Source organism: Alteromonas sp. 4NH20-0056 (assembly GCF_057539655.1).
The window spans coordinates 115344-230686 of sequence record NZ_BAAJLS010000005.1 but is presented as its reverse complement, the minus strand read 5'-3'; the positions used below and the strand labels follow the sequence as shown (position 1 = coordinate 230686).

Annotated in this window: 98 protein-coding genes and 1 pseudogene (2 of these 99 cut by a window edge); 33 read left to right on the top strand and 66 right to left on the bottom strand. The window is 43.4% G+C overall.

Annotated features, from left to right (window positions below; genetic code table 11):
* On the bottom strand, nucleotides 1–866 hold the 5' portion of the coding sequence (cysB, locus tag AC27EZ_RS11495) for an HTH-type transcriptional regulator CysB (RefSeq protein ID WP_487135442.1). Its footprint begins 109 nt before the window's first position; only the first 866 of its 975 coding nucleotides appear in the window; its start codon is at nucleotides 864–866; its stop codon lies off the left edge, out of view.
* A 228-nt stretch (nucleotides 867–1094) separates the two neighbouring features.
* On the opposite strand from cysB, the gene AC27EZ_RS11490 reads away from it, so the two are divergent.
* The 3 genes from AC27EZ_RS11490 (at nucleotide 1095) to AC27EZ_RS11480 (ending at nucleotide 3428) form a co-directional block, all read left to right on the top strand.
* Nucleotides 1095–1814, top strand: coding sequence for a sensor histidine kinase (locus AC27EZ_RS11490; protein WP_487135441.1), 720 nt, complete (start codon nucleotides 1095–1097; stop codon nucleotides 1812–1814).
* Nucleotides 1815–1882: 68 nt separating this feature from the next.
* Nucleotides 1883–2635 carry a hypothetical protein gene (locus AC27EZ_RS11485; RefSeq protein WP_487135440.1) on the top strand — a complete coding sequence of 251 codons (753 nt, stop codon included), beginning with the start codon at nucleotides 1883–1885 and terminating at the stop codon, nucleotides 2633–2635.
* A 22-nt stretch (nucleotides 2636–2657) separates the two neighbouring features.
* The gene (locus AC27EZ_RS11480) at nucleotides 2658–3428 is read left to right on the top strand and encodes a substrate-binding periplasmic protein (protein ID WP_487135439.1); all 771 of its coding nucleotides are present in this window, start codon (nucleotides 2658–2660) and stop codon (nucleotides 3426–3428) included.
* Here the strand turns inward: AC27EZ_RS11480 and AC27EZ_RS11475 are convergent.
* The gene (locus AC27EZ_RS11475; RefSeq protein ID WP_487135438.1) at nucleotides 3414–4319 is read right to left on the bottom strand and encodes a LysR family transcriptional regulator; all 906 of its coding nucleotides are present in this window, start codon (nucleotides 4317–4319) and stop codon (nucleotides 3414–3416) included. The two genes, AC27EZ_RS11480 and AC27EZ_RS11475, sit on opposite strands and share 15 nt — an antisense overlap.
* Nucleotides 4320–4429: 110 nt before the next feature.
* Between AC27EZ_RS11475 and AC27EZ_RS11470 the strand changes: the two genes are divergently transcribed.
* The 3 genes from AC27EZ_RS11470 (at nucleotide 4430) to AC27EZ_RS11460 (ending at nucleotide 7225) form a co-directional block, all read left to right on the top strand.
* Nucleotides 4430–5134 carry a CoA transferase subunit A gene (locus AC27EZ_RS11470; RefSeq protein ID WP_487135437.1) on the top strand — a complete coding sequence of 235 codons (705 nt, stop codon included), beginning with the start codon at nucleotides 4430–4432 and terminating at the stop codon, nucleotides 5132–5134.
* 2 nt (nucleotides 5135–5136) lie between these two features.
* Nucleotides 5137–5793: a CoA transferase subunit B gene (locus AC27EZ_RS11465; RefSeq protein WP_487135436.1), complete on the top strand. Its 657-nt coding sequence runs from the start codon at nucleotides 5137–5139 to the stop codon at nucleotides 5791–5793.
* Between the two features lie 82 nt (nucleotides 5794–5875).
* The gene (locus AC27EZ_RS11460) at nucleotides 5876–7225 is read left to right on the top strand and encodes a DEAD/DEAH box helicase (protein ID WP_487135435.1); all 1350 of its coding nucleotides are present in this window, start codon (nucleotides 5876–5878) and stop codon (nucleotides 7223–7225) included.
* Between the two features lie 57 nt (nucleotides 7226–7282).
* Here the strand turns inward: AC27EZ_RS11460 and AC27EZ_RS11455 are convergent, their stop codons facing one another.
* The 3 genes from AC27EZ_RS11455 to AC27EZ_RS11445 all read right to left on the bottom strand — a co-directional run bounded on the left by AC27EZ_RS11455 (nucleotide 7283) and on the right by AC27EZ_RS11445 (nucleotide 9160).
* A complete protein-coding gene (locus AC27EZ_RS11455; RefSeq protein ID WP_421131429.1) occupies nucleotides 7283–7525 on the bottom strand; it encodes an EF-hand domain-containing protein in 243 nt (80 codons plus the stop codon).
* Between the two features lie 58 nt (nucleotides 7526–7583).
* Nucleotides 7584–8579, bottom strand: coding sequence for an oxygen-dependent tRNA uridine(34) hydroxylase TrhO (gene trhO, locus AC27EZ_RS11450; RefSeq protein WP_487135434.1), 996 nt, complete (start codon nucleotides 8577–8579; stop codon nucleotides 7584–7586).
* An 83-nt stretch (nucleotides 8580–8662) separates the two neighbouring features.
* Nucleotides 8663–9160: a VC2046/SO_2500 family protein gene (locus AC27EZ_RS11445; RefSeq protein ID WP_487135433.1), complete on the bottom strand. Its 498-nt coding sequence runs from the start codon at nucleotides 9158–9160 to the stop codon at nucleotides 8663–8665.
* Between the two features lie 126 nt (nucleotides 9161–9286).
* Between AC27EZ_RS11445 and AC27EZ_RS11440 the strand changes: the two genes are divergently transcribed.
* On the top strand, nucleotides 9287–10927 hold the full coding sequence (locus tag AC27EZ_RS11440) for a response regulator (RefSeq protein ID WP_487135432.1): 1641 nt from the start codon (nucleotides 9287–9289) through the stop codon (nucleotides 10925–10927).
* Here AC27EZ_RS11440 and AC27EZ_RS11435 read toward each other — a convergent pair.
* The 3 genes from AC27EZ_RS11435 to AC27EZ_RS11425 form a co-directional block, all read right to left on the bottom strand.
* A complete protein-coding gene (locus tag AC27EZ_RS11435; RefSeq protein WP_487135431.1) occupies nucleotides 10924–11193 on the bottom strand; it encodes a hypothetical protein in 270 nt (89 codons plus the stop codon). The two genes, AC27EZ_RS11440 and AC27EZ_RS11435, sit on opposite strands and share 4 nt — an antisense overlap.
* Before the next feature lie 106 nt (nucleotides 11194–11299).
* A complete protein-coding gene (locus tag AC27EZ_RS11430) occupies nucleotides 11300–11470 on the bottom strand; it encodes a hypothetical protein (protein WP_487135430.1) in 171 nt (56 codons plus the stop codon).
* Nucleotides 11471–11472: 2 nt separating this feature from the next.
* Nucleotides 11473–11847: a P-loop NTPase family protein gene (locus tag AC27EZ_RS11425; protein WP_487135429.1), complete on the bottom strand. Its 375-nt coding sequence runs from the start codon at nucleotides 11845–11847 to the stop codon at nucleotides 11473–11475.
* Nucleotides 11848–12121: 274 nt separating this feature from the next.
* On the opposite strand from AC27EZ_RS11425, the gene AC27EZ_RS11420 reads away from it, so the two are divergent.
* Nucleotides 12122–13117: an ATP-dependent 6-phosphofructokinase gene (locus AC27EZ_RS11420; protein ID WP_487135428.1), complete on the top strand. Its 996-nt coding sequence runs from the start codon at nucleotides 12122–12124 to the stop codon at nucleotides 13115–13117.
* 103 nt (nucleotides 13118–13220) lie between these two features.
* Here the strand turns inward: AC27EZ_RS11420 and AC27EZ_RS11415 are convergent, their stop codons facing one another.
* The 4 genes from AC27EZ_RS11415 to AC27EZ_RS11400 form a co-directional block, all read right to left on the bottom strand.
* A complete protein-coding gene (locus tag AC27EZ_RS11415) occupies nucleotides 13221–14048 on the bottom strand; it encodes a LytR/AlgR family response regulator transcription factor (RefSeq protein WP_421131436.1) in 828 nt (275 codons plus the stop codon).
* Between the two features lie 2 nt (nucleotides 14049–14050).
* Nucleotides 14051–15124 carry a sensor histidine kinase gene (locus AC27EZ_RS11410; protein WP_487135427.1) on the bottom strand — a complete coding sequence of 358 codons (1074 nt, stop codon included), beginning with the start codon at nucleotides 15122–15124 and terminating at the stop codon, nucleotides 14051–14053.
* A 105-nt stretch (nucleotides 15125–15229) separates the two neighbouring features.
* Nucleotides 15230–15691: an Mpo1 family 2-hydroxy fatty acid dioxygenase gene (locus tag AC27EZ_RS11405; protein WP_487135426.1), complete on the bottom strand. Its 462-nt coding sequence runs from the start codon at nucleotides 15689–15691 to the stop codon at nucleotides 15230–15232.
* Nucleotides 15692–15736: 45 nt separating this feature from the next.
* Nucleotides 15737–16417: a PilZ domain-containing protein gene (locus AC27EZ_RS11400; RefSeq protein ID WP_487135425.1), complete on the bottom strand. Its 681-nt coding sequence runs from the start codon at nucleotides 16415–16417 to the stop codon at nucleotides 15737–15739.
* 121 nt (nucleotides 16418–16538) lie between these two features.
* Between AC27EZ_RS11400 and AC27EZ_RS11395 the strand changes: the two genes are divergently transcribed.
* Nucleotides 16539–18323, top strand: a complete 1785-nt coding sequence (locus AC27EZ_RS11395) for a M61 family metallopeptidase (protein WP_487135424.1) — start codon at nucleotides 16539–16541, stop codon at nucleotides 18321–18323.
* Nucleotides 18324–18378: 55 nt separating this feature from the next.
* On the opposite strand, the gene AC27EZ_RS11390 is transcribed toward AC27EZ_RS11395, so the two are convergent.
* From AC27EZ_RS11390 to yejK, 3 genes are all read right to left on the bottom strand, one after another.
* Nucleotides 18379–19173, bottom strand: coding sequence for a M23 family metallopeptidase (locus AC27EZ_RS11390; RefSeq protein ID WP_487135543.1), 795 nt, complete (start codon nucleotides 19171–19173; stop codon nucleotides 18379–18381).
* An 83-nt stretch (nucleotides 19174–19256) separates the two neighbouring features.
* Nucleotides 19257–20132: a 6-carboxytetrahydropterin synthase gene (locus AC27EZ_RS11385; protein ID WP_487135423.1), complete on the bottom strand. Its 876-nt coding sequence runs from the start codon at nucleotides 20130–20132 to the stop codon at nucleotides 19257–19259.
* Nucleotides 20133–20197: 65 nt separating this feature from the next.
* Nucleotides 20198–21283 carry a nucleoid-associated protein YejK gene (gene yejK, locus AC27EZ_RS11380; protein WP_487135422.1) on the bottom strand — a complete coding sequence of 362 codons (1086 nt, stop codon included), beginning with the start codon at nucleotides 21281–21283 and terminating at the stop codon, nucleotides 20198–20200.
* A gap of 159 nt (nucleotides 21284–21442) precedes the next feature.
* Here yejK and AC27EZ_RS11375 point away from each other — a divergent pair, with 159 nt between their 5' ends.
* Nucleotides 21443–21658, top strand: coding sequence for a YejL family protein (locus AC27EZ_RS11375; RefSeq protein WP_487135421.1), 216 nt, complete (start codon nucleotides 21443–21445; stop codon nucleotides 21656–21658).
* Nucleotides 21659–21671: 13 nt separating this feature from the next.
* Complete coding sequence (locus tag AC27EZ_RS11370; RefSeq protein ID WP_487135420.1) at nucleotides 21672–23183, top strand: DUF3413 domain-containing protein; 1512 nt, start codon at nucleotides 21672–21674, stop codon at nucleotides 23181–23183.
* A 41-nt stretch (nucleotides 23184–23224) separates the two neighbouring features.
* Here the strand turns inward: AC27EZ_RS11370 and AC27EZ_RS11365 are convergent, their stop codons facing one another.
* The 5 genes from AC27EZ_RS11365 to AC27EZ_RS11345 all read right to left on the bottom strand — a co-directional run bounded on the left by AC27EZ_RS11365 (nucleotide 23225) and on the right by AC27EZ_RS11345 (nucleotide 28918).
* A complete protein-coding gene (locus AC27EZ_RS11365) occupies nucleotides 23225–24091 on the bottom strand; it encodes a putative RNA methyltransferase (protein WP_487135419.1) in 867 nt (288 codons plus the stop codon).
* A 45-nt stretch (nucleotides 24092–24136) separates the two neighbouring features.
* Nucleotides 24137–25021: a 3-hydroxyisobutyrate dehydrogenase gene (mmsB, locus tag AC27EZ_RS11360; RefSeq protein ID WP_487135418.1), complete on the bottom strand. Its 885-nt coding sequence runs from the start codon at nucleotides 25019–25021 to the stop codon at nucleotides 24137–24139.
* Entirely contained in the window at nucleotides 25018–26148 is a 1131-nt protein-coding gene (locus AC27EZ_RS11355; RefSeq protein ID WP_487135417.1) for an enoyl-CoA hydratase/isomerase family protein, read from the bottom strand. Before AC27EZ_RS11355 ends, mmsB begins: the two co-directional genes overlap by 4 nt.
* A gap of 26 nt (nucleotides 26149–26174) precedes the next feature.
* Nucleotides 26175–27329 carry an acyl-CoA dehydrogenase family protein gene (locus AC27EZ_RS11350; protein ID WP_487135416.1) on the bottom strand — a complete coding sequence of 385 codons (1155 nt, stop codon included), beginning with the start codon at nucleotides 27327–27329 and terminating at the stop codon, nucleotides 26175–26177.
* Nucleotides 27330–27427: 98 nt separating this feature from the next.
* Entirely contained in the window at nucleotides 27428–28918 is a 1491-nt protein-coding gene (locus tag AC27EZ_RS11345; protein ID WP_487135415.1) for a CoA-acylating methylmalonate-semialdehyde dehydrogenase, read from the bottom strand.
* A 248-nt stretch (nucleotides 28919–29166) separates the two neighbouring features.
* Between AC27EZ_RS11345 and AC27EZ_RS11340 the strand changes: the two genes are divergently transcribed.
* Nucleotides 29167–30765: a response regulator gene (locus tag AC27EZ_RS11340; RefSeq protein WP_487135414.1), complete on the top strand. Its 1599-nt coding sequence runs from the start codon at nucleotides 29167–29169 to the stop codon at nucleotides 30763–30765.
* A 69-nt stretch (nucleotides 30766–30834) separates the two neighbouring features.
* On the opposite strand, the gene AC27EZ_RS11335 is transcribed toward AC27EZ_RS11340, so the two are convergent.
* On the bottom strand, nucleotides 30835–31695 hold the full coding sequence (locus tag AC27EZ_RS11335) for an NAD(P)-dependent oxidoreductase (RefSeq protein ID WP_487135413.1): 861 nt from the start codon (nucleotides 31693–31695) through the stop codon (nucleotides 30835–30837).
* A 76-nt stretch (nucleotides 31696–31771) separates the two neighbouring features.
* Between AC27EZ_RS11335 and AC27EZ_RS11330 the strand changes: the two genes are divergently transcribed.
* Together AC27EZ_RS11330 and AC27EZ_RS11325 are read left to right on the top strand one after the other, a co-directional pair.
* Nucleotides 31772–32254: a glutathione peroxidase gene (locus tag AC27EZ_RS11330; RefSeq protein WP_487135412.1), complete on the top strand. Its 483-nt coding sequence runs from the start codon at nucleotides 31772–31774 to the stop codon at nucleotides 32252–32254.
* Nucleotides 32255–32272: 18 nt separating this feature from the next.
* Complete coding sequence (locus AC27EZ_RS11325; protein WP_487135411.1) at nucleotides 32273–33307, top strand: 2-hydroxyacid dehydrogenase; 1035 nt, start codon at nucleotides 32273–32275, stop codon at nucleotides 33305–33307.
* A gap of 47 nt (nucleotides 33308–33354) precedes the next feature.
* On the opposite strand, the gene AC27EZ_RS11320 is transcribed toward AC27EZ_RS11325, so the two are convergent.
* The 3 genes from AC27EZ_RS11320 to AC27EZ_RS11310 all read right to left on the bottom strand — a co-directional run bounded on the left by AC27EZ_RS11320 (nucleotide 33355) and on the right by AC27EZ_RS11310 (nucleotide 36497).
* Nucleotides 33355–34914 carry an amidase family protein gene (locus tag AC27EZ_RS11320; protein ID WP_487135410.1) on the bottom strand — a complete coding sequence of 520 codons (1560 nt, stop codon included), beginning with the start codon at nucleotides 34912–34914 and terminating at the stop codon, nucleotides 33355–33357.
* Nucleotides 34915–34993: 79 nt separating this feature from the next.
* A complete protein-coding gene (locus AC27EZ_RS11315) occupies nucleotides 34994–35734 on the bottom strand; it encodes a methyltransferase domain-containing protein (protein WP_487135409.1) in 741 nt (246 codons plus the stop codon).
* Between the two features lies 1 nt (nucleotide 35735).
* A complete protein-coding gene (locus AC27EZ_RS11310) occupies nucleotides 35736–36497 on the bottom strand; it encodes a Nif3-like dinuclear metal center hexameric protein (RefSeq protein ID WP_487135408.1) in 762 nt (253 codons plus the stop codon).
* Between the two features lie 170 nt (nucleotides 36498–36667).
* On the opposite strand from AC27EZ_RS11310, the gene AC27EZ_RS11305 reads away from it, so the two are divergent.
* Nucleotides 36668–37003 (top strand): hypothetical protein, encoded by a 336-nt coding sequence (locus tag AC27EZ_RS11305; protein ID WP_487135407.1) that lies wholly within the window; start codon nucleotides 36668–36670, stop codon nucleotides 37001–37003.
* Between the two features lie 4 nt (nucleotides 37004–37007).
* On the opposite strand, the gene AC27EZ_RS11300 is transcribed toward AC27EZ_RS11305, so the two are convergent.
* Entirely contained in the window at nucleotides 37008–37640 is a 633-nt protein-coding gene (locus tag AC27EZ_RS11300; protein WP_487135406.1) for a TetR/AcrR family transcriptional regulator, read from the bottom strand.
* 87 nt (nucleotides 37641–37727) lie between these two features.
* Nucleotides 37728–38750, bottom strand: coding sequence for a protease SohB (gene sohB, locus AC27EZ_RS11295; protein WP_487135542.1), 1023 nt, complete (start codon nucleotides 38748–38750; stop codon nucleotides 37728–37730).
* Nucleotides 38751–39220: 470 nt separating this feature from the next.
* On the opposite strand from sohB, the gene AC27EZ_RS11290 reads away from it, so the two are divergent.
* Together AC27EZ_RS11290 and AC27EZ_RS11285 are read left to right on the top strand one after the other, a co-directional pair.
* Entirely contained in the window at nucleotides 39221–41815 is a 2595-nt protein-coding gene (locus AC27EZ_RS11290) for a VolA/Pla-1 family phospholipase (RefSeq protein ID WP_487135405.1), read from the top strand.
* A 221-nt stretch (nucleotides 41816–42036) separates the two neighbouring features.
* Entirely contained in the window at nucleotides 42037–42780 is a 744-nt protein-coding gene (locus AC27EZ_RS11285; protein ID WP_487135404.1) for a YciK family oxidoreductase, read from the top strand.
* A gap of 66 nt (nucleotides 42781–42846) precedes the next feature.
* Here AC27EZ_RS11285 and glnS read toward each other — a convergent pair whose 3' ends face one another.
* A complete protein-coding gene (glnS, locus tag AC27EZ_RS11280) occupies nucleotides 42847–44514 on the bottom strand; it encodes a glutamine--tRNA ligase (protein ID WP_487135403.1) in 1668 nt (555 codons plus the stop codon).
* Nucleotides 44515–44769: 255 nt separating this feature from the next.
* Between glnS and AC27EZ_RS11275 the strand changes: the two genes are divergently transcribed.
* Nucleotides 44770–45801: a LacI family DNA-binding transcriptional regulator gene (locus tag AC27EZ_RS11275; protein WP_487135402.1), complete on the top strand. Its 1032-nt coding sequence runs from the start codon at nucleotides 44770–44772 to the stop codon at nucleotides 45799–45801.
* Nucleotides 45802–45884: 83 nt separating this feature from the next.
* Here the strand turns inward: AC27EZ_RS11275 and AC27EZ_RS11270 are convergent, their stop codons facing one another.
* From AC27EZ_RS11270 to sdhC, 18 genes are all read right to left on the bottom strand, one after another.
* On the bottom strand, nucleotides 45885–47579 hold the full coding sequence (locus AC27EZ_RS11270) for an alpha-amylase family glycosyl hydrolase (RefSeq protein ID WP_487135401.1): 1695 nt from the start codon (nucleotides 47577–47579) through the stop codon (nucleotides 45885–45887).
* On the bottom strand, nucleotides 47579–49060 hold the full coding sequence (locus AC27EZ_RS11265) for an MFS transporter (RefSeq protein ID WP_487135400.1): 1482 nt from the start codon (nucleotides 49058–49060) through the stop codon (nucleotides 47579–47581). The genes AC27EZ_RS11270 and AC27EZ_RS11265 overlap by 1 nt, the downstream gene beginning before the upstream one ends.
* 22 nt (nucleotides 49061–49082) lie before the next feature.
* The gene (locus AC27EZ_RS11260; RefSeq protein ID WP_487135399.1) at nucleotides 49083–50984 is read right to left on the bottom strand and encodes a glycoside hydrolase family 13 protein; all 1902 of its coding nucleotides are present in this window, start codon (nucleotides 50982–50984) and stop codon (nucleotides 49083–49085) included.
* A 120-nt stretch (nucleotides 50985–51104) separates the two neighbouring features.
* Nucleotides 51105–52997 (bottom strand): alpha-amylase family glycosyl hydrolase, encoded by a 1893-nt coding sequence (locus AC27EZ_RS11255; protein WP_487135398.1) that lies wholly within the window; start codon nucleotides 52995–52997, stop codon nucleotides 51105–51107.
* A gap of 155 nt (nucleotides 52998–53152) precedes the next feature.
* Nucleotides 53153–54049, bottom strand: a complete 897-nt coding sequence (locus AC27EZ_RS11250; RefSeq protein WP_487135397.1) for a PEP-CTERM/exosortase system-associated acyltransferase — start codon at nucleotides 54047–54049, stop codon at nucleotides 53153–53155.
* 104 nt (nucleotides 54050–54153) lie between these two features.
* Nucleotides 54154–54669 (bottom strand): RNA methyltransferase, encoded by a 516-nt coding sequence (locus tag AC27EZ_RS11245; RefSeq protein WP_487135396.1) that lies wholly within the window; start codon nucleotides 54667–54669, stop codon nucleotides 54154–54156.
* Between the two features lie 253 nt (nucleotides 54670–54922).
* The gene (locus AC27EZ_RS11240) at nucleotides 54923–59254 is read right to left on the bottom strand and encodes an alpha-1,6-glucosidase domain-containing protein (protein ID WP_487135395.1); all 4332 of its coding nucleotides are present in this window, start codon (nucleotides 59252–59254) and stop codon (nucleotides 54923–54925) included.
* Between the two features lie 71 nt (nucleotides 59255–59325).
* Nucleotides 59326–62379 carry a TonB-dependent receptor gene (locus AC27EZ_RS11235; RefSeq protein ID WP_487135394.1) on the bottom strand — a complete coding sequence of 1018 codons (3054 nt, stop codon included), beginning with the start codon at nucleotides 62377–62379 and terminating at the stop codon, nucleotides 59326–59328.
* A gap of 254 nt (nucleotides 62380–62633) precedes the next feature.
* Complete coding sequence (locus AC27EZ_RS11230; RefSeq protein WP_487135393.1) at nucleotides 62634–64157, bottom strand: tryptophan halogenase family protein; 1524 nt, start codon at nucleotides 64155–64157, stop codon at nucleotides 62634–62636.
* A gap of 192 nt (nucleotides 64158–64349) precedes the next feature.
* Complete coding sequence (locus AC27EZ_RS11225; RefSeq protein WP_487135392.1) at nucleotides 64350–67166, bottom strand: TonB-dependent receptor; 2817 nt, start codon at nucleotides 67164–67166, stop codon at nucleotides 64350–64352.
* A gap of 390 nt (nucleotides 67167–67556) precedes the next feature.
* On the bottom strand, nucleotides 67557–68429 hold the full coding sequence (gene sucD, locus AC27EZ_RS11220) for a succinate--CoA ligase subunit alpha (RefSeq protein ID WP_487135391.1): 873 nt from the start codon (nucleotides 68427–68429) through the stop codon (nucleotides 67557–67559).
* Entirely contained in the window at nucleotides 68429–69595 is a 1167-nt protein-coding gene (sucC, locus tag AC27EZ_RS11215; RefSeq protein WP_421131475.1) for an ADP-forming succinate--CoA ligase subunit beta, read from the bottom strand. Before sucC ends, sucD begins: the two co-directional genes overlap by 1 nt.
* A gap of 152 nt (nucleotides 69596–69747) precedes the next feature.
* Nucleotides 69748–71247 (bottom strand): 2-oxoglutarate dehydrogenase complex dihydrolipoyllysine-residue succinyltransferase, encoded by a 1500-nt coding sequence (odhB, locus tag AC27EZ_RS11210; RefSeq protein WP_487135390.1) that lies wholly within the window; start codon nucleotides 71245–71247, stop codon nucleotides 69748–69750.
* A gap of 9 nt (nucleotides 71248–71256) precedes the next feature.
* A complete protein-coding gene (gene sucA, locus AC27EZ_RS11205; protein ID WP_487135389.1) occupies nucleotides 71257–74076 on the bottom strand; it encodes a 2-oxoglutarate dehydrogenase E1 component in 2820 nt (939 codons plus the stop codon).
* A gap of 175 nt (nucleotides 74077–74251) precedes the next feature.
* A complete protein-coding gene (locus AC27EZ_RS11200; protein WP_421131478.1) occupies nucleotides 74252–74962 on the bottom strand; it encodes a succinate dehydrogenase iron-sulfur subunit in 711 nt (236 codons plus the stop codon).
* Between the two features lie 14 nt (nucleotides 74963–74976).
* Entirely contained in the window at nucleotides 74977–76749 is a 1773-nt protein-coding gene (gene sdhA, locus AC27EZ_RS11195; protein WP_487135388.1) for a succinate dehydrogenase flavoprotein subunit, read from the bottom strand.
* 1 nt (nucleotide 76750) lies between these two features.
* Nucleotides 76751–77098: a succinate dehydrogenase, hydrophobic membrane anchor protein gene (gene sdhD / locus AC27EZ_RS11190; RefSeq protein WP_421131480.1), complete on the bottom strand. Its 348-nt coding sequence runs from the start codon at nucleotides 77096–77098 to the stop codon at nucleotides 76751–76753.
* The gene (gene sdhC / locus AC27EZ_RS11185; protein ID WP_487135387.1) at nucleotides 77092–77466 is read right to left on the bottom strand and encodes a succinate dehydrogenase, cytochrome b556 subunit; all 375 of its coding nucleotides are present in this window, start codon (nucleotides 77464–77466) and stop codon (nucleotides 77092–77094) included. The genes sdhD and sdhC overlap by 7 nt, the downstream gene beginning before the upstream one ends.
* A gap of 702 nt (nucleotides 77467–78168) precedes the next feature.
* On the opposite strand from sdhC, the gene AC27EZ_RS11180 reads away from it, so the two are divergent.
* The 3 genes from AC27EZ_RS11180 to AC27EZ_RS11170 all read left to right on the top strand — a co-directional run bounded on the left by AC27EZ_RS11180 (nucleotide 78169) and on the right by AC27EZ_RS11170 (nucleotide 82295).
* Complete coding sequence (locus AC27EZ_RS11180; RefSeq protein WP_421131482.1) at nucleotides 78169–79446, top strand: citrate synthase; 1278 nt, start codon at nucleotides 78169–78171, stop codon at nucleotides 79444–79446.
* 250 nt (nucleotides 79447–79696) lie between these two features.
* On the top strand, nucleotides 79697–81658 hold the full coding sequence (locus tag AC27EZ_RS11175; RefSeq protein WP_487135386.1) for a sensor histidine kinase: 1962 nt from the start codon (nucleotides 79697–79699) through the stop codon (nucleotides 81656–81658).
* Between the two features lie 214 nt (nucleotides 81659–81872).
* Entirely contained in the window at nucleotides 81873–82295 is a 423-nt protein-coding gene (locus AC27EZ_RS11170) for a DUF3429 domain-containing protein (protein ID WP_421131484.1), read from the top strand.
* A gap of 73 nt (nucleotides 82296–82368) precedes the next feature.
* Here AC27EZ_RS11170 and AC27EZ_RS11165 read toward each other — a convergent pair whose 3' ends face one another.
* Together AC27EZ_RS11165 and AC27EZ_RS11160 are read right to left on the bottom strand one after the other, a co-directional pair.
* Nucleotides 82369–83199, bottom strand: a complete 831-nt coding sequence (locus AC27EZ_RS11165; protein WP_487135385.1) for a pirin family protein — start codon at nucleotides 83197–83199, stop codon at nucleotides 82369–82371.
* Between the two features lie 4 nt (nucleotides 83200–83203).
* Nucleotides 83204–84157 (bottom strand): glutathione S-transferase family protein, encoded by a 954-nt coding sequence (locus tag AC27EZ_RS11160; protein ID WP_487135384.1) that lies wholly within the window; start codon nucleotides 84155–84157, stop codon nucleotides 83204–83206.
* Nucleotides 84158–84414: 257 nt separating this feature from the next.
* On the opposite strand from AC27EZ_RS11160, the gene tcdA reads away from it, so the two are divergent.
* Both tcdA and AC27EZ_RS11150 read left to right on the top strand, forming a co-directional pair.
* Nucleotides 84415–85191 carry a tRNA cyclic N6-threonylcarbamoyladenosine(37) synthase TcdA gene (gene tcdA, locus AC27EZ_RS11155; protein ID WP_487135383.1) on the top strand — a complete coding sequence of 259 codons (777 nt, stop codon included), beginning with the start codon at nucleotides 84415–84417 and terminating at the stop codon, nucleotides 85189–85191.
* A gap of 67 nt (nucleotides 85192–85258) precedes the next feature.
* Nucleotides 85259–85666, top strand: coding sequence for a hypothetical protein (locus tag AC27EZ_RS11150; RefSeq protein WP_487135382.1), 408 nt, complete (start codon nucleotides 85259–85261; stop codon nucleotides 85664–85666).
* 92 nt (nucleotides 85667–85758) lie between these two features.
* Here AC27EZ_RS11150 and AC27EZ_RS11145 read toward each other — a convergent pair whose 3' ends face one another.
* Nucleotides 85759–86256, bottom strand: coding sequence for a DUF2919 family protein (locus AC27EZ_RS11145; RefSeq protein ID WP_487135381.1), 498 nt, complete (start codon nucleotides 86254–86256; stop codon nucleotides 85759–85761).
* A gap of 217 nt (nucleotides 86257–86473) precedes the next feature.
* On the opposite strand from AC27EZ_RS11145, the gene rimO reads away from it, so the two are divergent.
* Nucleotides 86474–87901, top strand: coding sequence for a 30S ribosomal protein S12 methylthiotransferase RimO (rimO, locus tag AC27EZ_RS11140; protein WP_487135380.1), 1428 nt, complete (start codon nucleotides 86474–86476; stop codon nucleotides 87899–87901).
* A 55-nt stretch (nucleotides 87902–87956) separates the two neighbouring features.
* Here the strand turns inward: rimO and AC27EZ_RS11135 are convergent, their stop codons facing one another.
* The 6 genes from AC27EZ_RS11135 to AC27EZ_RS11110 all read right to left on the bottom strand — a co-directional run bounded on the left by AC27EZ_RS11135 (nucleotide 87957) and on the right by AC27EZ_RS11110 (nucleotide 95045).
* A complete protein-coding gene (locus AC27EZ_RS11135) occupies nucleotides 87957–88616 on the bottom strand; it encodes an SDR family oxidoreductase (RefSeq protein WP_487135379.1) in 660 nt (219 codons plus the stop codon).
* Between the two features lie 91 nt (nucleotides 88617–88707).
* On the bottom strand, nucleotides 88708–89457 hold the full coding sequence (kdsB, locus tag AC27EZ_RS11130) for a 3-deoxy-manno-octulosonate cytidylyltransferase (protein WP_487135378.1): 750 nt from the start codon (nucleotides 89455–89457) through the stop codon (nucleotides 88708–88710).
* Between the two features lie 8 nt (nucleotides 89458–89465).
* On the bottom strand, nucleotides 89466–89657 hold the full coding sequence (locus AC27EZ_RS11125; protein ID WP_487135377.1) for a Trm112 family protein: 192 nt from the start codon (nucleotides 89655–89657) through the stop codon (nucleotides 89466–89468).
* A gap of 6 nt (nucleotides 89658–89663) precedes the next feature.
* Nucleotides 89664–90686, bottom strand: a complete 1023-nt coding sequence (gene lpxK / locus AC27EZ_RS11120; protein ID WP_487135376.1) for a tetraacyldisaccharide 4'-kinase — start codon at nucleotides 90684–90686, stop codon at nucleotides 89664–89666.
* Entirely contained in the window at nucleotides 90687–92432 is a 1746-nt protein-coding gene (gene msbA, locus AC27EZ_RS11115; RefSeq protein WP_487135375.1) for a lipid A export permease/ATP-binding protein MsbA, read from the bottom strand.
* Nucleotides 92433–92591: 159 nt separating this feature from the next.
* A complete protein-coding gene (locus AC27EZ_RS11110) occupies nucleotides 92592–95045 on the bottom strand; it encodes a DNA internalization-related competence protein ComEC/Rec2 (RefSeq protein ID WP_487135374.1) in 2454 nt (817 codons plus the stop codon).
* A gap of 66 nt (nucleotides 95046–95111) precedes the next feature.
* Here AC27EZ_RS11110 and AC27EZ_RS11105 point away from each other — a divergent pair, with 66 nt between their 5' ends.
* The gene (locus AC27EZ_RS11105; protein WP_487135373.1) at nucleotides 95112–95645 is read left to right on the top strand and encodes a DUF2062 domain-containing protein; all 534 of its coding nucleotides are present in this window, start codon (nucleotides 95112–95114) and stop codon (nucleotides 95643–95645) included.
* A gap of 38 nt (nucleotides 95646–95683) precedes the next feature.
* Here AC27EZ_RS11105 and ligA read toward each other — a convergent pair.
* A pseudogene (ligA, locus tag AC27EZ_RS11100) lies at nucleotides 95684–96694 on the bottom strand (NAD-dependent DNA ligase LigA); the annotation flags it as partial.
* Between the two features lie 108 nt (nucleotides 96695–96802).
* On the opposite strand from ligA, the gene AC27EZ_RS11095 reads away from it, so the two are divergent.
* Genes AC27EZ_RS11095 through AC27EZ_RS11075 form a run of 5 tightly spaced genes read left to right on the top strand, consistent with a single transcriptional unit; the run spans nucleotide 96803 to nucleotide 102888 of the window.
* On the top strand, nucleotides 96803–97864 hold the full coding sequence (locus AC27EZ_RS11095) for a hypothetical protein (protein WP_487135372.1): 1062 nt from the start codon (nucleotides 96803–96805) through the stop codon (nucleotides 97862–97864).
* Complete coding sequence (locus AC27EZ_RS11090; RefSeq protein WP_487135371.1) at nucleotides 97759–98970, top strand: hypothetical protein; 1212 nt, start codon at nucleotides 97759–97761, stop codon at nucleotides 98968–98970. Before AC27EZ_RS11095 ends, AC27EZ_RS11090 begins: the two co-directional genes overlap by 106 nt.
* Nucleotides 98971–98973: 3 nt before the next feature.
* Entirely contained in the window at nucleotides 98974–100995 is a 2022-nt protein-coding gene (locus AC27EZ_RS11085; RefSeq protein ID WP_421131499.1) for a site-specific integrase, read from the top strand.
* Nucleotide 100996: 1 nt separating this feature from the next.
* Nucleotides 100997–101533, top strand: a complete 537-nt coding sequence (locus AC27EZ_RS11080) for a hypothetical protein (RefSeq protein ID WP_487135370.1) — start codon at nucleotides 100997–100999, stop codon at nucleotides 101531–101533.
* A gap of 11 nt (nucleotides 101534–101544) precedes the next feature.
* The gene (locus AC27EZ_RS11075) at nucleotides 101545–102888 is read left to right on the top strand and encodes a tyrosine-type recombinase/integrase (protein WP_487135369.1); all 1344 of its coding nucleotides are present in this window, start codon (nucleotides 101545–101547) and stop codon (nucleotides 102886–102888) included.
* A gap of 230 nt (nucleotides 102889–103118) precedes the next feature.
* Here the strand turns inward: AC27EZ_RS11075 and AC27EZ_RS11070 are convergent, their stop codons facing one another.
* Nucleotides 103119–103748 carry a DNA-binding protein gene (locus AC27EZ_RS11070; RefSeq protein ID WP_487135368.1) on the bottom strand — a complete coding sequence of 210 codons (630 nt, stop codon included), beginning with the start codon at nucleotides 103746–103748 and terminating at the stop codon, nucleotides 103119–103121.
* A gap of 307 nt (nucleotides 103749–104055) precedes the next feature.
* On the opposite strand from AC27EZ_RS11070, the gene parS reads away from it, so the two are divergent.
* The gene (gene parS, locus AC27EZ_RS11065) at nucleotides 104056–104493 is read left to right on the top strand and encodes a type II RES/Xre toxin-antitoxin system antitoxin (RefSeq protein WP_421131503.1); all 438 of its coding nucleotides are present in this window, start codon (nucleotides 104056–104058) and stop codon (nucleotides 104491–104493) included.
* Nucleotides 104494–105328: 835 nt separating this feature from the next.
* Here the strand turns inward: parS and AC27EZ_RS11060 are convergent.
* Complete coding sequence (locus AC27EZ_RS11060; protein WP_487135367.1) at nucleotides 105329–105547, bottom strand: hypothetical protein; 219 nt, start codon at nucleotides 105545–105547, stop codon at nucleotides 105329–105331.
* Between the two features lie 356 nt (nucleotides 105548–105903).
* Here AC27EZ_RS11060 and AC27EZ_RS11055 point away from each other — a divergent pair, with 356 nt between their 5' ends.
* Together AC27EZ_RS11055 and AC27EZ_RS11050 are read left to right on the top strand one after the other, a co-directional pair.
* Entirely contained in the window at nucleotides 105904–106797 is an 894-nt protein-coding gene (locus tag AC27EZ_RS11055) for a GIY-YIG nuclease family protein (protein WP_487135366.1), read from the top strand.
* Between the two features lie 93 nt (nucleotides 106798–106890).
* Nucleotides 106891–107148, top strand: a complete 258-nt coding sequence (locus AC27EZ_RS11050; protein ID WP_487135365.1) for a helix-turn-helix domain-containing protein — start codon at nucleotides 106891–106893, stop codon at nucleotides 107146–107148.
* Here the strand turns inward: AC27EZ_RS11050 and AC27EZ_RS11045 are convergent.
* From AC27EZ_RS11045 to AC27EZ_RS11005, 9 genes are all read right to left on the bottom strand, one after another.
* A complete protein-coding gene (locus AC27EZ_RS11045; RefSeq protein ID WP_487135364.1) occupies nucleotides 107128–107268 on the bottom strand; it encodes a hypothetical protein in 141 nt (46 codons plus the stop codon). The two genes, AC27EZ_RS11050 and AC27EZ_RS11045, sit on opposite strands and share 21 nt — an antisense overlap.
* A gap of 101 nt (nucleotides 107269–107369) precedes the next feature.
* Nucleotides 107370–107606 (bottom strand): methyltransferase family protein, encoded by a 237-nt coding sequence (locus AC27EZ_RS11040; protein WP_487135541.1) that lies wholly within the window; start codon nucleotides 107604–107606, stop codon nucleotides 107370–107372.
* Between the two features lie 18 nt (nucleotides 107607–107624).
* On the bottom strand, nucleotides 107625–107954 hold the full coding sequence (locus AC27EZ_RS11035) for a hypothetical protein (protein WP_487135363.1): 330 nt from the start codon (nucleotides 107952–107954) through the stop codon (nucleotides 107625–107627).
* Nucleotides 107955–108089: 135 nt separating this feature from the next.
* A complete protein-coding gene (locus AC27EZ_RS11030) occupies nucleotides 108090–111197 on the bottom strand; it encodes an efflux RND transporter permease subunit (protein ID WP_487135362.1) in 3108 nt (1035 codons plus the stop codon).
* A 60-nt stretch (nucleotides 111198–111257) separates the two neighbouring features.
* Nucleotides 111258–112205, bottom strand: a complete 948-nt coding sequence (locus tag AC27EZ_RS11025; protein ID WP_421131513.1) for an efflux RND transporter periplasmic adaptor subunit — start codon at nucleotides 112203–112205, stop codon at nucleotides 111258–111260.
* A complete protein-coding gene (locus tag AC27EZ_RS11020; RefSeq protein WP_421131514.1) occupies nucleotides 112198–113625 on the bottom strand; it encodes a TolC family protein in 1428 nt (475 codons plus the stop codon). Before AC27EZ_RS11020 ends, AC27EZ_RS11025 begins: the two co-directional genes overlap by 8 nt.
* A gap of 71 nt (nucleotides 113626–113696) precedes the next feature.
* Nucleotides 113697–114074 (bottom strand): hypothetical protein, encoded by a 378-nt coding sequence (locus AC27EZ_RS11015; RefSeq protein ID WP_032094209.1) that lies wholly within the window; start codon nucleotides 114072–114074, stop codon nucleotides 113697–113699.
* Nucleotides 114075–114093: 19 nt separating this feature from the next.
* Entirely contained in the window at nucleotides 114094–115005 is a 912-nt protein-coding gene (locus AC27EZ_RS11010; protein ID WP_421131515.1) for a cation diffusion facilitator family transporter, read from the bottom strand.
* Nucleotides 114992–115343: the 3' portion of a DUF3703 domain-containing protein gene (locus AC27EZ_RS11005; RefSeq protein WP_421131516.1), read on the bottom strand. Its footprint extends 14 nt past the window's final position; 352 of the gene's 366 nt are visible here — the last part of the coding sequence; its start codon lies beyond the right edge, outside the window; the stop codon is at nucleotides 114992–114994. The genes AC27EZ_RS11010 and AC27EZ_RS11005 overlap by 14 nt, the downstream gene beginning before the upstream one ends.

Below are 115343 nucleotides of genomic sequence, written 5' to 3'. Positions count from 1 at the left end.
TCAATGAAATCGTACATATAACTGCGTAAGAACGACCCTTTTCTAAACCCTATCTTTGTCGTGCTGTAATCAAACAAATGGCTTGCGTCTATTTTTACCAAATCAGAGTCTAGTTCTTCATTTACTGCCATTGACGCAATCACGCCAATCCCTACTCCCAACCTTACATAGGTTTTAATGACATCAGCGTCTGTTGCGGTAAATACAATTTTGGGGGTTAAACCGGCTCGCTCAAAGGCGTGATCGAGTTCTGAGCGCCCAGTAAATCCAAAGACATACGTGACTAACGGGTACTGCGCAATATCGCTTATATCAATACTGCCTTTTTTAGATAACGGGTGGTCTTTATTAACGATGACACTTCGATTCCAATGATAACAAGGGAGCATGACTAAATCGTTGTACAAATGAAGCGCCTCGGTAGCAATAGCGAAATCCGCCTCACCTTTTGCTGCAAGGTCGCTTATCTGAGAAGGTGTTCCTTGATGCATGTGTAGCGACACTTTTGGGTACTTCGACATAAACCCTTTTATAACGTCAGGTAACGCGTAGCGCGCTTGGGTGTGAGTCGTGGCAATATTCAGTTTACCCTGGTCGGGTAATGTGTGCTCACGCGATACCGCTTTAATACTTTCAACTTTCGCCAATATTTCCCTAGCGATATTAATCACATCATTACCGGCGTCAGTAACATGGGTCAAATGCTTGCCGCTTCTTCCAAAAATTTGGACGCCAAGCTCATCTTCAAGCATTCTAACTTGCTTACTGATACCTGGTTGAGAGGTATAAAGGCTCTCAGCAGTAGCCGATACATTTAAGTTATTATTTAGTACTTCGACGATATAACGCAGCTGTTGTAATTTCATTGTAGACTCGATCCTAACCCTATACCGCCACTATAACGCTATCGTTATAACCAAAACCACTACTATTTATCTTTATCTATTACGAAAACAACATAAAGCGTAAAAAACAAAGCATTTTTTTTATAAATAAGTGATACTTCAAAAAAGGCTCTGTTTCGGTATGCTGTTTATCGTTAACCCATGCTGCAACACGGATAACAACACTTTTTCAGAAGATGTAAGCGTCATATGGATAGAACTACTACGTCCCATGAACCAACACCAGTAACGACTAGCATTGATTTTTCATCTGTGCTTGCGGCGGCTGTTCATGACATGAAGAACTCGTTGTTTCTACTGATACAGTCTATTGAAACACTCGCCCAGTCGCTCCCCAAAGAAAGTGCTGATGCGAGAGAACATGTTGCTAATGTGCATTATGAAGCCTCACGCTTAAACACAAACCTTGTGCAGATTTTATCATTATACCGCGCAGAGCTTGAGAGCCTCCCTATTACGATAGATGAGTGTTTTATTGCCGACTTACTTAGCGATGTGGTTGGTTCAAACCGTATTTACACCAAACAAAAAGCAATATCGATTAACATAAATGTTGACGAGGCGCTAAGCTGGTATCTAGACAGTGAGCTCATTTACATATTAATTAATGATGTGTTAGTGAACGCTTTAAAATATGGTGCTTCACAAATAGAAATATCTGCCTCGTGTGATGAAGATTACCTCACTATTTGTATCGAAGACGATGGTGACGGGTATCCTCTTTCTATGCTAGATAAAAGCGCTGAAGCACTAGCAGATTTTCAGCTAAGTCAAGGTCGTACTGGCTTGGGTTTGTTCTTTGCAAAGTTAATCGCCAATGCCCATTCCCAAGGCGATAACGTTGGTAAAATTCACCTTTCGAATGGTGGCACTTTAGGTGGGAGTGTTTTTGTTGTGAAAATACCGTAACATAGAAAATGTGCATGAATAAAAAATTAAAACAAATAACCGCTAAATAAGTTGACGGAAACCTGCGTATGTACGTAATTATTATAATATTAATTGTTGTTTTGTTGATTGCAGCAATTTTCATCAATGCTATACAGCAGCATCGCGCTAAAGTTGATGCTGAACGCAGAGCTGAATTAGCGAAGCATAAAACAATTATTGATGAAACTGAAAATGTCATTATGGCAAGTTCTAACATTCCGGTATCCGGTAGGTTAATGGCGATACTGCATAACAGGGTGCAAAACTCGTTAAAAGTTATTAACGATCACGCAAGCACCCCTGAATTACGTCAACGTATTTCAGAAGGGAAGCAAAATGATGTTTCCATGGCAGGCCAAGAAGCGCCACCAGAGTTTGTGTTACCTGACAACGACAAGCAAATTATTCAATATATCCAAGCAGTAAAGAAGTTGAGGATTTTGCTTCGTTCAGAACATAGTAAGGGAAAAGTTGACAGTAAAGTTTTTATTGAAGAGGAAAAACAGTTAGAACGCTTACAAGTGAAAGTTAACGTTGAAACGCTATCAAAACGCGGACGTACTGCACACCAAAGTAATATGTTAGGTTCTGCTCGACAGTACTATGAAAAAGCTATTGCGGCGCTAGAAAACCAAAATCACCAAGATGAATATTCAACAGCAAAACTTGCTAATTTACGCAGTCTGTTAGCGGAAATTCAAAATAACCTTAAGAACGTTAATGCGCAAGACCGTGCTAAACGTCAAGAGGAAGAGCGTGATGAATTAGATGAACTATTTGCACCGAAGAAAAAGTGGTAACGCAAGCCTAATAGATGTGCATATGAAATGCGCGTGGTTTCTATGCACCCTGTTTAGTATTTCATTCCCTCTACACGTCTTTGCATCCTGTGAACGCGTTATCATCTCAGCGCATCCTAATTACGCGCCCTTTCATTGGGCACAGGGCGAGTCGCTTACAGGAGCATCAATACATACCGCAACGGATATATTGAACCATTTAGGTGTGCCGTGGGAAGTGCAGCATAGCGGTCCGTGGAAGCGTGTACTAAAAGAAGCCTATGACGGCAACATAGACCTTATCCCAGCCCTAAAGCGCACTTCAGAGAGAGAAAGCTACCTCACCTTTACCCATGCACCATTTTTTGATAACCCGGTAAATGTTTTTAGGTTACGCGGCAACAAACCAATAAGTGACCTTCAAGCTCTAGACGGCCTAATAGGGAGTATCAACGCGGGAGACAAACATGGCGCTGTTATTGATACATTTCTTGCTCATCAAGACGTTGTTCAGGTAAAAGGCATACGTGAAAGCTTCCAAATGTTAGATAAAGGTCGCGTCGACTATTATGTTATCGGTGAGCGCGTTGCCCGTTCATTTTTGAAAGAAAATAACCTAGAAGAACGGTTCGTGAAAGTATTTGAACTAACCGGAGCACAAGTACATTTTGCTTTTTCAAAGCAATCACCATGTGCTTACCTCACCTCGTCGTTCGACAAATATCTCGTCGAAATGAACAACGACAATACAATTAAGCACTATATCGAAATGTATAACGACTTATGGTTACAGCAGCGCTTAGTTATCGAGTAATGCATCTTTTTTGTACCTATTTACGGATTGCTGCCACAACTGTTTAGCCGCCACAGACATACCTCTTTGAGTACTCTTCACTAGCCCCACTTTTTTGATGAGTGGCGCATCGTTAATAGCGAGCGTCTTTAATCCAATAGATTCCATTTGTAGTTTGCAAATTGATGGCATTATTGACATTCCAAGGCCCTGGCAAATGAGCCTGCCTAACGTCGCAAGCTGCCCTGTTTCAGCGACAATGTTTATAACCCCACATTGTTCTAGCTTCTCTTGTGTCCATCGCCTTACGGCTGACCCACGGTTCATCATAACAAAGCTATGAGCGATACACTGTGCCCACTCTATTGAGGTATGGGCTGCTAGAGGATGATGCGGGTTTACTACGGCAACGAATTGATCATCAAATAACGGAACAAAGTCTAACCCCTCTGCTGCCATTGGCTCGAACGTAAACCCAATATCTGCACGCCCTTTTTTTACCTCATCGATCACGTTCTCCATCACCACATCCACAATTCGAATATTGATATTTGGCGCGTGAGAATGATATGTCGCTAGCAATGGCGGAAGGTGTGACTCAGCGAATGAGGGCATAGACGCAATCGTAAGCTGACCTTTTTCCATCGCAAAAAGCGTTTGAATATCACTAAGCGCATCGTCCCAATCGCGCAACACTCTCAGCGCATGTGGAAGAAAAACACGCCCTTCTGGCGTGAGTGATACCCGACGGGTACTGCGAATAAAAAGGCTCCCCCCTATCTGTTCTTCGAGCTTTTTGATGGCAGAGGAAAGAGCAGGTTGCGTAAGATGTAATCTATCAGCAGCTTCAGCGAAACTGTTCGATTGCGCAACGTTTACGAACGCCTGAAGGTTTCTATATGAAATATTCATAATTTATTAATAACTATAATTTATTAATACTAATATTATTTCAATTTTACATAAGTTATTACATTAGTAATACTCTTTATTAACGAAACGTGTCGATTAGGAGCACAGTCATGTCAGGCTTTAATAAAGTCGTAACAAGTTATGAAGAAGCAATGCGCGGCCTTGAGGATGGAATGACCATTATCGCCGGAGGATTCGGTTTGTGCGGTATTCCAGAAGGGCTCATCAATCAAATTAAAACCATGGGTACTAAGCAACTTACGGTGGTATCAAATAACTGTGGTGTTGACGGTTTTGGCTTAGGCTTGTTGCTAGAAGATAAACAGATTAAAAAGATGGTGTCATCGTATGTTGGCGAAAATGCCCTATTTGAACAACAATTGCTAAATGGTGAGTTGGACGTAGAGCTTACCCCTCAAGGCACGTTAGCCGAAAAGATGCGCGCCGGTGGTGCGGGTATCCCTGCATTTTATACTGCAACAGGCTACGGCACCCCAGTTGGTGAGGGCAAGGAAGTAAAAACGTTCAACGGACGACCGTACATTTTAGAAGAATCGATCACCGGTGACTTTGCCATAGTGAAAGCGTGGAAAGTAGATACTTACGGTAATTGTGTTTATCGACATACGGCTCAAAACTTTAATCCTATGGCAGCAACAGCAGGAAAAATCACAGTGGTAGAGGCCGAAGAAATCGTTGAGGCGGGACAACTTGCGCCAAGCGAGATCCACACCCCTGGAATATACGTTAATCGTGTCATAAAAGGCAGTTTTGAAAAACGTATCGAACGTCGCGTTACTGCGAAGGAGGCATAATCATGGCACTAAGCAGAGAACAAATTGCAATGCGCGTTGCACAAGAATTTAAAGATGGCGATTATGTAAATTTAGGTATTGGTATTCCAACACTTGCGGCAAGTTATGTTCCAGATGATATCAGCGTGATGCTGCAATCTGAGAATGGATTACTTGGTATGGGTGCCTACCCTACTGACGATGCCGTAGACGCCGATATGATAAACGCAGGCAAGGAAACGGTTACAGCCATTACAGGTGCTTCTATTTTCAACTCTGCGGAAAGCTTTGCGATGATACGAGGTGGGCACGTTGATTTTACCGTACTTGGCGCCTTTGAAGTTGACGTAAATGGGAACATTGCTTCGTGGATGATCCCAGGAAAACTGATAAAAGGCATGGGTGGCGCGATGGACTTAGTGGCAGGTGCAAAAAATATTATTGTTACCATGACACACACGGATAAACACGGTAATTCAAAATTACTTGATGCATGTACCCTTCCTCTTACTGGTGTTAATTGTATTACACGTATCATTACAGACTTAGCCGTGCTTGAAGTTAAAGACGGCGCATTTGTATTAAGAGAGTGCGCACCAGGCGTTACGCCTGAGGAAGTCAAACAAAAAACGAAGGGAGCACTTATCATTCCAGAAGAAGTCACAGAAATGCAGGTTTAGGCTGCATTAAATTCTTCGCGTGCTTTCATAATCGCGGCCTTTAAGGGATAATAGCGTTTGACTATTTCTAAGAGGCCGCACATTGTTAGTTACTGACCTACCCGTTCATCATAAAATTATTGCCAAGCTTGAAGCAAAGAATATTACTTCGCTTACTGAAATTCAGGAAAAGACCATTCTTCCAGGTATTCAGGGCAAAGATATTATTGCATCTTCAAAAACGGGGTCTGGTAAAACCTTTGCATTTCTCGTTCCGGCCGTAAACCGTTTAATGTCTCAAAAAGCATTGAGCCGACAAGATCCAAGAGCCCTTATTTTGGCACCGACGCGAGAACTGGCTAAACAGGTTTTTATCGAAGCTAAGTCATTGTGTAGTGGTCTCAATCTAAGCTGTACACTGGTTGTAGGCGGAGAGAACTTTAACGATCAAGTAAAGTCATTGCGTAGAAACCCTCACATCATTGTGGGCACCGCAGGTCGCGTAGCCGACCACTTGCTAGGTAAAAGTATGTACTTGAACGGGCTAGAATTGTTGGTATTCGATGAAGCTGACAGAATGCTCGACTTAGGCTTTTCTTCGCAATTAAAAATGATCAACGACTTTGCCGATCATAGAAAGCGTCAAACTATGCTTTTTTCTGCGACACTCGATAGCATAGAACTCAATCACATGACCTCAACGCTGACCAAAAGCGCAGTGCGTGTTGCTGTTGGAGACGCCACAGCTGAGCACGGGGACATTACCCAGCAATGCTATTTTGCAGACAATGTCGAGCACAAAGACACATTGTTGGACACTGAATTAAAACGCAGAGATTACAATCAAGCTATCGTATTTACCGCAACACGAGAAGATACCGACCGGTTAACCACCATGCTCAACGAGAGTGATTTGCAAGCCATCGCGTTGCGTGGTGACTTACCACAAAATCAACGCGCTTCAATCATGAGTGAGTTCGCCCGAGGCCAGCATTCAATATTGGTTACCACTGACGTTGCATCTCGCGGATTAGATCTGTCTAAAGTCGGGTTGGTTATCAACTTCGATTTACCCAAGAATGCTGACGAATACATTCATCGCATTGGACGCACAGGCAGAGCTGGCCAAAAAGGTGAAGCGATGTCGCTTATTGGTCCAAGAGATTGGAAGAGTTTTACAGCACTTAAATCTCACTTGCAGTATGCTTTAGCATGTGAGAACCATGACACCCTTCCTGCGTCATTTAAAGGGTTTGAAGACAAAAAGCCAAAACCCGCATCATCCAAGTCGTCCTCGGCGAAAAGCCGCGTAGCGTCACCTAAGAAACAGGCCGTTCGTCGGGTGGACACAATGGGCGGTGAAGATATTGGTATGGTGCCTATAAAGCGAAAGCCTCGTGCTCCCATCGAAAATGATGACGGTGATAGCGACGACACGCTAGAAGAGCAATAAGCATAAAAAAGCGAGCTGAAAATAGCTCGCTTTTTTGTTATTGTAACAACGGAGGACCTAGTATTCCCACCAACATTCCTGCCACCATTCTAGGAACTCAGGAAAATCAATAAAGCCGTCATTATTACTGTCGATAAGCTTAAAGCCTTCCTCGACATGACTAGCTTTTGTTTTAGGCGATATAACGGTTAGTAGTTCAATAAACTCAGTCAAATCGATTTGACCGTTTCCGTCCTTGTCGAAAAAAATAAAGTCGTTCTTTATCTCTTCAATTTTTGCTTCTGAAAGTTGAGTACTCACTCGTAATCCTTAATCGTACATCATATACATCGAGTGTAACGCTCAAGATGGTGCCTGTCTACGCCTGATTTTGCTTTGCTTTCAAAGCTCTCTCTCGCTGCTGACGAGCTTTTTCTAAACGCTTTTGCTCCATCGTTTCTCTCGCTTCAGTACCTACGTGCTCTTGGTTACGTGCTTTAGCAAGTTGAACTTGCTTTTCACGTTCACGGAAACGCGCTATCTGATCATCAGTGTGTGTGCCGTAACAATGAGGACAGCTTACACCCGGTTCATATACATCACTCTTTTTATCTTCTACCGTAATAGGTAGCCGACAAGCGTAGCATTGATCATATTTACTTTTTTCAAGGTCGTGGTTTACAGCAACGCGATTATCAAAAACGAAGCAATCCCCTTCCCATAACGACTCATCTTTAGGTACATCTTCTAAATATTGAAGTATGCCACCTTCTAAATGGTATACCTCTTCAAACCCTTGCTCTTTAAGGTATGCCGTTGATTTTTCACAGCGAATACCACCGGTGCAAAACATGGCGACTTTTTTATTTTTGGTCGTGTCTAACGCGTTTGCAACATACTCTGGAAACTCACGAAATGTTTTTGTTTTTGGATCTATAGCATGCTTAAACGTGCCAATTTCTATTTCATAATCGTTACGGGTATCAATTACGGTAACGTCTGGGTCACTGATTAATGCATTCCAGTCTTTGGGTTTTACATAGGTCCCGACGGTCTGACGAGGGTCGATACCTTCCACGCCCATCGTCACAATTTCTTTCTTAAGCTTAACTTTGGTGCGATAAAAAGGCTGGTCATCGTGCAAAGACTCTTTGCAAGAAATAGGGTTTATTCTGCTGTCGCTATTAAGGTAGTGAAGTAATCCATCGATACCCTCACGCGTACCCGACACGGTGCCGTTAATACCTTCATTGGCGAGAAGCAAGGTTCCTTTAATACCATTTTTTTCCATGGCATCAAGAAGAGGTTGGCGCATTGCCTCGAAGTTGTCGAGCGCAACAAATTTGTACATCGCGCAAACGATATATTTAGTCATAATGTTCACCTTTGCTAGTTGGAACGTAAAACCAGTGCAAAATGCGGCGCGGAGAATAACAGAGCAGCGTTAAAATTACTAGACTATGCAACAAATGTCTGTTGAGCGAGCGGTATTAGGTCGTTTAGCATGGTGGGATCTTCAGGTAGCTGTTCAGCGTACTGTGTTTTTAGTCGCTTTTGGGTGCTTAGCGAACAGTTATTTATTACATCATCACTTAACTTATTTTTATCGTTTACTTGAGATAAAGGTGAAGGATGCATGTGTTGAAAGAGCGAAGCATCTCTGGTGTACCCACTATTGTACAGCGTGTTAACCCTGCCTATTATCTCCCAATCGGCCGACGCAGCCGCTAGCGCTGGCTGTCGATAAAAGCTAAGCACATCGACATGTAGTGAGGCGTTTTCATCTTCTTTTTGTAAATCGTGGTAAGAGACATTATGAACAAGCGCACTCTGCTGCATTGCAAGATATAACGAAAACAACGTCGCGTCTTGCGCTGCCTTAGCGAGGGTGCCGTTTTTTTCCCATGAAATACTGGGGTCTATTACAGCTTGATGAACGGTGTGGGGCGCTTCCAAAGACTTACCTAACGTTTAATGCATACTTATGTTGTCGGCAAGATAATGTTTTTCTTAAGCATATTCTTGCCCTTAGTGCAGTTTTCATTAATGATAAAAGCATTCACGACGGCTAATGGAATAGAAATGAAATTTGCGGACAAGCAGGTTTTGATAATTGAAGACCAGCGCCCTTTTCTTCTTCTACTCAAAGGGCTCGTTAACTCCATGGGCGCCACCGATGTTGTAACTAAATCATCGGCAGAACAAGCACTGTCACTGTGTAAAAAACAAAAATTTGATATTGTTGTTTGTGATTTACATCTAGGCGTTGACAAAAAAAATGGTTTTGAGCTTATTGAAGAGCTTCGGACTCGGCGCCTTTTAAAACCGACATCCATTTTTATTATTATTAGCGCGGATAGTGCACGTCCTGTTGTCCTTGGTTCAATCGATAGGCGACCTGACGATTACCTTGTTAAACCCTTCTCACAAGTGCAATTAAAAACACGAATCTCCCGTGCGTGGCAAAAGCGTCAATCACTATCAACGGTTTATGAAGCCATCGCGGCTCAGGATACCAATACCGCTATTGATGAATGCGAAACACTGTTATCGCAAGAAACCTCGTATAAGGGGGCGTGCGAACAGTTATTGGTCGAACTCTACTGGGAGATTAATGCTCCCCAAAAAGCATTTGACGTGCTGCAAGCCTATCGCAGTGGTAAGCCAATATTGTGGGCACAAATAGCCCTTGGGAAAACGTATTTAAAACTTGAAGAACACAATAAAGCCATAGAGATGGCTGACCTTATTTTGAATCGTAATAAATTTAACGCAGATGCGTTAGATATACTGGCCAATGCGAACGACAGCCAAAAGCAGAAAGATGCGGCAATAGATGCAATAAAGCAGGCTATTAAAATTTCGCCCTTTTCTCTTAGCCGACACTTTAATGCTTGTCTGATTGCTAGACGAAATGACGATTACCTATTGGCGTCAGAGTCGAGTAAAGCAATTTGGGAGCTATCTAAACGCACTATCCATCAAGATAGTTTGCACTGGTGTGGCTTCATTCGCAGCCTGTTAGATGTCGCTGAGTACACCGACGATAAAAAAGTTAAAAACAGATATCAACAGGAAGCGTTACTTGCCCTGCAACGAGGTAAGTTTGACGAGCATTTACAACGAATAGACAACAGCTTCGACATTACTATTTTTAGCCATATCATTAATGCTCGCGTCAATGTCTTAGACGGTAAGATGATAGATGCTAGGCGACAACTAGGTATTTCACAGCTAGCACTAGAAAAAAATTACGATTCGCCACCTAAAGCATTCCTACCAGACAGTATAAAAGTAATGTATGACTTAGGCGAATATGAAGACGCAATTCGATATCAAACAATAATAGAAAGTGAAGGAATTTCACTTGATAAAAATAGCGAACAATTATTGTTAAGCGAGTCTGAAAAAGCGAAAGAACGCTTAGCAAATTATCAAAAATTCAATCGAGAAGGTATTCAGCTTTATCAGCAGGGACAGTACGAAAAATCAAAGAACTCGTTCACGTTGGCCCAAGAGTTTGCCCCTGTAAATACCGGCGTGGCTCTCAACTTATTGCAATGTCTTTTACAGATACTGAGCAAAAGTGCTACACCTGACAACACATTGCTAAGAGAATGTCGACGGCTTTATAAATTATTAGACGATATGCCCCTTAAATCACAGTACAGTGAGAAGTATTCGCTGTTACGCCGTGATCTATCGGAATTTACTGATGTTTAGCAGCCGCCGTCAGCGCCTCCACTGTCTGCGCCGCTACACCCGCTGTTGTCACTACTTGACGTGGTGGCAATAAACCCTGCACTTCCCGCGTTTGGGCTTTTTACCATCCGTCGCGAACGCCGTTTTGTCAGTTTAATAAAGGCAATAACAAGCGATACCACGAATAACGCAGGGAAGACTTTACTGAAAACGACGCTCTTTGCGTCTAAATCGGTGTAATAAAAACTACTTACGGCGACGAAGAGAACAATAAACCAGCCAAACATAACTTTTCCTTATTTTTCGGTCTTATCTACGACGCATAAAATACGCTAAACACATAATATAGTGAAAGGTAAAAAGTGTCACAAATCATTATATAATGCGTATTGTTTACCCCCATGCATTTGAAATCAATGCAATAAGTTCACTTTCTGGCATGAACAGTTGTTGACCGTCTAGTAACATTTTTTTGCCAGCAAACTGGTTGTAGAGTGCATCATGATAAGCTTTAGACAACGCCCCCTCTCGCAATGCATAACCTTCAATCCATTCAACAAGCATCCCTAAATTCTTATCTTGTTCAGTTTTAGACGCATACTTGTGGGGCTCCCACGGTCGTCGTAGTGCGTTTTCAGTACATTGTTTAAGGTGGTGTTGGCATAAATAAGCAGCGTGCCTTCATCCTGTTGAATGAGTTGACTAATTAAGTCGCCATAACACCCCTCTACAACCCAGCGCTGTGGCGAAACGCCACATCGGGTTTTGATGGCTAACATCGAATCTGAAATATTGTCTCGAATGGGCGTTTGGCAGGCATTCTCGCGACCTTTCCACGCCACCTCATCTAAATCGATATGCGTCAGACGATAAGCTGATGCAATCATCTTTGCTAAGGTACTCTTTCCAGAACTAGAATTACCTACAATCGCAATCTTCATCGTTATCAACTCTTCATGCTACTTAATGACCTAATTCATTATTGGCTACGCCCAATATAATGCTAACGGCTTAGCGTAATTATTAAAATGAGACCTTTTCGCTACAGTGTATCCTGAATGATAAAGGCGTAGCCAATGCGAGGACGTGAAATAACCTAATTCGCTTATTATTTTACGGGTTGTAAAAAAATGGTTGAGCAAATATTGACGCTCTGACTTGCCGAATGAGCTAAGGCATATTACGTTAGGTATAAAAATAAAGCAGGAGTTTCTTGTGTCAAAACGTGTTGCAATTTTAACCTCTGGAGGCGACGCACCAGGCATGAATGCATGCCTTCGCGCCAGTATTATCGCGTGTGAACGAGCAGGTTACACCCTTTTTGGGTATGAGCATGGCTACAATGGCTTAATTGCTCAAGAATACCGCCAATTGTCCCTCTCTTCCACGCATAATCTTATTCAACAAGGTGGAACAATACTGCACAGTGCAAGAAGTAAAGCGTTCAAAACGATTGAGGGAGCAAAAACATCGGCTGAGAATTTATTGGCTCTCAATATCGATACCTTAATTGTCATTGGAGGGGATGGTTCTTTTCGTGGAGCCGAACACCTTTCAAACCATTGGCCTGGCCAAATTATTGGTATACCGGGTACCATCGACAATGATATTCAAGGTACTGATGCAACAATTGGGTTTTATACTGCGGTAGATACCGCGGTATCCTCAATTGATAAAGTGCGAGATACCGCTGATGCCTTTGAGCGCATTTTTCTCGTTGAGGTCATGGGGCGTGATGCCGGATTTTTAGCGCTGCATGCCGCCATTGCATCTGCGTCTGACTATGTAATTCTTCCCGAAACCTTTGTTGACGAAGAAAGCGAACTTACCAATATTATCCAGCAAATAGAAAATCGACGTGCGCTTCGCCGGTCCATAAGTTATATCGTAGTCGTAGCAGAAAATGTCTGGCCTGGGGGTCTTCACGCGCTTGCGCAGTCGCTCAATAACAAAGGAATAGAAGACATTAGGCCTGTTACACTAGGGCACGTTCAACGTGGCGGCTCACCAACCAGCCAAGACAGAATTCTAGCAACAAATTTGGGGCGCTATGCCGTTGATCTCGTCGGCACCGACGTGACTAACGTGATGATAGGAGAACGCAATCAAAATATTGTTGAAGTACCATTAGTCGACACATGGAAAAGCAGAAAACCCTTAAATAACTATAGGTTAGATACTATGCTAAAAGTAATGAACGAGCGATTTTGAGTCGCCCAGAGGTTACGCGTAACCGAATTATTGACCTCACTCCCTAAAACAAAGATACCGGCACAAGCCGGTATCTTTATAAACTAATGTGCCCAACAATAATCTACATCTTCATGGCCGCTTTTACTTTATCTCTATGGCTTCGACTTACTTTAAGCTCGGTATCATTCTGTAAGATAAGGTGATACTCACCGCTTATATGGCTAACCAGTTTCTTTACAAAACGTATGTTTGCGATAGCCGAACGATGCACTCGAACAAACAATTGAGGGTTTAACTCTTGTTCAAGCTCTTTCATTGTCTTGCGCATAATATGCATGCCGTCTAGTGCATGCACACACATGTAGTCACCGGCAGCATCTATCCATTGAATATCTTGGACATTCACGCGCGTAACTTCAGACCCATCTTTAATAGCCAATACATCAGGGTAAGGGTTGGTTTCTACGGGTTCACCACTGGCCAACTTGCGTAGGATTTCTTCACAATCATCACCGGTAAGTTCAGAAACCAAATTCACCAACTTCTTTGATTGTTCATCTTGGTGTTGGCTTGAGAAATACTCTCGTACTTTATCAAGTGCCAACCGTAGTCGTTCATCATCTGCAGGCTTAAGTAAGTAGTCTAAGGCGTGTACGTCAAATGCTTTAATCGCGTAGCTGTCATACGCAGTGACAAAAACGACAAGTGGAATAGGCTGTTTAAGCTCACGAAGCTTATGAATGACTTGAAAGCCGTTTAGCCCAGGCATTTGAATATCAAGAAATACCAAGTCGGGGCGGTGCTGAGAAATGGCACTTACTGCCTCTACGCCATTTTGGCACTCGGCCAGGATATTTATATCATCATGGCGCTCTAATCTTGCACGCAAGCCCCTGCGAGCAAGCGGCTCGTCGTCGACAATTAAGGTTTTAATGGTTTGCTTAGTCATTATTATGCATCCTTTACTTCATAAGGGATTCGGATCCTGACCCGAACCCCAGATGGCTTATTATGTTCACACGAGAAGGCAAAATTTCTTCCATACAAAGAATGAAGTCGCTCTTTTATATTGACTAGCCCTACTCCATTTTCTCGCCTTAACTGGCCATCTTTAATGTCGGCACCCGGCCCGTTATCTGCCACATCCATAAGCAAATCATTACCGAATGTACGTGCACTAATGGCTATTTGACCACCCTCTTGCATTTTAGATATGGCGTGTTTTATAGCGTTTTCAATAATAGGCTGTAAAATCATGCTTGGAACAAGTGCTCCGTCGCATTGTTCATCTATGTCCCAAACCACTTCAAGCCGATCATCAAATCTTACTTTTTCAATTTCTAGGTATAAACGTAATGCTTGAATCTCTTGCCCCAGCGGTACGCGTTTTATAGGGTCGTTATCCAGAGAGTATCGCAAAAAGTCGCTTAACCGCGATACCATGGCCTCTGCGGTATCGTTTTCCTTAAGAAGGATAAGCGTCGATATCGCATTAAGTGTGTTAAAAAGAAAATGAGGATTTAGCTGATAGCGCAACATTTTGATGTGCGCCTGATGTGCCATGGTGCTCGCTTTCAAAGCATTTTGCTTTTCTTTTTGCAGCATTTGGAAGTTTTTAATCCCAAAGTAAACGCCACTCCAACAACCAACCATAATGAGGGAGTTTATGGTATTGGTAAAATACATGTACCATTCGTCCGGCCGGTAACCGTGTTTGTATATTTCCCAGTAATTAATGTTTTTCACCACCGCCCACAACAACGCAATAAGATAGCAAGCCGCAATAACGATAATAATCATGTTGAGCGGAGATTGCTTTCTTGCCCATCGATACACGTACCTGAGGGGTATGGTTAATAACCATCCTGCGTAGGCGTTTAAAAGAATAATAAAGACCCAGATAGGCCTTACATCGTGGAGGAACGAACCTATGTAATAAATGATAGCGAACCCTGCCCAGCCAGCGCTGTGCAATGTCCAGAATAATCGCTCATTACTTTCGATAACGCGCTGAAAGCGGCTCACATGTCTACCATCAAAAGAAGTGTTACCCTCATTATACGCAAGGCATTAATACCGGGGGACGAATTAGTCGTGCGTCAGGTGCCTCTTATCGCAAGCGTGTAAAAGCTAATAACCAATATTTACGCGTTTAAGCCAGTGCACCCACCACCAGGCAGGCCCAACAAGTAAAAAGCGAATGTCATCCAGAAAGGATGGTTTCTTTCCCTCTATTTTGTGTCCAACAAACTGCAGTATCCACATAAAAATAAAAAGGATTAAACAACATTTCCATACCGATAACTGTGCCATTGCCAACGCATTGATACCACCAAAACACGCAATGGTTAAGAGCGTCATTGCTGCACCGATAGGGCCTGACAAGCTGAAATAGTAATATAACAGCGGTATCGCAAGAATATGTGCCCAAGTAATATTGAGGTTTGCGATGAATTCAGGAACAGGAATAGACCATACCAACCCTAACGTAACAAAATAGATGCTTGGAACGGCAATAGCGTGGATAATAACATTGGTTCTATTTTGATGACTTTTACCATACTGCATCAAGAGCTTTTCAATGGTTCTCATTATCATGCCTTTTATCGTTATTGTTTTTGATGTGTGTACTAACAGTTAATTAATAAGTGTGTGGTTAGACAGCAACGCATTAATGGCCTCTTCCTCGCCATCAAACTTTACACCGTAATATACAAAATTAGGTTCTAGTCGGTGATTTTTCACGATAGTTGCGATCGACGTTTCATCTTTTTCGTTGCCATACAGTAGCATTAATGCACTGTTGTCATTTAACACTGGCCATTCAGCTTTAACTGGCAACGCTAATTTGCAACCATCAGCACTAATATCAACAATAATTCCACTGGCTCCCTCATCACCAAACTCTTCTGACTTCACCCTTACTGATATACCTGGGTACGCCCGTTTATTTGCCCTAAGACCTTTGGATTCGATACGTCGAGGAAAACTCGTTATCAACAAACCAGTTGGTTTTGTTAGAAGTTTAAGCACGTTTACTCGAAATGCGATTACCTGTCCAGCTTCACCCTCTAATACAAACCTAACGACAAGATCGTTGCCTACGGTAAGCAAATCACGCACACTCATCCACTTTGCTGATGTAGAAATCTGAAAAATCATACACTGCCCAAGCTCCATACCAACATACGTTGTTTTAATACGCCTCGGTGCCGTCGGCGTCGTAATTTGAATATCGACAACGGCGCAGGTAGGTAGAGATTTAAGGCCACTAATATCTTCTTTACTTAGCGACGTAGCCTTTGATTTTTCAGTCATGATTACCGTGTTATTATTATACTAATAACTTAATGTAACCAATTTTTTGCTAGCTGACAAAGTCTTCTCGCATCAATGTTACTATTTAAAATTTAACAGTTTACGCTCTTATAGGACATCCATGTCACACCCAACGCTAGACTACACATTACTTATCACCGATTGGAAAAAGCATCAGTTTACTGTTTCGCTTTCTATTCCTGAGCACGACCATCCAAAACTGACGCTTACAATGCCAAGTTGGATACCCGGAAGTTACATGGTCCGCGACTTTGCGCGTAATGTTATTACGCTTTATGCGCAACAGGCTGATACCAACAACCCACTATCTGTTGTTAAGACTGATAAGCAGACATGGGAAGTGGTAACCGATGGGAGCCCTGCTACGGTTAATTATACGGTTTATGCAAATGATCTTTCCGTGCGCTCAGCGTTCATTAATCACGAATATGCATTTATCAATGGTACGTGCGCCTTTTTGTCTGTAGATGAGTTTGAGCATGCCAACTATCAGTTGACTATTGGCAAACCATCAATGCCATGGAAACTTAACACTACCCTTCCGTTTAAATGTGAAGATGACAATGAGTGGGTTTTTAACGCGGTTAAATACGAAGAGCTGATAGATCACCCCATTTATATTGGTATTGCCGACGTGTATTCTTTTGACGTAGATGGCGTATCATTTGAGCTACTTTTTTCTGGCAAAAATAATATCGACCTAAAACGAATTGCAGATGACTTAACCCCTATATGCAAACATCATATGCGTTTGTTCGGCGAGCCACAGCCTATCGATAACTATCTCTTTATGACACTATTGGCGGCGACTGGTTTTGGCGGCTTGGAACACAGAGCGTCAACAGCATTACTCTTTCCTCGCTTCGACTTGCCTATGATTGGCGACGACACATCGGTTAAGTCCGAGAGCTACATCACCTTTCTAAGCTTATGCAGTCACGAGTTGTTCCATACTTGGCATGTTAAGCGCATTAAGCCCAAGGTGTTGGTCAGCCCAAGTCTAGCCAGTGAAACCTATACAAACCAACTATGGATTTACGAGGGCTTTACCAGCTTTTATGACGACGTAACACTTGCTCGCGTCGGGTTGATTTCACCGCAACAGTACGCTGACATTATAGCCAAAACCATGACGCGCCTATTACAAAATGAGGGCCGGTTAAAACAGACCGTGGCTGAAAGTAGTTTTGATGCATGGACAAAGTTCTATAAGCAAGACGCTAGCGCTGCGAATAATATCGTAAGCTATTACGCGAAAGGCGGCATTATTGCATTGGGGCTAGACTTATTATTACGCAGACAATCGAATAACACAGTCAACCTTGATGACCTTATGGTATTACTATGGGAGCATTATGGGCGAGAACTCAAAGGGACGCCCGACGACGTAATCCAAACTCTATGTATGGCGCATTTCCAAATAGATGTGTCTGACTACTTGAATAAGGTCGTTTACGGAACCGAAGATGTTGCTTTGATGGACCATTTACCAGCCATTGGCTTATCGATGCAAACGAGAGCAAAGATAAATGCTGATGATAAGGGAGGGACTACATCAGCCAAGACAGTGAAAAGACAGCTTGGTGCAACACTTAAGCCTGTTGCACAAGGCCTTAGTGTAGTCCAAGTGTTTGAAGGCTTAGCGGCGATGGAAGCTGGGATATTGCTTAACGATGTCATTATCGCTATTGATGGTTATGTAGTTGATCAGAAATTGCTTCCGCGGCTTCTTGATACTACGCAAGCCCTATCAGCTGACGTGACGTTAATTAGAGATGGAAAACTTTTGTCCGTTACATTGCCGGTAAAAGATGCAAGAGAAGATGCTTGTTTCTTTACTATTGAAGACCAAAGCGCCTTTGAGACGTGGTTATCGTCTAAGTAGACGCACTGGAAATAAGGTAAATGGCCCGCTGATGTGGGCCATTTATTCGTTGTAATTAGTTCGGCTGGCCTTGCACAATAGTTTGAGGGTCTAACCGCTTTTTCCCTAAATTGATACGCCAATCTAAATGCGGCCCCGTTGCTCGACCTGTATCGCCAATGGCGCCAATTCGCTCACCCTGCTTAACAATGTCTCCAACTTCAACGTCCATGCTATCTAAGTGCAAAAAGGTAGAAAAAACATGCATTCCATGGTCAATAATTAACGTGTTACCTGAATAATAAAGGTCGTCGGCTAACGTTACGGTACCCGCTGCAGGTGCGATAACTTCGGTTCCCTTAGGACCACCAACATCCACGCCATAGTGGGGCCATTTTGGTACGCCGTTTAATACCCTTTGGCTGCCATAAACCCCGGTTATAGGGCCTTTTGCAGGCCAGATAAAACGCGTAAATACTGCATCATAATCAGTGGCATTACTTCTTGCTGCAGCAACGTTACGATTATCTTTTTTAATCCTTTCGGTGCGAGATGCAGGAGGCGTGACCATCTTTTGATCTAACCCGTCAATACGTTGAATATTGTATTCACGTTTTTCAAGCGTTAATGCACGTGAAATAGTTTCACCGTTTGGTAACGTTACCTCAAGCAAATGATTTAGCGGCGCTTCTCGCTCAAACCCAATGACAAACTTTCCTGAGCGATGCACAGCAACGGGTTCGTTATTCAACCGTACGCTAGCCCCTTTTGGTACTTCTGCACGTAGAAGCGCACCCTGAGTAAGCATACCATTTAGTATCAGACCATCGTTTTCGACACTCTCTACACTCAACGCTATCGCATTTGTCATACAACACGCAGAGAGGACAATACCCGACAATAAACGCATTAATTTACGGTTGTTTTTCATATTCTTTGCACCAACAGCATGAACTATTGAGACACCATCGCGCCCTTGCCTACACCCTCATAAGCAATAACTTTACAATGATTATCCGGCGTAAGCTTACTTTGCTCTTCCAACAAATACTGAGCCAAGCACTCCACGGTTGAATCTGTCGTAATCACTTCACAATCCGATTTGGGGATGAGCAATTCAAAATAGCCCTGTGAAGCCTCGTAAGCAAACATGAAATATTCTTCGGGGTTAGTCACTGCACCTTTCATTTTTCGCTCTGAAAATGCAATTTCATCACTTGTAGTGGCAATATAAATATCAGCCCAACGGTCAGCCCAGTACCGCTGATAATCTTCATTCACTTTACCGTCTAATAGAATATCGATGCGAGAACGGTGACCATGCGCAATTCGTTGGCAGTTTCCATCGTGCTTTTTAAGGCCGTGAGTATAGTGATAATAAGGCGAGTCAATCACTTCAGTGCGTAACTGCAACGTAATATTGTCAACATTTTCAGGTAAGTGAGTGGCAATCACTTCTTTCAAATACATACTGACTGAGTCCATCGTTACCACGTCAGAATAGATGAATGCATACGCCTCGGCTGGGCAATGCAGCATAATGGCCCGCCCATCAATACACGAAAAGCGTACTTCAACGTGTTCGTTTTCATCATTATGAATAACATCAGCCCCAGCATACTCTGCTGGCACTAGCAGCTTATGGTCTATGTACTCGTCAATGAGCTTTTTAAGGTTCTTTTTTACCTTACCGAAATCCTGGACCATACTTTCTTCGTTTAATTCGCCGTCCAAAATCACATCGACAATCCAACTTTCCCCTACCATGCCGCGCTGCGGGCACAGGTAAGAGAAGTCCATTACCGTTAAATCATTTACAAATAATTGCATAACACCCTTGAATCGTGTTCGTTTTCTTTTTCAAGTATACGTTTTTTCTGCGCTACGCGCAGCGCTTAGTCCATAGAAGATTGGCGATTAAGCTGATCTTTTAAGTTCGGTGGAATACCGCGGATCGTCAACGTATCGGTAGCGGGGTCATAAAACACCCTTTCACCCATCAATTTTCTCTCAAAACTCACCGATACACCACCACCTTGCCCAGTAAATTTTGCTAACTGTTTTAGCGCTGCAGGATCGGGTTGTATTTCTTTTTCCAACGGAGATTCCATTGAGTCAGTAAAGGCAGAAAAATTTTGTGAAGCATCGCTTGTAGGTAGTCTCTTTGCTAGTTCATCAATAGATAAGCTTTCACCAGCATCAATTTGCTCTTTAAAATACGTTTTTACTTGTTCGCGGTGCTGATGCTGTTCACTTGGGTCAAGTGATTCACTGGCCAGATACGCATCAACGGATGAAATTAGCTGTTTGTTTTGCTGTTTTACGTCGACAAGCTCTTCGCACCCAACAAACTCCATGAAAAAGTCAGATACTTTTCTTCCCATGCGGCCTTTAATGAAGCTTACATAGCGTTGTTGTTCGGGCTGAATATCCCATTGAGTCAGGTCAATACGCACGGCGAGTTGCATTTTTGCCAAATCTAAATGCTCACGGGCTGATAAATCTAAGGAGTTTGTCACTTCAACGTGCGAGCGTGTATTGAGTAACGCTATCATCAGATATTGTGTTGCTAAATACTCGTACTGACAGAAGATAAGAAACCCTGTCTCTACAGTACCCATGTCAACCAAGGTTTTAACTAATCGATGGGTTGCCGAAAGTGAAAATTGATGAAATGCCTCTTCGACATTGTCACCATTTTCTTTTTTAATTGCGAGGTAAGTTCGTAACTGCTGCGCAAAAGCCGACACGTCGCGTGATGTATTTTCTTCGCCTTCTGCGTTGGCACTCGCTGTTGACTCGTCAACAAAGTGTCCCACCCCTTTACCCGGTTTACTGTTGAAACTGTGGTTGATTTGGTGCGCGAGTAATTCTATTTCTGGCGTCACCGCCAAACAATCATCACGGGGAACCGCTTCAATTTTTTCGTCTTTATTAACGATTAAACGATGAACAACAAAATGGTGAATCAGTGCACTCATAACGTATCGGGTGTCCTGTTGATTAAAAAATGTCTGAAAAATCCAAGGAATCGAGGGATTTTGGAATGAATGATTGTACTCAACCAAACAACGATTATAATCATTTTACAGATAAAACCATTCTTTTTATAAAAGAAATCATAAAAAAGAGGCGTAACAATGCCCCAGCAAAGCCGCTATTCAAATGCCGAGTTCGAAGCCTTGATGAACAAAGTTATTTTTACTTTGGAAGAAAATCAAGCTGATCGAGACTTATCAATGATGGTGTTGGGTAATGTCATTACCCATATTATCAATACACAAGTAAAGCCAGAAAGCCGCGAGGCAATAGCTGAACAATTCGCTAGTGTACTTGTAAAAAGCGTCAAACCATAAACAGGTCGTCATTATGATTTTAGCCGAATCACCTCGCCGTCAGCGGGTAACGAAGCTTGTAAACTGGGGGCATTGGTTTGCCCTCGCCAATATTGTAATCGCGATCATAATTGCATCTATTTTCGTGTTTTCATCGCCCTTACCAGGGTCTGCTATCGGCACCTTTTATTTATTTGCTAATTGGTTCGGCCATATCGGATTCATGACGTTCTTCGGATTTGTCATATTTATTCTGCCTTTGTGCTATCTGGCCACTAACCCTCGCATAATAAAAGCGGCTGCATCTATTATTGCGGCAACAGGGTTAGCGTTGCTTGCCTTCGATGCCCTTTTATTCAATAAGACCGGCTTTCACATAAGCCTTCATGCTGCCGACCTATTAACCAGCGAAGCCAATGCGCAAATTACCATTGAAAGTTGGCAGCAGTGGACATTTTTATTGTTACTTTTTTTAGTATGGTTGGGGTTCCAGCTTGTTTTAGCCAACGCCATTTGGAAACGGGTAGAACGTTTTTCACGCCACCATATTGGCACTAAAGTCAGTAGTTTTTTCGTCGTAAGCTTTGTCGCGAGTCACGCCATTCATGTATGGGCTGATGCAAAGCTTTATCAACCGGTTATAAAACAAGACAATATGTTCCCGCTGTCTTATCCGGCAACCGCGAAAACCACCATGTCTCGTTATGGGTTGCTTGATTTAGCCGCTTATGAAGAACGTAAACAACTTCAGTTTAACCCCGATATCCATAATATAAATTATCCTTCTGAGCCCGTGTATTGCGCGATTGATTCAAGTAAGAACATGCTGGTTTTAGTGCAGACGGATACCAAACCGATTAATGAGCTGGCGAACTACGCATTTAATTCGGTTGAAAATTATTATACAACCGCAACCAGTGTTGAAGGCTTAATAACATCAACCCTATTCGGTGTGCCCGAGCTCTACCAAGAGTCACTTGAAAGTAAGCGTCCTGTGATGTTGGCACTGCCTATGGGGTCAGGTATGCCAGTCTCTATATTCACACCAAACGTTACCACCATGGCATCGTTAAATGGCTATACAAAAAACCAATTACAAACGACAGATGGACTGCATATAGCGTTTGTAGAAGGAAATGATGTTGCAAGCGCGATAGACAGTGCCGTGCAAGCAGGCTCTGACGTAATAGTAGCCACACAGCGTGAAAATGGTACGGGCACACTAATGTCGACTCTACCGCTTAACGCTGCAATGGCTACCACAGAGGATTTGGCCCCTACCATAATGCACGCGCTAGGATGTAATGCCCCCATTACGTTTTATTCGACGGGGCAAAACTTGTTAGCTCCTAAGCGGGCATGGTTAGTAAGTACTTCTGGCGAGCGAATCGTCATGTTCCACAATAATCAACGTACAGATGTGCTCAGCAATGGTAGTTACGAAATAATCGACACGCAAACAGGCAAACGGAGCAATGCACCGCTGAATGTAAACTTGCTCAGCCAAGCTATAATGCACCTAACACGGTTTTCAGAAAACAAATAAAAAAAGCGCCTTTATGGCGCTTTTCTTTTGTTAATCAATTTTTAGGCATTGCGCTTGTATAAACGTATCTGAAAATCTACGGTAACCTTTTTCAGTGAAGAGATTATGCTATCTATTTTTCCTTCTGGAAGCTTCCAATAATAAGGCGTCATTTTAACTAAATCGGTCACCTGTTCGCGCGAATCAAAAGTAAGCGCGTACGACAAGGCTTCATCACTTAATAACGAAAAGCCGTCCCTTTCCCCCGCACCAACACTGTGCTGTTGTGGTTGGTCGTAAATAAGTGCCTTTAGCTCAAATAAATGTCGAGGCGCAGGATCGACCGTAATCAGCAAACCATCAGGCTCAAGAACACGTGCGTATTCTTTACTGTCACCCGGTGCAAATACTTGTATAACCGCATGTTGCGTAGCATCTTGCAACGGCAAATCGAAACTACTTGCCACGACAAACTGTAAGCCTTTGTATGCTTTCGCTGCCAACTCCACCGCTATTTTTGCAATATCACTACCCGCACCTGACGTATTGATATTCTTGTCGTTAAGCCTTTCAACAATATGATACAAATAGCTCCCTTCGCCACAACCTGCATCATAAACGCGAAATACATCGGATACTGGCGCATTATCGGCCAACAAAGCCACCATTTTTTGCTTTAGCGGTAAATAACCATGTTTGCTGTGAAATTCTCTGCGCGCACGAACCATGGCCTTGTCATCACCGGGATTTTTTGAGTTCTTAAACTGAACGGGGAATAAGTTGACATACCCCGCTTTCGCCATGTCAAAGCTATGTCCGTTTTCACACTGTGATGTTGGAGATATTAACGATAAAGGATATTTGCAAAGTGGGCACTGCCACATGATGGTGAGGTCTCGCGTATACAATAATGGCGGCAATGATAACAAACAAAGCCGCCAGTGTCTTAGGCTTGGTCTTAAAGGAAGAAGCGGCTATTTTTCTAACAGCGTAAATATGCTAGAAAAATCTTTGTCCTCATTCCCTTTTGCTTCATGAATACGATACAAGGCTTGCGCTGCTGCGGCCATAGGCGTTGGTGAGCCACTTTGTGCGGCTGTATCCATCGCCAAATTCAAATCTTTGTTCATCAGTTTGACCATGAAGCCGCCCTCATATTCTTTACTTGAGGGGACGTTTTCCATAACACCAGGGCACGGGTTATACTTTTCCAGTGTCCAATTGCAGCCAGAGCTTTGTAGCATAATATCTGACATCACAGACGGATCGATACCATTATTGATTGCCATTTGAAGGGCTTCCGATGTACCCGACATCAACACGGCCAACAGCATGTTATTGCAAATTTTTGCTATTTGCCCTGCCCCCGTAGCCCCCGCGTGAAATAAGTTTTTACCCATACATGAGAGTATTGGCGTAGCGCGTTCAATGGCCTCGGTATTGCCGCCCATGATAAAGGTTAACGTACCGGCTTGTGCACCGGCCGTTCCGCCCGATACAGGCGCGTCAACAAATAACCTATTCGTCGCCACAACGTGGCCACCAACACGCTTAGCGGTTTCAGCATCGATCGTCGACGAGTCAATAAACAATGCATCAGGCTTCGCAGCGTTTAGTATGCCATCATCACCAAGATACAGGGTGTCTACGTGCTTCGCTGCCGGTAGCATAGTAATGATGACATCCGCATCTTTTACCGCATCAACGGCGCTTGTTCCCGCAGTCGCCCCGCTGGCAACCGCGCGCTTAACGGCATCATCAACGAGGTCGAATACCGTAACATCATGTCCAGACTTAACAAGGTTAGCCGCCATCGGCCCCCCCATATTGCCTAAGCCTATAAATGCAACTGCTGTCATTTTACCGCTCCTAATTCAGCTAGAGGATGAGAAGACTCGCCCCATGGTGAAGTGAAAAAATGCTCAATAACGTTAGCCGGAACCTCTTCTACTCGCTTGTATTTCCACGCTGGAGAGTGATCTTTGTCAATCAAAAGCGCCCTTACACCTTCTTGAAATTCGCCACTTTCACCGCAGCGGCACGACATGATAGCTTCCATTTTGAAACAGTCGGCTAAATCCATCAATGCACCACGCTTGCACTGCTCAAATACGAGATGAGCAGTAATTGGCGAGCCATTCTTAAGGGTTGCTTGCGCTCTCGTAAGCCATTTATCTTCTTGCATGTCAGCGTTAAGGATAGTGTTTACAACATCAACAACACTATCTGCACTGCACCATGCGTTTATGTTATCAATATGCTTTTCAACGTTACTTGTAGGGGGCTCAACGGGCTTTATTAGTGAAGCAACAATGTTACCTACCACATCATGTGCAGTAACATCACGCCACTCGGCATTCATGAGTTTATCCATAAGTGACGGCTTTTCACTATTGTCGACCAAGGCGTCTACCATGCCAACATAGTGCGCGTCGGCACCGTTTATCTGCGCGCCAGTCAACCCTAAGAACAACCCAGTTTTGCCAGGTAGTCGAGGAAGAAAATAACTGCCGCCTACATCAGGGTAAAGGCCTATACTTATCTCTGGCATCGCTAACTTAGACGTCTGTGTGGCAATTCGATGACTTGCACCGCATAACAGCCCCATTCCGCCTCCCATGACTATTCCTGCTCCCCACACCACAATAGGTTTTGGGTAATGATGGATGGTATAATCGAGGGTATATTCGGTTTTAAAGAACTGTTCTAAAAAAGCAGGTATTTCGCCGTCGGCATCTCTCATTGCGTTGTACATAGACACAATATCGCCACCAGCGCAAAATGCTTTATCACCTTCTGCATCGACGACGATACAAGCAACATCGTCTCTTTCCTGCCACTTGGTCAACGCATCTAACATTATGGTAGCCATATCGAGGTCTAGCGCATTTAATGCTTTCGGTTTATTAAGAGTAACTAGACCAATGTAATGACCACAGGGCGTCTTCAACTCATTAGTTTTTACTACTGCACTTTCATTATGCATGACAGCTCCTTAATGCTAATTGATGGCTACAAGACACTACGTTCATCAGACAGGATCCTACGACCGATAATGACACGCATAATTTCGTTAGTGCCCTCGAGTATTTGGTGCACACGAACATCTCTGAAGTGTCGCTCTAGCGGATATTCTTTGATATAACCATACCCGCCGTGTAGTTGTAACGCATCATTACAGACATTAAAACCAACGTCAGTGGCAAATCTTTTCGCCATGGCACAATACGTTGTTTTGTCCGCATCGCCATTATCTAATTTGCATGCGGCCATTCGTACCATTTGACGGGCAGCGACAAGCTCTGTCGCCATATCTGCCAGCTTAAATTGTAATGCCTGAAAACCAGCGATTGGCTTACCAAATTGCTCGCGCTCATTCATGTAGTTACGGGCTACATTTAATGCTTGTTGAGCTGTGCCTACTGAACACGTCGCTATATTAATGCGCCCACCGTCCAACCCTTCCATTGCCATTTTAAAACCTTGGCCCTCATCACCGAGGCGCCAAGAGGCATCAAGTTGTACGTTATCAAAGGTAATCATTCTAGTGGGCTGTGCGTTCCAGCCCATTTTTTCTTCTGCTTTACCGTAAATAATACCGTCTTCTTTTGCAGGTACAGCGAATGCGGTAACACCAGACGCCCCATCTCCGCCCGTACGTGCCATGACTACCAGTACATCAGTACTACCCGCACCAGAGATGAACACCTTAGCGCCATTTAGTACATAACCCTTGTCATTTTTAACCGCTTTTGTTTTAAGCGATGCGGCATCAGAACCTGCCCCGGGCTCGGTCAAGCAGTAAGACGCGAGTTTTTCGCCCGTTACAAGCGCATCACACCATGTTGACTTTACGGCATCCGTTCCCCATTTAGCTATCATCCATGTTGCCATGTTATGAATGGTTAGCATCGCCGTGGTAGTGGTACACCCCATTGATAGCTGCTCGAAAATTATCGATGAATCAAGTCTAGAGAGTCCCAATCCACCCGCTTCTTCCGGCGTGTATAGCCCACAAAAGCCCAGTTCACCCGCTTTTTTTATGGCGTCGACTGGAAAGTGATGCTCTCTATCCCATGTTGCTGCATGGGGGGCTAACTCTTGCTCGGCAAATTGTCGGGCAGTTTCTTCAAATGCAAGTTGATCGTCTGATAATTCAAAATTCATGCTTTCACCTGTCTAACCGTTTCTGTCTATTCGTTTTGACTAACCGATGATGACGTGTGACCTCGTGTTACGTGAGCCACACGCATCTGCGTATCTGATTAATCCAAAGAGATAGTTAAATTAGGACCGCCTGGAATATCGTCTTCTAGCCAACGTGAGGTAATCGTTTTGGTTTCACTGTAAAAACGAATGGCTTGCTTACCATAGGCGTGTAAATCGCCGTAGAATGAATTTTTCCAGCCGGTAAATGAGAAAAATGGTAACGGAACCGGGATCGGAACGTTGATACCTACTTGACCCACTTCTACATTACGCTGGTATTTGCGTGCAGCAGGACCACTGTTCGTAAATATCGATGTACCATTTCCATATGGGTTGTTGTTAACAAGCTCTAATGCATCTTCAAGAGAGTCCACGCTGACACAAGACAGCACGGGGCCAAATATTTCTTCTTGATAAATAGACATATCAGGCGTTACTTCACTAAATACAGTGGGGCCCACCCAGTTTCCGCTTTCATAGCCTGGTACGGTAAAATCTGACCCATCAAGCAGACATTTTGCACCTTGCTCTTTGCCTTCTTTAATGTATTTCAGCACGCGTGCTTTGGCTTGAGGGCTGATAAGTGGTCCAAAACCAGCTTCTTTATCATTCCAAATACCAGGCTTAACTTTTGCAATCCGTTCTACTAATTCAGGGATCCACTGTTCTGCTTCACCAACAAAAACAGCCACTGAAATCGCCATACAGCGCTGCCCGGCTGCACCGACGGACGCGCCAACAAGATTGTTTAACACATGCTCTTTATTCGCATCAGGCATAATTACAGAGTGATTCTTTGCCCCTGCAAAGCACTGCGCACGTTTCATGTTTGACGTGGCCGTTCTATAAATGTGTTGCCCTACTGGCACCGATCCTACAAACGATACCGCTTTGATGCGTGGATCGGTTAATAACGGTTCAACTTGGTCCTTACCGCCATGAACCACATTCAACACGCCAGCAGGTGCACCGGCTTCTAAAAACAATTCAGCCAGTTTAATTGGGGTTTGGGGATCTTGCTCTGAAGGTTTGAGAACGAAGGTATTACCGCACGCAATGGCAAGCGGGAACATCCAAAGCGGGATCATTGCAGGGAAATTAAATGGCGTTATACCTGCACATACGCCAAGTGGCTGCGTGTAACTGTATGTATCGATGCCGCGCGCCACATTTTCAACCGTTTCGCCCATCATCATTGAAGGCACATTCATTGCCTGCTCAACAACTTCAATTCCGCGCCATACATCGCCCTTAGCATCATCGAACGTTTTTCCGGTTTCCGATGCTAGAATAGTGGCAATCTCATCATGGTTTTCTTTTAACAACGCCTGATAGCGCATCATAACGCGAGCGCGTTCCGTTACAGGAACATCTTTCCATGTTTCAAACGCTTTTTCGGCAGATGCGATGGCCTGCTCCATTTCATCTTTTGTTGCGCAAGGCGCTTTCGCGATGACACTGTTGTCCGCTGGGTTGGTAACATCAATAAACGTGTCTGTTTGTGATGCGACAAATTCACCATTGATTAGTAGGGGTACGTGCTTCATAGTTATCCTCATGTGCGAAACGCATTTTCCAACACAATATCTAATTGTTACCCTTCACGTAAACGTAAAGGTCAAATGTTTTTTATTTTTATGTAAATTTAATGTGACAGATGTTTATATACCACGGTGACATCAAATTAAATGCCTGTTTTCGCCAATAATTAACGGTATTACGGACAAAATGCATGATGTGCTTTTTATAGTAGTACTGTTAAGCTTGCTTCATATCGCTGTTAGGACGTATCGCCTTGGAATACCGTATCGCTGTTGTCGAAGACAACGCTACCGCTAGAACGACATTACGTAGCCATTTACTGCCAATCGGAAACATCGGTGTCAGTAGCTTTACTTCTGGGACGGAATTAAAAGGGGCGTTGCGAAAACAAAATTTTGAACTGATTTTTATGGATTACCATTTGGGTCAAGGACGTTCTGGCGTTGAATGGGTGCAAACCTTGAGAGAGTCAGGTTTTATCAGGCCTAGTACTGGCATTATATTTTTAACTTCAGACCGCTCTCCTCAAGTTATCGGTTCAATCATGGATTTGCAGCCCGATGCATTACTGATTAAACCCTATACTATTGCCTCGCTAACTCGACAAGTAGAACACTACTTTACCTACAGAAAGTATGTCGAATCTGCACTAAAATCATTAGACAGTAACCAGCGAACAAGCGCCATTAACTTCATAAGGAAGCGTTTACGCGAAGGCGTGCCGCCTCGTCTTGTTGCAGACCTTCGGAAATTATTCGCTAGGCTGTTGTTTGAAAACGGTGAATATGAACGGGCACTGATCCTATATGAAGACGTTCTCACTCATTCTGATCGTGTACTTTGGGCGCAGTGGGGGAAAATTAAGTGTCAATACGCATCAGGCGAATGGACAGCGTGCAAGCATGATCTTAATGGCATGGTCGGTTCAAGTCTGGCAAAAGACAAAGCGTTCGAATGGTTGGCGTCCCTCTCCTTTGAGCAGGAGTCATATGCGCAGACAGAAAAATATTTAGAGAATATTAAGTTCAGCGAATTAAGCTTGCCAGCGGCACGACTTAAAACCATTGCTTATCAGAAACAAGACAAAGTCATAGAAGCCATTGACCTCCTTCAGAAAAAGCGTGCGATGCACAGAAGCGCAAAAGACCGTTTTAATGACTTTACCTTAGAGCTTGCGGAGTTCTATTTGATGTTGGCGGAGGAGTCTCCGGCTACCAACCGAAAAGAAAGTTTAAGCCAAGCAAGAAGACTCGTTGGTATTGCAGGGCGCGGGCAAAACGACGCGCAAGCGTTACAGCGACGCGATTTCCTTCTCGCATTTTCAGCAGTCCTTGATAATGATGATGAAAAAGCGGCGCATTTTATCGACAGCGATCATATGGAAAACTTTGTAAGAACGTCCCCCTCAACACTCGTAATTGCAGCAAAGGTTTTTCATAAGCTTGGTGATGAAGACAAAGCCGCCGAGGCACTTCAATTAGCACGGGAAAAGAACTCTTCGTTATTAGAAGTGACTGAACAAGCGTCGAATAGCGAGCTAATTGTCGAAGGGGGAAGTAAACTCGACCTTAATGATACGCTTGCGATATCACTCAATGATTCAGGAATGCAGTTATTTCAACAAAAGAAATACAATCAAGCACTTAAATATTTCTACGATGCGTTCACCCTTTCTATTTCAACTGCAGCATTTGGGCTTAATTTACTTCAGTGCATGTTAGAATCAGACACCGCCGTTTATCGAAAATATACGGTTCCGTATTTACTAAGCACCTTATCTGATATGAAGCTAAACCTTCCTAACCAGCGTCGATTAGAACAGCTTTCTTCTGTGGCAGGTGCCAGTAATTAGCGGTCTGTGTCGAGGGCAAGACTAGGTTATAACGACTGCCCTCTTTACAGACTTTACCGCCCCCCGAGGCTACTTTAGGCGCGTTAACAAACTAGAAGTATCCCAACGCCCTCCCCCCATTTTTTGAACATCAGCATAATACTGATCGACTAAGGCCGTTAATGCGAGGGTTGAACCATTCTTTCGTGCTTCATCTAAAGCAATCGATAAGTCTTTGCGCATCCAATCCACGGCAAAGCCAAAGTCGAATGCGTTGTTGAGCATCGTTTGTGCTCTGTTTTCCATTTGCCAGGACTGTGCGGCCCCTTTACTGATCACATCAATAACTGCGTTACAATCCAACCCCGCTTTCTGTCCAAAATGCAGGGCTTCAGATAACCCTTGTACGATGCCGGCTATACAAATTTGATTCATCATCTTTGCAAGCTGTCCGCTACCAACAGCACCGAGCAACTGAGCATGTCGCGCATAGGTATCCATAACAGGCTTTGCACGTTCAAAAACCGTTTCTTCACCACCAACCATTATCGTAAGCTGACCATTCTCTGCGCCGGCTTGCCCTCCCGATACCGGGGCATCTAAAAAGCCTACGTTGTTATCGTTACATAATTGGCCTAGCTCACGTGCTACATCAGCGGATGCGGTAGTGTGGTCTACTAAAATGCTGCCAGCCTTAAGATTATCAAGCGCCTCTAATCCGACCATACGCACGTCGTTATCATCACCAACACACATAAATGCAATGTCCGCATCAGCAACCGCGCTTGACGGCGTATTTGCTCGCTTTCCACCGTATGTCTTAACCCATTGCTCAGCTTTTGAGGTGGTTCTATTAAATACCGTCACGTCAAAGCCAGCATTTGCTAAATGACCCGCCATGGGATAACCCATTACGCCTAACCCTAAAAAGCTTACTTTTATCTGAGACATCGCCATTCTCTTATTGGTTGAAATGTTTATACTGGAGTGTAACAAATAACCTAGCAACTTATACAGAGAGACGGTAATGAGTTTTTATGATCATGAAATAATTAAGAATAATGGGGAAAAAGTCGCTCTTGATGCGCTTAAAGGTAAGGTGCTGCTCATTGTCAATACGGCAAGTAAATGTGGGTTTACACCACAATATGACGGGCTTGAAAAACTTTATACTTCATTCAAAGATAGTGGTGTTGAAGTGCTAGCATTTCCTTGCGATCAATTTGGAAATCAAGAGCCCGGCAGTAATGAAGAGATTGCACAATTTTGCACTATGAACTTTGGTGTCACGTTTCCCGTCTTTGAAAAAGTTGAGGTAAATGGAAGTAATGCGCACCCGCTTTTTAACGAACTGAAAGACAAAGCACCGGGGTTATTAGGCTCTAAACGTATTAAGTGGAACTTTACCAAGTTTTTAGTGAATAAAGACGGCACAAAGGTAAATCGCTACGCACCAACGACCAAGCCTGCTGATATCCAAAAAGATATCGAAGCATTTCTAGCGGAATAGATAAAGTAGATAGATACCATGCATACTATTGCGATGTTTAGTACTCAAGCCTACGACCGAGCGGTTTTTGACACCCTTCTCGATAGTGACAATATACTTGGAGAAAACGCGCGCAATGCAATTAGCATTACGTATTTTGATTATCGGTTAACAAAAGAGTCTGCAGCGTTATGTCAGGGGTTTAACACCGTTTGTGTCTTCGTCAATGACGACGTGTCAGCCGATACAATCGATATTCTCCATCAACAAGGCGTAACGCATATTACGCTGCGTTGCGCAGGCTTCAATAATGTTGATATTAATAGAGCGACGCAATGTGGAATAGCGGTGTCACGAGTGCCAGCTTATAGCCCTCATACCGTTGCGGAACACACGCTAGCGCTCATCCTTACATTAAATAGAAAAACACATAAAGCATATAACCGTGTAAAAGAAGGTAACTTTGCGCTCAATGGCCTACTTGGGTTTACACTCCATGGAAAGACAGTTGGCGTAGTGGGTACCGGTAATATCGGCATCGCGGTAATCGATATACTTAAAGGTTTCGGCTGTAAAATACTGTGCTACGACCCATGCCCGAATGAAAGTATTGTGGGCCCCAACGTAGCGTATGTAAGTATAGAGACGCTGTTATCCCAAAGCGCTATTGTCACATTACATTGTCCCTTGAATAAAGAGAGCCACCACCTTATCAACGACCATACGCTTTCACTTATGCCCAAAGGTGCAATGTTAATTAATACCTCCAGAGGCGGTTTGTTAGACGATAAAGCGGTTATACGTGCGCTCAAGTCATCCCATTTAGGTTACTTGGGGTTGGATGTGTATGAAAGAGAGTCCGAATTGTTCTTTAGCGATCACTCACTTGATATTATTAGCGATGATGTGTTCCAACGCCTTCTTACCTTTCCCAATGTCGTAGTTACCGGACATCAAGGTTTTTTTACACAGGAAGCCCTTGATGAAATAGCGTCAACAACACTGCGTAATATCTTGGTGATTGGCGAGTTACTCGATGGTAATGTTAGCGATAACATCGTTAACATTACCTAGCGTTATTGGCGGCTATTATTGGCATTACTGTGAGTTCACAATAGACACTACAGTTTTTGCGTATAGGGTTGATGCAGCGCATCAATAATGGCTAGCACGATATCTTCACGCCATGCGGGGGCGGCGATCTGTACCGACAACGGCAGCCCTTTCGCAGCTTTCATACAATGGTTTGCTTGACGCTCTGCTATATCGATACCACTAAACTGTCGGTTACTTTCATTTTCTTCAACCGTGCCAATACACGCGATACCAGCCGGAAATCCCGTCACGTTATGTATTAAACTGTAGCGCCCACCAAGCCCGATATGCTTAAAGCTATTTTGTAGATATGCAGGTACGGGCAAAATTGGGCTAATGACTGCATCTAACGCGCCTATCGAGGTTGATGCCATACTGTCTTCAACCTGTTTGATGTAATTCGCTAAACGGGTTTCTAGTTCATCAACGTTGTCGAGCGTGTAGTGACCTACCATTGATAATATTCTGCTTTGATGCTTTTGACCTAACCCGCGCAGTAAATAGTAGAGCATGGTTTTTACGCTATGCGGCAACGGTACAATTTTGTGTAGCATAGCGACGTTTTGGTTTGGTATGTCTCCCTTCAATGCTTGAGAGAGAAACTTCCCCTTTTCTAACGACATCGCACCATAAAAAATAGCTTCTGCTTCATCAACGTACGGTAAGGCATATTCGATAACCTGAGCGCCTAGGGCCTGAAGTTCTGATACTGCCTTAAGCACACCGTTTTTAACCGCAGTGGCAACAGGAAACGCACCATCATCGATAAAATATCCAATGTTAAGCGATGACAGGTCGATGTCACGATAATCTAGCAAGGGCTCTACGGGCCATTCTCCTTGCACAGCATCATTCAATACCGTGAGCGCGTTATGTAGCGTACTCGCATCTTGAGACAAAGGGCCGACAACCGCTTTAATGGGAATAAGATCTTGTTCAGGTAAACAGCGCGTGTTGTCACGCAAACGCTGAGTGGTAGGCTTGATTGCACAACATCCATTTGCAGCAGCAGGGATCCTAATACTGCCGCCAATATCGTTTCCGATCCCAAGGGGGGACAGGCCAGCGCCAACCAGTGCTCCCTCGCCGCCGCTACTGCCGCCGCAAGAGTACTTTTTATTTTTTGGGTGTAATGTAACGCCGAATACCGGGTTGTCTGTTTCAGTAAATGACAGTAACTGAGATACGTTAGTTTTCCCAAGCAGCACAGCTCCACTTTTCATTAACGCGTCGATGTAGAGATTATTTTGATTGGGAATATCATTTCTGCGTGCACTAACACCAAAAGTGGAAGCGGTACCACTTACGTCAAAACATTCTTTTATTGTGATAGGGAGACCGTGAAGTACACCGATAGGTTGACCATAATGATGAATATGATGGTCACGCTTTCCCGCGTCTTCTTCTGCCTCAAAAAAACGCTCACAAACAAGTGCGTTGAGCGCAGCATGTGCTTTATTTTTATTAATAAACTCTGTTGTTAACGTTTTACTGCTAAGCTCGCAGCGCGTTAATTGATGCAACAAATCCCGAGGAAGCCTCGTCATTTTCTCGCCCTTGTTCGTCCATTGAAACCACTGTGCCACTATTTTGTAGCACTATTTTCCACCGACATCCATATAAACTATCAAAAATGTATTGATAACGTGTTTACGAAAAACGTTTCTATTTTTCCAGCATTACATGGAAATATTTACCTAACCATAGATAAGGTTCACGTTGACAATATTCTTTTTCAAGCGCAAACAATTCATCAAACTTTGTCTTTTGATGCTCTCTGTCTTTAAGGTAATCGTGAAAGCAACGCACCCCCGTTTTCGCCTTCAAGGTGAAGCCAATACTTTCACAAAATTCAATCATCGCTTTTGCCGACATGGGTTGTTTAGGATTAAGCTTAACTTGTTTTTTCACCTTCATGCCTTTCGCAATATAATCGAAATTACCATACAACGCGTTGGCAAAAAGATTGGCATCATGATTAAAAAAACTAAGACTCAACATCGCACCTTTTTGCATCTGCTTATAAAGTGAATGAATCGCGTCAAAGGGCGCATCTAACCACTCCATCACCGCATGGCAAACAATCATATTATATTGGTCGATGTCTGTTATTTCTTGAAGGTAGGACTGCTCGATACGCACGTTATCGATACCTTTCAATAAGACTCTTGCATGGGTTAGTACGTCTTCTGAGGCATCGGTCAAGGTAACTGAATGCCCCAATTCACACAAATGCTTTGACATAACTCCAGTGCCACCGCCTATTTCAAGAATTTTTTGGGGAGACGTAAGAAAAGGAGACATAGCATGACAAAGAATACGGTGCCTAATTTGCCCTTTACTGGTGCCATAGATGTTCGCGGCAAATTTGTTTGCAATGCCGTCAAAGACAATATCTGATTTCATGTCAGGCCGGGTTTGGAATGTCAATGAAGGTAACGTCTACATCGAACGTATCTGCGAGGTGGTTTCCTAGCGACTTTACGCCATAGCGTTCCGTGGCATGGTGCCCTGCTGCGTAAAAGCTTATGCCCATTTCACGTGCAGTGTGTATGGTTTGTTCAGAAACTTCACCGGTAATAAACGCATCGACACCCGCCTCGACAGCCTGTTCTATAAAGCCCTGTCCACCGCCTGTGCACCATGCGATACGACTAATCAACTTATCGGATGGAGACTCCATTAACACATCGCGCTCAAGGGCTACCTTTAGGCGTGATTGGAGTTCAAGGGCTGATATGCTGTGCGTTAAGCGCCCTTGCATCAGCACGCCTTGCGGCTTCACTTGCTCAACGGCGCAGATGTCGTCAATTTCTAAAAGACGACCTAATTGCTGATTATTGCCATAGATACAGTGCACATCTAGAGGCAAATGATAGGCATACAGATTTATGTCATGTTGTAACAACGCTTTAATTCTATTTTTTTTCATACCACTTATGGTTTGATTTTCACCCTTCCAAAAATAACCGTGGTGGACAATGAGTGTATCTGCACCCTCGTCTATCGCGCAGTCAATCAGCGCTTGAGATGCCGTTACACCCGTTACAATTTTGGAGACCGATGTAGCCCCCTCTACCTGCAAGCCATTTGGGCAATAATCACTGATTTCATTGCTTTTTAGCAGTGTATTTAGGTAGTTAGTTAGTTCAATGTTGGTTAGCGCCACATCATCCTCGGCTAAAAATTAGACATATTGGTCAAAAAACGTTATAAAAATGCGTGTCTTGGTTACACCCTTAGTTCCTAAAGAAGGTGCAGTAAATGATACTGCCATTGCGAAGGAACAAGGCGGGTAAGTAGTGACCGTAAATATAACAAAACAAAGAGCAACTATGTATGGCAAACTTAGATAAAGAAGCAGTAATTGCTGCTTTTACCAGCGCGTATGAAGCAAAGCACGGTTCAGCGCCCAGTATCGAAGCAAAAAGTGGTTGGTACAGCGTGGACGGCGGCAAAAATATTCGTCTAGCGCAACTTCAAGAAATGACAGAAGATCTTATGAGTGGTAACGGCAAAGCGTCAAAAGAGGAGAAGCGCGTTTCTGCTCCTACTAAAAAAGCGCCTAAAAAATCAGCGCCACCAACAGCAAATAAAAAAGGCCAGTTTTCCGTCAAAGACTTCTGGGCAGAAAAATTACGTGAAGATGCACCGGGCTCAACGTTACCCCGTTAATACGCTAGGTGTCGAGGTTACCGGCCAAGCCTTGTGCGACAAACGGAACAAGGTGGCTGATAACCTCAGATATATCGATATGCCGGTGAAAGTCGGACTCAACAATCTCGGTTAACGCTTGGCTTGACGCCATAGAGAATACAAAACTTCCCATGGCAAAGTGCAATCGCCAAAAAAGTTCCTCTGGCGGTATTGTTGGTAAGCACTGTTGAATAGCGCCAACTAGTGCGCGAATAGTGTGTCCATATTCGCTCATAATAAAGCGACGAAGGTGCCCCTGGGTTTCGTTATATCCGCGCCCTAATAACTGCACGAAAATTGCCGTACCATTTGGCCGCACAGCGCTAAGCCTAAGCATAGGGCCAATGAGTGCACGCAGCACTGCATCAACACCTTCAACTCCCACCACTACGTCTGTGCTTTGCAAACAAACCTCGACGTCAGGTATCAATGCATCAAAATACCGTTTCAGTACCGCTTGGATGAGGTTCTTTTTACTACCAAAATGATAATTCACAGACGCTAAATTTACACCGGCTTCTGTTGTAATTTCACGCATTGAGGTCTGGGTAAACCCTTGCTGCGAAAACAACAGCTCGGCGGTGTTGAGAATATCGGTTTTTGTCGTTTTTGCCATTATACTTTTTGTATCAATCACTTGTAAGAGCATTATCGCGACAACTTTACGTTACGCGTAACGCTCGACCTTGACGTAGACCTAGATTTAGAACCAGTGCCTTGCCTTGCTCCATGTGCGCATTAACGTCTGTTCAGCAACCTTAGCAGCAGACATACCTAGCTTTTCAGCAACGTTTTTCTTCACCGCATATTTTACGCTAAAAATTTCACGGGCAGGATGGTGAGATAAAATGTAATCATCTGATGTGGTTATCTCATCAACTAGACCGAGGGATTTGGCCTTTACCCCAGGCCAATATTCACCCGTTGCCACTTTTTCGATATTCATATCTGGACGCTGGCTATGAACAAAATCTTTGAAAAGTACATGAATTTCTTCTATCTCTTCCTTAAATTTAGCACGCCCTTCATCATTATTTTCACCAAATACAGTCAGTGTTCGTTTGTATTCACCTGCGGTGTGTTGTTCAAACTCAATATCATTTTTCTTCAATAACTTATTGAAGTTTGGTAACTGTGCCAATACGCCAATAGACCCAATATAAGCAAACTGGGCGGCAAGTAATTTATCAGCGACACATGCCATCATATAGCCACCGCTCGCGGCAACCTTATCAACTGCGACCGTTAATGTAATGCCTTTATCTTTGATACGCTGCAACTGAGATGCAGCGAGTCCATAACCATGCACTACACCGCCACCGCTTTCTAACCGTACCAACACTTCATCATTTTTTTCGGCAATACAAAGAATGGCAGTAATTTCCTCACGAAGGTGCTCCACTTCATGCGCATCCATCGAACCTTTGAAATCGACAACAAATAAACGCGACTTATTTTCTTCATCATCTTTCGTTTTATTTTTTTGTTTTTCTTCTTTTTTCTGCGCTTTGGCTAATTTTTTTAACGCATTTTTATCAAGCAACACTTCTTTAGCATATTGCGTAACATCTTTAAGCTGCGCCGAAAGCGAAGTGATTTCTAGCTGTCCTTTTCCTTGTTTCTGCTTGGCCGCCACGCCTACAATTGTTGAAACCACAACAATGATGGCCAATACCAAGGTCACGGCCTTAGCGAAAAACAAACCATATTCGTACAAAAACTCCAAACTCATCTCCTAGTACTTTTATAACAGGGGGCCACATCATGTGAATGCCCTACTTTTTTATTCTAATACGTTTATATGGTGCTGTGTTCAACAATTGCAATATTATTCGCGTGCGGAAATCTGACACTGGTTGCTTAATCACCTTCATTAAATTAACGCAACCATGCAGTGCTACTCACATTTAACAAATAGAATAGCGACTTTATTAGTAAACCGCTCCCGGCGCACTATATTTACTCAACGACGTGAACGGTTTTCACGAACGAGATAAGAAACTTTCGGCTTGTATTGAAAAATAGCCCTAACAAATACTTAACAAACCTTTGCAAATAGATAACAAAGTCAATACTATGAGGTGATTGATAACTGGTCATACTTGTTAATAGTCTGTTTGAACAATGATTGCTCTTCAATTGTTGGATGACGAAACAATCGAGTTGACAACTCACCTTAGTATCTTGGGAGAAAGAATGAAAAAACTGTTAATCAGCACAAGTATCTCTGCAGCATTTGTGCTCGCTGGTTGCGGTGGCGGAGATGACTTAGAAACAATTCAAGCAGAAACGCCAATAGAGCGTCCTGCCTCACGAATTTTGTTTGACCCTGCCGGTAGTGTCCTTAACGTACCAAGCGATTTGTTTTTTGCTCTGGTAGAACAAACGGATGACGGTACATTAGAAATGCCAGATGAAGTTGCAGGTCAAGCTGCAAACGGCATGCCTGACTTTGGTAACCCCTCAGCGGCGTTAGGCGCACTTGATGGTTGGTCTACGCAGCATCCGTTTACTTTCTCTACCGCTCACCCTGCGGGTATCACGTTAGACGCAGCGTCGGCAGCAGCACCTGGTTCAGTACGTTTGTTTGAAGGGGCTATTGGCGGTGATTTGAATGACGCAGACTGTAGAACTGCACCGCCAATCTCTGGCTGTAAAGTATACGAAGAGCTAACTTTTGGTGTGGATTTCGTCACGCAGGCGAGCGGCAACGACGTTGCTGTTATTCCGCTTAAACCGCTTAAAGGTTCAACCACCTACTATGTAGCGGTTACCGACGGGCTTAAAGCAAGTGATGGCCAATCGATTAAACCATCTACTGCTTACGAGAGTCTGCGCCAAGACATTAATAACTTCCCTCTTTCAACTGAGTCACAACTTAGTTTGCAAGGGCTTATTAATTCGTACGAAGGTGTGCTTACTTCACAAGCTGGCGTAAGTAGTGATTCACTTGTATTTAGTTACACATTCACAACACAATCGACTACCCAGATCATCGAGACCGTTAAATCGCTCGCGATTGCGCCATTTGCCACTGCGCTTGCACAAGGTGCAACGCCAGCACAAGCTGTTGCAGCAGGCACACTGCCGGTACTTCCAATTGGTGAAGCACCGGTTGATACGGCGTTTGACGCATTAGCACCGACCCTATTAGGCAGTGCGACGTTGGCACAGCTGCAAGCAGTTGGTCTAAATACGTGTTCAGGCCTTGTATCTGCGGTATTAAACCCTGCGTCACCGTTAAACCCTACGGCAACACAGGTTTTCTCTCAAGTAGCACCGTTTTGTGCCGCGTCGATGAAACAAGGTAGCATCAACCTACCTTATTATATTGATGCAGCAGACCCGCTTAATGGTCGTTGGTCTGCAGCGTGTACTAATGGACTAGCACTGCAAACTATTGGTGCAGAAAACATTGGTGCCTTGCTTGCAAACGGTACGATTACTACTGGTCCAAATAATGAGCTATGCCAACTCGCAAGCGGCGGTACATTATTAGACTTAGATCTTACTAACCTAGGCATTAATGACTTACGCCATGTAACACGTTATAGCCCAATTCCTGCACGTAAAGGTAGTAACCCGGACGGTACTGAAACGCTTGATGTTCAAGTTACTGTTCCTGATATCAACGTGATCAATATTGTTGCTGCTAACCCAGCGTCAGGCGTGAGCCCTATCGCGGCGGTTCCTGAAGCAGGCTGGCCTGTTGTTATTTTGCAACATGGTATTACCTCGCGCAAAGAAGACTTCTTAGCGATTACAGGTGCATTATCATTAGCAGGGTACGCAACGGTTGCTATCGATCACCCACTTCACGGTAGTCGTGGCTTTATGATCGACGGTGAAATGGTCAACGCATCAGCGGCTGTTGGCGGAAATCCAACGGATTACCTCAACCTAGCTTCATTGCTAACGACCCGTGACAACAACCGTCAGAGCGTTGTTGATGTGATGGGGCTTCGTCTTGGCTTGAATGCGGTTGTTGATACCACAGGTGGTTCGGTAAAACTTAACGCTAACGACGTATCATTTGTAGGTCAAAGCTTAGGGTCAATTACTGGTATAAGCAGCGTTGCAATGTCAAACGAGTCATTTGGTGAGGGTAACCCTCTTGCTAACTTTGATGGTATGTTTGCGTTCAATAGCGCGGTATTCAGTGTGCCTGGTGGCGGTACTGCAGCCTTCTTATTAGAATCTGTAGCATTTGGTAATTTAATCAAATCAAACCTTCTTGCCGCCTCTTCAGCAGACTTCGTCGCCTTCGTTGGTCAATACGCGCAAGCAAATGAACTGACTGCTGAGCAAGCACTTGTGCCTGCTTACGTCGAGTTCTACGCGGGTCTTGATGCAGCAACAAAAGCCAGTGTAGATGCTACGTTCGCACAGTTCGCTTTTGCCGCTCAAACGATTACAGACGCGTCTGATCCGAATAACTTTGCCGGTCTTCTTGCTGAAAACTCTGACTTTGTCATCCATGAAGTTATTGGCGGCGGCACAAATGATGACGGCAGCACAGCGCTACCTGATCAGGTTATTCCTAACTCTACGGTGAATGCACCTACGTTTGCGGGTACTGAGCCACTGGCTAAGTTTGCAGGCGTTATGGGCGTATCAACAACGACACCGGGTAACGGTTTAGTTCGCTTTATCGAAGGTTCGCATTCTTCATTGTTAAACCCAAGCCCTAGTGCAGGTGCAACAACTGAGATGCAACGCGGTGCGGCTGCGTTTATTTCTACTGGTGGCGAAACAGTCGTTATTTTTGACGAGTCAGTTATCGCTAACTAAATGTAGATTCACTCCTCATTTGATGAATAATGTTTAGCTTTGTTCATTGAGATTGTAAAAACCGATATCAGCGATGATATCGGTTTTTTTATGTTCTCCTTTCCTGTTAATCATTGTTCCCCCCTATCGGCTGCTTTACTTGTCTGTCAGTATGAGTATGATCACGCGAGTAACCGCGACTGTATGTAACGCCTGCCTATCGGGCATAGCTAAGGAATGAAATGAACGACTATCAAGCCCCTCATCATCTACTTGAGAACAAAATAATACTAATAACAGGAGCCGGTGATGGTATTGGCGCACAAGCGGCAAAAACTTACGCAAAACACGGTGCTACATGTATCTTGCTTGGTCGTACGGTCGCGAAACTCGAGGCTGTTTACGATGAAATCGTTAATGCAGGCGGCGCAGAGCCTGCCATTGTTCCTCTGGACTTAAAAGGCGCAACCTCCAGTCATTATCAACAGATGGCACAGACTATTATCGACCAGTTTGGCCACTTAGATGGCGTGCTACATAACGCTTCGGTGTTGGGTCATCTAAGTGCGTTCAAAGATATCGATGCACAAGAATGGCAAGATGTCATGCAGGTGAACGTAAACGGTATGGTTTACATGACCCAAGCGTTAATACCCGTGCTAGAGAAAGCGGAAATTGCTTCTGTGGTATTTACCACATCAAGTGTGGGACGACACGGACGTGCATTCTGGGGCACGTATGCGGTGTCTAAATTTGCTACAGAAGGCGTGATGCAAACGCTTGCAGATGAATACAGAAACAAGTCGATTAGATTTAATTGCATTAATCCAGGTGGTACGCGAACTAAAATGCGCTCTCAGGCTTTCCCTGCTGAAAACCCTGAAACGCTAAAAACCCCACTAGATATTATGCCGTTGTACTTGTACTTAATGGGTAATGACAGCCTCAAAGTAAATGGTGAATCACTCGATTGCCAACCTAAATAGACAATAAATGCAAAAAAAAAGCTGCGTAAAAACGCAGCTTTTATTGTCAAAAATAACGCACAGTAATTAACCGTCGTTTTTTGCCCATGTATCGCGTAGACCGACGGTTCTATTAAATACCGGCTTGTCATCGGTACTTTGCGTATCTAGGCAGAAGTAGCCAGTTCGCTCAAACTGCCACGCACCTGCATCAGGAACATGTTGTGCAAGCCCCTTCTCTACCCACCCTATTTTCACATCTAGTGAATCTGGGTTAATAGCATCAGTAAAGCTCTCTTCTGCTGCAGGGTTAGGAACATTGAACAACCGATCGTACAATCTAAATTCTGCCTGCTGGCCGGTAACGGCATCAACCCAATGGATCACGCCTTTTACTTTTCGGCCATCGGCTGGGTCTTTACCCAAAGTATCAGCATCGTAAGTACAGTAAACGGTGGTCACGTTTCCTTCATCGTCCTTATCAACACGATTAGCTTTGATCACATACGCGTTACGTAAACGAACTTCTTTCTCTAACACAAGGCGCTTGAATTTTTTATTCGCTGATTCACGGAAGTCTTCCGCCTCAATCCATACTTCGCGACTAAAGCCGATTTCACGTGTGCCCATCGCTTCATCACTCGGATGATTAGGCGCCGTCAACGTTTCGGTTTTACCCTCATCATAATTCTCAATGATGACTTTAATAGGATCGAGTACAGCCATGGCGCGAGGCGCGTTAACGTTAAGATCATCTCGTATACATGCTTCTAACATGGACATTTCAACCATGTTATCCATCTTCGTAACACCAATACGCTTACAGAACTCACGTACAGAACCTGGGGTGTAACCTCTACGGCGTAATCCAGCAACCGTTGGCATACGCGGGTCATCCCAACCGCTAACATGGTTTTCATCAACTAGTTGAATCAATCGACGCTTGCTCAATACCGTGTATTCAAGGTTTAAACGTGAAAATTCATATTGTCTAGGTGTGCAATCGATCGAAATATTTTCAATAACCCAATCATAAAGACGACGATTATCTTGAAACTCTAACGTACATAATGAGTGTGTGATCCCCTCAATCGCATCTGAGATACAGTGAGTAAAATCATACATGGGGTATACACACCATTTGTCACCTGTTTGGTGGTGATGGGCGTGTTTTACGCGATAAATTACAGGGTCTCTCATACACATGAACGGAGAAGACATATCAATTTTAGCGCGTAAACTGCACTCACCTTCTTGATAATCTCCCGCCGTCATTTTCGCAAATTCACGTTTGTTTGTTTCAACATCCGTATCACGATATGGGCTGTTCTTACCAGGCTCCTTAAGCGTGCCGCGAAGTTCACGCATCACATCTTGAGAAGAGAAATCTACGTATGCCAACCCTTTGTCGATAAGTTCGTTAGCGTAGGCGTGCAGTTGGTCGAAGTACTTTGAAGAATAGCGTTCTTCGCCGTCCCACGAAAAGCCAAGCCATTTAACGTCTTCTTTAATGGAATTAACGAATGAAATATCTTCTTTCGCTGGGTTAGTATCGTCAAACCGCAGGTTACACGTGCCCGTGTAATCCTTGGCAATACCAAAATTAAGACAAATTGACTTCGCATGACCAATGTGCAAAAAGCCGTTAGGCTCTGGCGGGAAGCGAGTTTTGATGGTGTCGTGCAAACCATTGGCAAGGTCTTTATCGATGATTTGACGGATAAAATTGGTCGGACGATGATCAGTCTCGGCCATTCGCATGTTCCCCTTATGCATTAATTAATTCTTGATAGTGGCGTGAGTATAACACCGACACAATTATGACAACCATGTTTTATTTTACCCTGCCATACAAGTGGTTAGTTTACACACTATTTGTGCTGCAAGTATGCGCTCTTCGCCTTTCATTTGTGTAAAATTAGCGTAACAGCGTCAAAATTTCAGTGAACCACAATTATTATGGTAATCTAAATATGCGATAGTGACGTCGTGTTTGCAGAAATGGTGTTTATGAAAGAAAAAGCAACCTCTTTTGATATTGCACACTTAGCCGGTGTATCTCAATCTACAGTATCTCGTGCATTGAACAATAGCCCATTGGTCAATCTAGTGACTCGCGAACGTGTGCAACGCATAGCAAAAGAGCTGAATTATAAAGTCGATAAAAATGCCAGTAACTTGAGAAAGCAAAAAAGCAATACTATCGCACTATTACTTTTTGAAGATCCTACTTCAGATGATTCAATGATTAATCCCTTCTTCTTGTCAATGCTTGGCAGTATCACGCGCGCGTGCGCTACCGCGGGTTACGATCTACTGGTTTCATTTCAAAACATGGACGATGATTGGCAAGCAGAATACGAAGATTCTAACAAAGCCGACGGTATTATCTTGCTGGGCTATGGTGATTACACAGACTACCGCGCAAAGGTTGCACAGCTTGAATCACAAGGGACACACTTTGTACGTTGGGGTGCACCGGATACTGAACATCCAGGCGTCAGTATAGGGTGTGATAATTTTCAAGGCGGAAAACGTATAACTGAGCACCTTATTGAGCTTGGTCGCAAACATTTTGTCTTCATTGGCGACTCTGGAAATCAAGCCCCGGAATTCATGGCCCGTTACCAAGGCTATCTTAACGCGCTGACGTCTAAAGGGTTAAACACCACCTCAACACATTATGACGCAATTTCTACAGAAGAAGCCGGGTACGAGGCCACCCAAACGCTATTAGAAAGAAACATCAGTGTGGATGCCATCGTGTGTGCCTCCGACCTTATTGCGATGGGCGTACTTAGAGCATTGAGAAAAACACAATTTAATGTGCCTGACGACATCGCGGTAGTAGGTTACGACAATATTGCTGTCTCAGCATTCACGACGCCTGCCCTAACCACAGTGCATCAAAATACTAAGCTGGCTGGGGAGCTTTTAGTGACAACGCTAATAAAGGCAATAACGAAAGAGACGGTAGAAGATTACCTGATGCCAGCAGAGGTCATAGTTAGACAGTCCTGTGGTTCTCAGGAGGCTCAGTAACCCATAACAAGCGCTATGGGGAAATAAAATGAAGAGGCTTTCACCTTACGCCAGCGTAAAGCCTCCTTTTATCTGCCAAGAGCTTATTGAACTGCGATTTGATGAACCACGTGCTCTAACAACATTGAATTATTTATCGGTCCGTCCTTAACCCATACTTGTACACCATTAGGGTCAACGCGAGTGTCAAACGATGTGTTTTCGGCAAGCCTCTTTTTAATGCCGCTCAGTTGTTCTACCCACACGCCCTCTTGCACAAATTTCGATATAGAAAATGATGCTGATTCAGTGCCCTTATTGAGCAACACCAACGCTGTTTGTTGAACGTTATCATTTTGTAATACTCGATAAAAAGCCGCTTTATTTCCCTCGAGCATAATATTTACCTGAACTCCGCGCTGTAGTGCAGGCGTGTCCTTTCTTACATTTGCGATGGCCGTAAGCGCATTGTGAATACGGTTGCTGCTCGCATTGTCTATGTTCTCTTGTCCAAGGTAGTTTCTGTTTCCTTGGTGCTCGGACGTCCCGCGCATAAAACCAATTTCAGAACCTTGATAGATGACAGGAATGCCCCTAACGGTAAACAGCCAGTTATGCGCATTTATAAACCCATCATCAGTGGCGTTCATTCTTGCCATATCATGATTATCATAAAATGTAGTTAACTCGTAGGGGTTATGATAAGGACCATGGGTAAGATGCAGTACATCACTAAAGGTCGCAAAATCTGACTTTGAGGGGTTTTCAAAAACACTCAACATCGTTTTTTGCATAGGAAAATCAAGCACGCTCACCGCGCCATTTTTCGGTAATGTATGTTGTGCAATCGCGTTGGCATCATAGTTAAAACTTTCTCCAAACATGAAAAAGTCTGGATGCTGCATTCTGATACGCTCAGATACTTCTCGCCAAAATGCATGAGGCACGTGACGGATAGTATCAATTCTAAATGCATCTGCGCCCTGCGATATCCAATACAGGTAGCTGCCTATAAGGTAATCTCTGACCGCTGGGTTTTCATCATTTAAATTAGACAATTTTACTAAGTCAGGGTAATCATGAAAAAATGCATGAAGTGGGTTATTTACAGGGTCTAATAATTCTGGGGGCAGGTTTTGATGATCAGCGACCAATCGGCCGTCAGCATCATATATTTCGCCGTATCCAGCTTGATCTTCATGCATTGAAAAACTGGGACTGCCGTGATTTCCAACAATATCGAAGACCGACTTGAGGCCATATTGCTCTCGCATGCTGGTGGTATACTCTTTTACTGATAAGTCGTGACTTACAAGATGCTCATCAGCTTTGTAAAAGTTTGTTGCCCAATAACCGTGATAACCCGCTTTTCCACCGTCTTTAAATGCGCCGCCATAAGTTATGGGTTCATCGCCGTTAAACGACTGATTGGGATTGTCATGGACGGGTGTCATCCACACTGCGGTGAACCCCATATTTTTTATATAGTTTGCATTATTGAGGACCCCTTTGAGATCGCCCCCCATGTAGCCTGCATAGGCTTTTTCACCCTCGGGCCCGACAAGCGGCAACTGCCACGTTGGAAAGTCTCCACCTTGCGATTCAAAGTTATTGGTTGGGTCTCCATCAACAAATCGATCGGTTACCACAAAGTAGACAGACTCACTTGCAAATGGCGCGCTTGTGCCAACGATTGTAAGCGGTTTGTCTACCTCCTGCTGTTTGCCATTAGAGGAACACGCTGACACGATGAACGACATCGTGATTGCTGCAGATATTGCTGTTAACTTACCGTTCATTACGCCACCTCCTCCTTATGATTTCGTAGTTCGTTTTCATCGTGCTCTTTCACGAAGAAAACTGACACCGCGCCAAGAAGCATCGATATACCAGCGACGACAATAATGTACTTGGCATCGTTATCAAACACGCTACTCACTATCCAACCTGCGGTAAGTCCTGAAACAATTTGTGGCGCTGCCACGGTAAAATTAAAGATCCCCATATACACGCCCGTTTTATTGGCAGGAAGCGCACCCGCGAGCATAGCGTAAGGCATTGCTAGTATTGCAGACCATGCAATACCCACTCCTATCATAGGAATAAGTAGTTTTACTGCACCTAATGGCACGGTGACTTCAGTAATAAGAAGATTAACGTTCACCATATTCAAATCTTGAAACAGTAAGAAGCTAACATAGCTAATGCCACCTAATGCAAGTGAGCTTGCATAAACGGTTTTTCTGCCGAATTTATCGGCCAATCGAGCAAGGAAAACCGAAAAAATAGCGGCGAATACCGAATATGCGGCGAATAGAATACCAACCCAGTCACCCGCCGCCCCTTTTGCTATAGTAACGGCTTCAGGCACCATCGGCGCCGCTGCAATATAAGCCGGGTCAAACCAGATTTTATCGACGTTCCAAATATGTTGAGTAATCGCAGGCGTGGTGTAAACCCACATGATAAATAGTGCAAACCAAGAGAAAAACTGCACAACCGCAAGCTGTTTCATTGTTGTTGGCATATTAACAACAAGCTTAAAAAATCCACTGAGTCTTTCAACGAACGACGGCTTCTCACCGTGTTCCGCTTCGTCTTCATCTAGACCTTTATACTTCTTGTATTGTTCGGGCGAGTACTCTTTCGTTCTTATCACGGTCCAAATTACAGAGCCTAACAATACTGAAGCACCAATATAAAAAGCCCACATCACAGACGGCGCAACTTCGCCCATCTGCGCGGTGTTTTCCAAACCGATAACGTTAGTCAACACGAAGGGTAAAATTGACCCCACAACAGCACCGATATTGATTAACAAAGACTGAATACCATACCCAATGTTGCGCTGTGAAGGCGGTACCATATCTGACACCAAAGAACGAAATGGTTGAAAGCATACATTAAATGACGCATCCATTAACGCCACCATCAACGCTCCCATCAACATCGGCGCTAGCAATGCGACAAAAATGGGCGCATTGGGCAACAAGATCATGCCGACTACAGCGGCGATTGCACCGACCAATATAAATGGGCGTCTACGACCTAGACGATTCCACGTTCTGTCTGACGCAGAACCAACGATTGGCTGCACAATTAACCCCATGATTGGGGCAACTAGCCAAAACAAAGATAATGAATGTAAATCAGCACCTAAGTCGGTGAGGATCCGGCTCACGTTGGCATTTTGTAGCGCAAATCCAAATTGAACACCGAGAAAGCCAAAGCTTACATTCCATATTTGCCAGAAGGATAACCGTGGTTGCGTTGATTGCATATTATACTCTTTGTTTTTATCGTTATTTTACAATGAATACCGAGGCCGACATTGGCGACAGTGGTATTGTTTCGTTTACTTTAAATTGCTTTTTGTCACTCAGGCGAACAAGGTCTTTTTTGCCTTTCAACATGCGTTGGTATTTACTCAAATTTAAAGACACATCAGGCATATTTGCTTCATCTGATGCACGCTCAAATTGCTTATTCAACACGACCATAAGGACTGGCGAAGCAGAGTCATCAGTGTGACGAAAATAGGTATATACACCATCCGTAGGCGCATAATGCGTTAATTCCCCGTTAAATAACGCTGGGTGTTCCCGACGAAGATGAAGTAGTTCTTTGATCCTAGACGTTGCCCAGCGCTGGCTATCGGTTAAATTGTCTCCCGTGAACGCGTTTGACTTGTCATCGGGCCATCCGCCAGGAAAGTCAGATCGAATAACACCATGATCGTCTGACGTACCATTATCCATTAATATTTCGCTACCATAGAATAGTTGCGGTATGCCACGGGTGGTTAAGAAAAAGGTCATTGCCATATTCCAACGGTGTAAATCTCCACCTACCTGGCTAAACACACGACGCATATCATGATTATCAGCAAATACAACTAAATCATTAGGGTTACCGTAAAGAAAATCGGTCGCCAACGTTTCATAAATCCGCGTTAAGCCAGAATTCCATCCTTCCTTGTCATTAACGCCTCTGATGACAGCATCTTGTAAAGGAAAGTCCATCACACTGGGGAGTGCACTCTCATAACCATCTCGGCGATAGCTCCCTCGCTGCCAGTATGCCGTAATGGCAGGGTTAACAGACCACTCTTCCCCTACGATATTTAATTGAGGGTATTCAGACATGAGACGATGGGTCCATCGCGATAAAAAGTCTTTATCTGAATAAGAATACGTATCGACACGAATACCGCTTAAGTCAGCGTATTCCACCCACCAGATGGCCTGTTGGATTAAATAATTCGCAAGGTGAGGGTTTTGTTGGTTTAAGTCAGGCATGGTTGGTACAAACCAACCATTACTAAATGCTTTTTTGTCTTCGTCTACTGCATGGGGGTCATGAAGAGATTCGCGTTTGTGCGTGGTACCCACAAAGCGGCCGTTGTTATTTATCCAGTCTTTTGAAGGTGCGTCACTTAACCATGTATGACTGCTTCCAATATGGTTAAGTACCATATCCATAATAACCCCGACCCCTTTATCACTCGCTTTACTGCTCATTTTCTTAAACAGCGTATTGGTGCCAAAACGAGGGTCTATTTGGTAAAAGTCGGTAATGCTATAACCATGATAGCTATAATTTTCCATGGCATTCTCAAGCAGTGGCATGCTCCAAATCTGCGTAAAGCCAAGTGAAGAGATATATTCTAAGCTATTTATAATGCCCTGAATATCGCCACCATGACGCCCACCCGCCTTCTCACGTTGAACGCCTTCACGATAACCGGCGACTTCATCATTATTAAGATTTCCATTGGCAAAACGGTCAGGTGCAATAAGGTAAATTGCATCTTTGGCGCTAAAACCTACTCGTTGGGCTGAACCCTCTCGCCTTTTTTGTAATGAATAAGGCACGACTTGCATCGCACCGTGTTTATCAAGAAGCCTTAACGAGAATTCGTGGTCTTGAGCATCGACAAGGTTTAGTGTCGCAAAAAGATAATTATCACTGTCTAGGCGAATGACATTTTCGATTGTGACGCCGACACTATCAGTAGTAACACTGGCATCTGCAATATCGTCGCCATAGAGCATCAGTTCAAGCGTAGGGGACGCCATGCCGCTCCACCAGTGTGGCGGATAAACCGCTACATCTTGCTTGCCTGCCAAAGCGATAGTGGATGTAGCAACCATGTAAACGGTGGTTAGGGTCAGGAAAACCTGGCGCATTGAAATGACTCGCATGCTCACACCATGTTAATTATTCGTTAACTTGGGATAGTACCTGCGTAACGATGTACAGCCAATATTTTGCATACGTATTCACAACACACCGTTTATTACACACCCGTCCAACACGATAAGTTAAAACGAAAACACCTTAGTTTCTAAGCCGTCAAGTGACAGCGTAATGGCATTATTTGCTTTATCTAGCGATGCATTCTCATGAGGAAGTAAAGGCGTGATCGAAGACGCACGAACACCATTCATAAGGTCTGATGGTAGAGTTAACGAGAACGCATCAGCGGGTGACTCACTAAAGTTTGCAACGACAAGAATTCGGTGTTTTCCGTTAACTCGCACAAAAGCAAACTGCTGCTCTGTATAGTTTTCGGTATTCTTGTTCAACGCATGCAGGCTAATATAGCGACCGCTTACCGCAGGATGTCTAGAGGCAATAGCCATGATATTTTCATAAAATTCACGTAGAGACCTTTCTTCTGGAAGTAACGCACCACCATCAAACTTACCGCCATTCATAAAGCGTTGATGCGCCGGCACACCAGCATAGTCAAAAATGGTAGTGCGTGTCGCTCGGCCGAAGCCCATGTTTTCACTGCCGTCTTCACCTACATCTTGCCCAAAATAAAGCAACGTGGGCGATGGACTAATTAACGCACTAACCGCCATCGCGGGCTTACCTTTTTCAGCGCTTCCCGCGAAATCAGGGCTCGCGATGCGTTGCTCATCATGGTTTTCTAAAAAGTGCAGCATATGCGGGGCGATATCAGCAACGCTGTTATGGATATCGACTAGATCGCTAACGTTTCCCTGCCCTTGCATAATCGTTTTTAACGTGTCGTAAAAACCCACCTTGTCATAAAGGTAATCCATTTTTCCTTTATGGATATACTCTCTGTATTTTGATGGCTGATAGACTTCCGCCAACAGCAGTGCATCGGGATCTTTGCGTTTTATCTCGCTGTTAAGAAATGACCAGAACTCAACAGGGACCATTTCGGCCATGTCATACCTAAAGCCGTCCACGCCTCTGTCTAACCAATACAGCGCAATATCTCTAAACTTATACCAAGAATCGGGGAGCGTTTTGTCTTGCCAAAATGTGGCGTGTTCATCGAAAGATTTGTCTGCATAGTGGTCAGGTAACTGAGGAAAATCCAAACTGCCGTCTGGTTTAACGCCATAATTAATTTTTACCGTTTCATACCAATCATTGATATCTGGTTGTGCCTTTCGTGCCCCATTGCCTGTCCATTTTGCGGGATATTCATCAAAGACACCGTCAGCCAGTGGGTGTGACTCACCGCCCAGCACCTTGTAATTTGAATCAACGGGTACAACAAAGGCTTCACCCTTAACGTAGTAAAAGTTGTTGTCCCGAGCGTAAGTAACTGCAGTATTATCATCTTCGCCAAAATCCCTCACGCCATCAGGCGCACTGAGAGAGGCATAGCGCCTTGCAACATGGTTTGGAACAATATCGATGATAACTTTCATGCCATGTTTATGCGTTCTGTCGATAAGCGCATCAAATTCTTGCAGTCTTTTAGCAGGGTCATTCGCCAAATCAGGATTAACGTTATAGTAATCCTTAACGGCATAAGGTGAGCCGGCTCGCCCCTTAACAACGTCGGGGTCGTCCATCGATATACCATAATCGGTATAATCGCCCACGACGGCATGATGTGGTACACCGGTATACCATATATGACTAACGCCCAATGCCTTAATACTTGCCAATGCGTCGGGGGTAAAATCAGAAAACTTTCCAACGCCGTTTTCCTCAATGGTTCCCCAAGGCTTATTGGTATTATTCGTATTACCATAAAGACGCGTAAAGACTTGGTATATGACCGGCTTTTGCTGCATGGTATTCTCATGTGTAGAGGACGCACTATTTTTCGGCGATGGGGGCGGTGTAGAGGTACACCCTATCAACACGCATGACGTGATAGCAGCCGAAAATAAACAAAATATGTTAGCGCGAGAGAAAAATAGTCGATGTTGAATCTGCATGGTAATCCTATACCCAAAGTTTGTAATAGGATACGACGCGTTAATGTAATGTTAAAACAAATGCATACGTATTCAGCGCTTTTTAAGCACCAATTGAAGATGGCACTTCACACCACAATAACGCTACTCGCTTTTTTATGCTGCATTGATGTTCGCTACGCTGCGTTTGCGACGCCGCGCTTTACCCCCTCATCAACACCAGTATCCAACCCATTTCGAATATCATCAAGCATGGGTTTTATCGCATTATCGACAGACTCTTGAAAGTCTTTCAAAGGCGCAATCAAACTATTAACTAAAACACCTGGCGCGATTCGATATGGCGCGCGCAAGCCGTTGTGGTTTATCGCATCGCCGACCTGTTCAAAATGAATACCAAACATTTTTAGACGCCTTGCCAGCTTAGGCTCCATCAGCACGTAAGCATGCTTAACCTTCTCCTTCATGCCTATACTGGCAATCATAAAATAAAGCGCGATAGACAAGTAAGGAAAATGATTTAAGTTAAAATCAGTCGCTGAATAAGGGCTGTCTGCCAACTTTTCAGGTGCCACAATATTTGATTTAAGCTGGCGTAACCTAAACTCTTTAGGAATTGCCAACCGGGATATTTCACAGATCGTTCGCACTTTACGATTGCACGACGCTGCCGATTTAACCTCGTGATCATCGGGTAAAAACTGATTTAAAGGTAACGATTGGTCTGCGTTATTAGGAAGCACAAGGCGTATGGTTCCCGCACACTTCCCCGTAGGAAGATGCTTAATATAACAATTCACGGAAAACTCGTCATACTGGTCAACTTCTTGCTGTTCAGTATTTGTTTCCTCAAATTGCATCTCTTCACAGTAAACGTGATGACGGGTACGAAAGCTTATCTCTTTTTCTTTATCTGTTTTAGCTATCACAAGCGCGTAACGGCTAAAAAAGAATTGTGAGATTGCTTTATCGATACTTAGCTTTTCCCCGAACGAATGCGCAACATCACTATTTGCAACATCATGTGCTAGTGGCAACATCCGATCTAACGTTTCATTGGTAATGCGTTTCACGCGCATAGCCCCCATGTACAATTATAATTCTATGGTTTACGTGGGTCTATTTTCCAGGTCTTATCGACGCCCTTGAAGGGTGTTATAGCAACACGGTCTTTTTCTTATAGCTTATTTTTATTATTGGTATCGCGGCTTTGTCTTATTAATGCATCGCCTGCGGTGTACTCTGACTTCGCTAATCTATCATACAATACAACGTTAGCGGTAGCCGCTAAATTCATGCATGAATAAGTCGGGATGTATACGACATGGTCGCACCATGAAAGTTCACTCGCGCCGACACTACCATCTTCTGGCCCAAACACATAAAACGCGTTTTCTGGGTGGGTAAACTCTGGAAGCGGTATTGCCCCCTCCACCAGCTCAATAGCTACCGTTGTAGCCCCTGCTGGAACGATCTCTTCTAAGCTATCGACACCCACGGTTGGGATGACTTTATGAAACCCTTTAGTATCAGCATGAAACTTTTTTGCATGTCTAAAACGCTCACCGGTATAGAAAACGCTTGCAACACCATAACAGCCTGCAGCCCTAAGTATTGACGCAACATTCGTAGGATTTTTAGGATTAACTAATCCAATACTAACCTGTTGTTTAGGTAAACGATGCTGTTCCAAATGCACTATGCCTTTCGGTTGATAAGTAAGGAAGGGCGATAATGCCACTATTTACAGGGTGAGGCTAGGAACAATTAATGGTTTTTATGGCGCATACGAAGAGGAGTAAATCACGTAAAAGAAGAATAACGCAGCGTCACAAAACACCATGATGGTATTGTTTGTCTAACCAAAAAAAACCGCAGAGATTTCTGCGGTTTTTTCAAGCTTTACCCTTTGGTTACGCTGAGTTTAACGCAAGCTGGGCTCGACGTTACTTTGCCGTTACCGTTAGTGTGGGATTAACGCCATTCGGCCCGGTCACCATAAACTCGTACAGTCCTGAACTCTCAACGTCCAACATAAGATTGTTATTACTAGCCCCCAAGGTTTTTGCAGTACCGACGCTAACGACATTGGACGCAGCATCGTTTGGATTACCAAGGTTGACTGTCGACCAATCTTCAGAGGCAACTTTAAACTCTACAGAACCTGCGCTTAATTCGATATCGACGGTGTAGACTCCATCACCTTGATAATTGAACAAGTCAACAACACCCCACCCGTTCATGCCGCCACGAATGAACACCTCGTTGTCACCAAAAAAGGCTTCTTTGTAAACCGAAAGTGTAGGCATGGTTTTATCAGACATGTCGAATACGAAGACGTAGCGATCTGTTGAATCAATATTTAGCACTAAGTTATCGTTCGTCGCCGCCAGTGCCACGGTGCTGTCAAGCGTAACAACGCGATCGGCATCGTTATTTGATAATGAACCAAAGTTAACCGTAGACCAGTCTTCAGAGGCCACTTTGAACTCGTAAGACCCTGCGGTGATATCTCGAGCGAATGTATATATTCTGCCTCCTTGGTAACTAAAGGCATCGCTTGTTCCCCAATCGTTAAAGGCGCCACGAACAAAAACAGTAGTGCCAACAAACGGTTCTTCGTTTTCAACTGTAAGAACTGGCGCTTCAGAATCACTCGCATCAACCGTAAACAGATACGTTGCAGAAACGGTAGGTGTAAAAGAGAGGTTGGTATTTGTGCGCGCAAGGGTTTTATCAACGCCTTCAAGCATTACACCGTCATCTCCATCAGATGCACCAAAGTTTACGGTTGCCCAATCTTCTGATGCAAACTTAAATCCATACGTCGTATTTGCCTCAAGTGCCGCCGTCACCGTATAAACGCCATTACCTTGATAGGTGAAGGCATCGTCAGTAGTCCAGCCGTTCATATCTCCACGGAGGTACGCGATGGTGTCGCCATAAGGCACAACATCTGGCGCGCCCGATGTTGCGTAGGCGGCCAACCCGTATCCCTGGGCACCAGACTGGGGCTTAACAAATACTGCAATAGTCAACGCGGGAACAGTGAAAGAACCGTTTCCATCCTCTCCTTCCATAAAGTAAGCACCGCGGACGTCACTGTCTACTGAGTTCATTTGTATAGGGTGCAATGAAAATCCAGTAGCGGTATTTACCGAAATCGATTTTTCCTCATACCCAGTGTTTACCAACACCATGACAGCATCGTGCATCATATCAAGATCGTCACGCGCACCGTCACCGTCTTGTACCGCACCATCATCAATACTCATCGCAATGAGGCCTTTTTGCTGACGCGCGCCAATATTGTGAAAACCAATTCTGTCTATAATGTCCGCAGCACTGGTTAATCTAAATAGTGGGCTAGATGTACGTATTGACAACAATTCTGCAAACACGTCTGAAGCAAACATAATGTCAGCCATTGATGCTGCGCGCTCAGGGTCATAAATGAACTCTCCCATCTCGGCCCATCGTGCTTCATTATCTTGTGCCAACGGCAAGCCTACATTCCAATTATTTGTTTCATAGGTGAAATCCACATAATTGAACCAGTCGCCAGAGTCATAGGTGTTTCTATCCATAGACTTTGAACGAAGCATATCGCCACCCATTTGCAAAAACGGAATGCCTTGCGAAACTAGATTAATGCCCATCGCAACGTTTTGCGCTCGCACTCGTTGTTGCAAACTTATATCGTGTGGAAGGGTGTAATTTAGCTGGTCCCACAGTGTCTCGTTATCATGCTTACTTACATAGTTGATAATGTCTGCAGGGTCATCAGCGTAGCCGCCTAAATTGCTTGTGGCGCCGGCAGAGCCTGCTGACGTTTCTAATATGTAGTCTTTTAATGTCCCCGTCATGCCCATTTTCACACGGTCTTGGTCGCTTAACAGTGCATCAGAGTCTGGAGAAAATATATTACCTTGGCGAATAGCTTCTCGAATTCTATCGTTGTAAGTACCAATTTGCGTGCCTGCCATGTTTAATTGGTTGGCCTGCTGATACCCACGATCTATCTTTGTCCATCCTTCTCCATAGAAGTAGTTGTCATCATCTATTGCCTGCACCGCATCGCGAAGACGTACCATGGTGTCTACCGTAGACTGGCTCATAATATCAAAACGGAAAGCGTCGTACTTATAATGCTCGGTCCACACGAGTAGTGAATCGTGCATCAGCTTTTCCATCATTACATTACGTGGTTCAGTATCATCACAGCAGGTTTCGCGCACAATACTTCCTGTGTCCACCTCATACCTGTGATAATAGCCAGGTACCACTTTGTCTAGCACCGACTTTGGAAAAACACCTGAAGCATTAGTATGGTTATACACCACATCAAGCGCCACCCTTAGGCCCATTTCATGGAGCGCTTGGATCATCGCTCTCATTTCAACAATACGCTCTACCCCTTCGGCACTAGATGCATAACTTCCTTCTGGCGCGGTAAAATGATGAGGATCATAACCCCAGTTGAAGGTATCAATACCGCGTAAATCATTAGTGAGTTGCTGTGCTTTGGCTGCTTGCGCAAGTGGATCATAGCTATTATATACATCGATTAGTCGTGTTGATCCCGACGCTTCTTCACACACGGCGGCATCACTGTTTATGCGACATAAATCGGCGACCGTGTTATAAAGATCAATCGTATTGGCATCACTTTCATCAATGGTCGCAATATCATTTGCCGGCAAAATATGGAAGTAATTTAAGCCCGCAGCAACCAATTTTTGGAGGTGCTGTACAGGTGCAGTACCTTCTTCAGTAAACGCTAAGTATTTACCTCTATTGGCTTCACTGGTTGACATATCTCGAACACTAAAGTCACGAATATGTCCCTCGTAAATTACTGCATCTTCTGGGTTGTCAATGGTCGGTATGGTATGACCTTCCCAACCCTGTGGTTTCAAATCTTCATCGGCAAGATTCACAAAACGAGAAAATCGGCCATTGGTGCTTAAGCTTACAGAGTATGGGTCGGTGACTAACAATGTTTCTATCGACCCAGTTACTGGATGGTATACGGTCACTTCATATCGATATAATTGCCTGTCTAAAGACATATCACCGCTATAGTGCCATACGCCTGACGCATCATCCCGTGTCATCGCAACGCGTTCTGATAGCGTTTTATTATCGTTATAGAGCATAAGGTTTACACGTTGCGCGGTCGGCGCCCATAGTGAAGCAGTAATGCCCGCATCGCTATATATACCACCCAACTGCGCTTCGTCAGCATCGTTCTCACCTAACGTATACAGCGCATCAATTACGTTTGGTAATTGAATACCCGTCGCCTCAAGAAGCGTTCCGTCACTGTCATACGCTCCGACAACCGCTTGGCCCGTTAGCACGGCTTTCGCATCATCAGCAGTCCAGGTGCCTTCCCAGGCTTGAAATGACGATAGATGCGGCACACGCGTCGCTTGTTCTTCCGTTAACGCTGAAGACATTAGTTCAACGGCGGTTCCATTAATGCCTGCTTCTAGCGTACTTTCTAGCGATGCATCAATGGCATAATGCATTTTTACTACCGCAGCCGCTTCAGGCACGTTCCATACAATGGTATTTGTGTCTATCCAGTGCGCACCGAACCCTTCAATATCTACTGGCTGAGGACCGAGTGACATAATGGGATATTCAAATAGCGTGGGTTCACCCGAAAGTGTGAAGTTCATACGGGCGAAGGTTTCATCATCTTGAACTAACGACGCTTGAAAATCCCCTCCCCCCATTTCTTTTCCTGCGTCATCAGTACCTTTGTGAATGATAAAGTTATGACACGTTCCAAAGCCTTCTTTAAGCTCTAATACCCAGTAAGCACCGTAGTTAGGGTCGATACCCGTGTGCTGGCGACCATTCGCCCAATCTGTATCAGCGTCAGCGTAGGCATCACAGCTGTCGTTATTCCAGGTGTGTAATCGCCACCCTTCGTACGCTGGGTCGCTTGACGTGTTGTCTGCATCGACCGCTGCGCGATTATAATACAGAACCGCTTGTGAGCCTGATGGGAAAAAGTTGGGGAGTGGCAAATCAGGATTTGCACCCACGACACAGGCATCATTGGCTTCATTTGGAACGGTAGGTGCGTCGCATTGTATAGGTGGAGGTGGTACGCAACTCGTCCCCGACGAATCGGGCACATTGGGTACATCACAGGTAAGTAAGTTGTTTGCACCAGACTCAACGTCTGATCCGCCACAGCCGGCAATGGCAAAAGCGCCGATAAGCGGCAAAGCCAAACGCCATGTGCTATGTCCATGTAACATAGTGTTCTCCTGAACGCATTGTTTTGAAGTTGTTTTTACGCTAGAAAATAAGGGCAATGAGATGAAATTTTTCATAATTGATATGTCATCCCTAGGTAGTATTGCGTACCAAAAAATTGAATCGTTCCGGTTTGTTCAGGCGAAGAGAAGTAACTCTTAGTAGGTTCATCGGTAAGGTTATTTACCTGAAACAGTACGCTCCAATTATCGTCAATCGCATAAGAGGCTTGATAATCCACTACAAGCTCTGAATCAAAGTTTGTGACTTGCTCATTCACCGCGACTTGTTGAGACACAAACGCATCTCGGTAACGGCTAGACAAGCGTGTTTCGAACCCCTCGTGTTCCCAAAATACCGTAAGCGTTGCTACGTTCTCACTAAGGCCGGGAAGATCAGCAGCATAAATATCATTACCCAATGTGCGTTGAATCTCACTTTCCGTGAACGAGTAACTTGCGCTTACCCCTAAGCCTGACCACCACCCAGGTAACATGCTATAAATTTGTGTATAAGCAACTTCAAGGCCGCGAATGTATCCGCCTTCAGCATTGTTCACCGCCGTGCTGTAACTACCATTTTCAGTTGGTACCGTTACAAATAGCGGGTTGCCATTTTCGTCAGTGGCTAACTCAGCTTGTTGCCCGGCAAATTCCGGGGTTAAGAAAACAGGAACCTGCACTGAGTCAGGAACAACAATGCCATTTGCTGCAAAGTTGTACGGTTCGATTTCAATGTCTTCAACGAAAGAGTCTATGTTTTTGTAGAAACCTGCGACCACAAAGGCCCCTTCACTTTCACTGAAATAATACTCCCACGACAGGTCGTATTGCGTTGCATAGAAAGGCTCTAAATAAGGGCTATTTCTCGCACTACCATTTACCCTTGCGGTCGGCTGTGAAAGAGAGACTTCACCCGAGTCCCTATCTTGAAACGCTGTGACGGTTTCAATGGTTGTAGACGCATTGGCAGCAAATCGATTGATAGGCGCACGCCCCATTACTTTTGCCGCAGCAACACGAAGCTGCATATCATCGGTTAGTTTAAAGTTAAGGTTAATTGAAGGCAGTACATCATCATATTCATGACTCACAATCGCTGGGCTGTAAAAGTTATTGATTAACCCGGCTTCGTCGGTAATGTTTTGTGCACCGAGTGTGGGATCGCTAACTTCAACCTGTGCACCGGTAGTTGGGTCGGTAACGATTCGTGTCGCGCGGTTTAGAGTAGTAGAGCTCTGCTTAGTTTTGATATACCGAACACCTACATTACCGGTAACCGGTAAATCGCCTATCTCAGTATTAATGTTTGCCATTAAATAAGCGGAGTTAACCGTTTCAAATACATCGCCGCTTTCTTGAAGTGTCCATGCCGTAGCTGGGCCGGTGCCCGGTCCATTGATAACACCTGCTGCACCTGGGCCCCATGTTTGCACAGGTTGTGGCCGACCATTTGGAAACCACGCGTCAAGCGCTTTGTTTAGGTCAACAGATAAGTAGCTAGGGAAGTAGCCGAAAGCGCCAGACCAATTTACCTCCTCTACCATATCATCGGTCAGTTTCAGTGGTGGTTCACTAACTGAGAATGCACCATCGTTGCCATATTCAAATACTGAGCGATCGTTGAAATACTCACGGTCAGAATAACGATAACCAAACTCAAAGCCAGAAATAATAGGAACATCGACATAATATTGAAAATCAACGCGGTAGGCGTCTAGTTCGTCTTTATTTTCAAAGGGGTAAATACCGTACTTACTTACCATGACACGGTCTAAATCCGTAAACGCATCGTTTTGATTAAACGCTAAATCGGGTAAGTTTTGCCCATTGAGTAAATAAGAGATTTGAACGTTTTCATCAAAGACAGGGCTGGCAGCATTGGCATCTTCACCGACCAACGACCACAAAAGGCCATTTCGAAAATCACTTTGCGCACTTGAACGCGACACATCGAAATTCACCACGAAGTCTTCGGATATTTCCCAATTGGCGTTTATGCCAAAGTTTTCCACGCTGTCAAAGTCTTGGTTATCATCATTAACTAATTCAACACGTGTAAAACTCGTATCGGTGCGCGAGAATGTGCCGCCAATCACGCTATTATTGACCACTACAGGGTTAGTAATACCCGCTTGAATCCCCCCTAATTTAACCCTAAACCCACGGGCGAACGCCTCTGAATCAAATTTAGAAATAAATGCATCAGCTTTCAATGTAAAAGTATCTATGGGTGCCCACTCTATCGCGGCAATGTAGCCGTCACGGGTTTCCTCACCACCTTTATGCTGCATTTCAAAACCTTCTGAAATAAGCTCACATTCTGGGCAATCGGTTCCGGGGCGATCGTTATCGCCTTGTACACCATCTACGTCCACTTGGCCGTTATATGCAAGACCGATAAATTGGGTTGACACACTAGGTTGAAATAATCGCGCATACCCTAGGGATAGCCCTAATGTGTCATCCATAAACTTCCCTTGATAGGAGAAGCTAATACGATGTCCAAATTCAGTTGCATCAGACACTTCTGACGCACGATCGTTATACATACCACGGACATTGGCACTGAATTTATGTTGTTGGTCCATCGCTAAAGGACTAGCAGTACGAAGTTCAACAGTACCAGCTATCCCGCCCTCAATTAACGACGCTTTTGGTGATTTGTAAACCGCCGCTTCACTGATAAGTTCAGAAGGGTATTGGTCAAACTCAATTGCTCGACTACCACTGGTTGACACTTGCTCGCGCCCATTTAGGGTAGAAAAAACGAAGTCTCCCGATAGACCACGAATATTTATTTGTGCTGCCTGTCCGCCAGTTCTCACCGCGGATATCCCCGGTAAGCGCGTTAGGGCGTCAGCCATAGACACATCGGGTAGGCCCCCAAGATCATCAGCTGATATTTGTTCAGAAACAGTGTCTGAAAACCGTTTTTGGTTTAATGACTGAATAAGGCTTGTACTAAAACCACGTACTTCAATACGTTCGACGGCCTCAATCTCAGGGCGCTCAACATCTTCAACCGACGTTTCAGATGATTCTTGGGCGTACAGCGGAATGGCTGTAAACGCTACACCACTGGTGATAAGCGCAGCCATAATCGAGCTGGGTTTGAATGTTTTCATTGGTGTCCCATTCCTTAGTTATTATCGACATTGTTAGGAATACCACACCCAAAAATGCCTCTTATGGTTCAACAACAAAGTCTATAGGTTTGTATAAAAACAGAGCAATGGCATGCATACGTATTCATTAACATAAATGAAACATTTTCTGCGCCATTGCCTTTTATTAATAACATTTACATAACATGCGGACACAAAAAAGGGCTACTTGGTAGGTAACCCTCTTGAACTTCAAGTAAGACTAAAATACTGATTTACATGGGGAAGCGCTTGTTAGCGTTATTAACCATGCCCATAATATACTGATCATGGCTAGGTAATTGAGCAATCGGTTCCTGCTTTATCGATAACAAATTAGTTAACATTGAATGCAGCTTTTCATCCGGCATGCTATTAACTAAACCGTGATAATCACGAGGCGTTATGCCTTGACCAACCATAACTTGAAGCCAAGAACTTTCTAAAAATAAATCGTTCTGTTCCCTAACCAAGCTGCCCGTTTCTTTGAATAGCGCTATTTTATGCTGCAGTGAGTCGGGTAACGTCAAATTACGCATATCATTGAAAAACTGACTGTCGTTGCGTTCATTTACCGCATAATGCAACACTAAGAAGTCGCGTATCTGCTCAAACTCTAACTCAGATTGTTTATTATATTCTTGCTCTAGATGTGGAGCGAAACCATTGTGTGGAAATAGCTGAATCAACCGTACAATTGCAGATTGAATAAGGTGGATACTGGTCGATTCTAACGGCTCAAGAAAGCCGCTTGATAGCCCGACGGCTACTACATTCTTATTCCACTGTTTACGTCGTCGCCCCGTCGTGAACCTGATTAATTTAGGATCGCCAATTGCCTTAGTCTCTAAATTATTCATTAGCGTATCATGTGCCTCATCGTTACTTATATAACGGGACGAGAACACGTGGCCGTTACCATTTCGGTGCTGCAGCGGAATGCGCCATTGCCATCCTGCGTCGTGGGCAATAGAACGTGTAAATGGTGAGGTTTTTTCGTGGCGCTCAGACGGAACCGCTATTGCACTGTCGCATGGCAACAGATGCGACCAATCATCGTACCCTGTACCTAATGCTTCATCAATAAGAAGGCCCTTAAAGCCAGTACAGTCAATGAATAGGTCAGCCTCAAGCTTTCTATTATTATTAAGGGCAAGCGACTTTATATACCCACTATCATGAAAGCGCTCAACACGTTCAATAGTACCTTCAACACGCTTGACGCCCATTTCCTCGCTTAAACGGCGTAAAAATTTAGCGTACAATGTGGCATCAAAATGGTAAGCAAACGGCAGCTCTAACACCGGATCTTTTGCATTTACCTGAGCAAACTTCCCCGCCTTGGCCGCTAAATAGTTTAAGTCGTAATCCCATAAACTAGCATCATGCCCCAACGATTTACCTTTCAACCAGAAGTGATGAAAATGACAGAACGCCATGCTCTTACCCGGAGCACCGAACGTGTGGTAGTAGCTATCCCCTTTCGTTTTCCAGTTTTCAAACCGTATTGCAAGTTTTACTGTTGCTTTGGTGTCCCTAATAAATTGCGCTTCATCGATTCCAAGTACTTGGTTTACTAAACGAATAGGTGGAATGGTAGCTTCACCAACACCAACAGTTCCTATTGAGTCTGACTCGACTAAGGTAATTTCGATCGAGGACGCTAACATTTTTTTCAATAAGGCCGCCGTTAACCAACCTGCGGTTCCTCCGCCAGCAACAACTACCCTTTTGATAGGCGTTTCAGTAGGGATATGCATAGTATTCTCATTAATTAAACAGTGTGTAGTAAAGCGTTCACCTCACCACAAGCATAAAGATATGGCGTGTTGCCCATACCTGTCACTCATTTTCGATAGGCAGTGATAACCTATCAAGTACATAATAAAAAAGCCACTTTCAGTCTGCACTACCGTGCAGCGTGATAAGCGGCTTTTTTCGTTACCTGAAGCTTAGAACTTGTAGTTAAAGCCTAGTAAATAGTTAGTACCATAACGCTGGAACTGGGTGATTTGACGTGCATCGGTGCTTGATGCTTGAATGTCGTCTTCATCCGTTAAGTTCTGCGCTTGAAGGGTTACGCGCAAGCCTTCAAGATACTCAATGCCAGATTCACTAAAATCATACCCGATTTGCGCATCAACGAGCGTACCGCCTTGTTTAGTGGCATCAACCAATGCCAAACTCAGACCACGCTCTTCTGTTAAATACTGATCGCGCTTGGTTGCAGCAACACGGAATTCAAACCCTTTATTTTCATAAAAGAATGTCATGCTATATGACTCTTCCGATAGACCTGGAATACGTGTTTCCGTTTGGCCTGGCGCAGGGTCAACTTTACCGTCCATAAACGTTGCACTAGCGAATAGTCCAAAGCCCTCTAGTGAGTCATGAAGCAGCTCACCCGGTAATGAACCTTGAAGTTCATAACCACGAACAAAACCTTCAAACCCGTCTAACACACTGCCTACTGAACCTTGGAATGTACCCGGCGTTTGGCCTTGAGAACCTTGGTGAAGGTCTGGAATATAAACATCAGAAAAATCAGTGATGACGCTAGTATCACGGTGCCAGTTCTTAATGTCTTTAAAGAAGAAAGACACAGCAACATAACCGGTATCGGCGAAGTAATTCTCATACGCCAAATCGAATTGATTTGATTCAAGAGGACGTAATTCAGGGTTACCTGCGCTTCCACCCCACGGGCCATTTCTAGGGTCTGTGCTAACAATTTGATTATCGTTAAATGCAAACGATGCCTGCGTATTAGGACGCATATCATCCATGCGTGGACGTGAGATAACCTTGCCTAATGCCAAACGTACAAACTGATTTTCTTTCACTTCGGCAGATAAGTTTAATGTGGGTAACACATCTGTGTAATCGGCTCCGCCCGTTACCGGAACGGCAACCGTAAATCCATTAGCATCAGACGTTGTAGAAAAACCGGTAGATTGCTGATCAGCATTAACCACTTGAACGCCAACGTTACCTCGGATCCAGATGTCACCCAGTTCCATCTCAAGGTCAAGTTTGGTGTATAACGTTAATAGCTCTTCATCAACGGTATAGCTATCACCTAAACGGTCGTTTTGAACTAAACGTGCATCGCTAACGGTATAATATCCGCTGTTGTAAAGCCCAAGCGAGTCGTAAGCTAGAACGCCATCTATTCCTATGAAATCAAGGTTAACTACGCCTAATACCTCAGGGATTGATGCATCACCAGGGTAGCTAGGAGCGGTAAGATAAGCACCGTTATTTTCTTTTGTTTTGCTACGGTCAGAATAGATAACACCCGCCGATACCCCATTAATTACACCCCACTCAACAAACCCGTTAAGGTCGAAGCGGAACGTATCAAGATCTTCATCAAACGTTGGCTGGTTGACAAAGCCATCTTGTGCATCTGGTTGAAGTAGTGGTGGCGCGCCCCAGGCTTGTGGACCTGCTAAACGGATAATGCTCGGGTCAGTCAAATCTACCGGTGCGATTGTCGGATGATCTGAATATACCGCGCCTGTTGATGTCATTTCCCAACTACGCGCAGAAAGTGGACGACCATCTATCCCTGCACGACCAACACCAGAATAGCTCTCAACATCAATGATTTCTTTTTCAACTGAACCGGTTGAGTAATCAAACTCTGCAGTCCATTCATCATTAATTTGATATTCAGCGTGAATACCTACCGTCGATAGCGTTGCATCTTGACGACGAGCATCGTTTCTTACCACACTGTGGAACCCATCAGTAAAGCCAGACGTCACTAAACCATCTTCAACACCCGTTATGGTGTAAGCACCCGTACCCCACTCAGCGCCGCCCTCTTCTAGTCCACGACGGGTATCTTCTTCTACGAAATCAATATAAAGCGCGTCGAGTTGAACATTAAGCTTATCTGTTGGTGCCCATTCTACAACAGCTGCAAATGAATCACGCTCTAACATGGCTGAACGTTGGAACGAATCTGTGCCGCCTAGCACGACCGTACCCGCTGGGACATCAACGGTATCGGTTGCGCGACGATCACTACCGGTGTTGACATCTGCATAACCCCAACCGCGGAAATGTTGTTCTTGGCGTGGCGACTCCATGCTTGCAACGGTCAGTGCCAAGCCGATGGTATCGTTAGCAAACTGATCAACATAATTTAATGAGATGCGGTGACCGTTATTGTCGAAATCAGGGTTTGGAGAATCTTCAGCATTCTTCTCAAATGAGCCATTTACCGTAAACGTGCTTGATGCAGTTAACGGGTTAATGGTTTGTAAGTCGATTGAACCACCAATATTCTGTGTGGTCATTCCCGCTTCAGGTGTTTTATAAACTAAAATATTAGAGATTATCTCTGTTGGGTATAAATCAAATTCAACACCACGGTTATCGCCCATCCCTAAAAGTTCACGACCGTTTAATGACGTACCAACATAGTTTTCATTGAAACCACGAACCGATATACCACTCGTTCGTCCATTACGGCGCTCACCCGTTACACCAGGAAGGCGTGCGATTGACTCAGCAATACTAGTATCTGGCAACTTACCAATGTCTTCAGCAGATAACGCTTCAACAATTGACGTACTGTCCATCTTAATAGCTTGAGCGCGTTGCAAGCTCCCGCGAATGCCGCTTACCTGAATAACTTCTAGATTTGCTTCATCAATAGCATCAGCGTTAGCTTCTTGCGCAAATGCTTGGGCATTTGAAAACGCAACGCCACCAGTAATAAGCGCAGCTTTTATAAGATTGGGTTTAAATTGTTTCATAAAACGGGTGTCCCATACGGTTATTGGAGTAGTCTTATTATTTTTATAATGACAGTGTATTTGATGACCGTAATGCTATAGACGACACACCTTTTGCACAATTGCTTGCATACGTATTCAATAAAATTAATGCAACACCCCATTAACATTAAGCAAAAAAAATAACACGTAATTTAACAACAAAAACGCTTTTAAATCGGGGCTTACAGGCTAATTGGCGTAAATTAATTACAAAAATAAGAAAGTAAATGTAAACAAAAAAGGTTAGGAAACCATCTTTAAAGCAAGGATTAACATAAAAATACATGAGTCGAAAACAGGTGGGTAAGCGTTTGAAGGCCATAAAAAAAGCCCGCATAAATGCGGGCTTTTTGAATACGACTAACGAGATTACCAACCAGTAGTCTCGCGAAGTGCTTTGCCGATTTCAGCAAGAGAGCGAACCGTTTTCACGCCCGCATCTTCTAATGCTTTAAACTTCTCATCTGCAGTACCTTTACCGCCAGCAATGATTGCACCTGCGTGACCCATACGCTTACCTTCAGGTGCAGTTACACCCGCAATGTAAGATACAACAGGCTTAGTTACGTTAGCTTTGATGAATTCAGCAGCTTCTTCTTCTGCTGTACCACCAATCTCACCAATCATAACGATAGCTTCTGTTTGAGGGTCGTCTTGGAACAACTGAAGAATATCGATGAAGTTAGAGCCAGGAATTGGGTCGCCACCAATACCAACACACGTAGATTGTCCAAAACCTTCGTCAGTAGTTTGCTTAACCGCTTCGTACGTAAGCGTACCAGAACGAGAAACAATACCAACTTTACCAGGCTTATGGATGTGACCAGGCATGATACCGATTTTACACTCACCCGGAGTGATAACACCTGGGCAGTTTGGACCAATCATGCGAACGCCTTTTGCATTTACGTATTCTTTCACGTAAAGCATGTCTAGCGTAGGAATACCTTCAGTAATACAAACGATTAGCTCGATGCCAGCATCGGCAGCTTCAACGATTGAATCTTTACAGAATGCAGCAGGTACGTAGATAACCGTTGCTGTAGCGCCAGTTGCTTCTACTGCTTCACGTACTGTATTGAATACTGGAAGACCTAAGTGCTCAGTACCACCTTTGCCTGGTGTTACACCACCAACCATTTGCGTACCGTATGCAATCGCTTGCTCTGAGTGGAAAGTACCTTGACCACCAGTAAAACCCTGACAGATTACTTTGGTATCTTTATTAATTAATACTGACATTATTTGCCCTCCGCAGCAGCAACAACTTTCTCAGCTGCATCAGTTAGCGACTCAGCAGCAATGATATCAAGACCTGAGTTCGCTAGAACTTCACGGCCAAGCTCTGCGTTTGTACCTTCAAGGCGAACAACAACAGGAACACTAACGCCAACTTCTTTAACCGCGCCAATGATACCTTCAGCAATCATGTCACAACGAACGATACCGCCAAAGATGTTAACTAGAACAGCTGAAACGTTGTCGTCAGAAAGGATGATTTTGAATGCTTCTGCAACACGCTCTTTTGTCGCGCCGCCACCAACATCTAGGAAGTTAGCCGGCTTACCGCCATGCAAGTTAACGATATCCATCGTCCCCATTGCTAGGCCTGCACCGTTAACCATACAACCCACGTTACCGTCTAATGCAACGTAGTTAAGTTCAAATTCTGCTGCGTGAGCTTCACGTGCATCTTCCTGTGTAGGATCCTGCATCGCTTTTACTTTTGGTTGGCGGTATAACGCATTACCATCAATAGCAACTTTTGCATCAAGACAGTGAAGATCACCATCATCTTTGATAACAAGCGGGTTGATTTCGATTAGTGCTACATCCAACTCTTCGAACATCTTAGCTAGGCCAAGAAAGATCTTTGTGAATTGCTTGATTTGTACACCAGAAAGACCAAGTTTAAACGCCATTTCGCGCGCTTGGTAAGGCTGAGCACCAACGATTGGGTCGATTTCAGCTTTAAGGATTTTTTCAGGTGTTTCTTCAGCAACAGTTTCTATCTCAACGCCACCTTCAGTAGATGCCATAAACACAACACGTCGGGTTGTGCGGTCAACTACTGCACCAAGGTACAATTCGTTTGCGATATCAGTACATGTTTCAACAAGGATTTTGCTCACAGGCTGACCATTTTCGTCAGTCTGGAATGTCACCAAATTTTTGCCAAGCCAGTTTTCAGCAAACGCGCGAATGTCGTCTTTGTTTTTAACTAGCTTTACACCGCCAGCTTTACCGCGACCGCCCGCGTGTACCTGACATTTTACTACCCACTCTTCTCCGCCAACTTTGTCGGCAGCTTCTACAGCACCTTGAGGAGTGTCTGCTGCGTATCCTTCAGAAACAGGCAAGCCGTATTCTTTGAATAGCTGCTTACCTTGGTATTCATGCAAATTCATGGTGTTTCTATCCGATTTTTAGTAAGACAAAAGCCGCTTTCGCGACTTGATTAGTTTGGCTGATATTTTAGGCTAAATATCAGCGTTGTATCGAGAGCGCGTTAAGTTTACACAAATCGCGCTCTCAACCACAATTACGTGAGACGAAAGTCTTATACGTCTAATAGTAGACGTGTTGGATCTTCTAGCATCTCTTTTACTGTTACCAAGAAGCCTACAGACTCTTTACCATCAATAATTCTATGATCGTAGGAAAGTGCCAAGTACATCATTGGTAAAATTTCTACTTTGCCATTAACCGCCATTGGACGATCTTGGATTTTATGCATTCCCAAGATAGCGCTTTGCGGCGGATTAATGATTGGTGTAGACATTAGTGAACCAAATACACCGCCGTTAGTGATGGTAAAGTTACCACCTTGAAGGTCAGCCAACGCTAGCTTTCCATCACGGCCTTTCAATGCAAGTTCCTTAATTCCTTTTTCCACACCGGCCATACCAAGCGTGTCAGTATCTTTCAATACCGGCGTAACAAGACCGCGAGGCGTTGAAACCGCGATAGAAATATCGAAATAGTTATGATAAACGATATCATCACCGTCAATTGACGCGTTGACTTCAGGGAAACGCTTAAGCGCTTCAGTGACCGCTTTCACATAAAAAGACATAAACCCTAAGCGAATACCGTGACGTTTTTCAAAGCTATCTTGATACTGCTTACGAAGGTCCATAATTGGCTTCATGTTTACTTCGTTAAACGTAGTAAGCATAGCAGTAGAATTCTTAGCTTCAAGAAGACGGTTAGCAATGGTTTTACGAAGACGTGTCATAGGAACACGTTTTTCAGTACGAGTACCCGTTGGTAACTCTGCAGCGACTGCATCATCGGTAGCTGGCGCAGAAGTAGTCGAGCTATTACCACCTTTCAGATATTTTTCTACATCTTCTTTGGTAATACGACCATTTTTGCCCGTACCCTTAACTTTAGACGCATCAACACCTTTCTCGCCAAGTAAACGACGAACAGAAGGGCTAAGCGCATCGCTGCCTTCTTCACCGTCATCAGAGTCATCAGCAGCAGGAGCAGACGCACTAGAAACCGCACCTTCAACAAACTTCGCGATTACTGCCTCAGCGGTAACCGTTGCACCCTCTTCAGCAATAATTTCTGACAACGAACCATCTGCAGGTGCCACAACTTCAAGCACTACTTTGTCAGTTTCAATATCTACAAGATTTTGATCGCGACTTACCGGTTCGCCGACAGCAACATGCCAAGTGGCAATAGTTGCATCAGCAACAGACTCTGGAAGCACAGGCACTTTTATCTCTGATGATTTACCAGAACTTTGCGCAGCAGGTGCTTTGTCAGCACTTGCACTAGGAGAAGCGCTAGATGCAGAAGCGCCTGCCTTGCCTTCTTCAAGTTTTGCAATAATTTGCTCACCTAAAACCGTTGCACCCTCTTCATTTAGGATCTCACCAATCGTTCCATCAGCTGGAGCTACAACTTCCAGCACAACTTTATCAGTTTCAATGTCAACCAGGTTCTGGTCTCGTTTTACTGCATCACCGGCCTTAACGTGCCAGGTTGCAATGGTGGCATCGGCAACTGACTCAGGTAGAACCGGAACTTTTATCTCAATTGTCATTACTGTTCCTTATTTAATAGTGAGTGCGTCTTCAACCAGTGCTTTTTGTTGCTGGTTGTGAACGGATACATAACCTACTGCAGGTGACGAGGATGCTTCACGCCCTGCATATGATAATTTTGCGCCTTCTGGAATCGCTTGCCAGAAGTGATGTTGGCTACAATACCAAGCGCCTTGATTCTGCGGCTCTTCTTGGCACCAAACCCAATCTTTAACGTGGCTATATTTAGCGACAACTTTCGCGCATTCCTCTTGAGGGAATGGATAAAGCTGCTCTAATCGCACAATAGCCACATCATTTTGTTCATTCTTACGGCGTTGATCTAACAAGTCGTAATAAACCTTACCTGAACACATTACAACGCGCTTAACACTCTTCGCGTCGATGTCATCCACTTCGTCGATAACGTTGTAGAATTTACCCTCTGCCAGTTCTTCCAAAGAAGAAACGGCCAAAGGATGGCGTAATAGTGATTTAGGTGACATAACGATAAGCGGTTTACGCATTGGACGTACGACTTGACGACGTAACATGTTGTAAACCTGCGCAGGAGTAGACGGAACACATACCTGCCAGTTATGGTCAGCACACATTTGTAAGAAACGTTCAAGACGTGCAGAACTATGTTCTGGACCTTGCCCTTCATAACCGTGTGGAAGCAAGATAGTAAGGCCACATAAGCGCCCCCATTTAGCTTCACCCGAGCTTAGGAATTGATCGAATACAACCTGTGCGCCATTCGCGAAATCACCAAACTGCGCCTCCCAAATCGTCAAACATGACGGTTCTGCGGTTGCAAAACCGTACTCAAATGCCATTACCGCTTCTTCAGAAAGCACTGAGTCGTATATCTCTATTTCACCTTGGCCTTCACGAATATGCTGAAGTGGCATGTAAGTAGACGCATCTTTCTGGTTATGCAGTACAGCATGACGATGGAAGAAGGTACCGCGTCCCGAGTCTTGCCCAGTAATACGGATATCTTCGCCTGCATCAACGATAGTGGCATAGGCCAAGTTTTCAGCCATACCCCAATCAAGCTTCTTCTCGCCAGCTACCATCGCCTTTCTGTCTTGATAAAGCTTGTTAACGCGAGACTGAAGTTTATGCTCTTCAGGGTAAGACGTAATTGATTCGCCTAACGCTTTTAATTTTTCTACGCTGAGCGAGCCATCGTATGGCGTATCCCAGTCGTGGCCAAGGTACGGTGACCAATCGACACTGTGTTCTGTCATTGGACGCCACTCTTCTACCACGCACGCACCGTGATCTAGCGCAGAGCGATACTCTTCTAAGAACCGGTCTGCATCGCGCTGCTCAATAACACCTTCAGCAATAAGTTGGTCGGCGTAAATAACGCGAGGTACCGGGTGCTTCTTAATCTTTTGGTACATCAATGGCTGCGTCGCATTTGGCTCATCAGCTTCATTGTGTCCATGACGTCGGTAACATACTAAGTCGATAACGACGTCACGCTTAAATTTATTTCTATACTCTAATGCAAGTTCAGTAACGAACGCTACTGCTTCAGGATCGTCAGAATTCACATGCAGGATAGGCGCCTGAACCATCTTTGCGATATCAGTACAATACTGGGTTGAACGCGTATCTTCTGTCTTCGATGTCGTAAAACCAACTTGGTTGTTTACGACGATACGAACCGTACCACCAACAGCAAAGCCACGGGTTTGAGACATATTAAACGTCTCTTGCACTACACCCTGCCCCGCAATTGCAGAATCACCGTGAATAGTGATAGGTAAAACGGTATTTGTATCATCGTTGCGACGAGCAAGACGCGCTCTTACCGAGCCCATCACCACTGGATTAACGATTTCTAAATGCGATGGGTTGAATGCCAACGCTAAGTGAACGTTGCCACCTGGAGTAGCAAAATCAGAAGAAAAACCAGCGTGGTATTTCACGTCACCGGCACCTAGCGAATCATCATGCTTGCCTGAAAACTCATCAAACAATACAGAAGGGTTCTTACCAAGTACATTAACGAGCACATTTAGGCGGCCTCGGTGGGCCATACCAATAACAACTTCTTTCGTACCCGCAGCGCCCGCTTTGGTTATTAACCCTTTAAGCATAGGTACAAGGGCATCACCACCCTCAAGTGAGAAGCGCTTGGCACCTGGGAACTTAGCACCGAGGTATTTTTCCATACCGTCAGCGGCTGTTAGCCCTTTAAGAATGCCAAGCTTTTCATCTTTTGAAATTTCTGGCTTAGCTTGCACCGATTCAATTTTTTGTTGCAACCAGCGCTTTTGGTCAGTATCGGTGATGTGCATATACTCAGCACCAATCGACCCACAATACGTTCTGTTAAGGGACGTAAATAATTCGCCCAACGACATAGAATCTTTACCAATAGCGAAAGAACCAACGTTAAACACGCTGTCAAAATCGGATTCGGAAAGATTATGGTGAGAAAGCTCTAAATCGCGTACACGTGGTTGCTGCCACAAACCCAGCGGGTCGAGATTAGCATGTTGATGACCACGGAATCGAAACGCATTGATAAGCTGAAGTACCTTCACTTGCCTATCGTCTGAAACGCTTTCGCTATTTGCAGGTGCACTTGACATGCGGGCTGTAGGCCCTAACGCAGCAAGTTGTCTGAATTGATTTTTAATTGCAGTATGGTTCGACTCTAGTTCGACACCATCAACCTTAGGAAGATTATCAAAGATTTGACGCCAAGTATCGGACACGCTTTGCGGATCATCCAAATACGCTTCGTACAACTCTTCAACATAGGCAGCGTTGGCACCTGCCATGTGCGAGGAATCCCACCACGCTTTCATCACGCTTTCTTGCATTTAATTTGCCTTGCTACGTTTTAAAAAAATCTATTAACAATCAGATTGTATTATAAGGTTATTCTCGACATAACCAAGTGTTATAACAGCGATTACATAAAAAAATAGCCATCCCTATTGGATGGCTATTTAGAGCATCGCAATCTGTAACTTCAGAAGTTATCAGACTATAGTACTAAACAGCCCGTTGTAAAAGCATAGACTTGATTTGTCCAATTGCCTTTGTCGGGTTCAAACCTTTAGGGCAGACACTTACGCAGTTCATGATACCGTGGCAACGGAATACGCTGAATGCATCATCTAGTTCACCTAAACGTTCATCAGTCGCAGTATCACGACTGTCAATTAGGAAGCGATATGCATGTAGCAATCCAGCTGGGCCGATGAACTTGTCAGGATTCCACCAAAATGATGGGCATGACGTTGAACAACATGCACACAGAATACATTCATATAAACCGTCTAGCTTTGCGCGCTCTTCAGGAGACTGAAGATGCTCTCGCGCTGGCGGCTGCTTACCGTCATTAATTAAGAACGGCTTAATTTTTTCGTATTGCGTGTAGAACTGGGTCATGTCTACTACAAGGTCACGCACTACCGGCAGACCAGGAAGTGGACGAACAACAACCTTCCCTTTACCAAGCGCAGACAACGGTGTAATACAGGCTAGCCCGTTCTTACCGTTCATGTTTACGCCATCTGAACCACAAACCCCTTCGCGGCATGAACGACGGAACGACAACGTTGGGTCTTGTTCTTTAAGAGCAAGCAACGCATCGAGAACCATCATATCCTGACCTTCCTCTACTTCTAGAGTGTAGTCTTGCATGCGTGGTTTTGCATCAACATCTGGGTTATATCGGTATATCGAAAATTCTAATTGCATGATCGAAGCCTCTCTTAATATGAACGCGCTTTAGGAGGGAATGCCTCTCTAAGCTTCGGCGACATATTTACATCACGTTTAAGCATTTTTTCAGTTTTTGGATCGTAGACACTGTGGCATAACCAATTGTCATCATCACGATCTGGGAAGTCGAAGCGGCTATGTGCACCACGGCTCTCCGTTCTGAAATTCGCTGCTACTGCTGTGCTGTACGCGGTTTCCATTAGGTTATCAAGTTCTAAACATTCAATACGTTGAGTGTTGAAGTCAGAGCTCTTGTCATCAAGGCGGGCGCTCTGTAAGCGCTCTCGGATTTCACCGAGTTGCTTAAGACCTTCAGCCATTGCTTCACCTTCACGGAATACTGAGAAGTTGAGCTGCATGCATTCTTGCATGTCTTTTTTGATTTGGACAGGGTCTTCGCCCTTTCCTTTTTCTGAGTTTTCCCACCGGTTGAAGCGAGACATTGCCACTTCAAGGTCAGATTCAGAAGCATCACGTGTAGGCGCCATATCAGCAAGTGTTTTGCCAAGATGCAGGCCTGTTGCGCGACCGAATACAACTAAATCAAGTAATGAGTTACCGCCTAAGCGGTTTGCGCCGTGTACTGATACACATGCAATCTCACCACAAGCAAATAGCCCATTTACTACTTGGTCTTTGCCGTTTTCATCAACCGTCAAACACTGCCCGTCAACATTCGTTGGAATCCCACCCATCATGTAGTGGCAGGTTGGGATAACCGGAATAGGTTCTTTTACTGGGTCAACGTGAGCGAAGGTACGAGACAATTCAAGGATCCCTGGTAGGCGTGACTCAAGAACGTCTTTTCCTAGGTGATCAAGCTTAAGCTTTATGTGTGGTCCCCACGGACCATCGCAACCACGGCCTTCGCGGATCTCTGTCATCATTGAACGAGCAACAACGTCACGACCTGCTAAATCTTTAGCATTTGGCGCGTAGCGCTCCATGAAGCGTTCACCGTCTTTATTAAGAAGGTAACCACCCTCACCACGACAACCTTCTGTTACAAGCGTACCTGCACCAGCAATACCTGTTGGGTGGAATTGCCACATTTCCATATCTTGAACTGCAACGCCTGCGCGAAGTGCCATACCGACACCGTCACCGGTATTGATGTGCGCGTTGGTGGTAGAAGCAAATATACGACCTGCGCCACCAGTAGCCAGCACAACTGCGCGTGACTTAAAGTACACGACTTCACCAGACTCAATATCAATCGCCGTACAACCAACTACGTCGCCGTCTTGGTTCTTCACTAGATCTAGTGCATACCATTCTGAAAAGACTTTTGTTTTATTTTTTACATTTTGCTGATAAAGCAAATGTAGAAGCGCGTGACCAGTTCTGTCTGCCGCTGCTGCAGTACGTGCTGCTTGTTCGCCGCCGAAGTTTCTAGACTGACCACCGAATGGACGCTGATATACCTTGCCGTTTTCGAAACGCGAAAACGGTAGGCCCATGTTTTCCATTTCAATAATGGCTTCAGGACCTTCTTTACACATATATTCAATGGCGTCTTGGTCGCCAATGTAATCTGACCCCTTAACGGTGTCATACATATGCCATTCCCAGTTGTCCTCGTGTGAATTACCAAGTGCTACGGTAATACCACCCTGTGCTGACACAGTGTGTGAACGGGTAGGAAATACTTTGGATAACAGTGCACATGATTTACCAGATTGTGAAATCTGTAGAGCGGCACGCATACCTGCGCCGCCAGCGCCAATTACTACTGCATCAAACTCGTGAACGGGTAAACTCATTTTACACTCCCCACAATACAAATAGACCAACAGCGACGTAGCCAAACGCGATAATGTTTAGTACGTATTGCAGTGTTGCACGAAGACCCGTTGATTTTATATAGTCCGTTAGTACTTGCCATAGGCCGATACGAACGTGGATCATGATTGCAACAAGTGCTGCTAGTGTGAAAACTTTCATAGCTAAGCCAGAAAATAATCCTCGCCATTCAATAAACGTAAGATTATCAGTGGTTATAAAGAACCACGCCATGAAAACCGAGTACGCGAAAATGATTGCTGCTGTAGCGCGAAGTGATACATAGTCTTGTACACCGTCGCGTCTAATGCTTGCTTGGTTGGTTACCATAATGCAACTCCCAATACTACGGTCAGTACGATCCAAAGTGCGATAATTGCTTTTGCACTTAAGTTACCTGACTCTAATTCTTCCCAGTGACCTAAGTCCATAACAACATGTCTTAGGCCGCCTAGAATATGATATGTCAGCGCTGAAGCTGTGCCAATTGCGACAAATTTCCCAAGGAAACCGTTCATGATGCTTTGTACGTCTGCGAACCCTTCTGGCGATGAGATAGAAACTGCCCATGCCCCAATAACGAAAAGTAACGCAAAAAACATCGCAACACCGGTTACACGATGGAGAATTGACGAAATAGCAGAGGGCGGAAATTTAATAGTATTGAGTTCTAAATTTACTGGTCTTTGCTTTTTCACAATGTATGCCTGTTTAATCCGTAGGGATAATGAATCACCCGCATTTATTATGTCCTGAGCGAGTTAATTCGTTTATTACCTGTTAATTGCCTCATCCATTGAGTTGTTAACAATTTGTGAATTATTCTTTAATGCCGTTAACAGAATAATTATTCCGTTTTTTAAGCACCGCCGAGTATATCTAGCACATTATATAATTACAATTTTTTGTGCTGTTGTAAGACTTTAGTCTGTCTTTACGTTTAATTCATAACGTTCAGACAAAAAATGAGATCAAAAATGAACTCAAATGCCCTTTGTGACAGTATTTATCAACACGAAAAGTGTAGCAGCACTCGTAGTTTATGACTACGGCTTTGCTAGATAAGTTACGTGCTTTTAATTTTATACGTATAAACTTTATGCAGCTTTATCACAATTTATGTCGTTGGCTGCTAATATTAATGTAAATTGACAGTTTACCTTTTACGAAAACACAATGATAATTGCTAGGTATTGGGATTATCCCCTTAATCTAGCGTACGTTTTTTACACATCAACAACGTTTATCACGTAAGATAATTTAGAATATTTATTGCACATATATGCAATTAAATTGACTTTTATGTGTGAAATAAAGTAAAACTACGCCACTTTTCCCAACGAAGCGGACATTTTCGTTCGTTTTCGCTGCAGACAGAACCATTCTGAGGAGAGCACTATATGGCAGATCAGAAAGCCATTCTTAAGGCCGGCGGTAAGGAAATTGAGCTTCCTATATTGTCTGGCACAGAAGGACAGGACGTAATTGACGTTCGCACGCTTGGACAGCACGGTTATTTCACCTATGACCCAGGTTTTATGGCGACTGGATCTTGCGAATCAGCAATCACTTATATCGATGGAGCAGCCGGTGTGCTTTTGCATCGCGGGTTCCCTATCGAAGAGCTTGCGCGTGATGCTGACTACCTTGAAGTGTGTCACATGCTTTTACACGGACACGCGCCGTCTAAAGCTGAATATGAAGAATTTAAAGCAACGATAACGCGCCACACTATGGTCCACGAACAAATTAATATGTTCTTCCATGGTTTCCGTAACGATGCGCACCCAATGGCGATGCTTTGCGGCACGGTGGGTGCAATGTCATCGTTCTATCACAGTGATTTAGACGTTTCTAACGAAGAACAACGTGTTCGAAGTGCACATCGTCTTATCGCAAAAATGCCTACGCTTGTTGCGATGTGTTACAAATATAACATCGGCCAACCGTTCGTGTATCCACGTAACGATTTAAGCTACGCTGCTAACTTCTTAAATATGATGTTCTCAGTCCCTGCTGAAGAATATCAAATTAGCCCAGCCGTTGAACGCGCTATGGACCGTATCTTTACGCTTCACGCAGACCACGAGCAAAATGCTTCAACATCAACGGTTCGTTTAGCTGGCTCTTCAGGTGCTAACCCTTACGCGTGTATCGCTGCTGGTGTTGCATCACTTTGGGGTCCTGCTCACGGCGGTGCTAACGAAGCGTGTTTAAACATGCTTGAAGAAATTGGTACTGTTGACCGCATTCCTGAGTTTATTGCGCGCGCTAAAGACAAGGCTGATCCGTTCCGCCTAATGGGCTTTGGTCACCGTGTTTATAAGAATCACGACCCTCGCGCAACCGTAATGCGTGAAAGCTGTCATGAAGTATTAAGTGAACTTAATGTAAAAGATCCATTGCTAGAAGTGGCGATGGAGCTAGAAAAAATTGCATTAAGCGACCCATACTTTGCTGAGAAGAAATTGTTCCCTAACGTTGATTTCTACTCAGGTATCGTCCTTAAAGCTATCGGTATTCCGACAAACATGTTCACGTGTATCTTTGCACTGTCTCGCACAGTAGGTTGGATATCACATTGGCATGAAATGATGAGTGATCCTAAGCAAAAAATTGGGCGCCCTCGTCAGCTTTATACCGGAAGCAGCCAAAGAAAGTATACCCCAATAAAGTAAATATACCTTTTATTGAAGGTACAAGAACGTACATTCTGCCTTGGCATTATGTACGTTTTTTTTTGATTAAAATTTATTTATGGAACTACTGATCACCTCATAATAGCGTCATTAATACTAATTACTTACACGTATTTCAAAGCGCTTCTTTGTTTAACAGGCTATACTTTTAGTTATTACCAGCATGGAGTGCTTTTGTCTTACTCGTAAGAACCTCAAAACGTGTTTGATAAGGTGGGAATAAAAGATAATGCCGCTAAGCGTAGATACTAAACAAGCGTTCTACCATTCAGTCCAGCCTGACGATATTTGTAACCTATTAATAATCGACGGTGATGCGCATTCAGCGATGTCGCTATCGGTTCGTATGGGAAACATTGAAAATACTGTCCCTCACGTTTTCATCACTACCGTAGACACCATATCAAAAGCGACAGAAGCTATAAGCAATATGGGTAAGCGTGGAATGATTTTGCTCGATGCGTCTGCCTATTCGCCACCCTCACTAATCGCATTGTTTGATAGCATTGAATCAAGCAAAGCGCACTGTGCTACTCGTTTTATTCTTATTAATAATGACGTGGAAGGTTCGGCCGTTGAATTGAAACCTCATAGCACCCCTCCGCTTAACGAACTAGTCGACGAATACTGGGTAATGCGTACGCTTTCTCAAGAAATGTTAAATACCCTAGTATTAGGTAACTTACAGAAATTGAAGGTCAAGAATACGGGTGAACAGCATCCGACGGCGCCCAGTTCTGATTATATTTCCACGCTTGAGCGCCGACTTGTGAGAGAAAAGAATTTACGCCTTAGTGCACAAACGCAACTGAATGACTATGCGAGAAAGTCTTATATTGCGAGTACCGATTTAAGGCAAACGGTTGAGAAGTTGCATGATAAGCAACAAGAAATAGAGTTTTTTCTTCAATCTGCAAAACAGCTTAAAAGTGGAAAAGGCGGCCTAGAGTTAGTCAATAGTTTCTTAAGTATCTGTGTTGAGTTTATTTCTGCAGAGGGCGGTGCATGTTTTTTTACCCACTCGGGAAGCCTTGGCCAACATGGATTAATGTTCAAGCGTAATACCGCATTCAACTTCAAAGCTATCGTAGAAGAGTACCTGCCATCCTACACTACACATATTTTAGATTCATGGTCAGTCCAAGAAGTATCAGCGCACTTCAACGGAGTGACCACCTGGTTTATTGCAACCAACTTTCGGCACACAGACAACTCTATCGGCTGGCTTTGTTTTGTTGTCAAAACACCACAGATTAGTGAGCAGAAGCTCTATATTCTTGACTCGTACTTAGACCAACTTCGCTTAAGTATCGCTCAACATCAGGAAATAGCGATTCAGGCAAAAAAACTTGAAAATGGTAAATTGGAAGCAGAGTTAGCTGACACCAAAAAACAACTACTCATCGCCGATAGGATGTCATCACTGGGCTTTTTATCCAGCGGTGTCGCGCATGAAATTAATAATCCCTTGGCGTTTCTTGTAGGAAACAACCGGTACTTGAAAAAGACGATTATGTCCGGCATTGAACAATTACAAGCAATTCGCGAAGCCTCCTCGCTGGAAGAAACGCTAGACAGCATAGGCAGCTTAGATTTACTGAGAATTCAACATGAATTACTTGAAGTTTTCGACGATAACGAACACGGTCTTACAAGACTTAGCGCCATAAGTAAAAACTTACGACAATTTATACGAACGAATGATGAAGGGTTTACGGCGTTAGATGTAATACAGTGCGTACAACGGTCTGTGAAAATTGCGTCAATGTCCAAGAAAACCATGGTATCCGTTTCTAACGAACTGCGTGCCGATAAGGCAATAGTTTATGGCAACGAAGGAGAGATTGAACAGGTTTTACTCAACATCATCATTAATGCTATTCAATCCATCGCGAAAGATGGCGAAGTTACCGTTGTTATTAATGAAAACAACGATGATATTATTATTGACATAAAAGACAACGGATGTGGTATTGCCGAGGAAAATCTCACTAAAATATTTTCGCCCTTTTTTACGTTAAAAAAAGGGAGCGAAGGCACAGGCCTAGGGTTAGGTATCTCAAAAACAATAATAGACGCCCACAATGGCTCGATAGCCGTTGATTCTGAGCTGGGCATCGGCACCACATTCACAATAACACTACCTAAGCATAACGACACTGCTATTACTAATCGATTCAGTAGCAATTGATATCCAACCGTCAGTATTGTTCGGTTTCAATAGGCTATGCACGTAGAAGCAGTCCGTCGTGTGAGCGTTTCCCTACTTTTTTATTGCACCTCACACTCGGTTCGTTAGATAAAACGGTAGTCTAAGCGGCATAATCTCAGCGTATATACACTTTGCTGGTCGTTTACGGTATCATATGTCTATGATCGCGCTTATTTTTTTATAGGAATGCACTATGCCTTATTCTGCAGTAATGCTCGGCCTAGCAGGCTTAATACCATTTGTTTTTATGCCGGCCGCTTACCTGTTTAATGTGTTAACGCTGTCAGAAAGTGCTCTTTATTTTATTCAGTATTCTGCCGTATTACTGTCATTTTTCGGTGGTATTCATTGGTGGGATGCGATGCTGAAACAAAACTACTCTGTTCAAATGTATGTGGCGATGCTGCCTACGATCATCGGTTGGTTATGTTTAGTTTTCAGTCACCATTCAGAAGTGATTGGCGTACTTTCATTGACCTACTTGGCCGTATTAATGTACGACAAATTCACCTTAGTGTTACCTAAAGGTGAAATTATAAGTTACATAAGCCTCAGAATTATGCTGACTACCGTCGTAGTAATGAGTCACGCGTGGATGATTTACTTAGTGACATAACACCCCTTAATAGGTGTATAAAAAATGCAGCTCATTGCTGCATTTTTTTATGGTTAACCGTTGCTTCTCGCCGTTAGGTCAAAACACCTGCCTGGTAGTCTTTTATTGCTTCCATTATTTCTTGTTCGGTATTCATCACAAACGGGCCGTATTGCGCCACAGGCTCATTCAATGGCTTACCAGCAACAACAATAAACCGACACGCTTCGTTAGCTGTTGCAACTAACGATTCGCCCTCACTGAATACGCCAAGTTCTCCTGATGCTAACCGTTCGCCACCATTGTCTATACTGCCTTGGTAAACATATACAAATGCGGTGTTGTGTATAGCCAGTTGATGTGAGAAGACCGCGCCTTGTGTAGACAGGTGAACATCAAAAAATGTGGAATCAACAGCATCTGTCTTTACTGGCCCAACGTGTCCCTCGTACTCTCCCGCTAGCACGCGAACCGTAATATTATCTCTTTCTATAACGGTGACGTCCTGTGGCTTTATGTCCTGATAGTTAGGAGCAGACATTTTCTCACCAGATGGAAGGTTCACCCATAATTGAAAACCTCTTAACAGTCCGTCTTCTTGCTCGGGCATCTCCTCGTGAATAATACCTCTACCAGCGTTCATCCATTGGATCCCTCCCGCTTCGATAACGCCTTCATTCCCCACAGAGTCTTTATGACGCATTTTCCCATCAAGCATGTAAGTAACTGTTTGAAAACCTCTGTGCGGATGCGCTGGAAAACCCGCTAGGTATTCATTGGGCTTGTCAGACCCGAAGAAGTCTAGCATCAAAAACGGGTCTAGTCGGGGCAACGAAGGTTGCCCAATAATTCTGGTCAGTGACACACCCGCACCATCGCTAGTTGCAATACCTGTCACCTTTTTAACGATATGCCTATCTTTCATCACACTACCCTCTTCCGTGCGCCGACATAAGGTCCTGTTTAGGCCCAACTGGGATAACTTGCGTAGGGTTAATCATGGTATGACTAAAATAGTAGTGACGCTTTATGTGATCAAAGTTTACGGTATCTGCAATACCGTTCATTTGGTATAGCTCTTTCATGTAACCGTACAAATTTGGATAATCTGCGATTTGTTTTATATTGCATTTAAAGTGGCCGTGATAGACCGCGTCAAAGCGAATAAGCGTGGTAAATAAGCGCCAATCCGCCTCAGTTAGCACGTCTGAGACAAGATACCGCTGTGATGCCAAACGCGTTTCTATTGTCTCTAGTGCATCAAAAAGTGCCTGAACAGCCTCTTCATAGGCACTCTGTGTCGTTGCGAAACCCGACTTATACACCCCATTATTTATAGCGTGGTACACCAACTCGTTGATTTCATCAATCTCACTACGCAGTGACTGAGGGTAGAAATCAACGTCGTTACCGGTTAATGCGTTAAAGTCGCTATTGAATATTCTTATAATATCCGACGACTCGTTGTTCACAATAGTGTCTGTGACGGTATCCCACAAAATAGGAACGGTTACCCTCGTGGTAATATCATGCTTCACCTTTGTATAAAGCTGGAAGGCATAATCAAAATCAAAACATTTGTCTTTTGTACTGCCAGGATAGTCTCCGAACTCCCACCCGTGCTCGAGCATTTCAGGGTGAACTATAGAGACATCAATATGAGGGGAGAGGCCTTTTAATTCTCGAAAAATAAGCGTTCTGTGTGCCCACGGGCACGCTAACGATACATAAAGATGATAGCGCCCTGACTCAGGCTTATACTTAGCATCATCTGCTGTACTTAGGGAATGTCTAAACTGTGATGCCTGGCGCTCAAATTTACCGCCACTATCTTTGGTGTCGTACCACTTATCCTGCCATTTTCCATCTACTAATAAACCCATTTGCCTTCTCCGATGACGACTCTACTGAATTGCCTTATTACAGCACGTAATGACTTAAACGTAAGATGCGTAATTTCGGATTTACTGTTCTATTAATTAGGAAACTGCCGCTTAGATGGCTAGACAAGGGCATTGGACGTTTTTATGTTTATTGCACGTATTATGCTTCTCTACTTGCAATATTCCGGTTATTTGCGATCATTCCCGCCTTAAATTTTACCTGTAAATTCATAACGTGAGACGGTTGAAACAAGCATATGTCCGATGATCAAAGATTCGGTGGAATAGCACGGCTGTATGGTGCTGAGGCACTTGATAAGCTAGGCGAAAGTCATGTCGCTATCGCTGGTATTGGTGGGGTCGGCAGCTGGGCTGCGGAATCCCTTGCCCGCTCTGGCGTGGGTGAAATAACATTGATTGACCTAGATGATGTCTGTATTACCAATACTAATCGTCAAATCCATGCCATGTCAGATACGATTGGGGTGGCTAAAGTTGAGGCGATTGCCGAGCGCATCAGAAAAATAAACCCAGCGTGTACGATTAACCTCGTAGAGGATTTTGTCACCCCTTCAAATGTCCAAACCTTACTCACGAGTAACATGGATGCAGTTATTGATGCTATTGACAGCATTAAGGCCAAAGCAGCGATAATAGCCCACTGTAAACGAAATAAAATTCCCGTTGTCACTGTCGGCGGCGCTGGCGGTCAAGTTGACCCAACGAAGGTAACACGTGGCGATCTTGCAAAAACAATACAGGACCCTCTCGCGGCAAAGTTAAGAAGTGAGTTAAGGCGCTTCTATAACTTTTCTAAAAACCCAAAGCGTCGTTTTCAAGTTGAATGCATTTATTCCACCGAACAATTACGATATCCACAGCCCGATGGCAGTGTTTGTTTTAATAAGTCAGCCATGGAGAACGGCACGCGACTTGACTGCGCAGGCGGGTTTGGTGCAGTGGTGACAGTAACCGCTACCTTTGGTATGTTTGCAGCAGCCAGTGTGATCAACAGATTAACCGGTCAAAAATAGACTTTTCTCGGTATCTTGCGCACAATAGAGAAATAAGAATAAACCTCAGATTGATAAAGGAAAATTTATGTCGCCAGGTGAACTCGATCAACTAATGCAAGATTGTGCGAACGACGCGATCTCAGCAGCAAAAAGTGAGTTTAATATCACGCTTGATGGGTCGGTGGAGAGTATAGCGCTCGTCGATGATGTTTTACTTAGCTTTATCGATAAGTACCATGACCAAGCGCTAGAAGATGAGGCGGTGTTTACGATATGTAATATATTTGGTGCGTATGTGGGTGAAATACTAAAAGGCGTATTGGGTGGCACGTGGATATATGACCAATCTAATCCCAAAGCGCCTTACGTATTACTTGTGGTGGGCGAGAACTCCTACGCGTTTGCGGGTATTTGTTACGAACGTTTAGTCAACGATAGCCAAATCAGTGTTAAAGCGTATTTCGATAAAGCTGCACAAAACCATATTCAATAGTAAACCAATCAAAAGTTTTGCAGCCGCAGATGAACGTTCGTTTTTTGTCTGCGGCGCCCCCCATCAAATTGAATTTTCCCTTTTAGCCTTCGCTACTTAGCGTTTTCATTGCTATCGACTTGCACGTTAGGATGCGCCCAATCCTCCACCATCCAACGCAAATGGCGACTCTTCGCGATAGTGTACAAACCAATAACTGACACGACTAAGCGAATAGCGGTAATAAGCTCGAAGGCCCAATGATGCGTTATTGCATATGCGATTTGAGAGATTAAAAGTGATCCAACGCTTACGAGTAAGCATGGAATAAACCATCGGCGCCATGCAATAAGCCCCTTTTTCCAAAGCCGCTCACGTTGACTGAGTAACAGTAATGATAATAACGCAGGCACACTCGTCATTAAGGCTACCAGTAGACTTTTAGAGTGTGGGTAGAAAAAGTTCAAAAGCACATCTGTTTGATTTCGTGACGCTAGCGAAAATATGAACAGCGCCCAATCAGCGCAAAGTAGCAGTAACAACACATATAGCCATCGCGGTGGCAATATTCTTCCTGATTCATCATAGTATTTAAGCGGAAGCTTTAGCATTGGGCGACGATGACCTTATGTTAGTTTCAATGTCGTATTGAAATAATTGGTGCAAATCGACAAATATAAAGGCCGAAATAACAATTAAACGACTATTAGCAAAACCCTGACCTCATCTATTACTACTATGTGTTTTTTGTCTTCTTAATGGCAAGGCGGTTAGCGTGCAAACATAATAGTGATATAATTTCGTCATCCACTGTTATGTAGCGTAAAAATGTCTGTAGAAAAATTTACCCCAAATAATACCACCACGTTAGAAACACCGGTAAAGGTATTAACCTCTGAACGTAGTACGTCTCAAAATGCTGATGCAGCACGTATAGGTTTTGTTAGCTTAGGCTGCCCTAAAAATTTAGTTGACTCCGAACGTATCCTTACGCAACTAAGAACGGAAGGATACGACGTTGTCCCCACGTATAACGATGCCGACCTCGTTATTGTAAACACCTGTGGTTTCATCGATGCAGCCGTACAAGAGTCTCTTGATACTATTGGTGAAGCATTAAAAGAAAATGGAAAAGTCATTGTCACTGGTTGTCTGGGTGTAAAAGAAGACGAAATTCGAGAAGTACACCCTAACGTGTTGGCTATTACTGGCCCACACGCTTACGAAAGTGTCGTAGAGCAAGTTCACGAACACTTGCCTAAACCAACCTTTAATCCGTTTGAAGACCTTATTCCTGATCACGGCGTAAAACTTACGCCGCGACATTATGCGTATTTAAAAATTTCTGAAGGCTGCAATCACCGTTGTACGTTTTGTATTATTCCGTCTATGCGCGGCGATTTAGTGAGCAAGCCGGTTGGCAGTGTACTTGATGAAGCAAAACGCTTGAAAGCCGCTGGTGTTAAAGAGTTATTGGTTATTTCACAAGATACCAGTGCTTATGGTGTTGACGTAAAACACCGTACAGGTTTTTGGGACGGCATGCCGGTAAAAACACATATGCAGCAGCTTTGTGAAAAGCTGGGTGAAATGGGTATTTGGGTGCGTCTACACTACGTTTACCCCTACCCTCATGTTGACGACCTTATCGCATTGATGAATGAAGGAAAAATTCTTCCTTACTTGGATATCCCGTTTCAACACGCAAGCAAGCGTATTCTGCGATTAATGAAACGCCCAGGTAGTGCAGATCGCGTGTTAGAGCGTGTAAAAAAATGGCGTGAGCAATGCCCCTCGCTTGTTATTCGGTCAACGTTTATTGTTGGTTTCCCTGGTGAAACAGAGGAAGAGTTTGAAGAGTTGTTAGACTTTTTGCGAGAAGCACAACTAGATCGAGTCGGCGCATTTGCGTATTCGCCAGTAGAAGGTGCAAAAGCGAATGACCTCCCAGATCCCGTACCAGAAGATGTTAAGCAACAACGTTTAGCGCGATTTATGGAAGTGCAAGGCGAGATCAGTGCCGCGCGCTTGAAAGCGAGGATCGGTAATGAGTATCAAGTTGTTATCGACTATATCGATAGTGAGGGTGCTGTAGGCAGAACCTATGCCGATGCGCCTGAAGTAGATGGCCTTGTACATTTAAATGGCGTTTATGATGTTAAACCCGGCGACCGCGTCTGGGCTGAGGTTATCCATGCGAACGAGCATGATGTTTGGGCGGTTATGTCTGAAGAGCAAGACGAAGAGCAAGCCTAGCCAACAATGGTTTTTCAATAAAAGAGCAGATATCTGCTCTTTTATTGATTAATGCTCACCAAGGCAACACATCGCCATTTGAGTGAACAAAACGCCCGGTATTTTCAATTGCCAATTCATCGATACGCATTACGAGCAAACCAGCACAGGTATCTGCATCAATGTCACCGTTGCCATTAACCATTTCGGTTTGAACAAACCCTGGATGAAACAACCCCACGGCAATACCTCTAGGTCGCAAATCATTCGCTAACGACACGCCCACTGCATTCAACGCCGCTTTTGACATTCTGTATCCGTAGTAGCCACCCGAACCGTTGTCTTCCATAGAACCCATTCGGCTGGTGATCATCGCAATTCTACTTGAACCGCTCATCGACGGCAGTAACACCTGAGTCACTAATAATGGGCCAAGTGCATTTACACGAAATTGATAATCGATTGTATTAGGATCCCAGTCATCAATGGTTTCACGCCCTAGTACCCCCGCATTATTAATCAGCAAATCGATATTAACATCGCTTAACGGTGCCAGTGTTTCTGCCAAGCTTTCGGGTTTCGAGACATCCACGCCCTTGATAACGGTTACGCCTGTACTATTAAGTTCATCGCAACTGTTTCGGCACGTAACATACACGTTATCGCCGCGGGCTTTATAATGCTTTGCTAGCGCGAGGCCTATGCCTCTATTTCCGCCGGTAATTACTACATTCATTGCATTCTCCTTATTCGTAATAACGTATTGGTTCCCAACGCTACGCCACGTATCCATTCATTGTATTACCTTGATGAAAACAAACGTTTTGTTAAGCGTTTAGCGACTCAAGTAGCCGTGACAAGTCCTCTGGCGTATCAATACCTACTGGAGGCTCAGCAGCAGCCGACGCGCAATGTATGCTGTCACCATACCAAAGCGCTCTGAGCTGCTCGAGTGACTCGATGTGCTCAAGCGCCGACGGCTGATACGACACATACTGCTTTATATACTGAGCACGATACGCATAGATACCTATATGGCGATGATAAAGGGAAATGTCAGCATCTTCCGCATCAACCATCATTCTATTGCGCTCAAACGGAATCGCTGAACGTGAAAAATACAGCGCGTGCGATGCCGCATTTACCACCACTTTGACGATATTTGGATTAAACACATCTTTGTTACACACTACCGGTGTCGATAACGTCGCCATTTGACACGCAGACTTTGCAAGGTTATCCGCCACTTGTTTGATGTTTTCGGCAGGAATAAAGGGTTCGTCACCTTGCACGTTTACGATAATTTCAGCGTCGTCTATTGCGCTTTTTTCGATGACTTCTGCGATGCGTTCGGTGCCTGACTGATGCGATGCTTTTGTCATGCAAACCAGCGTAAACTGTTCGGCTATTTGGGCAATACGTCTATCATCGGTGGCAACGACAACAGAGGAAGCACCCGCTTCTTTAGCTCGCTCTACAACATGCTGAACCATCGGCTTTCCATTAATATCTACTAACGGTTTGCCAGGGAAACGACTAGAGCCATAACGGGCTGGGATCACAACAGTAAATGACATAAGACGACCTATCTCGTTGCATCAACTTCATCAAGGGAAAGCGAATGTGCCTTACTTTCAATAAGTACAGGGATCCCTTCTTTTATATCGTAGGCAAGGCGGTCGAAACGACACACTAGCTGTGAGTTGTCATCGTTCAACACTAGCTTACCTTTACAAACTGGACACGCTAAAACTTCTAGCAATTTTTTATCAAGCACGCGTGGTTATCCTTTTTCTTTGGCCTTTGTATTCAAGCTACATTCTGAAAGTGTAGTCTCTATTATGTCGAAGAAACGCTGGTTTATCGTGGCCGTTACCGGTAAAAACCAACAATCTTGATGGCAAAAGCGTTGAACTTTTACCGCATCTTTTTCAGTCATTATTACTGTATTTTTTGGAATATCATCAGCTTCATACGCGTAATGATCAGGAAAGGCGTTCGCTGACTGAAGCCTCACACCCATTGACTCTAGCTGATTGAAGAAGCGTTCCGGTGAACCAATTCCAGCAATAGCGTTCGGAACTCGGACATTCAACTCGTCAACAGTTAGTTTTTGATCCGTGTCGCATACATTGGTTATGTGCCCTGGCGTAAGCGTCATCGTAAATTGGGCACTGTTTAATGCATTGGGTAACGGAGTGCTACCATCCAAGCGATTATGCACAATGGCGTTTACCTGACTAAGACGCCATTTGCCTTCACGTAATGGTCCCATTGGCATTAGCAAACCACTACCTAGCATTCGCTCATCCATCACCACAACTTCAGCATCTCGCGCTAGCGCGTAATGCTGTAGCCCATCGTCACAAATAATAATGTCGCATTGACACGTCTTAACTAAGTATTCCGCTCCCCGAGCGCGAACAGGATCGATCACAACAACCGCACCGCTTCGAATAGCAAGTAATCGAGGCTCATCACCAACCTCATGGGCAATGTCATTCGGCAGCACTTGTCTTGGGTAGAAAGACGACTTACCGCCATACCCTCGACTTAAAATACCGACCCGCAGGCCTTTTGCTTGATAATAATCAGACAGTGCCAGTACAACAGGGGTTTTACCGTTGCCCCCAACGCTGATGTTTCCTACCACAATCACTGGTACGTCAGCCCGATAGGCACGCTTTATTCCTAGCGTAAATAACGCTCGACGAAGTCTAGACAGTACCCAAAATACAATGGTCAATGGAAACAGAAGCCAAAATACAGGATGACCTTCGTACCATTTTTTTGTGAGCGCACTCAACTAACTGTCTCCGAATTGAAGGGCGTGCAACTGTGCGTAGTGCCCTCCCTTCTCCAGCAACTCACTGTGCTTACCGCTTTCAATAATCTTGCCTTGTTCTACCACCATAATAGTGTCTGCATTTTCGATAGTAGATAGACGATGTGCAACAACGATGCTTGTGCATCGCTTCTGAAGCTGCTCCAGTGCATCTTGAATAAGCTTTTCAGACTCGGTATCAAGTGCTGACGTTGCTTCATCTAAAATCAATATTGGTGCGTCGGCAAGAATGGCGCGCGCAATAGCGAGGCGCTGGCGTTGACCGCCTGAAAGCATAATACCGTTTTCACCAATTACTGTATCGAGCCCTTCGGGTAAATTGCCTAAAAACTCTTCGACGTGGGCCATTTTAACCGCTTGCATTATCTGCTCTCGCGTTACTGAGTCTTTGGCACCATACGCAATATTGTTGGCAATACTGTCATTAAAAAGTACGACATTTTGCGATACGAGCGCAAACTGTGCCCTTAAGGCCTTTAAGTCAATATCATTAAGCGGAACATCGTCGAGCGTAATGCTTCCTTGCTGCGGAGAATAAAAACGTGTTAGCAGCGATGAAATCGTTGATTTACCGCTTCCTGAGCGCCCCACCAACGCAATTGACTGGCCGGGTTTAGCTTCAAATGATACGTCTGTTAACGCCGGCGTATGTTTACCAGGATAGGTAAAGGTAACGTTGTCGAACACCAATTTACCCTGAGCACGGGTAATTTTCTGCCCGCCCTTATCTTTTTCATTATCCAAATCCAGTATTTCAAATACGCTGGCACACGCTGCCATTCCCTTTTGAAATTCATTATTGATGGTAGTTAGTTGTTTAAGCGGTTTTAACAACATAACCATGCAAAACACAACATTGATGAACACACCAGCACTAAGCTTTTCGAGCATGCCTGGTGAACTTGCGATATACAGCACGACGGCAAGGGCGACAGAAGCAATCACCTGAATAGAAGATACGCTTAAAATACGTGTAACTGCCAACTTCATGGTTTGCTGTCTATTGTGGTTATTTTTACTCGCAAAGCGCTCTTGTTCGATATGTTGACCACCGAACATAATGACAACTTTATGCCCTTTTACCGCTTGCTCTACTGCCGAGGTAAGGTTACCCATGGTATGTTGAATGCTTTTGCTTACCACGCGAAACCGTTTGCTAACATAGGAAACAATTACGGCAACGACGGGCCCAATCAAAAGAAATACTAGTGATAACTGCCACGAGTAATAAAACATTACCGACAGCAATCCGATAACCAATGCTCCCTCTCTAATTAACGTAAGCAGCGCTTTACTCGATGCATTGGCGACTTGTTCAGTATCATAGGTTACTTTACTGATAAGGCTTCCAACCGAGTGAGTGTCGTGGAAGGAGACAGGTAAATGAATGTATTTTTCAAACAACTGCTGTCTCATACGCATGACCACTTGTGAACCTATCCAAGTAAGTGTGTATGTTCCTAAAAAGTTAAACACGCCGCGCAGTATGAACAACGGAATAATGGCATAGGCTGCCAACCTCAAATATGCTTGATCGTTGTTGCCTAAAGACTCGTCAATCATTGGCTGAAGTTGTGCAAATACAAATGTATCAACCGCTGAATAGCCAATCATACCAACAATGGCAGCGAAAAATGGCATCTTGAAGTCATGTAAATAACGCAAAAAACGTTTTATCAGCGATTCTGATATATCGGTTTGGTTCATAAACCTTTCTTACCTATGAAAAATACTTACTTTACCTTGTGTATTGTACAAGGAGTTTCACTAATTCCCTAATATGGCTACGTATTGTATACACAAACATCATTTGTTGTGACCCGTAGACAACCAATCTGCCTCATGTGTTGAGGTTTTTACTTGCAATTAAATGTGTCGTGGAGCACGCGGCGTTAAAAACCACCGCCGCAGAATTTTAGATCTCATTGTTGTGGTTATATGGCCTTTTTGCGTGAATTCGACCCTAATATACCCTTGCTCACTGGATAGGTATTGCTTGGCTCCATGGCGTTTATAACGCTCATACACGTTCTTGTTAGGAAACTTCCACCTGTTTTCAAACCCTTGGGTGTAGATAACAGTATGAGGCTTTACCCGTTTAACCCAAATATTTGTTGAAGAAGTAAGGCTACCGTGATGAGGCGCAACGACGACGTCGGCTAACATGGTTTGCTCTCTTTGAAGCAGCGCATATTCAGCGCTTCGTTCAATGTCACCGGGAAGCAATAACGTGTTTCTACCATCGGTGATACGTAATACGCACGAGGTGTTATTGCTATCAAGCTCATTGCCTTTTCGTGGCCACAAGAAAGCCAACGTTAGTCCCTCCCAATCAATGTTTTTACCACGCTCACACCCTTTCGACGGAGAATACCATTGTGGCTTATACCTCATGTAATTTAACCACTGGGTTAGCGCTTTTCGCCCTCCTGCGTGATCGTTGTCACTATGACTATGCACAACATGATCAATATGGCTCACGCCATACTGGCTCAATAATTTAGGGATGACGTTAGTCACAATAGGTGCATTGTCGTTATAGGATGGGCCGGTATCTACCACAATAGCCCGACGCCCTTTTGTGATCACCATGGCTGTCCCTTGACCCACATCGAATACATGCAAATACCACCGAGCATTAGTATAGGGCATAGCCATAAAAGAAATACATAGCGCCCCGGTTAACAAAAATACGCTGTAATACTTTCCACGCCAATATGGCAATACACCAATAACACAGGTAACCAAAAAACATACAGCCTGTATATTTGAATACTGTGCGCTAATCATTGCGTGAGAAAAGGCGCTCAATGAGTGAAGAAGCGACAACATCAATGAGAAGCCCTCATCACAGTATTGCAACATTGTGTTAAGCCATGCGCCAACAATCATGCCGTTACAAACATAACCCAGTAAACAGATAACAAACACAACCGGTAATGCCAAGGTAACGATAGGTAAAACAAGTAGGTTAACAATTACCCCTACTGTGCTTACCTGACCAAACCAACATAATGTGATTGCGCTTAACATTAGCGACAGGCCAATTTGAATATAAAATAAACACGAATACCATGGCTTATTACCTAACTGAAAACGCCAAGCCAAAAACCAAATTGCCACAACTGCACTGATACTTAAATAGAAGCTTGATTGATAAATAGAGAAAGGCATAAATATAACGCATGCCGTCGTCATCATGATGCCGATATGGGCCACTCGCCACACGCGCGCAACGCACATCAGAATACACGCGATAAATAAGAGGATGAAGGCTCGAAAGACCGGTAGTGCTCCACCGCTAAGCAGGGCATAAAAAAACGCACTAACTATTAAGACGGATAACACCACATACCGGGCATTAGTAATAGGCTTGCGTGCTCCAAAAATGGATTGAATTAGCCATAGAGCAACACTCGAAACAACCATAACTGCAGCCGCTACAATCGCTAAATGCATTCCCGAAATACTAAAAACATGCGCCGTTCCAGTGCGCTGTAAAAGCGCCCAATCTTCAGCGGTGAACTCGGCCCGTTCGCCTAGCAACAAAGCCAGAAACCAGGCTTGATTAGTCAGCGACAATTGGTGAACATAGGTTGCTATGTTGTACCTTACACTATGCACATGTTGAACAACCGTACTACTGTGTTTCTTTATATAACCTATAGCCACTATTCCTTTAGAAAAGTAACGTTTTTGGGCATTGACATCATAGGGGTTTAAACGACCATAAGCAGGCCTAAGCTTAACCACTGCAGTAACAATATCGCCGTTGTGGAAGCATAGCGAAGGTTCATGAGCGTAGACACTTATCAGGACTTTTTTCTCTAAGGGGTTATTTTTTATGTGTGAGGTACTAATGTCATATCGATAGGCGCGGTGTGAAGCGAGTGAATCAGTGGCTTGGTTATCCGTTATACAGCCCCCGCGGATAACTTGCCCTTTAATAATGACATCTTGTTGAATATTTGCCGGTGTTAGTTGCCAAGACTGGTGGAAATACCCTAAACTCGCCATCCATACGATGCCAGCACAGATGCCCGATACTGCGTAAAGCAATCTTTTTGGAACTTTATCGGGAGAAAGGCCGTAGCAATTAAGATTAAGAGGCGTTTTTACGGAGATAATGCGCTTTATTGATATAGTCAGGCCACGTAACCTGATCGTCAGCGTAGTGGCGCTAACTGCAAGCACTAACAGTGCGACTGCGGTGCTGATTAATATAAACAACACCCCGTGAGAAGGTAGAACGGGCCAAAATTGACCGGATATTGCGCCAACGCAAAAAAAAGCGCACCACGTTATTATATTATTACCCATGTAAAGCGTTCCAGGCTATCGGAACGATTAACGGTCCAATGAGTTTAGAGAAAACGAATTAGGTATATGCCAAAGAAATTTATTAGACGCTTTCTTCCCGACCACCAGTCGATAAAACAGAATCGCGCCCTTCGCATTTTTGGTAGTGTGCTGCACGAGCCTAATCTATGGCACTTAAACCGCCGCTCTGCTGCTGGCGCGTTTGGTATTGGACTATTTTTCGCTTTTTGGCCTGTGCCATTCCAAATGTGGCTTTCGGCAGGCGCTGCTATTCCTTTTAGAGCAAACCTTCCGCTATCGGTAGCGACAGTATGGGTTACCAACCCGTTTACTATTCCGCCCATATTCTACGGAGCTTATAAAGTAGGAACTACTGTACTTGGGACCAAACCTGAACATTTTGAATTTCAATTCAGTTGGCAATGGATGATTGAAAGCCTGACCACTATCGGGCCGGCTTTCTTGGTTGGGTGTTTGATATGTTCAACATTTTTTGGAATTGCAGGCTATTTTGGACTAAATGCAGTATGGCGTTTCAATGTTCGAAAGGCGTGGGAGCGCAGAAAAGTCGAGCGACAAAAGCGTAAAAGTAAACAATAAAAAAAGGTGCAGAGTGCACCTTTTTTTTATTCCATTGACTATGCGTTATCAGCAAGAAACGCTATCAGCGCAGCTTCATCCCAGACATCTACGCCTAAGTCTTGTGCTTTCGTTAATTTTGACCCTGCTTTTTCGCCCGCAACCAAAAAGTCAGTATTTTTCGATATGCTACCGGCTACTTTCGCACCAAGCGATTGTAACTTATCTTTCGCCTCTGCACGGCCCATCTCACTAAGCGTGCCGGTTATAACACAGGTTTTTCCTTCAAGAGGAAGGTTGCCCTCGTCTTTTGCTTCAATCTCTGGCCAGTGCACGCCCGCTTGCAATAGTGCATCAATTACATCCGTATTATGAGACTCTTTGAAAAAGTTTACGATGTGCTCTGCAACAATAGTACCGACGTCCTGTACATCAAGAAGCGCATCAAGCGACGCTGATCGCACACCGTCTAACGTTTTAAAATGAAACGCGAGGTTTGATGCCGTCGCCTCTCCGACTTCACGAATACCAAGCGCATACAGAAACTTTGCAAGTGTGGTGTGTTTTGCTACTTCTAATGCCGAAAGTAATTTCGTTGCAGACTTTTCAGCCATGCGCTCAAGCCCTATCAACTTATTGAGAGATAAAGTAAAGAAGTCAGCAGGACTATGCACAATATCTGCATCAACAAGCTGCTCAACCAATTTATCGCCTAAGCCATCAATATCAAATGCCTTTCTCGATGCAAAATGCTTCAGTGCCTGCTTTCGTTGTGCAGCACAAATAAGCCCACCAGTACACCGCGCAACCGCTTCGTCTTCTAACTTTTCTACCTTCGAATCGCAAACAGGGCATTGGCTTGGAAACGAAACGTCTTTTTCGGTACCGTCTCGATTGGCTTCCACTACTGAAACTACTTGTGGAATAACGTCCCCAGCGCGACGGATAACAACCGTATCACCAATTTTAACGCCCAAACGTGCTATTTCATCTTGGTTATGTAGCGTCGCATTCGATACGGTTACCCCACCAACGAATACGGGCTCTAACCTCGCAACGGGCGTGACTGCAAAGTGTCACCAAACCAACCTAATTTCAATTAGAGAGGCTCTTACTATATTAGACTTTATATACAAAACACAATACCCTCCTCTATTTGAACATATTCAGGTAGGTATATGCAAATGGATACGACAATGAGCTTAGATGAAAAATTTGCCTTTATCAAAACCCATTATGGAGAGTCTATACACGATGGCACGGTTGAACTGTTCGAAGAAAAAAACTACGACCAAATCATGAGAATATCAAAAAATCTTGTTGCATATAGCAATATCCTCTGCCCTGTATTGCTATCTAGTGGCAGAAAGGACTTAACTTATTGTTTGAAACTTATAGCTATAGATTTAAGCCAGCGACTTGCTAAACCTACTGCATATAAAAACTTTACATCACTTAAAACGCATATTATTAAATTGATAGAGCGTGGTCATATACCTTGGGTAACTTTTTCAAAAGAAGATCTCTCTTTTCTCAGTGTTGCTATCCCCAAAATGACTTATGAAGAACTTAAAAAGCAAGCAATCCCTAGAAAAATTCAATTAGGATTCCTGCATGTAAATCCTAAAATTGAAGTATTTAAAGAAGTCCTGAATAAAACATGTAGCCCTGAAATCTCAGGCGCTCTGATAAATCACGCGATGGCATACAAGAAGAAAACAAGGCAGAGGATAATAGCCCAATTATCAGATTTTCTTAACGGTATAACTACAGATAAGCCTAATTGGTATAATCATCCGTTGGTTTTACAAAATGAATTAATTAAGTTCCGGGCGAACCTGCTTGATCGGTATCAAAGAAATACAGCTTATTTGCATTTCCACATTATTAGTAAAGCAATAAGAACACTAATGGAACAAGGACTACTAGACAGCCAAATAGACCTGCCTGACAACTATAAGGGGTCATGGCGTAATCAAACATTGCGTGCAAACAATCCCTTAATTTCTAACTTAGATTTATACGATTTGAACAGTACATCTTTTACTAAAGATACGCCTCGATTTCTCGAACAATTGAAAAAAGAAATCGATACGAATCTTGCGTGTTTAACCGATGTAGCAAAAAATATTATTTGGGAACCGAAGTTATTACTCAATATAAAAGTTTCATTGAACAACATACAGGTAAACACATTCATGTCGAAGATGAGCTTGCTCCCAAGTTTCAAACTAAATTAAGCGCGATTTGGCCAGAAAACAACATATCTGACTTTTTAACATCTAAACGAGTTGCGTATTATGACAGCAATTATGAGTTTTATATCTCAGGTGGAACCAATGACCCAAATAGCCCTTACAAAGTAAGTAATTCTGTAAACAGATATTTGGGACTAACCATAGAAGTAGCTTCAGCTATGCAAACGATTATCGTGGAAGAAATTGGCATTAATCCATTTTCTCTCTACGATATCTCAATATCATCTGACGGGGTTGGTAGAGAGTTTGTTCAAATTACTGATGAAGGTTCTGTCCGACTTCGCGCTTTAAAAAAACGCGCAAAACAATCAAAAACAAGAAAAGCTAAAGGAGGCCCCGTCTTACTCTCACAGATAGAGATTTCAGATATAGATGCTGCTACTTGTCTGAAAATGGCTTTAGAAATGACAAGTAGAGCCAGAGAGTCAAGCGAAATTAGGAAGCTTTGGATAATTCGGACAGCAAATGGGGTGCAACATGTTTCAGACAGTGCATTTCAAGATAACTTCAACAAAATGAAAACGAGCCTACCCGTTGAAAACAAGGCCTTACAACACTCAACATTAAAAAAAATAAGAGGTTCCAAAGGGGTGTTAATATTCCTTCAATCAAGAGGGGATGCATTGAGAACCGCAAATTACTTAGGTAATCAAGTCGAAACAACCTTAAATAGGTACATTCCTCATTATCTATCAGAGCTAATCTATAGAATTAAAATTAGAGCGTTTCAAAATATATTGCTATACATGGCGATTGGTTTAGAAGATTCGCCCTCAGACGCCCTTAATATGAGTGAGAAGGAATTAAAGTCTCAGCTTGAAGTTGCTTTTAACAATGAAGATATGGGTGGTAATTTGTACGACAAACTTAAAAACCCGAATGATGAAAATACCCAGAATGAAGAACTGTATTTTTGTGTTTCTATCGACAACATAAAAACCGCCCTTATCTATATTAAAACTGGTCGTGATCCGATACTTAAGGAGCAATGTGTCACTGCTGTTTCAGCAATATCCGAAAGCACTGTCATAATGAAACAAATGCTCCGAACTGCTCAACTTGCAGTGCAAAAATGCGAGGTTAAATAAAACATGAGTGAAAGTGCAAATTTAAAAGACGATGATTTTGTTGACTTTTCCAAATTGGTTGATTCCGCAGAAAAGTTTGAATACGAAATGCCCAGATGGCTATTAAATGACAATGTTTACGACCAAGAATGGTTAGCTTCAAAAGTGGCTATAGATATTGACTACTATCGTAAGAATAAAAACAAAGCACTAAAGATAAATTTTAAAAGAAAGATTTCTGACGTGGAATATTTGACTGATGCAATTAATGAACCTTTATTAAAAGACATTATGCACAGCTTATTATACTTGGACGCACGAGGAAAAATGACACGACCATTAAGAGCTAAACACATTCTGGTCGCCATTACAGACTTAATTAAACATGCTAATGAGGTTCGGCAAAAAAAATCAAAATTGCTTGTGCGGGGACTAGATCAAATTAAATTAGACGAGCTTAAAGATTTTATTATGGACTATAATACACAGCCTCATGTATTTGCTGCCGCCCTTAAAATCATAGATTTGAACTCTGGTTCATCTTCAAGAATCGACTGGATTAAAATAAAAAATGAGCTTAACTTAACAACAAGATCACTAATGTCATTGCAGCACTCTTTGAAAAAACATTATAAGAGTAACCCACTTAAAAACGATAAGAGTTCTTATCAAGAAGACCACTCAGTGACAAAGAAATGGAACCAACCCAAAAAGGTTCGTGAATTTCAACCTGCGAATACAATAGATTTCGATGTGGACACAGATTTACAACCTTCAAAAAAGACCATATCAAACACAATATCTTTGCTTGAGGCGGTCTACACGGCAAGGGCATCTCAAAAATATAAATTTGTTCACTCACCCGCAGCATTATTTAGCAATGGTGAAACTCTGTTTGATAGCATGAGACAATCAATAAAAACACCCATAATGCCTACATCTAATTACCTGCACTCTATTTCAACGAGCCTTAAATTTGCTAGGAAGTATGGTTATGCTATCCGCCAGCATTTATCCGTTCTTGCGAAAAATGAGCTTAAAAAAGTAGATAACAGCGACGTTTACCGCTCAAGCTCATCATTACAAGAGGAAGTGTTTAAAGAAACACCTTTGCCAGATGTATTAAAAGAACTGAATATTACGTCGTGGTGTGACGACAATTTGGTGTGCTTCAGCCAATTTAGACGAGAAATGTCCATGGCCGTTGCGCTAAGGTTATATGTAGCCTCAATCTACATACTAGTAGCTGGTTTTGTTGCTAGTAGAGTTACGTCTATGAGAAGTTTAAAACGGAACTGCTTTGTTCAATCGCCTATTGATGGACTTTTCGATTTAGTCTTAAGAATTCCAAAAACTTCTGAACGTATTGAACTTGAAGATGTTCACCGCCCAATACCAGACTTGATATTCGACTATGGCTTAGAGTTTGCACTTTTAAATAATGTTCTAGAAGAGAGAAGAGGCTTTATTGTAGATGAAAACGAACAGTTCTTATTTGGTGGTTTTTTGTCACACACGTCTTTTAAAGCCTATACATCAGAATTTGCTCAATCGCGTGTTACCCCTCTCAGCGGTGATTATATAAATGGTTGCTTAGACTTGTTTGCAGACTGGAGTTCCTCTCCCTTAATTAATGGAAAACGATGGTATCCAAGAAGTCACCAATACCGACGAACGTTTGCTGTACTGTATTTCAACATGACTGACAATACAGGGTTAGAAGAATTGTCCTGGTTTTTGGGGCACGCTGACCTAGAGCAAACTTTTCACTACGCAGAAGTATCGCCAAGTTCCGAGTGGATCGACGAAGCAGAAATAACAATTGCAAGGATTGGTGCTTCTCTTGGTAAGGCGATACTGGGTGATTCAAGCGTAACAAATATTGTAAATACAGCTCGTAAAAAAGCAAAAACATCTCTGGTAATTGAACCTTTAGTAAGAGATTTGATCGATGAGCATAAAAAAAATACTGGTGAGACAGTTCGATTTCATCGAATTGAAGGAAATGCTGTGTTTTTTTATTTTCAGAAAAGAGAGGCATATTGACGTGGCGAAATTTCAAAAAGGGCAAACTTCTCAATCTGTAATTTTGAAAAAAAAAATGATCACTGAATCAATGATTCGTAAAAGTGAAATCCTCAATAGCATAAAACATTATGATGAGATTCCCGATAGCTTAACGACCAGTAAATCCACCATCACTAAGACAATGGTAAATAAGTGGCACGACGACTCATTAGGCGTAATAAGGTATTCTTACAACTCTTCAATGACAGAGCACAACGCATTAGCTTTACGCGAATTATCAGTTGCTATTGAAGACCTTAATGTAAGGCTTAAAAAATCAGAAGCAAACAAAAATAAAAACGTTGCGACGAAAAAGACTCGCTTAACAACCCATGATATTAATGAGTTGAAAAGAGAAAATGAAGACTTAAAATCTGCACTTGCAGAAGTTTACAGGGCATACATGCAACTTTTAGATAATTGTAGAGAGGACGAACAAATAGACAAAGCTTATAGAAAACTGATTTTGGATCAGGCTCGTATTCTAGGAAATAACAGATTGGCTTTGATAAAGTAATGTCATATGTCATGACGGCTAAATCACCCTGCCTTGATTTCCTTATAACCAGTCAGCGCAGAAATGAAAAACATGATTGCTCGCTGTCCTTAATAATGAAGAAAGGCGGTGGCATAGATTGGCACGCCAATGCTTACCTAACCAAATTGGGCGGAGGCGCTCAAATATTTAATATTAAGCCGTTAGCACCGACGGTTACAAAGAAAGCTTATAGCCTAAATATATTTTGTTCTTTCCTTGAAGATAAAAAAATTTCTCTATCCGACATTAATGATTCGGCGTTATATCAATTCATAGGCGTATTAAAAGATCGAAAGATTGCCGATGAAACAGTATTAACGCACGCCAGAGTCGCTTTGGGTTACGTTATATTTTTATCTGATGAAAATCCCCACTGGAAACTAGCAACTGAAGAAAAAGACACGGTGAGAGCATACAGTGTTCATTACTCTGAAAAGAAGTTTAAAGCAGGTAATAGAGAAATAACTTATGTAGATCATGTATCATTTGCGGGGTTGATTAGCATTACCGTGGACGTAGAGTATATTCACGATCATGAATTTATTTTATGGTTGGATGCCATTAATGAAAGCACGTATCACCCAGAGCTTAATGATTTTTTAATATACAGATGGCAAGCCTTCTCCACACTACTGGAGATTACTGGGGCAAGAATAAGTGAAGTTCACCAGATAACAAAATCTTCAGTTGAAAACGCTTCTAAGGCGCTCCTGAACGCCAAGAAGTGTGTATTAAGAAATATTCCGATTCTAAAAGGTAAATATAAAGGTAAAAACAGAGAAGTAGAAGTCACAGGTGATGACTTACAGATCATAATATATTACTTAAAGTTAGTCGAAAACACATTTCCCAACCAAAACCATGACGCCATTTTTGTTGATGCACGAAGTGGCAAACCATTGGCAAAATCTTATCTAAAAAACTATGCAAAAAAAGTAATTAATGCTAGTAAGTATAGGGAAGAGTTGCGTCATGTCACGAATCACTCTTTCCGACACAGATTTATTACAATGAATGTAGCAAAGGCGATTAAGAAACTAGCAGCATCAGGTAGCTTTAATAATATTTTAAGTGTTGCTGCTACAGCATGTCGAAAAGTCACAATGCATGCTTCGAATGCAACTATGGCAAGATATGTCCATTTAGCTTCTGAACTGAATCATGAATCAACTCAGCTAGATAGTGTTTTACTTGAAATGTCGTCCCAGATCAGAATTAGAATAACAAGAATGATAAATATTAGTAGGTCCTTGAAAGCGAAACAAATCGATGAAACTGAAGCGATTCAATCGTTATTGATTAACATTGACGAGATTGCAAAATTCGATTTATAAGTTGTCTTAGTGTGATTGCACTATTACAAGTTACCGCACTTCACGCTCAATAATCTTTCTACTAAGACCACTACAATCGTTTCCAGCAATTACGTGCTGTCATAAAATATTTTTACTATCTGATTTAACGACTTATATCAAAGCTGGGTTTAAAAAAGCATTTGCCAGTATTGCGTGCAACAACTAATTTTAGGTCCCAGTGTTCAGTTCTTACCCCTTCTAATAAAATATCACTTATCCAAGTTAGTGGTTTCAAACTTCCCTTTCAACTCAGCATTCTCTCTTACAAGCTTCATTAGCTCAGTCTCTTTAGAATCCAACTTCGAATCCAGATATTCCAACCGAGAAGTTAGCGACTCCACAAGGCCTGAAAACTTAGCACTTTCTTGCCTCAGGTCATCGTTTATTTTTTCTAAAGTCGATAATTCACTCTTTAAATTTTCATTTAACTTGTCAGCAGCATCAACTGCTTGAAATGCTTCGAGCTCCGACTGTTGAAACTCCTCAAATTTCTCTTCATGTTTCTTTATGACAGAAGCCACCCTGCTTTCTGCAACTTCGATCGCTACCTGATAATTATCCTTTGCCGCTTTTGTAAGTTGGTTCGTTATTGCTTGTATACTTTTTTCAAGTGAATCCTGCAATTCAGCCGGTAGTTCTATTTGATTATCTAAATCATTTTGTGAAACTTCATTACTTCTTCTTTCGAGCTCAGAGTTCCATACCATCTTTATGCGAGCGGCACTCCCTCCTCCTATGATTTGCCTAATCCCAAAAGGAGTCACAACCTTATTAGAGTTCAGCAGTTGGTTTCCTGCCTCAATGATCTCGTCATCTGAAAACTCCGCAACTCTGCCCATATAAAATCTCCCTCACTTTAAATAAGTTATTTAACTTATTTAAGTATATTAACTTATTAAAATAATACAAGTGTTCTTTCATAAAGCAATTACAGCAAAGCAAGTGCATCTAATTAACTGCGCTCAAGATGAAAAAAAAGCGTTTTTTAAAGGAGACTTTGCATGTTTTAAACAAAGCTATTAAAGTCAGAAAATCTGTTACTCGCCGTATTGACCTAAATAGTCAAATCGTATTTACTGAAGCAAAGATTGCTAATAAAGCTCCATCCTAACAGGCAGGTAATTATCTCTAGAGTAGGTATATAATATGTCAGTGCTAAATTTTGAAATAGAAAAACACAGGTCTATCTGGGATGAGGTTGGAGTCCCTTTTAGGGGCGCATCGCTTCATCTTTCTATTGAAGATGGATTTCCATACGATGTTTTTATACAAACGGCAAAGATTATCCAAATCGATAGAAAAGAGCTTGCAGCATACTTATTTATCTCACCTTCCACACTTAGTCGTCGAGCGAAAACCGGCCAACTCAGCACCGAAGAAAGCGACAAACTTTATCGAATATTAAATGTACTTGTCGCTGCAATTGATTTGTTTGAAGATAAACGGGAAGACGCATTACTCTGGTTTAGAACTAAAACTAAAGGGCTTGGGAATAAAAGCCCGATTGAAATGACATCAACCACCGCCGGATACGACAATGCAAAAAACATTATTGGGCAACTTCAGCACGGCCTGCTTGCATAATATTATTGAAAGCGAGCTAGAACTAAATGCGTGTAGCGGTATACTTTTTGTACCAGCATATTAAAGTTTGAAACTGGGTACTATTCTAGAACATATGGTCAACAGCCCGTTGACCAACTAAAAGTGCAACAAGCTGTTGCAAAAAATGCAACAGCTAAACAAGCACCAAATATCCAACAGCTTGTTAGACAGTTTATTAAGAACATGATTTTACAAAGTTGGCTGAGTAGATTTAGCAAGATAGAATTGCAATTTCAATCTTTAATACATTCGCACACTTTTTCCCTCTGCAATAAGAAACAAAAGAAATTGGAGTTTCAGTACTGCAATGAAATGAGCTTCAAACTATAGTATGAGCGCCTTGAAAAAGACCGAACCGACTAGCCTGAATTGAGCAAAAAGCAGTTACAACGGCTGATAAATGTCTATGACGTGAATGGTTCTAGCAAATTGAATTACTTAAGCTCTCAATTATTTGTGGGTACAGTAGGTGGGTTTATTTCAAACCAGAGCCTCGCAACTTTTCTTGTGGGCTTCAACTTTGTTGCGTAAACTTTTTATTATCTGGCTGAGTGTGGATTCTGCACTTAAATTGATTTTTCATTAAACATTGATGAAGACCTCGATATTTTTTGCTCTGTAATAAAGATACAACAACCTACATAAAATTCCTACTTATATCTTAGCGTGCTTTGGTCGAAGCCACTAAACTTAGCTCTCAATTGTTATTCATCATTCCGTGATGAACATTGATGAATGCTTAACATCTGATATTGTGAGCTAATGTATTTCAACCTAATAAGCAGAGATTGAAGTCCGCTTGTATTCTAAGTACTCAATTTTTAGCTACTCCGAACTTATCGTCTGGCTGCTCTTGTGCATCGTCAAACATAACTATTCGTTTACGGTGATCCCGCAAAGCTGCTAACGCTACACTAAAGCAATTTTCGCACAAGTCTATGTGACAAGATTTTCCATCGTTCTTTGAGCCATATCCCCATTGCGCTTTTAACTCTCCACACTCCTCACATTCGTGGTCACCAATCTTGTTCATGACGCTTTCATTGCAAACGTCACAAACACGGCCCACTAATGTCTTTGTCAATCGCTCTGCATAAACTTTCACATTGAGGCCTCTAGTCTGAACTTGTATAGGTTTATCATAGCAAATTAAAAAATCTGAATGCTCGTTTTTCGATCTTTATGTTAAAGCGACCGCTTTAGTCGTGCAAAAAGGTAATCTCTTATTTCGTTATATTATCAGACAATATCACGAGGTTCTTTTTGAAAACGCAACACACGGATCTTTGTAGTGGTCAACAATATTTATTTGGTTTACATAAGGTAACTGGTTAGTATTCACTATATTCGGGACAAAACTAATTAAGCCGAAGATATTTGGGAATAAATATGACTGTTAGCTCTTATGAAAAAGACCTCGCTATATGTGAGCATGTATTTAATCATTTTGTTCTAAGTGACCAATTCTTTGGATTTGTCACCATTGGTATCCTTGCAAGGTATGCTAACAAAAATAATATTTATTCTCGTGATTTCAAATTATTGGTTCGCGAACGAGGGTTTGATTTAAAATCTAAATGTAACGAGCGAGGCGTATACTTCTCGCGCTCGTGCTCTAAGGCTCTTGTAAACAAACATCCAGTTAAATTATTACGATGTGCAGAAATACTTTCAGTGATTGCTGAAAGCGGTGTAAAGGGAGCTTTATCGCAGTTAAAGATAAAACGAAGCATCATCGACCAACTCCTATACGAAATGATAGGCCCTGTGCAGTACCGAACCAATTTTTTAAAGCTTGGATGGGATATTGCTGATCTGCCCTACCTTAGCACTCCTTTGTACAAACAGATGGTCAAATACATAGTAGACAATCAAATTACAGATAAGCATGCATTACACAATACAATTGTAAGAGATATGAATGAAGGGAAAAAATGGTGGTTGCACGAAAATACAGTGAATTCTGACAAGCCAGGCTTCATTTACGTAGCAATGTTGTCTGAAGAAAATGGGTTGTACCGGGTTAAAATAGGTCAGACTGAGCGTGAAATAAAAAAACGCCACAATGAACATCTCAGAGCAAAAAAGATAAATACTGACACTACATTCTTATGTAAATATGTTGAATCTCCAATTAAAGAGGAATCCGCTATCTTGTCTTATTTAAAGAAGCATGGGCAGCTTATTAGTGGCAGAGAAGAATTTATCATTAACGATAAGTTGGCAGCGACACTGAAGGGGTATTTAGTCAGCAATGTTGGATTTGCCGCGTTTGTCATCTAGACATAATTTAGATAAAAAGCTCACCAATAATCACCTAGACTAATCGCAATTCCCCAATTTCGGGACAAAAGATTTCGCTGTCATAATGCGGAGATGATTAAATCTCTTGCACATCCCGATTATTTAGCCCTTACGAGTTGGCTTAAAACTATACGTAAACAGAAAGGTTTAACTTTGAGAGATGTAGCAGAAAGAATTGACGAGCCATTTCAAACAGTAAGTAAGATTGAAAAAGCACAGCGTAATTTAACGATCCTAGAGTACGTAGAATATTGTAGAGCAATAGAAGTAGATCCGGCGATCGGTTTGGATTTAATCGTCAAATTATCTTCAAAGGCAAGGTATCGATAGATTAGCATCTTCCATCGCTAAATTTATGTCTAAGCGGCCTTGCTTGCTCGCAAGCTCTACTTGAGTCACTACTCTGGCTACGACTTCGCGTAATTCGTTTTCAACATTCAATACATCCATGTGACTCCCTCTACCTTACTGATGATATATACAGTGTACATTGGTGCTCAGTTTTTATAAATCAAGTCTCACATCGTAGATTTGTAAAAATTAAACGAACGTCATAACCTAGGTATGTATCGATTAGTCTCCCGCATGTACTTTTGAAACTCATCCCCATGCACTTCTATTAAATATGGCTCTTCAATTTCCCGAACAATCAGTTCAATGCAAAACCAGCATATTAAGGCGCAAGCCCATAGCAGTAGATGTGGGAATGTGAGACATAACCCCAGCCAAAATATAAAAATCCCGAAATAAATCGGGTTTCGAGACCTTGCATAAATACCATGCGTAATGAGCGTCGTCGCTTCTTTCTAGTCGACACCAATTCGCCATGAATCGCCCATTTGAATTTGAGATAAGAGCGTGACAAGTATTCCACAAGTCCCAACCGCAAGACCTAAAACCTGAAATGGCCGTGGAACAACAAACAAAAGAGGCACTTTGCCAAAATACCCAATAACTATCACACCAAACGCTAGGCAAAATGTAATCACAAACAAAATGCCGGGCAAAAACTCTATCATTGGAGCGCTCAGCGAGGCTGCTCTAATGCCAAAATCACCATTTCTTTTATATTGCACAAAACTTCTAACGATTACTGCAAGCAGTATAAAAGCACTTATCAATACCAACGAAATCATATCTATCTTTTTTTAATTCTATAGATATGATTATAAAGTCTATACTTAATATAGGGTCAACACATATCGATGACGTTTACGTGCAATGAGTAAAACTGGGGCATTAACTAACAACTTCTAATGCCCCAAATGTCGCTAATTCTTCCTGCTGTGCACAATTCGATATAAAACTGGTAAAACTATCAATGTAAGTAAGGTAGAAGATATTATCCCGCCAATAACTACCGTCGCCAACGGACGCTGCACTTCTGCTCCCGTTCCCACATTAAGCGCCATTGGCACAAAACCAAGGCTAGCAACCAGTGCCGTCATCAGTACTGGCCGCAAACGCGTTAATGCACCATCAACAATAGCGTTAATTAACTCTCCTGTTTCTTCTAGTCTTTGGCGGATAAACGACAACATAACCAAACCGTTAAGCACAGCAATGCCAGACAGCGCAATAAAACCAACGCCTGCTGATATAGACAAGGGCATGTCTCTCACCCACAGCGCAAAAATCCCACCCGTTAATGCTAAAGGAACGCCAGTGAAAATTATTAGTGCATCTTTCACCGAGCCAAAGGCAATGACTAGCAATGCAAGAATTAAGAAAAGCGTCGCTGGGACAACAAGGCTCAATCGCTGACTCGCACTTTCTAACTGCTCGAACGTACCGCCATAATCAACCCAATAACCACTTGGCAATACGACATTTTTTGCTATTTGCATTTTTGCTTCAGTAACAAACGAGCCTAGGTCGCGCTCTCTTACATTCGCCGTTACCACAATACGGCGCTTGGCGTTTTCTCGGCTGATTTGACTGGGTATGCTGGCATATTCAAGCGTTGCAACTTCTGCTATAGGCACATAATCACCATTCCCAGTCATAATAGGTATGCTGCCTAGCGTATCAAGATTATTGCGAATATCCTCTGAGTAGCGCACGACTATCTCGAATCGCCTGTCGCCCTCGAATATCAAGCCTGCTTCTTCGCCGCCAATCGATGCGCTTAACCAAGTTTGCAAATCAGTGACATCCAAATTATAACGCGCTAAAGCATAAGGCTTGGGGTTCACAGTAAAGATAGGAATTTCATCAACTTGCTCAACGCGTGCATCCGCAGCGCCGGGTATATCTTGCAGTACCGCTAATATATCACCGGCTGAATCGCGCAGTTTATCTAAATCATCTCCATAAATTTTTATGCCTAAGTCGGCTCTAACGCCACTAATTAATTCGTTAAACCGCATTTGTATAGGTTGAGTAAACTCGTAATTATTGCCGGGCACGTTTTGAAGCTCACGCTCCATTTGCTCGACAAATTCGGCTTTAGATAAAGTAGGATCTGGCCATTGGTCGTTAGGTTTCAACATCACAAACGTATCGGTAACATTTGGCGGCATCGCATCTGTGGCAACTTCTGCCGTGCCGGTTTTAGCAAATACAGTGCTCACTTGTGGGTACTGCATAATGACGTCTTCAAGCCTTTTTTGCATATCCACGGCTTGCTCTATGCCAGTGCCGGGCACTCGCATAGCGTGCAAGGCAATATCACCCTCATCAAGTTGAGGAATAAATTCAGAGCCAAGTCGCATGCTTAGCCAAACGCTCACAACAACCAATAATGTCGCTGAGCCTATTACCAACCAACGTAGTTTAAGCGACCATAAAAGAACCGGACGATACACCGATTTCGCCCCAACTATGATTGGGCTCTCTTTTTCACTGACTTTACCCGACATAAACATCGCAACGGCTGCTGGCACGATAGTGATAGAAAACACCATCGCAGCAAGTAATGCCAAGATGACGGTGGCCGCCATCGGGTGAAACATCTTTCCTTCTACCCCTGTTAAACTGAAAATAGGGATATATACAATGGTAATAATCATCACGCCAAAAAGACTAGGTCGTATTACTTCGTTGGTTGCTTCATACACGACTTCAAGTCTTTCCTTGATGGGCAGCACTGAGCCAGTTCGCCTTTGCGCTTCACTTAAGCGCCTGATACAGTTTTCAACGATGATAACCGCACCATCTACAATTAACCCGAAGTCTAGCGCCCCTAAGCTCATTAAGTTTGCGCTTACGCCTGTTTGCACCATCCCTGTTATAGTGGCGAGCATAGCGAGCGGTATCACAGCGGCGGTAATAATAGCTGCTCTTATATTCCCAAGCAGAAGAAACAACACCACAATCACCAGTAATGCGCCTTCAACGAGGTTTTTACGGACGGTATTGATGGCTTTATCTACCAGCGCGGTGCGATCGTAAACAGTTTCTAATACCACACCTTCGGGCAAGCTAGCTTGGATTTCATCCACTTTGTCAGCCACTGCCAAGGCCACAGCACGACTATTTTCACCAATGAGCATCATGGCAGTGCCTAAGACGGTTTCCTTACCCTCCCGTGTCGCAGCACCCGTTCGAAGCTCTTTACCAATAGCCACTTCGGCAATATCGTTGACGGTCACTGGAGATTGATTAGTGAGTGTCACTACGACATTACCAATATCTTCAATTGTGGCCAGCTGCGCTTGAGAGCGCACCAGTATTTGTTGACCGTTATGTTCGATGTACCCGGCACCTTGATTGGCATTATTTCGCTCCAATGCCCGCAACAGATCGTCAGTGCTCACACCATAATTAAGCATACGTTGAGGATCAGGATTCACATGATATTGCTTGGTAAAGCCGCCAATAGCGTTAACCTCAGTGATACCTTTTACTAAAGCGAGTTGAGGTTTCACCACCCAGTCATGCAGTTCTCGTAGCGCCATCGCATCAAAGTCTCTGCCATCGGATGTCAATGTGCCCGGCTCAGCGCTGAGCGTGTACATGTAGATTTCACCCAAACCCGTGGCAATCGGCCCCATTTCAGGCTCGATACCCTCGGGTAGCTGACTTTTGATAATGCCTATCCGCTCATTAATGAGGTTTCTGGCAAAATACAGGTCGGTGCCTTCTTCAAATACGGCGGTCACTTGAGACAAGCCATAACGAGAAAGTGAACGGGTATAATCCAAGTTTGGCAAACCCGCTAAGGCGTTTTCTACCAAAAAGGTGATGCGTTGTTCAGTTTCAAGCGGCGAATAACCTGTTGCTTGAGTATTGATTTGAACTTGGACATTGGTGATATCGGGTACGGCGTCAATGGGTAGCTTTTGATAACTAAATAAGCCAAAACCAATGACTAAAAAACTCAGCATCAAAAATATACCGCGCCTGTCTATTGCAGTGCGAATAATGGAAGCTAGCATGTTAAGCCTCCCTTAAAACCTTGCAGTAGCAAAGATGCATATTCGGGTTTTATTGAGGCATTAATGGTCATGACCGGCCTCCGATTTTTCCAGATCTGCTTTGATCAGGTAACTATTGGTAGCCACCACACGCTCACCTATTTCAATGCCGCTTATGACTTCAATATAGCGACCATCAGTTACACCGAGCTGCACGGGTCGTGGTTTATATTCATTATCATGATTAACAAATACTACTTGCTTGTCTTCATACTCTTGAATAGCAGTCACAGGCACCATATGACTCACGGCCTTGGTGGCTGTCGTTACCTGCGCTTTTACCAAGGTGCCTAATGGCCAATAGCCACTGCTATTGTCAACAGTGACATTGGCAAGCGAATGCGGACTACTATCGGCAGATGGCGTAAGGTAGGCAATTTCAGATAGCTGCTCAAAGTTTGCATGCCTTAATTCAACAGCTTGTCCGACCTTAATTTTGCCGAGGTGCTGCGAGAACACGGTTAATTGTGCCCACACATCCTTGTAGTTGGCTAAGGAAAATAGTACTTGTCCGTTTGATAACTCACCATTGTTGGCATGCCGAGCTATTACGTTGCCATCAAATGGAGATGTAATTGAGTAGCTTTTTAAACTCTCATTTGACTCTACGACCGCTAAAATATCTCCTTTTTTAACTGTGTCGCCAATGTTGACTTTGACATCTTTGATCACACCGTCAAAACGCGCCCTAATATGACTCAAAGAAGCAGGATCTGCACTTATTCGGCCATAAAGTGTGGTCGAAAGTGCAATGTCGCCAGCAATAACATTTGTGGTGGTAATCCCATTTTGCACAGCAGTCTCGTCGCTCATCGTAACGACTTCACCAGCGTGTTTATCATCCTCTTGAGAATCACCGCTTGCGTCTTTGTCTCCCGCGCTCACAGTCCCATGTATCGTCATTAGCGTGATGCTTAAAACGAGTACTTTTAATATTGTGAATGTTTTTAATTGAGTAAATTTATTCATGATCGTTACTTCTTATCGAAATGTTTGATGGCTGCTGCATAGTGATGTCGTGCGCTAGCTTTTTGGAAGCGTTGCTCTTTGCAGTATCCGTTTTTGCAGTGCTGCTTTGTGAAGCCTTAAGTGCGAGACCGGTAAGCGTTTCAATTTCTGTTTTGCTTAGGTGCACTTGAGACGCCGCCTCAATTAATGTCAGGCGCGTATTTAAGAACTCTTGTCGAGTAGATACCCACTCCAAATAGCTAAACCGGCCATCTAAATAGGCGCTCTCGACTAAATCCAAGGCTTCTGTAAGAGGCGGTATGACAGTTTCTTGGATAGCGTCAACCTCTAATAATGCGCGGGTGTGCTCACCTAAGGCTTGATTAACTGAATGTAAAAGACTGCGCACATTACTCTGTTTTTGCACCTCTATTGCATCAAGGCGAGCTTTTTGCGCCTCGTATTCACCTAGGTTTCGTTTTTGTTGAAACAATGGCACGCTGATCCCGGCTATTAAAGCAGTTTCATCAATACCTTGTATTCGTCGAACACCCGCTGACCACTCAATGTCAGCTCGATTATTGGTTTGCACTAATCTAAGCTGCGCTGCTTGAACACGGCTTTGTTTTGCGAACAAGTCTATATGCGGACTGCTTTGGATAGCGTCAGAAAGCATCTCGAATGACCCAATGTCTTGAAACGCAAAAAGCCTACCTTCCACACGCTTAAAAGTGGGCGTTTGTTCGCCCCACATAATGGCAAGACTGCGCAATGCAAATTGAAGACCTTCTTGAGCTAATTTAACATCGAGTTTTGCTTGGGCTAGCGCTGCTTGGGCGCGTTTTTGCTCTAGCAATGGTGACGCGCCTGCATCAACGCGCTTAGAAACTGCGTTATAGGTATAGAGTGCAAGTGTCTCTGCATCGTTTTGCACGTCTAAGGTGGCTTGCAATACAAGTGCATCGATGTACCGACGATTCAGCTCGCCAAGGACATCCAATGTGCGTATTTTCTTTTCCACCTCTTGTTGTATTTTACGCTCAGAGAGTACGTCCAATCTTGCGCTAGGCTTGTCGTTGAGCTGTAGTACAGATGACAAGGTCAAACTGACTTCGAGCTCCTTAATGCCCGACACCTCGCCGGTTCCCATAAAGTTTTCTAATTCAATCCCAGCATTCAGTGCGGGTTTAAGCGCGGCAGTTTTTGATTCACCGTCAATCACTCGCTGTCTAAATTCAAACTCATACAAACTTGGATTATTGGCAAGTGTAAGTCTGATTGTATCTTCAAGGCTCAGCGTTTCTCGTACGGGCGCTTGAACACCTTCATCTAAATAGCGACTAGTTTGCACCGCTTGTGCGGCAATTGGACTCAATGTTAAGCCCAGCATGCAAGCAAACGCAATGGCGCGTGCATGCACAAAAATATGAAACATTTTCATTAGAATATCCTAATAATTTATCAATATTCAGTGACGCGCTTTTTCTCAGCGAGACACTATCGAAAGCGATATTAGGATAGTGTTTTGGGTGGGCGTAGTAATCGGTTGATGGGTGCGTCGATAATCGCATCCAAATAATTAAAGTTGTGGGTAGACACCACAGATTGTAGATTGTTGATGTCGTGCTGGCCTAACCACTGCGCATGCGTACCGTGGCAGTGGCCACAATGATGGCAATCGGCAGGGTTATGGTGATCTGCTTTTGCTGACTCACCAAGCACTTTAGTTGGCATATCATTTGAAGCTTGATTGTGCTCTGAATGCTGATGTTCATGTTGCAAATGTTGTGTGTCTATTGCATGAAAATCTAACGAATTGGCCACAGCAGAAAACGACTGAAAGAGTATCAGCGAGATCATGATGTAACTTATTCGTTTTAAATTTTTCATAAGTGCCAGTCTACCAAGCCTATTTCACTTCGTCACGACATTGTTCGTCAGCAAATTCCAGCTCTACTGTAGTATGTTCAAAGTGATATTTGGCTAATGAGCTTTGTATGCTCTCTTTTAATGACTGTATGTGCTCAACACTGACTTCTCCTTCCAACACAAGGTGGACAGTCATCACATTGCGCTCTCCGTCTAAAGACCAAATGTGAAAATGATGGAGGTCGCTTATCTTATCGTTTGCAAGCAAGTCGTTTCGGATTTTTGACATTTGCTCTTCATCTGGCGTTGCCTGTAAAAATAGCATCAGGGTTTCTTTTAGGTTACGAAACACATTGAAGAGGATGAACAAAGTAAAGCCAATGGACAGGATGGGATCTAAAATCGCCCAAGGCTTAAACATTAAGACGATGGATATAATAAATACTGCCACCCAACCGAGAACATCTTCTAGCAAGTGCCAATTAAGCACTCGTTCGTTTAATGACGTTCCTTCGCTTAGTTTATAAGCGGCGAAACCGTTTACTGCCATACCAAAAATAGATAAGGCTAACATCCCCTCTACTTGGGGCATTTCAGGCTCTGCTAAACGAGGGATTGCTTCAAACAATATCCAAATAGAGCCTACCGTGAGCACTAAACCGTTAATCAACGCGCCCAATAAAGAAAAGCGCTTATATCCATATGAGAAGGTTTTATTAGCTGATTTATCGCTAAGCTTATTCAATCCCCACGCTGTGCCAATTGACAAACTATCGCCGAGGTCATGCACCGCGTCTGCCATGATAGCGGTGCTGTTGGTCAGCCAACCACCGATAAACTCGATGATGGTGAACACCACATTTAAAAAGAACGCCCAGCCAATGCGCCTTGATGCATCGTCTGAATTTCCATCTGAGTGCGTATGGCTATGTGAATGATTATGACTGTGCATGTTTGATCTTATCCAAGATTACTTTATTTGCTTGTGAAATAGGCATGGGTTTAAACGGGCATACATTTGCCCCGCCCGTATTGCCCTCTGGCAACAAACCGATAGCCGTTTTAGTAACGGCACCAATCAGCCTGAAGAGTTGCCCGAAGACTTCTTTAAAGTCCTTACGTTTTAATCCAAACTTGAGCATTTCATAGTGCACTCGGGTATGGTGATAAGTTGAATGCTGACCAATCACATGTGCATCTTCCAATGCTTTAAATCCAGCCTTATCATCTTTGTCTGTAAATGACTTATGTGCTTCGTTTAATTTCTGGGTTATGTAAGGCTTTGCTGCT

Excerpts from the sequence above, each read along its gene's own strand:
- glnS (WP_487135403.1), bottom strand. The coding sequence starts at position 44,514 with ATGGCCGAGACTGATCATCGTCCGACCAATTTTATCCGTCAAATCATC.
- AC27EZ_RS11055 (WP_487135366.1), top strand. The coding sequence starts at position 105,904 with ATGACTGTTAGCTCTTATGAAAAAGACCTCGCTATATGTGAGCATGTA.
- AC27EZ_RS11300 (WP_487135406.1), bottom strand. The coding sequence starts at position 37,640 with ATGGCAAAAACGACAAAAACCGATATTCTCAACACCGCCGAGCTGTTG.
- AC27EZ_RS11255 (WP_487135398.1), bottom strand. The coding sequence starts at position 52,997 with ATGCAGATTCAACATCGACTATTTTTCTCTCGCGCTAACATATTTTGT.
- AC27EZ_RS11485 (WP_487135440.1), top strand. The coding sequence starts at position 1,883 with ATGTACGTAATTATTATAATATTAATTGTTGTTTTGTTGATTGCAGCA.
- AC27EZ_RS11105 (WP_487135373.1), top strand. The coding sequence starts at position 95,112 with ATGCCAAAGAAATTTATTAGACGCTTTCTTCCCGACCACCAGTCGATA.
- AC27EZ_RS11440 (WP_487135432.1), top strand. The coding sequence starts at position 9,287 with ATGAAATTTGCGGACAAGCAGGTTTTGATAATTGAAGACCAGCGCCCT.
- AC27EZ_RS11110 (WP_487135374.1), bottom strand. The coding sequence starts at position 95,045 with ATGGGTAATAATATAATAACGTGGTGCGCTTTTTTTTGCGTTGGCGCA.
- msbA (WP_487135375.1), bottom strand. The coding sequence starts at position 92,432 with ATGAACCAAACCGATATATCAGAATCGCTGATAAAACGTTTTTTGCGT.
- AC27EZ_RS11260 (WP_487135399.1), bottom strand. The coding sequence starts at position 50,984 with ATGCGAGTCATTTCAATGCGCCAGGTTTTCCTGACCCTAACCACCGTT.
- AC27EZ_RS11200 (WP_421131478.1), bottom strand. The coding sequence starts at position 74,962 with ATGCAATTAGAATTTTCGATATACCGATATAACCCAGATGTTGATGCA.
- AC27EZ_RS11385 (WP_487135423.1), bottom strand. The coding sequence starts at position 20,132 with ATGCAATTATTTGTAAATGATTTAACGGTAATGGACTTCTCTTACCTG.
- AC27EZ_RS11370 (WP_487135420.1), top strand. The coding sequence starts at position 21,672 with ATGATTTTAGCCGAATCACCTCGCCGTCAGCGGGTAACGAAGCTTGTA.
- AC27EZ_RS11070 (WP_487135368.1), bottom strand. The coding sequence starts at position 103,748 with ATGGGCAGAGTTGCGGAGTTTTCAGATGACGAGATCATTGAGGCAGGA.
- sdhA (WP_487135388.1), bottom strand. The coding sequence starts at position 76,749 with ATGAGTTTACCCGTTCACGAGTTTGATGCAGTAGTAATTGGCGCTGGC.
- AC27EZ_RS11405 (WP_487135426.1), bottom strand. The coding sequence starts at position 15,691 with ATGAGAACCATTGAAAAGCTCTTGATGCAGTATGGTAAAAGTCATCAA.
- AC27EZ_RS11165 (WP_487135385.1), bottom strand. The coding sequence starts at position 83,199 with ATGAAAGATAGGCATATCGTTAAAAAGGTGACAGGTATTGCAACTAGC.
- AC27EZ_RS11285 (WP_487135404.1), top strand. The coding sequence starts at position 42,037 with ATGAACGACTATCAAGCCCCTCATCATCTACTTGAGAACAAAATAATA.
- trhO (WP_487135434.1), bottom strand. The coding sequence starts at position 8,579 with ATGACTAAATATATCGTTTGCGCGATGTACAAATTTGTTGCGCTCGAC.
- AC27EZ_RS11060 (WP_487135367.1), bottom strand. The coding sequence starts at position 105,547 with ATGAACAAGATTGGTGACCACGAATGTGAGGAGTGTGGAGAGTTAAAA.
- AC27EZ_RS11135 (WP_487135379.1), bottom strand. The coding sequence starts at position 88,616 with ATGAATGTAGTAATTACCGGCGGAAATAGAGGCATAGGCCTCGCGCTA.
- AC27EZ_RS11465 (WP_487135436.1), top strand. The coding sequence starts at position 5,137 with ATGGCACTAAGCAGAGAACAAATTGCAATGCGCGTTGCACAAGAATTT.
- AC27EZ_RS11435 (WP_487135431.1), bottom strand. The coding sequence starts at position 11,193 with ATGTTTGGCTGGTTTATTGTTCTCTTCGTCGCCGTAAGTAGTTTTTAT.
- AC27EZ_RS11475 (WP_487135438.1), bottom strand. The coding sequence starts at position 4,319 with ATGAATATTTCATATAGAAACCTTCAGGCGTTCGTAAACGTTGCGCAA.
- AC27EZ_RS11035 (WP_487135363.1), bottom strand. The coding sequence starts at position 107,954 with ATGATTTCGTTGGTATTGATAAGTGCTTTTATACTGCTTGCAGTAATC.
- AC27EZ_RS11290 (WP_487135405.1), top strand. The coding sequence starts at position 39,221 with ATGAAAAAACTGTTAATCAGCACAAGTATCTCTGCAGCATTTGTGCTC.
- AC27EZ_RS11030 (WP_487135362.1), bottom strand. The coding sequence starts at position 111,197 with ATGCTAGCTTCCATTATTCGCACTGCAATAGACAGGCGCGGTATATTT.
- AC27EZ_RS11145 (WP_487135381.1), bottom strand. The coding sequence starts at position 86,256 with ATGCTAAAGCTTCCGCTTAAATACTATGATGAATCAGGAAGAATATTG.
- AC27EZ_RS11045 (WP_487135364.1), bottom strand. The coding sequence starts at position 107,268 with ATGGATGTATTGAATGTTGAAAACGAATTACGCGAAGTCGTAGCCAGA.
- parS (WP_421131503.1), top strand. The coding sequence starts at position 104,056 with ATGTCAGTGCTAAATTTTGAAATAGAAAAACACAGGTCTATCTGGGAT.
- AC27EZ_RS11010 (WP_421131515.1), bottom strand. The coding sequence starts at position 115,005 with ATGCACAGTCATAATCATTCACATAGCCATACGCACTCAGATGGAAAT.
- AC27EZ_RS11355 (WP_487135417.1), bottom strand. The coding sequence starts at position 26,148 with ATGCATAATGAAAGTGCAGTAGTAAAAACTAATGAGTTGAAGACGCCC.
- AC27EZ_RS11375 (WP_487135421.1), top strand. The coding sequence starts at position 21,443 with ATGCCCCAGCAAAGCCGCTATTCAAATGCCGAGTTCGAAGCCTTGATG.
- AC27EZ_RS11390 (WP_487135543.1), bottom strand. The coding sequence starts at position 19,173 with ATGACAAATGCGATAGCGTTGAGTGTAGAGAGTGTCGAAAACGATGGT.
- AC27EZ_RS11160 (WP_487135384.1), bottom strand. The coding sequence starts at position 84,157 with ATGGGTTTATTAGTAGATGGAAAATGGCAGGATAAGTGGTACGACACC.
- AC27EZ_RS11085 (WP_421131499.1), top strand. The coding sequence starts at position 98,974 with ATGAGTGAAAGTGCAAATTTAAAAGACGATGATTTTGTTGACTTTTCC.
- AC27EZ_RS11225 (WP_487135392.1), bottom strand. The coding sequence starts at position 67,166 with ATGAAACAATTTAAACCCAATCTTATAAAAGCTGCGCTTATTACTGGT.
- AC27EZ_RS11350 (WP_487135416.1), bottom strand. The coding sequence starts at position 27,329 with ATGAATTTTGAATTATCAGACGATCAACTTGCATTTGAAGAAACTGCC.
- AC27EZ_RS11075 (WP_487135369.1), top strand. The coding sequence starts at position 101,545 with ATGACGGCTAAATCACCCTGCCTTGATTTCCTTATAACCAGTCAGCGC.
- AC27EZ_RS11415 (WP_421131436.1), bottom strand. The coding sequence starts at position 14,048 with ATGACTAAGCAAACCATTAAAACCTTAATTGTCGACGACGAGCCGCTT.
- AC27EZ_RS11345 (WP_487135415.1), bottom strand. The coding sequence starts at position 28,918 with ATGAAGCACGTACCCCTACTAATCAATGGTGAATTTGTCGCATCACAA.
- AC27EZ_RS11175 (WP_487135386.1), top strand. The coding sequence starts at position 79,697 with ATGCCGCTAAGCGTAGATACTAAACAAGCGTTCTACCATTCAGTCCAG.
- kdsB (WP_487135378.1), bottom strand. The coding sequence starts at position 89,457 with ATGTCATTTACTGTTGTGATCCCAGCCCGTTATGGCTCTAGTCGTTTC.
- sdhD (WP_421131480.1), bottom strand. The coding sequence starts at position 77,098 with ATGGTAACCAACCAAGCAAGCATTAGACGCGACGGTGTACAAGACTAT.
- AC27EZ_RS11265 (WP_487135400.1), bottom strand. The coding sequence starts at position 49,060 with ATGCAATCAACGCAACCACGGTTATCCTTCTGGCAAATATGGAATGTA.
- AC27EZ_RS11425 (WP_487135429.1), bottom strand. The coding sequence starts at position 11,847 with ATGAAGATTGCGATTGTAGGTAATTCTAGTTCTGGAAAGAGTACCTTA.
- AC27EZ_RS11240 (WP_487135395.1), bottom strand. The coding sequence starts at position 59,254 with ATGTTACATGGACATAGCACATGGCGTTTGGCTTTGCCGCTTATCGGC.
- AC27EZ_RS11430 (WP_487135430.1), bottom strand. The coding sequence starts at position 11,470 with ATGCTTGTTGAATGGATTGAAGGTTATGCATTGCGAGAGGGGGCGTTG.
- sucC (WP_421131475.1), bottom strand. The coding sequence starts at position 69,595 with ATGAATTTGCATGAATACCAAGGTAAGCAGCTATTCAAAGAATACGGC.
- yejK (WP_487135422.1), bottom strand. The coding sequence starts at position 21,283 with ATGAGTGCACTGATTCACCATTTTGTTGTTCATCGTTTAATCGTTAAT.
- AC27EZ_RS11235 (WP_487135394.1), bottom strand. The coding sequence starts at position 62,379 with ATGAAAACATTCAAACCCAGCTCGATTATGGCTGCGCTTATCACCAGT.
- odhB (WP_487135390.1), bottom strand. The coding sequence starts at position 71,247 with ATGACAATTGAGATAAAAGTTCCGGTTCTACCTGAGTCAGTTGCCGAT.
- tcdA (WP_487135383.1), top strand. The coding sequence starts at position 84,415 with ATGTCCGATGATCAAAGATTCGGTGGAATAGCACGGCTGTATGGTGCT.
- AC27EZ_RS11470 (WP_487135437.1), top strand. The coding sequence starts at position 4,430 with ATGTCAGGCTTTAATAAAGTCGTAACAAGTTATGAAGAAGCAATGCGC.
- sucA (WP_487135389.1), bottom strand. The coding sequence starts at position 74,076 with ATGCAAGAAAGCGTGATGAAAGCGTGGTGGGATTCCTCGCACATGGCA.
- mmsB (WP_487135418.1), bottom strand. The coding sequence starts at position 25,021 with ATGACAGCAGTTGCATTTATAGGCTTAGGCAATATGGGGGGGCCGATG.
- AC27EZ_RS11275 (WP_487135402.1), top strand. The coding sequence starts at position 44,770 with ATGAAAGAAAAAGCAACCTCTTTTGATATTGCACACTTAGCCGGTGTA.
- AC27EZ_RS11020 (WP_421131514.1), bottom strand. The coding sequence starts at position 113,625 with ATGAAAATGTTTCATATTTTTGTGCATGCACGCGCCATTGCGTTTGCT.
- AC27EZ_RS11305 (WP_487135407.1), top strand. The coding sequence starts at position 36,668 with ATGGCAAACTTAGATAAAGAAGCAGTAATTGCTGCTTTTACCAGCGCG.
- AC27EZ_RS11230 (WP_487135393.1), bottom strand. The coding sequence starts at position 64,157 with ATGCATATCCCTACTGAAACGCCTATCAAAAGGGTAGTTGTTGCTGGC.
- AC27EZ_RS11015 (WP_032094209.1), bottom strand. The coding sequence starts at position 114,074 with ATGAAAAATTTAAAACGAATAAGTTACATCATGATCTCGCTGATACTC.
- AC27EZ_RS11395 (WP_487135424.1), top strand. The coding sequence starts at position 16,539 with ATGTCACACCCAACGCTAGACTACACATTACTTATCACCGATTGGAAA.
- AC27EZ_RS11150 (WP_487135382.1), top strand. The coding sequence starts at position 85,259 with ATGTCGCCAGGTGAACTCGATCAACTAATGCAAGATTGTGCGAACGAC.
- AC27EZ_RS11490 (WP_487135441.1), top strand. The coding sequence starts at position 1,095 with ATGGATAGAACTACTACGTCCCATGAACCAACACCAGTAACGACTAGC.
- AC27EZ_RS11335 (WP_487135413.1), bottom strand. The coding sequence starts at position 31,695 with ATGTCTCAGATAAAAGTAAGCTTTTTAGGGTTAGGCGTAATGGGTTAT.
- sucD (WP_487135391.1), bottom strand. The coding sequence starts at position 68,429 with ATGTCAGTATTAATTAATAAAGATACCAAAGTAATCTGTCAGGGTTTT.
- AC27EZ_RS11180 (WP_421131482.1), top strand. The coding sequence starts at position 78,169 with ATGGCAGATCAGAAAGCCATTCTTAAGGCCGGCGGTAAGGAAATTGAG.
- AC27EZ_RS11325 (WP_487135411.1), top strand. The coding sequence starts at position 32,273 with ATGCATACTATTGCGATGTTTAGTACTCAAGCCTACGACCGAGCGGTT.
- AC27EZ_RS11330 (WP_487135412.1), top strand. The coding sequence starts at position 31,772 with ATGAGTTTTTATGATCATGAAATAATTAAGAATAATGGGGAAAAAGTC.
- rimO (WP_487135380.1), top strand. The coding sequence starts at position 86,474 with ATGTCTGTAGAAAAATTTACCCCAAATAATACCACCACGTTAGAAACA.
- AC27EZ_RS11270 (WP_487135401.1), bottom strand. The coding sequence starts at position 47,579 with ATGAACGGTAAGTTAACAGCAATATCTGCAGCAATCACGATGTCGTTC.
- AC27EZ_RS11315 (WP_487135409.1), bottom strand. The coding sequence starts at position 35,734 with ATGAAATCAGATATTGTCTTTGACGGCATTGCAAACAAATTTGCCGCG.
- AC27EZ_RS11400 (WP_487135425.1), bottom strand. The coding sequence starts at position 16,417 with ATGACTGAAAAATCAAAGGCTACGTCGCTAAGTAAAGAAGATATTAGT.
- AC27EZ_RS11095 (WP_487135372.1), top strand. The coding sequence starts at position 96,803 with ATGCAAATGGATACGACAATGAGCTTAGATGAAAAATTTGCCTTTATC.
- AC27EZ_RS11025 (WP_421131513.1), bottom strand. The coding sequence starts at position 112,205 with ATGAATAAATTTACTCAATTAAAAACATTCACAATATTAAAAGTACTC.
- AC27EZ_RS11170 (WP_421131484.1), top strand. The coding sequence starts at position 81,873 with ATGCCTTATTCTGCAGTAATGCTCGGCCTAGCAGGCTTAATACCATTT.
- AC27EZ_RS11480 (WP_487135439.1), top strand. The coding sequence starts at position 2,658 with ATGAAATGCGCGTGGTTTCTATGCACCCTGTTTAGTATTTCATTCCCT.
- AC27EZ_RS11050 (WP_487135365.1), top strand. The coding sequence starts at position 106,891 with ATGATTAAATCTCTTGCACATCCCGATTATTTAGCCCTTACGAGTTGG.